General features: G+C 64.6%; 110 protein-coding genes and 2 pseudogenes (2 of these 112 only partly in view). 66 read left to right on the forward strand and 46 right to left on the reverse strand.

Translation table 11 applies throughout. The features are described 5' to 3' along the window. A protein-coding gene (locus tag BJ6T_RS10810) for a VOC family protein (protein ID WP_014492387.1) crosses the window boundary here: on the forward strand, positions 1-368 show its 3' portion. Its footprint begins 46 nt before the window's first position; 368 of the gene's 414 nt are visible here — the last part of the coding sequence; the start codon falls outside the window, past its left edge; its stop codon occupies positions 366-368. Positions 369-475: 107 nt separating this feature from the next. Here BJ6T_RS10810 and BJ6T_RS49590 read toward each other — a convergent pair whose 3' ends face one another. The 4 genes from BJ6T_RS49590 to BJ6T_RS10830 form a co-directional block, all read right to left on the reverse strand. Beyond that, entirely contained in the window at positions 476-832 is a 357-nt protein-coding gene (locus BJ6T_RS49590) for a hypothetical protein (RefSeq protein ID WP_014492388.1), read from the reverse strand. 426 nt (positions 833-1258) lie between these two features. Next, a complete protein-coding gene (locus tag BJ6T_RS10820; protein ID WP_014492389.1) occupies positions 1259-1603 on the reverse strand; it encodes a hypothetical protein in 345 nt (114 codons plus the stop codon). Between the two features lie 288 nt (positions 1604-1891). Next, positions 1892-2320, reverse strand: coding sequence for a hypothetical protein (locus BJ6T_RS10825; RefSeq protein WP_370151588.1), 429 nt, complete (start codon positions 2318-2320; stop codon positions 1892-1894). A gap of 131 nt (positions 2321-2451) precedes the next feature. Beyond that, entirely contained in the window at positions 2452-3240 is a 789-nt protein-coding gene (locus BJ6T_RS10830) for an SDR family NAD(P)-dependent oxidoreductase (RefSeq protein ID WP_014492391.1), read from the reverse strand. A gap of 89 nt (positions 3241-3329) precedes the next feature. Here BJ6T_RS10830 and BJ6T_RS10835 point away from each other — a divergent pair, with 89 nt between their 5' ends. The 12 genes from BJ6T_RS10835 (at position 3330) to BJ6T_RS10875 (ending at position 9295) form a co-directional block, all read left to right on the forward strand. Further along, the gene (locus BJ6T_RS10835; protein ID WP_014492392.1) at positions 3330-3707 is read left to right on the forward strand and encodes a cupin domain-containing protein; all 378 of its coding nucleotides are present in this window, start codon (positions 3330-3332) and stop codon (positions 3705-3707) included. Positions 3708-3828: 121 nt separating this feature from the next. Then, a complete protein-coding gene (locus BJ6T_RS45455; RefSeq protein WP_048227905.1) occupies positions 3829-4047 on the forward strand; it encodes a hypothetical protein in 219 nt (72 codons plus the stop codon). Continuing rightward, a complete protein-coding gene (locus BJ6T_RS10840; protein ID WP_014492393.1) occupies positions 4023-4388 on the forward strand; it encodes a nuclear transport factor 2 family protein in 366 nt (121 codons plus the stop codon). Before BJ6T_RS45455 ends, BJ6T_RS10840 begins: the two co-directional genes overlap by 25 nt. 165 nt (positions 4389-4553) lie before the next feature. Continuing rightward, on the forward strand, positions 4554-4958 hold the full coding sequence (locus BJ6T_RS10845) for a YciI family protein (protein ID WP_014492394.1): 405 nt from the start codon (positions 4554-4556) through the stop codon (positions 4956-4958). A gap of 66 nt (positions 4959-5024) precedes the next feature. Continuing rightward, complete coding sequence (locus tag BJ6T_RS10850) at positions 5025-5387, forward strand: hypothetical protein (protein WP_014492395.1); 363 nt, start codon at positions 5025-5027, stop codon at positions 5385-5387. Positions 5388-5557: 170 nt separating this feature from the next. Further along, a complete protein-coding gene (locus BJ6T_RS10855; RefSeq protein WP_014492396.1) occupies positions 5558-6298 on the forward strand; it encodes a TetR/AcrR family transcriptional regulator in 741 nt (246 codons plus the stop codon). 120 nt (positions 6299-6418) lie between these two features. Continuing rightward, complete coding sequence (locus BJ6T_RS10860) at positions 6419-6904, forward strand: DUF2852 domain-containing protein (RefSeq protein WP_014492397.1); 486 nt, start codon at positions 6419-6421, stop codon at positions 6902-6904. A 199-nt stretch (positions 6905-7103) separates the two neighbouring features. Continuing rightward, positions 7104-7271, forward strand: coding sequence for a hypothetical protein (locus BJ6T_RS45460; RefSeq protein WP_014492398.1), 168 nt, complete (start codon positions 7104-7106; stop codon positions 7269-7271). Positions 7272-7336: 65 nt separating this feature from the next. Continuing rightward, positions 7337-7594 carry a hypothetical protein gene (locus tag BJ6T_RS10865; RefSeq protein WP_014492399.1) on the forward strand — a complete coding sequence of 86 codons (258 nt, stop codon included), beginning with the start codon at positions 7337-7339 and terminating at the stop codon, positions 7592-7594. Continuing rightward, the gene (locus BJ6T_RS47100; RefSeq protein ID WP_014492400.1) at positions 7591-7728 is read left to right on the forward strand and encodes a hypothetical protein; all 138 of its coding nucleotides are present in this window, start codon (positions 7591-7593) and stop codon (positions 7726-7728) included. The genes BJ6T_RS10865 and BJ6T_RS47100 overlap by 4 nt, the downstream gene beginning before the upstream one ends. Before the next feature lie 63 nt (positions 7729-7791). Beyond that, the gene (locus BJ6T_RS10870; RefSeq protein WP_014492401.1) at positions 7792-8559 is read left to right on the forward strand and encodes a serine acetyltransferase domain-containing protein; all 768 of its coding nucleotides are present in this window, start codon (positions 7792-7794) and stop codon (positions 8557-8559) included. A gap of 25 nt (positions 8560-8584) precedes the next feature. After that, a complete protein-coding gene (locus BJ6T_RS10875) occupies positions 8585-9295 on the forward strand; it encodes an SDR family NAD(P)-dependent oxidoreductase (RefSeq protein ID WP_014492402.1) in 711 nt (236 codons plus the stop codon). 121 nt (positions 9296-9416) lie between these two features. Here the strand turns inward: BJ6T_RS10875 and ggt are convergent, their stop codons facing one another. Further along, the gene (ggt, locus tag BJ6T_RS10880; protein ID WP_039227594.1) at positions 9417-11123 is read right to left on the reverse strand and encodes a gamma-glutamyltransferase; all 1707 of its coding nucleotides are present in this window, start codon (positions 11121-11123) and stop codon (positions 9417-9419) included. Between the two features lie 692 nt (positions 11124-11815). On the opposite strand from ggt, the gene tolQ reads away from it, so the two are divergent. The 10 genes and pseudogenes from tolQ to ftsH all read left to right on the forward strand — a co-directional run bounded on the left by tolQ (position 11816) and on the right by ftsH (position 24255). Next, positions 11816-12532 carry a protein TolQ gene (tolQ, locus tag BJ6T_RS10885; RefSeq protein ID WP_014492404.1) on the forward strand — a complete coding sequence of 239 codons (717 nt, stop codon included), beginning with the start codon at positions 11816-11818 and terminating at the stop codon, positions 12530-12532. 43 nt (positions 12533-12575) lie between these two features. After that, positions 12576-13025 (forward strand): protein TolR, encoded by a 450-nt coding sequence (tolR, locus tag BJ6T_RS10890; RefSeq protein ID WP_014492405.1) that lies wholly within the window; start codon positions 12576-12578, stop codon positions 13023-13025. A 5-nt stretch (positions 13026-13030) separates the two neighbouring features. Continuing rightward, on the forward strand, positions 13031-13987 hold the full coding sequence (gene tolA / locus BJ6T_RS10895) for a cell envelope integrity protein TolA (protein WP_014492406.1): 957 nt from the start codon (positions 13031-13033) through the stop codon (positions 13985-13987). Between the two features lie 41 nt (positions 13988-14028). Then, the gene (gene tolB / locus BJ6T_RS10900) at positions 14029-15372 is read left to right on the forward strand and encodes a Tol-Pal system beta propeller repeat protein TolB (RefSeq protein WP_014492407.1); all 1344 of its coding nucleotides are present in this window, start codon (positions 14029-14031) and stop codon (positions 15370-15372) included. Positions 15373-15660: 288 nt separating this feature from the next. After that, positions 15661-17994 (forward strand): putative bifunctional diguanylate cyclase/phosphodiesterase, encoded by a 2334-nt coding sequence (locus tag BJ6T_RS10905; RefSeq protein ID WP_014492408.1) that lies wholly within the window; start codon positions 15661-15663, stop codon positions 17992-17994. A gap of 197 nt (positions 17995-18191) precedes the next feature. Beyond that, a complete protein-coding gene (locus BJ6T_RS10910) occupies positions 18192-18917 on the forward strand; it encodes an N-acyl amino acid synthase FeeM domain-containing protein (protein ID WP_014492409.1) in 726 nt (241 codons plus the stop codon). 292 nt (positions 18918-19209) lie between these two features. Then, positions 19210-19698 carry a peptidoglycan-associated lipoprotein Pal gene (gene pal / locus BJ6T_RS10915; protein WP_028152222.1) on the forward strand — a complete coding sequence of 163 codons (489 nt, stop codon included), beginning with the start codon at positions 19210-19212 and terminating at the stop codon, positions 19696-19698. A 184-nt stretch (positions 19699-19882) separates the two neighbouring features. After that, positions 19883-20911, forward strand: a complete 1029-nt coding sequence (ybgF, locus tag BJ6T_RS10920) for a tol-pal system protein YbgF (RefSeq protein WP_014492411.1) — start codon at positions 19883-19885, stop codon at positions 20909-20911. A gap of 80 nt (positions 20912-20991) precedes the next feature. Next, positions 20992-22073: pseudogene (gene tilS / locus BJ6T_RS10925) on the forward strand (tRNA lysidine(34) synthetase TilS). A gap of 259 nt (positions 22074-22332) precedes the next feature. Then, the gene (gene ftsH / locus BJ6T_RS10930) at positions 22333-24255 is read left to right on the forward strand and encodes an ATP-dependent zinc metalloprotease FtsH (RefSeq protein WP_008136887.1); all 1923 of its coding nucleotides are present in this window, start codon (positions 22333-22335) and stop codon (positions 24253-24255) included. A gap of 478 nt (positions 24256-24733) precedes the next feature. Here ftsH and BJ6T_RS10935 read toward each other — a convergent pair whose 3' ends face one another. Next, a complete protein-coding gene (locus BJ6T_RS10935) occupies positions 24734-25588 on the reverse strand; it encodes an alpha/beta fold hydrolase (protein ID WP_014492413.1) in 855 nt (284 codons plus the stop codon). A gap of 277 nt (positions 25589-25865) precedes the next feature. Between BJ6T_RS10935 and BJ6T_RS10940 the strand changes: the two genes are divergently transcribed. Then, the gene (locus BJ6T_RS10940) at positions 25866-27068 is read left to right on the forward strand and encodes an ABC transporter substrate-binding protein (protein ID WP_014492414.1); all 1203 of its coding nucleotides are present in this window, start codon (positions 25866-25868) and stop codon (positions 27066-27068) included. On the opposite strand, the gene BJ6T_RS10945 is transcribed toward BJ6T_RS10940, so the two are convergent. The 3 genes and pseudogenes from BJ6T_RS10945 to BJ6T_RS49860 form a co-directional block, all read right to left on the reverse strand. Further along, the gene (locus tag BJ6T_RS10945) at positions 27010-27930 is read right to left on the reverse strand and encodes a DMT family transporter (RefSeq protein ID WP_014492415.1); all 921 of its coding nucleotides are present in this window, start codon (positions 27928-27930) and stop codon (positions 27010-27012) included. The genes BJ6T_RS10940 and BJ6T_RS10945 overlap by 59 nt on opposite strands. 87 nt (positions 27931-28017) lie before the next feature. Further along, entirely contained in the window at positions 28018-28542 is a 525-nt protein-coding gene (locus BJ6T_RS10950) for a TetR family transcriptional regulator C-terminal domain-containing protein (RefSeq protein ID WP_441005344.1), read from the reverse strand. Next, positions 28491-28736: pseudogene (locus BJ6T_RS49860) on the reverse strand (hypothetical protein); the annotation flags it as partial. The pseudogene BJ6T_RS49860 and the gene BJ6T_RS10950, both read right to left, overlap by 52 nt. On the opposite strand from BJ6T_RS49860, the gene BJ6T_RS10955 reads away from it, so the two are divergent. Continuing rightward, positions 28699-29757, forward strand: a complete 1059-nt coding sequence (locus tag BJ6T_RS10955) for an alpha/beta fold hydrolase (RefSeq protein WP_197538873.1) — start codon at positions 28699-28701, stop codon at positions 29755-29757. The pseudogene BJ6T_RS49860 and the gene BJ6T_RS10955 sit on opposite strands and share 38 nt — an antisense overlap. Positions 29758-29899: 142 nt before the next feature. On the opposite strand, the gene BJ6T_RS10960 is transcribed toward BJ6T_RS10955, so the two are convergent. From BJ6T_RS10960 to BJ6T_RS10970, 3 genes are all read right to left on the reverse strand, one after another. Continuing rightward, positions 29900-31477, reverse strand: a complete 1578-nt coding sequence (locus BJ6T_RS10960; protein ID WP_014492418.1) for a winged helix-turn-helix domain-containing protein — start codon at positions 31475-31477, stop codon at positions 29900-29902. Positions 31478-31831: 354 nt separating this feature from the next. After that, entirely contained in the window at positions 31832-32473 is a 642-nt protein-coding gene (locus BJ6T_RS10965) for a glutathione S-transferase C-terminal domain-containing protein (protein WP_014492419.1), read from the reverse strand. A 396-nt stretch (positions 32474-32869) separates the two neighbouring features. Next, positions 32870-34357: a hypothetical protein gene (locus tag BJ6T_RS10970; RefSeq protein WP_014492420.1), complete on the reverse strand. Its 1488-nt coding sequence runs from the start codon at positions 34355-34357 to the stop codon at positions 32870-32872. 415 nt (positions 34358-34772) lie between these two features. Between BJ6T_RS10970 and BJ6T_RS10975 the strand changes: the two genes are divergently transcribed. Together BJ6T_RS10975 and BJ6T_RS10980 are read left to right on the forward strand one after the other, a co-directional pair. Next, positions 34773-34937 carry a Flp family type IVb pilin gene (locus tag BJ6T_RS10975; RefSeq protein WP_014492421.1) on the forward strand — a complete coding sequence of 55 codons (165 nt, stop codon included), beginning with the start codon at positions 34773-34775 and terminating at the stop codon, positions 34935-34937. A 325-nt stretch (positions 34938-35262) separates the two neighbouring features. Further along, positions 35263-35943, forward strand: a complete 681-nt coding sequence (locus BJ6T_RS10980; RefSeq protein ID WP_028161058.1) for a TetR/AcrR family transcriptional regulator — start codon at positions 35263-35265, stop codon at positions 35941-35943. A gap of 152 nt (positions 35944-36095) precedes the next feature. Here the strand turns inward: BJ6T_RS10980 and pyk are convergent, their stop codons facing one another. Then, the gene (gene pyk / locus BJ6T_RS10985) at positions 36096-37532 is read right to left on the reverse strand and encodes a pyruvate kinase (RefSeq protein ID WP_014492423.1); all 1437 of its coding nucleotides are present in this window, start codon (positions 37530-37532) and stop codon (positions 36096-36098) included. Continuing rightward, positions 37529-38128 carry a DUF1036 domain-containing protein gene (locus tag BJ6T_RS10990; RefSeq protein WP_014492424.1) on the reverse strand — a complete coding sequence of 200 codons (600 nt, stop codon included), beginning with the start codon at positions 38126-38128 and terminating at the stop codon, positions 37529-37531. The genes pyk and BJ6T_RS10990 overlap by 4 nt, the downstream gene beginning before the upstream one ends. Before the next feature lie 179 nt (positions 38129-38307). On the opposite strand from BJ6T_RS10990, the gene BJ6T_RS10995 reads away from it, so the two are divergent. From BJ6T_RS10995 to BJ6T_RS11005, 3 genes are all read left to right on the forward strand, one after another. Further along, positions 38308-38610, forward strand: a complete 303-nt coding sequence (locus tag BJ6T_RS10995) for a DUF1244 domain-containing protein (RefSeq protein ID WP_014492425.1) — start codon at positions 38308-38310, stop codon at positions 38608-38610. Between the two features lie 198 nt (positions 38611-38808). Continuing rightward, a complete protein-coding gene (locus tag BJ6T_RS11000; RefSeq protein WP_014492426.1) occupies positions 38809-39081 on the forward strand; it encodes a DUF2312 domain-containing protein in 273 nt (90 codons plus the stop codon). Positions 39082-39144: 63 nt separating this feature from the next. Then, positions 39145-39561, forward strand: coding sequence for a DUF1801 domain-containing protein (locus BJ6T_RS11005; RefSeq protein WP_014492427.1), 417 nt, complete (start codon positions 39145-39147; stop codon positions 39559-39561). Between the two features lie 16 nt (positions 39562-39577). Here BJ6T_RS11005 and BJ6T_RS11010 read toward each other — a convergent pair whose 3' ends face one another. The 3 genes from BJ6T_RS11010 to BJ6T_RS11020 all read right to left on the reverse strand — a co-directional run bounded on the left by BJ6T_RS11010 (position 39578) and on the right by BJ6T_RS11020 (position 45556). Further along, positions 39578-41200, reverse strand: a complete 1623-nt coding sequence (locus BJ6T_RS11010) for a peptidoglycan L,D-endopeptidase MepK (RefSeq protein ID WP_232208385.1) — start codon at positions 41198-41200, stop codon at positions 39578-39580. Between the two features lie 280 nt (positions 41201-41480). Then, positions 41481-43694, reverse strand: coding sequence for a L,D-transpeptidase family protein (locus BJ6T_RS11015; RefSeq protein ID WP_014492429.1), 2214 nt, complete (start codon positions 43692-43694; stop codon positions 41481-41483). Positions 43695-44059: 365 nt separating this feature from the next. Then, a complete protein-coding gene (locus tag BJ6T_RS11020; protein WP_028170356.1) occupies positions 44060-45556 on the reverse strand; it encodes a sigma-54-dependent transcriptional regulator in 1497 nt (498 codons plus the stop codon). A 127-nt stretch (positions 45557-45683) separates the two neighbouring features. Between BJ6T_RS11020 and BJ6T_RS11025 the strand changes: the two genes are divergently transcribed. The 10 genes from BJ6T_RS11025 to BJ6T_RS11070 all read left to right on the forward strand — a co-directional run bounded on the left by BJ6T_RS11025 (position 45684) and on the right by BJ6T_RS11070 (position 57650). Then, the gene (locus tag BJ6T_RS11025) at positions 45684-47591 is read left to right on the forward strand and encodes a M3 family oligoendopeptidase (RefSeq protein WP_014492431.1); all 1908 of its coding nucleotides are present in this window, start codon (positions 45684-45686) and stop codon (positions 47589-47591) included. Between the two features lie 223 nt (positions 47592-47814). Continuing rightward, positions 47815-50802 (forward strand): patatin-like phospholipase domain-containing protein, encoded by a 2988-nt coding sequence (locus BJ6T_RS11030; RefSeq protein WP_014492432.1) that lies wholly within the window; start codon positions 47815-47817, stop codon positions 50800-50802. Between the two features lie 140 nt (positions 50803-50942). Then, positions 50943-51095, forward strand: a complete 153-nt coding sequence (locus BJ6T_RS11035; protein WP_008136857.1) for an aa3-type cytochrome c oxidase subunit IV — start codon at positions 50943-50945, stop codon at positions 51093-51095. A gap of 138 nt (positions 51096-51233) precedes the next feature. Continuing rightward, positions 51234-52361 carry a Re/Si-specific NAD(P)(+) transhydrogenase subunit alpha gene (locus tag BJ6T_RS11040; protein ID WP_014492433.1) on the forward strand — a complete coding sequence of 376 codons (1128 nt, stop codon included), beginning with the start codon at positions 51234-51236 and terminating at the stop codon, positions 52359-52361. Positions 52362-52372: 11 nt separating this feature from the next. Further along, a complete protein-coding gene (locus BJ6T_RS11045; RefSeq protein WP_014492434.1) occupies positions 52373-52690 on the forward strand; it encodes a proton-translocating transhydrogenase family protein in 318 nt (105 codons plus the stop codon). A gap of 39 nt (positions 52691-52729) precedes the next feature. Beyond that, complete coding sequence (locus BJ6T_RS11050; protein ID WP_014492435.1) at positions 52730-54127, forward strand: NAD(P)(+) transhydrogenase (Re/Si-specific) subunit beta; 1398 nt, start codon at positions 52730-52732, stop codon at positions 54125-54127. A 212-nt stretch (positions 54128-54339) separates the two neighbouring features. Then, positions 54340-55140, forward strand: a complete 801-nt coding sequence (locus BJ6T_RS11055; RefSeq protein WP_014492437.1) for an alpha/beta hydrolase — start codon at positions 54340-54342, stop codon at positions 55138-55140. A gap of 60 nt (positions 55141-55200) precedes the next feature. Then, a complete protein-coding gene (locus tag BJ6T_RS11060) occupies positions 55201-56298 on the forward strand; it encodes a calcium:cation antiporter (RefSeq protein ID WP_014492438.1) in 1098 nt (365 codons plus the stop codon). 13 nt (positions 56299-56311) lie between these two features. Continuing rightward, a complete protein-coding gene (locus tag BJ6T_RS11065; protein ID WP_014492439.1) occupies positions 56312-56596 on the forward strand; it encodes a cupin domain-containing protein in 285 nt (94 codons plus the stop codon). Positions 56597-56690: 94 nt separating this feature from the next. Then, positions 56691-57650, forward strand: coding sequence for a hypothetical protein (locus BJ6T_RS11070; protein ID WP_014492440.1), 960 nt, complete (start codon positions 56691-56693; stop codon positions 57648-57650). An 86-nt stretch (positions 57651-57736) separates the two neighbouring features. On the opposite strand, the gene BJ6T_RS11075 is transcribed toward BJ6T_RS11070, so the two are convergent. Next, positions 57737-58390: a tetratricopeptide repeat protein gene (locus BJ6T_RS11075; RefSeq protein WP_014492441.1), complete on the reverse strand. Its 654-nt coding sequence runs from the start codon at positions 58388-58390 to the stop codon at positions 57737-57739. 144 nt (positions 58391-58534) lie between these two features. After that, positions 58535-58831 carry a 30S ribosomal protein S21 gene (rpsU, locus tag BJ6T_RS11080; protein ID WP_014492442.1) on the reverse strand — a complete coding sequence of 99 codons (297 nt, stop codon included), beginning with the start codon at positions 58829-58831 and terminating at the stop codon, positions 58535-58537. 265 nt (positions 58832-59096) lie between these two features. Here rpsU and aqpZ point away from each other — a divergent pair, with 265 nt between their 5' ends. Then, a complete protein-coding gene (aqpZ, locus tag BJ6T_RS11085; protein WP_014492443.1) occupies positions 59097-59819 on the forward strand; it encodes an aquaporin Z in 723 nt (240 codons plus the stop codon). 36 nt (positions 59820-59855) lie between these two features. Here aqpZ and BJ6T_RS11090 read toward each other — a convergent pair whose 3' ends face one another. Both BJ6T_RS11090 and purE read right to left on the reverse strand, forming a co-directional pair. Beyond that, positions 59856-60962 carry a 5-(carboxyamino)imidazole ribonucleotide synthase gene (locus BJ6T_RS11090; protein WP_014492444.1) on the reverse strand — a complete coding sequence of 369 codons (1107 nt, stop codon included), beginning with the start codon at positions 60960-60962 and terminating at the stop codon, positions 59856-59858. Continuing rightward, complete coding sequence (gene purE / locus BJ6T_RS11095; RefSeq protein ID WP_014492445.1) at positions 60959-61447, reverse strand: 5-(carboxyamino)imidazole ribonucleotide mutase; 489 nt, start codon at positions 61445-61447, stop codon at positions 60959-60961. Before purE ends, BJ6T_RS11090 begins: the two co-directional genes overlap by 4 nt. Before the next feature lie 141 nt (positions 61448-61588). On the opposite strand from purE, the gene BJ6T_RS11100 reads away from it, so the two are divergent. Next, the gene (locus tag BJ6T_RS11100; RefSeq protein WP_014492446.1) at positions 61589-62302 is read left to right on the forward strand and encodes a GGDEF domain-containing protein; all 714 of its coding nucleotides are present in this window, start codon (positions 61589-61591) and stop codon (positions 62300-62302) included. A 10-nt stretch (positions 62303-62312) separates the two neighbouring features. Here BJ6T_RS11100 and BJ6T_RS11105 read toward each other — a convergent pair whose 3' ends face one another. Continuing rightward, on the reverse strand, positions 62313-63422 hold the full coding sequence (locus tag BJ6T_RS11105) for an IS630-like element ISBj5 family transposase (protein ID WP_011085265.1): 1110 nt from the start codon (positions 63420-63422) through the stop codon (positions 62313-62315). 331 nt (positions 63423-63753) lie between these two features. Between BJ6T_RS11105 and BJ6T_RS11110 the strand changes: the two genes are divergently transcribed. Beyond that, the gene (locus BJ6T_RS11110) at positions 63754-64416 is read left to right on the forward strand and encodes a hydrolase (RefSeq protein ID WP_014492447.1); all 663 of its coding nucleotides are present in this window, start codon (positions 63754-63756) and stop codon (positions 64414-64416) included. 235 nt (positions 64417-64651) lie between these two features. Here the strand turns inward: BJ6T_RS11110 and BJ6T_RS11115 are convergent, their stop codons facing one another. From BJ6T_RS11115 to BJ6T_RS11125, 3 genes are all read right to left on the reverse strand, one after another. Beyond that, positions 64652-64903, reverse strand: a complete 252-nt coding sequence (locus BJ6T_RS11115; RefSeq protein ID WP_014492448.1) for a hypothetical protein — start codon at positions 64901-64903, stop codon at positions 64652-64654. A gap of 21 nt (positions 64904-64924) precedes the next feature. Continuing rightward, complete coding sequence (locus tag BJ6T_RS11120) at positions 64925-65143, reverse strand: hypothetical protein (protein ID WP_014492449.1); 219 nt, start codon at positions 65141-65143, stop codon at positions 64925-64927. A gap of 126 nt (positions 65144-65269) precedes the next feature. Beyond that, positions 65270-65476 (reverse strand): YdcH family protein, encoded by a 207-nt coding sequence (locus tag BJ6T_RS11125; RefSeq protein WP_008546179.1) that lies wholly within the window; start codon positions 65474-65476, stop codon positions 65270-65272. On the opposite strand from BJ6T_RS11125, the gene BJ6T_RS47105 reads away from it, so the two are divergent. Beyond that, positions 65384-65641: a hypothetical protein gene (locus BJ6T_RS47105; RefSeq protein ID WP_014492450.1), complete on the forward strand. Its 258-nt coding sequence runs from the start codon at positions 65384-65386 to the stop codon at positions 65639-65641. The genes BJ6T_RS11125 and BJ6T_RS47105 overlap by 93 nt on opposite strands. 163 nt (positions 65642-65804) lie before the next feature. Continuing rightward, the gene (locus tag BJ6T_RS11135; RefSeq protein WP_008131172.1) at positions 65805-65987 is read left to right on the forward strand and encodes a YdcH family protein; all 183 of its coding nucleotides are present in this window, start codon (positions 65805-65807) and stop codon (positions 65985-65987) included. A gap of 146 nt (positions 65988-66133) precedes the next feature. Here BJ6T_RS11135 and BJ6T_RS11140 read toward each other — a convergent pair whose 3' ends face one another. Then, on the reverse strand, positions 66134-67237 hold the full coding sequence (locus BJ6T_RS11140) for an NAD(P)/FAD-dependent oxidoreductase (RefSeq protein WP_014492451.1): 1104 nt from the start codon (positions 67235-67237) through the stop codon (positions 66134-66136). Between the two features lie 202 nt (positions 67238-67439). Here BJ6T_RS11140 and BJ6T_RS11145 point away from each other — a divergent pair, with 202 nt between their 5' ends. The 5 genes from BJ6T_RS11145 to BJ6T_RS11165 all read left to right on the forward strand — a co-directional run bounded on the left by BJ6T_RS11145 (position 67440) and on the right by BJ6T_RS11165 (position 74691). After that, positions 67440-70124 (forward strand): sensor domain-containing protein, encoded by a 2685-nt coding sequence (locus BJ6T_RS11145; protein ID WP_014492452.1) that lies wholly within the window; start codon positions 67440-67442, stop codon positions 70122-70124. A gap of 136 nt (positions 70125-70260) precedes the next feature. Next, positions 70261-71715 (forward strand): glycerol-3-phosphate dehydrogenase, encoded by a 1455-nt coding sequence (locus BJ6T_RS11150; RefSeq protein ID WP_014492453.1) that lies wholly within the window; start codon positions 70261-70263, stop codon positions 71713-71715. Positions 71716-71790: 75 nt separating this feature from the next. Next, entirely contained in the window at positions 71791-72963 is a 1173-nt protein-coding gene (locus tag BJ6T_RS11155) for an ABC transporter ATP-binding protein (RefSeq protein ID WP_028170236.1), read from the forward strand. Further along, positions 72960-73874 (forward strand): ABC transporter permease, encoded by a 915-nt coding sequence (locus BJ6T_RS11160; protein WP_014492455.1) that lies wholly within the window; start codon positions 72960-72962, stop codon positions 73872-73874. Before BJ6T_RS11155 ends, BJ6T_RS11160 begins: the two co-directional genes overlap by 4 nt. A gap of 4 nt (positions 73875-73878) precedes the next feature. Beyond that, a complete protein-coding gene (locus BJ6T_RS11165) occupies positions 73879-74691 on the forward strand; it encodes an ABC transporter permease (protein ID WP_014492456.1) in 813 nt (270 codons plus the stop codon). A gap of 95 nt (positions 74692-74786) precedes the next feature. Here the strand turns inward: BJ6T_RS11165 and BJ6T_RS11170 are convergent, their stop codons facing one another. From BJ6T_RS11170 to BJ6T_RS11185, 4 genes are all read right to left on the reverse strand, one after another. Then, positions 74787-75653, reverse strand: coding sequence for a carbohydrate ABC transporter permease (locus tag BJ6T_RS11170; RefSeq protein WP_014492457.1), 867 nt, complete (start codon positions 75651-75653; stop codon positions 74787-74789). Beyond that, the gene (locus tag BJ6T_RS11175; RefSeq protein WP_014492458.1) at positions 75650-76522 is read right to left on the reverse strand and encodes a carbohydrate ABC transporter permease; all 873 of its coding nucleotides are present in this window, start codon (positions 76520-76522) and stop codon (positions 75650-75652) included. Before BJ6T_RS11175 ends, BJ6T_RS11170 begins: the two co-directional genes overlap by 4 nt. 98 nt (positions 76523-76620) lie before the next feature. After that, positions 76621-78006, reverse strand: coding sequence for an ABC transporter substrate-binding protein (locus BJ6T_RS11180; RefSeq protein ID WP_014492459.1), 1386 nt, complete (start codon positions 78004-78006; stop codon positions 76621-76623). A gap of 208 nt (positions 78007-78214) precedes the next feature. After that, entirely contained in the window at positions 78215-80104 is a 1890-nt protein-coding gene (locus BJ6T_RS11185; protein ID WP_014492460.1) for an AsmA family protein, read from the reverse strand. Positions 80105-80376: 272 nt separating this feature from the next. Here BJ6T_RS11185 and BJ6T_RS11190 point away from each other — a divergent pair, with 272 nt between their 5' ends. The 3 genes from BJ6T_RS11190 to BJ6T_RS11200 are packed head-to-tail and all read left to right on the forward strand — an operon-like array spanning position 80377 to position 82408. Further along, on the forward strand, positions 80377-81084 hold the full coding sequence (locus tag BJ6T_RS11190) for a CoA transferase subunit A (RefSeq protein ID WP_014492461.1): 708 nt from the start codon (positions 80377-80379) through the stop codon (positions 81082-81084). Positions 81085-81099: 15 nt separating this feature from the next. Then, a complete protein-coding gene (locus tag BJ6T_RS11195; protein WP_011089829.1) occupies positions 81100-81750 on the forward strand; it encodes a 3-oxoacid CoA-transferase subunit B in 651 nt (216 codons plus the stop codon). 22 nt (positions 81751-81772) lie between these two features. Then, positions 81773-82408 (forward strand): GNAT family N-acetyltransferase, encoded by a 636-nt coding sequence (locus BJ6T_RS11200; RefSeq protein ID WP_014492462.1) that lies wholly within the window; start codon positions 81773-81775, stop codon positions 82406-82408. A 147-nt stretch (positions 82409-82555) separates the two neighbouring features. Here BJ6T_RS11200 and BJ6T_RS11205 read toward each other — a convergent pair whose 3' ends face one another. From BJ6T_RS11205 to BJ6T_RS11215, 3 genes are all read right to left on the reverse strand, one after another. Continuing rightward, positions 82556-83434, reverse strand: coding sequence for a formylglycine-generating enzyme family protein (locus BJ6T_RS11205; protein ID WP_014492463.1), 879 nt, complete (start codon positions 83432-83434; stop codon positions 82556-82558). A gap of 52 nt (positions 83435-83486) precedes the next feature. Beyond that, positions 83487-84584, reverse strand: coding sequence for a copper-containing nitrite reductase (nirK, locus tag BJ6T_RS11210; protein WP_014492464.1), 1098 nt, complete (start codon positions 84582-84584; stop codon positions 83487-83489). A gap of 237 nt (positions 84585-84821) precedes the next feature. Continuing rightward, positions 84822-85028 carry a hypothetical protein gene (locus BJ6T_RS11215; RefSeq protein ID WP_014492465.1) on the reverse strand — a complete coding sequence of 69 codons (207 nt, stop codon included), beginning with the start codon at positions 85026-85028 and terminating at the stop codon, positions 84822-84824. Positions 85029-85187: 159 nt separating this feature from the next. Between BJ6T_RS11215 and hemN the strand changes: the two genes are divergently transcribed. Then, positions 85188-86540 carry an oxygen-independent coproporphyrinogen III oxidase gene (gene hemN / locus BJ6T_RS11220; protein WP_014492466.1) on the forward strand — a complete coding sequence of 451 codons (1353 nt, stop codon included), beginning with the start codon at positions 85188-85190 and terminating at the stop codon, positions 86538-86540. A 94-nt stretch (positions 86541-86634) separates the two neighbouring features. Further along, positions 86635-86832 (forward strand): DUF1858 domain-containing protein, encoded by a 198-nt coding sequence (locus BJ6T_RS11225; protein WP_014492467.1) that lies wholly within the window; start codon positions 86635-86637, stop codon positions 86830-86832. Between the two features lie 86 nt (positions 86833-86918). On the opposite strand, the gene BJ6T_RS11230 is transcribed toward BJ6T_RS11225, so the two are convergent. Continuing rightward, positions 86919-87629 carry a Crp/Fnr family transcriptional regulator gene (locus BJ6T_RS11230; protein ID WP_014492468.1) on the reverse strand — a complete coding sequence of 237 codons (711 nt, stop codon included), beginning with the start codon at positions 87627-87629 and terminating at the stop codon, positions 86919-86921. 141 nt (positions 87630-87770) lie between these two features. Here BJ6T_RS11230 and BJ6T_RS11235 point away from each other — a divergent pair, with 141 nt between their 5' ends. After that, on the forward strand, positions 87771-88982 hold the full coding sequence (locus BJ6T_RS11235; RefSeq protein ID WP_014492469.1) for an NnrS family protein: 1212 nt from the start codon (positions 87771-87773) through the stop codon (positions 88980-88982). Between the two features lie 104 nt (positions 88983-89086). Further along, positions 89087-89404, forward strand: a complete 318-nt coding sequence (locus tag BJ6T_RS11240; RefSeq protein WP_014492470.1) for an antibiotic biosynthesis monooxygenase family protein — start codon at positions 89087-89089, stop codon at positions 89402-89404. Positions 89405-89416: 12 nt separating this feature from the next. On the opposite strand, the gene BJ6T_RS11245 is transcribed toward BJ6T_RS11240, so the two are convergent. Next, a complete protein-coding gene (locus tag BJ6T_RS11245; protein WP_014492471.1) occupies positions 89417-90454 on the reverse strand; it encodes an AraC family transcriptional regulator in 1038 nt (345 codons plus the stop codon). A 202-nt stretch (positions 90455-90656) separates the two neighbouring features. On the opposite strand from BJ6T_RS11245, the gene BJ6T_RS11250 reads away from it, so the two are divergent. Both BJ6T_RS11250 and BJ6T_RS11255 read left to right on the forward strand, forming a co-directional pair. Continuing rightward, positions 90657-91277: a response regulator transcription factor gene (locus BJ6T_RS11250; protein ID WP_028170237.1), complete on the forward strand. Its 621-nt coding sequence runs from the start codon at positions 90657-90659 to the stop codon at positions 91275-91277. Positions 91278-91462: 185 nt separating this feature from the next. Next, complete coding sequence (locus BJ6T_RS11255; protein WP_014492474.1) at positions 91463-93139, forward strand: mucoidy inhibitor MuiA family protein; 1677 nt, start codon at positions 91463-91465, stop codon at positions 93137-93139. A gap of 61 nt (positions 93140-93200) precedes the next feature. On the opposite strand, the gene BJ6T_RS11260 is transcribed toward BJ6T_RS11255, so the two are convergent. The 4 genes from BJ6T_RS11260 to BJ6T_RS48210 are packed head-to-tail and all read right to left on the reverse strand — an operon-like array spanning position 93201 to position 96252. Continuing rightward, positions 93201-94001: a heme ABC transporter ATP-binding protein gene (locus BJ6T_RS11260; RefSeq protein ID WP_014492475.1), complete on the reverse strand. Its 801-nt coding sequence runs from the start codon at positions 93999-94001 to the stop codon at positions 93201-93203. Further along, on the reverse strand, positions 93998-95092 hold the full coding sequence (locus BJ6T_RS11265; protein ID WP_014492476.1) for a FecCD family ABC transporter permease: 1095 nt from the start codon (positions 95090-95092) through the stop codon (positions 93998-94000). Before BJ6T_RS11265 ends, BJ6T_RS11260 begins: the two co-directional genes overlap by 4 nt. Beyond that, entirely contained in the window at positions 95089-96039 is a 951-nt protein-coding gene (locus tag BJ6T_RS11270; protein WP_014492477.1) for a heme/hemin ABC transporter substrate-binding protein, read from the reverse strand. Before BJ6T_RS11270 ends, BJ6T_RS11265 begins: the two co-directional genes overlap by 4 nt. Positions 96040-96045: 6 nt before the next feature. Continuing rightward, positions 96046-96252, reverse strand: coding sequence for a hemin uptake protein HemP (locus tag BJ6T_RS48210; protein ID WP_028170238.1), 207 nt, complete (start codon positions 96250-96252; stop codon positions 96046-96048). A 251-nt stretch (positions 96253-96503) separates the two neighbouring features. On the opposite strand from BJ6T_RS48210, the gene BJ6T_RS11280 reads away from it, so the two are divergent. From BJ6T_RS11280 to BJ6T_RS11305, 6 genes are all read left to right on the forward strand, one after another. Beyond that, entirely contained in the window at positions 96504-98894 is a 2391-nt protein-coding gene (locus BJ6T_RS11280) for a TonB-dependent hemoglobin/transferrin/lactoferrin family receptor (RefSeq protein WP_014492479.1), read from the forward strand. A 150-nt stretch (positions 98895-99044) separates the two neighbouring features. Continuing rightward, positions 99045-99380 carry a heme-degrading protein HmuQ gene (gene hmuQ / locus BJ6T_RS11285; protein ID WP_014492480.1) on the forward strand — a complete coding sequence of 112 codons (336 nt, stop codon included), beginning with the start codon at positions 99045-99047 and terminating at the stop codon, positions 99378-99380. A gap of 30 nt (positions 99381-99410) precedes the next feature. After that, positions 99411-99926 carry a heme utilization cystosolic carrier protein HutX gene (hutX, locus tag BJ6T_RS11290; RefSeq protein WP_014492481.1) on the forward strand — a complete coding sequence of 172 codons (516 nt, stop codon included), beginning with the start codon at positions 99411-99413 and terminating at the stop codon, positions 99924-99926. Positions 99927-99953: 27 nt separating this feature from the next. Next, positions 99954-100730 carry a tonB-system energizer ExbB gene (exbB, locus tag BJ6T_RS11295; RefSeq protein WP_014492482.1) on the forward strand — a complete coding sequence of 259 codons (777 nt, stop codon included), beginning with the start codon at positions 99954-99956 and terminating at the stop codon, positions 100728-100730. Between the two features lie 3 nt (positions 100731-100733). Then, entirely contained in the window at positions 100734-101180 is a 447-nt protein-coding gene (gene exbD, locus BJ6T_RS11300) for a TonB system transport protein ExbD (RefSeq protein ID WP_014492483.1), read from the forward strand. Beyond that, positions 101180-102007, forward strand: coding sequence for an energy transducer TonB (locus tag BJ6T_RS11305; protein ID WP_014492484.1), 828 nt, complete (start codon positions 101180-101182; stop codon positions 102005-102007). The genes exbD and BJ6T_RS11305 overlap by 1 nt, the downstream gene beginning before the upstream one ends. 130 nt (positions 102008-102137) lie before the next feature. Here BJ6T_RS11305 and BJ6T_RS11310 read toward each other — a convergent pair whose 3' ends face one another. From BJ6T_RS11310 to BJ6T_RS11330, 5 genes are all read right to left on the reverse strand, one after another. Continuing rightward, entirely contained in the window at positions 102138-103493 is a 1356-nt protein-coding gene (locus BJ6T_RS11310; protein ID WP_014492485.1) for an esterase-like activity of phytase family protein, read from the reverse strand. Positions 103494-103620: 127 nt separating this feature from the next. Then, entirely contained in the window at positions 103621-104520 is a 900-nt protein-coding gene (locus BJ6T_RS11315) for a carbohydrate ABC transporter permease (RefSeq protein WP_014492486.1), read from the reverse strand. Then, positions 104513-105469, reverse strand: a complete 957-nt coding sequence (locus BJ6T_RS11320; protein ID WP_014492487.1) for a carbohydrate ABC transporter permease — start codon at positions 105467-105469, stop codon at positions 104513-104515. The genes BJ6T_RS11315 and BJ6T_RS11320 overlap by 8 nt, the downstream gene beginning before the upstream one ends. A gap of 169 nt (positions 105470-105638) precedes the next feature. Further along, on the reverse strand, positions 105639-106982 hold the full coding sequence (locus tag BJ6T_RS11325) for an ABC transporter substrate-binding protein (protein WP_014492488.1): 1344 nt from the start codon (positions 106980-106982) through the stop codon (positions 105639-105641). Positions 106983-107068: 86 nt separating this feature from the next. Beyond that, positions 107069-108112 carry a C-terminal binding protein gene (locus BJ6T_RS11330; protein ID WP_014492489.1) on the reverse strand — a complete coding sequence of 348 codons (1044 nt, stop codon included), beginning with the start codon at positions 108110-108112 and terminating at the stop codon, positions 107069-107071. A 261-nt stretch (positions 108113-108373) separates the two neighbouring features. On the opposite strand from BJ6T_RS11330, the gene BJ6T_RS11335 reads away from it, so the two are divergent. Then, the gene (locus BJ6T_RS11335; RefSeq protein ID WP_014492490.1) at positions 108374-110059 is read left to right on the forward strand and encodes a methyl-accepting chemotaxis protein; all 1686 of its coding nucleotides are present in this window, start codon (positions 108374-108376) and stop codon (positions 110057-110059) included. Positions 110060-110233: 174 nt separating this feature from the next. Here BJ6T_RS11335 and BJ6T_RS11340 read toward each other — a convergent pair whose 3' ends face one another. Further along, entirely contained in the window at positions 110234-111211 is a 978-nt protein-coding gene (locus tag BJ6T_RS11340; protein WP_014492491.1) for a Bug family tripartite tricarboxylate transporter substrate binding protein, read from the reverse strand. A gap of 90 nt (positions 111212-111301) precedes the next feature. After that, positions 111302-111744 carry the final stretch of a DMT family transporter gene (locus tag BJ6T_RS11345; protein ID WP_014492492.1) on the reverse strand. Its footprint extends 493 nt past the window's final position, so the window shows 443 of its 936 coding nt (coding positions 494-936); its start codon lies beyond the right edge, outside the window — the gene reads right to left on this strand; it ends in the stop codon at positions 111302-111304.

Genomic DNA, 111744 nt, shown 5'->3' on the forward strand with positions numbered 1-111744 from the left:
TCAACTTCTACGCCAAGATTCTGGGCGGCAAGATCGACGCCATGATGCGCTCATCGGAAGCACCGCCGGACATGCCCGCCGCGCCCGGCCGCGAGAAGATGATCATGCATGCGCGGATGTCGCTGCCCGACGGCAGTGTGCTGATGGCCTCCGACGCGCCACCCGAGCATTTTCAGAAAGCCCAGGGCTTTTCGGTCTCGCTCACGGTCACGGACCCCGCGGATGGCGAGCGCAAGTTCAACGCGCTCGCCGACGGCGGCACTGTCACCATGCCCTTCAGCAAGACGTTCTGGGCCAAGGGCTTTGGCATGTGCGTCGACAAGTTCGGCATTCCCTGGATGGTGAACTGCCCGGCCGAGGGAATGTGACAGGCGTGACCGCCTGATGCGCCAAGCCGTGATCCCTCTCCCGTAGTTGCGGGAGAGGGCCACTTATGCTGTCGGCATGTCGTAGTGCCGGTCGGCCGGATGCTCGCTCACCGGAGCGATCCGGTCACGTCATCGCTTGGCGGGGACGGTTCGACGCAGCGAGGGCAGATCACGAGTTTCGAGCCAAGCTGCCTATCGTTCTCCGCCTCGATTTCGTCGTGGATCGCCCACCACGCCTCGGAGTACGGGCGCAAGGTGCCGAGCACTCTTTCCCGCTCCTGATTGGGATTGTCCTGCACGGGCGCCGGGTTCGCTGCGCTCCGCTTTGTGGGACGGTGATGGGCTTGGTTCGGATCCCGGCCGAGGCCGTCCCATGCGATCGGTCGGCGCTCCTGCGCCGGCGCCGCCGCGCATCCGAGGAGCGCTGCGCAAAAAGTGAGCAAGACGAAGCCGTGACGGAGCATGCCGGACCCTTGGTGCGGTACGCAACACGCAAACTCCGCGTGCGGAGCCTTGCATCGCGCCGGTTAAATGGAACCTAAGGGAAACGACGTGGCCGCCAGGCCCAATATGGAATCGTGCTCTCGCATCACATTGCGAGAGCAGTGAGGCCGCTTCGTGAAATGATGCGGATCGCATCGCACAACAACTGGCGAAATATTAGGCTGTGAACTCCACGATAGAATCGCTAATAATTTCTTCATAAATTTTACAAACGGGGTGGGCGCAACTTAGAAGGGGAGCGACCGATGGCAGCGGCGCTACAAATCAATTTTGCACTTTGGGGCATGCTCATCTGCGCGACCTTGGAATTGGCGCAGACCATCCAGAGGCTCTACTAGGCCCGATGAAATGCGTGACCGGCGCAATTTCGCCGTCGCGCGTGCCTGCTAGCCCACCAGCAACGCGATGAGCGTGAAGCTGACGCTCGCGATCACGATCATCGAGAGGATGTAGTTGCGCGGCCGTGCCGTTCGCGCGCGCGGCGGTCTCTGCCGCTGCAGTGGTTCGCTCACCCGCCATGCGGGCTCCGATGGCGCCAGCGCAGCCTCTGCGCCCGAGCCGATGTATTTCACATAGAGCTCGAGCAGCCGCAGCTCGGACGGCAGGTCCATCAGGCCCTCGCGGTGGCGCCGCGATAGCAGTTCGAATTCGACGGTTTCCTGGGAGCTCAACTGGCCAAGGACAATGCGTCCCTGGTCCGACAGGCGGTAGTGAAAATCGATGGGCTGCACGGCCTGCGACTGGTTTGAAAATGAGTAATCTTGAAAAAGCGGAACCATCCTAGTCTGTGACCATTGCTGCGATTATGACGGCCCTGCAGCCATCGTGGCCCGAGCGGCCTCAATCTGGACGGGACCATCATAGACGGTCGGAAAAAGCCGGAAACCGCGTAAATTGGGCAGGCATTGCCAAGCGGTTGAGCGGATTACGTGTCCGGATCGTCGAAATTTTGCAAAACTGCCTAATCGCCGGACAGCGGCGGATGCAGCCCGGTCACATCGCTGGCGGCCGCCTGTTGCTCAGCGGCAGCGTGGATAGATCGCCGCAAGGTCGCGGCCCTTCAGCAAAAGCAATCTGGACGAGAGGCCACCGTGCCGGCTGATCCAGTTGCGCACCGGGCCGGGATAGGCCTGCAGCACCGCGTCGGAGGCTTCGGGCTCGGCATAAAAGCGCCCGCGCCGGTCGACCGAACGCGCCGCGTGGAAGCCGAGTATCGCGCGTTTGGTGACGCAGATGCGCTCGCCCGGCACGATGCTCAGCACCAGCGTGCAGGCGGACAGGCACGGACCATCGATCACCACGCGCTCGCCGCTCTCGCGCACCTGCTCGAACAGGTCGAGGAACGGCCCGACCTCTCCGCCCGGCGACTGGATGATGCGGATTTCAGCCATGGCGGGGGTAGCGGCGAGCAACGCGGATGCGAGCATCCAGGCACCAACAAAGAACATGCGTCGCATGGAGCACTCCACAAGCTCGATCCCGCAGGGTGGGCAAAGCGTAGCCCACCAATGGCGTCGCAAATCTGGAGGGAGGGTGGGCACGGCGCTTCGCGCCTTTGCCCACCCCACAAATCCTGTGCCTACCCGTTTCGCCGTTCGCCGCGCAGCGTCGGCAGGCCGATGCCAGCCGCATCGAACCCGCCATCGACGGCCAAAATTTGGCCGGTGATGTAGCTCGATCGTTCCGAGCACAGGAAATAGATCGCTTCGGCGAGTTCCTCCTCCAGGCCGTAGCGGTTGAGCGGAATGGCGTCGTGATAGTCGGCGCGGATCTCCCTGCTGTGCACCTGCTTCGCCATCGCAGTGTCGACCGGCCCCGGCGCGACCGCGTTGACGCGGATGTTGAGCGAGGCGAGCTCGACCGCGAGCTGCTTGGTCAGGTGCGCAAGGCCCGCCTTGCTGGTGCCATAGGCCGAACGCAGCGTCGAGGCGCGCACCGCCGAGATCGAGGTGACGTTGACGATGGCGCCGCCGCCTTGCTCGCGCATGAGCGGCGCGGCCGCCTTGGTGCACAGGAACGGGCCGGTGAGATTGACCGCCATGATCCTGTTCCAGTCGGCATCGCTGGTCTCCAGCACTGGCGCGAACACGGCGACGCCGGCGTTGTTGACGAGAGCATCGAGCCGACCGAAGCGGCTCATGACCGCCGCCGTTGCAGCTCCCACGGCGGCTGCGTCGGACACGTCGCAGGTGATTGCCAGCGTGTTATCGGGATTCTTCAGCGCCGCCGCGGCGCCTGCCTGCAGCTCCCCCTCGATATCGAGCAGCGCCACGCGCCACCCTTCGGCCAGGAATTTCTTGGCCGTCGCCAGCCCGATCCCGCGTGCAGCTCCGGTGACGAGGGCGACGTTTTGTGGGGCCTGCGGCATTTGCTAATCTGTCCTGTGTTCGAAAGGGGCGCGCACGAGCGCCGGCTCCTTTTACTTCGCTTTCGTCCCGGCAAGAAGGGCTCCAGCCCATGCTCATCGATCCCAGCACGATCCCGCTCGAGGAATGGCGGCCAGGTGTGAAGACCCGCATGGTCACATCCGCGCGCAACGGCGCGACCGCGCTCTGCATCTTCGAGCAATGGGTCGATCCCGGCGCCGGCGCGCCGACGCACAGCCACATGGTCGAGGAGGTGCTCACCGTGCGGGCGGGCGAGGCGGAGATGTGGATCGAAGCCGAGCGTATCACGGTGGCGGCCGGACAGGCGCTGCTGGTTCCCGCCGGCCGCAAGCATGGTTTTCGCAATTCGGGAGCGGCCGTGCTGCATGTGCATGCGGTGTTGGCCTCGCCGGTCTTCGAGATGCTGCCGGACGGGGCGAGTGAAGCGACGCGACGCTGGGAGCGGTAGGGTAAGGGCGTCGGTCTCTCTCTCCGTCACCCCAGGGTGGCCGCTTCTTCAGCGGCCCTCGAGGGATGAGGGGGATAGTGATAAAGCGAGAGCTTACGCCAGCTCCGCCGATGCGCGCTGCATGTTCGACGACATGTCGGAGGTCACGATGCTCTGCTCCCACCGCCTTGAGAAAATTCTCTTTGGCGGTGCGGATCGTGCCATCCATGTTGCCTTGCGATATTTTCGCATCGTCCCTGTTGAAATTCGGCGAGCAATGTCGGGGCACGCGCGCGTGCATCGTCTTCAAGAGGATCTTCTCTGCGGAGACCATCAATGCCCGACGACCGCGAGCGCCTGATTCGAGACCTCTTCGCAGCCTATCTCGGCAACGACCGGCAACGGGTCGCCGACGCATTGGCCGACGATTTCCGCTTCACCAGTCCGTTCGACGACGACCTCGACAAGGCGGCCTATTTCGAGCGCTGCTGGCGGGACAGCGGCTGGATCGCGCGACACGACATCGAGCGGATTTTCGTCCGGGGCGACGAGGCCTTCGTCACCTATCTCTGTCTGGGGGCAGATGGCAGGAGCTTTCGCAACACGGAGTTCTTCACCTTTGCCGGTGGCAAGGTCCGCCGCATCGACGTCTATTTCGGCGCTGCCCGGAAGGATGGGCGTTTCCTGCCACAGCCGCGCTAGCGGCCGGCGCAATGACCTCCGGAATAATTTTCATCACCCTGTCGGTTCCGTAAAGGTTGGTTCGTCTTAGAGGTAAGGGCGGGCGGCCCCGGCCGCCGCTCCCGTCCATCCGGGGTGGCGCCACGCCGCGCCAACCCGAAACGGCCAAGCAAACAAGGACTGCTCATGCGATTCATGATGCTGATGATTCCGCTCGGTTACGAGACCGCGCCGCCGGACGTGCAACTCGATCCCGAACGCGTCGCCGCGATGATGCGCTACAACGAGGCGCTGAAGGATGCCGGCGTGCTGATCACGCTCGACGGCCTGCACCCGCCGTCGATGGGCGCGCGCGTCTCGTTCGCGACCGGCGAGCCCATCGTGACCGACGGTCCCTTCGCCGAGGCCAAGGAAGTCCTGGGCGGCTACTGGATGATCGAGGTTGCCTCGCGCGCGGAGGCGATCGCCTGGGCGAAGAAGTGCCCGGCCTCCGCCAATGAAGTCATCGAGATCCGGCAGGTGCAGGAGATGGCCGACTTTCCGCCGGAGGTGCAGGCAGCCGCCGCCGGCTTCGACGATCTGAAGACGTAGCCGAGACGGCCGCAGATCAATTCGCGGCTTCGTCGATCCATCATCCATCAACAAAGGAGAGAACCAATGAGCACCGATACCTATCTCGCCGTTTTCCTCGGCAGCAAGACCAGCCCGCAATGGGCCGCATGGAACGCGATGTCCGAGACCGAGCGGAAGGCGAAGGAGCAGGAGGGCATGGCGGCCTGGAAAGGCTGGGTCGAGAAGCACCAGGGCGCGATCCAGGCCATGGGCGGCCCTCTCGGCAAGACCAAGAAGGTCGACAGCAAGGGCGTCGCCGACATCGCCAACGAGATGGGCGCCTTCACAGTCGTCCGCGCCGCGTCCCATGAGGCGGCAGCCAAGATGTTCGAGAACCACCCGCACTTCGCGATCTTCCCTGGCGAACGCGTCGAGATCATGCCGGTGCTGCCGATTCCCGGCGGCTAGGCCGTGTCATTTCGGGGCGCGCGCAGGCGCGAACCCGGAAATCTCGAGATTCCGGGTTCGGCTCGTCGAGCAGCCCCGGGTCGAGCCGCCCCGGAATGACGAGATGGCCGGTTAATCAAATCCGGCCTGCGCTAGTGACTTCACGCCCGGCTCATGTAAAAGCTGTTCACATGAGCTGGCGTAAGGACCAGGGCCGCACCGAGCGCGGCTATCACCACGGCAATTTAAAGGAAGCCCTGTTGCAGGCTGCCCTCGGGTTGATCGCCGAGAAGGGCGCGGCCGGCTTCACCTTTGCCGATGCCGCGCGCATGGCCGGCGTCAGCGCGGCGGCGCCTTACCGGCATTTCCGCGACCGCGAGGAGTTGCTGTCCTCGATCGCGCAGCGCGGCTTCGAGCAGTTCGAGCAGCGCCTGACCGCGGCCTGGGACGACGGGCGCCCGGATACGGTCACCGCGTTCGAGCGCGTCGGCAAGGCCTATCTCGCCTTTGCCCGCGAGGAGCCCGCCTTCTACAACGCGATGTTCGAATCAGGCGTGCCGGTCGATTCAAATCCGGCCCTGCAGGCCGCCAGTGAACGCGCCTTCAACATCATTCGCGCAGCCGCCGAGCGGCTTGCGGCGCTGGCGCCGCCCGGCACGCCGCGGCCACCGGCCATGATGATGGCGCTGCACATCTGGTCGATGGCCCACGGCGTGGCCTCGCTGTTCTCACGCGGCGACGCCGCGCGGCGAAAACTGCCGATGTCGCCGGATGACCTGCTCGAAGCCGAGGTGCTGATCTATCTCCGCGGCCTCGGCTTCCCGACCGACCGCCGTCCGCCGGCACGAAGCGCCGAGCCGCCGCCGGTGCCACCGGAGGCATCCTCCGGTTCTGGCCTGCCGCCCGGCGGCCCCTGGGGCAGGCCGAAATAAAATTGCGCAAATAATTCGGCGACCCTGTCAGCCGGCCGGCTTGACAAAATCGCGGGATGGTCTAGCTATGTAAATGTTATTTACATTCACAACGGCACTGGTGCCGTCATGGAGAGGGAAATGGCCTACACCGCTGATGTCAATCGCTGGCGCGGCCCTTCGGACCAACACTACGAGCGCCCCCGCATGCTGGACACGCCCTGGCATCCCGGCTGGATCGCCGTGACCATCCTCGGCTTCATCATCTGGTGGCCGATCGGACTAGCCCTTCTCTTTTTCACACTCGGGAGCAGAAGAATGTCGTGCTGGAGCAACCAGGATCGCTGGCAGAACAAGATGGAGCGGATGCAGTACAAGATGGACCGCATGCGTGATCGGATGGAGCGCCGCGGATTCGGCTTTGGCTTCGGCCCGCCGACCTCCGGCAACCGTGCCTTCGACGAGTACCGCTCTGAAACGCTGCGCCGGCTCGAGGAAGAGCAGGTCGAGTTCAGGAATTTCCTCGACCGTCTGCGTCACGCCAAGGACAAGGAAGAGTTCGACCAGTTCATGGCGCAGCACAAGACGCGCCCGACCCCGCCGCCGACCGACCAGCCGCAGGGCTGATCTAATAGGCTGATCCGGGGTCTGCCTCTCAAAGCCTTCAGGCGCATGCCCCCAAAGTCCTGATGGCCCCGAGCCGCCCGCCTGCGCAACCCGCAGGCGGGCGGTTTGGTTTTTGGGGACCCGAACCAACCACTGACGATCCGACACCAAGACTTGCGCGTGCCACCTCGATCCGCCGCGCTGCTGGACGACGCGCATCATGGACCTCTACACTCGCCTGCTGCTTGGCGTGACCGCCTTGGCGGTGCTGGGCTACATCGGCTTGGTCTATGGTAGCTGCGCGTCCGATCCCGACTGTCATTTTCGCCTCTGCGCCGGTGGGCGTGCGTTCTGCGGCGTTGATCACGTACATGTGCGGGACCGGTAGAACGCGATCCGCGCCGGGCTCGACCAAGCCCTGACGGCGCCTCCCGCGCGCTGACGGGTACGACCATGACCAACGCCGAACGCAAAGAGATCAGCCATTGCATCGCGCTCCTCGAGCGCGCCTCGGCGCTGTTCGACCGGTTCGGAAACACCGTGCCGGTGGCGATCGCGTTCCTCAATGGATGGCCGACGGAAGTCCAGCTCTATCCGCAGTGGCAACTCGGCGAATCCTGGCGGTTCTTTCTCAGCCTTTATCTCTATTGGTTCGCCTCGTTCGCACTCAGCCGCGCGGTCTCTTTTGCAAAGGGGAGTATCGCCCCATGACCCTGCTCCGCGATGTCGCGCTCTTCGTCCTGCCGGTGCTCATTGCGGCGGGCAGCTGGCTCTACGCGCTCAGCCTGCGCAAGCGGGCCCGGCCCGGTCTTGACGGCGAAGGCAAGCGCGTCCCGGCGGCGTGACTGGCGCCCCGGCCCGGACCGCCTATATTCGCCTTCACAAGAGCGGGCGGACCGGAGGCGACAATGGCGGAAGCTGCGATCACGGCGAGCGACGGCCTCTGGCAACAGGTCCGCAGCGAAGCGCAACGCGCGGCTGACGCCGACCCCGTGTTCGGCAAGGCCCTTGCGACTGCCATTCTCGCTCATGATGATTTTGCCGCCGCCTTGGCCGATTTGATCGGGCAGCGGCTCGGCAGCGGCACCGCCGGGCGCACGCGCTTCACGTCCTATTCCCGCGACGCTTTTCAAGGCGAGCCAGACCTGATCGAAACCGCCAGCCGGGATTTGCAGGCCATCGCACGGCGCGATCCCGCCATCGCCGACCTGCTGCCGCCGCTGCTGCATTACAAGGGCTATGTCGCGCTGCAAGCCTGGCGCGTCTCGAACTGGCTCTGGCGTCATGACCATCACGACGCGGCGCTGCTGTTTCAGAACGAGGCGTCGAACCTGCTGCAGATCAGCATTCATCCGGCCGCATCCATTGGATCGTCCGTCTATCTCGACCACGCCACCGGCATCGTGATCGGTGCGAATGTGGTGATCGGCGACGAGGTCACCATCCTCCAGAGCGTCAGCATCGGCCGTCGCGGTGAATTGCCGACGCGCTCGCCGCGCATCGGCCGCGGCGTCTACATCGGCGGCGGCGCGACCATTCTCGGTGACATCAATATCGGCGATTTCGCAAAGATCGGCGCCGGCACTGTTGTGACCGGTGACGTGCCCGCCGGCTGCACCGCAATCGGCAATCCCGCGCGATTGACCAATTGCCCCGAGCCCGCCTCGGCGGCCTGACCCTCTCAATCTTTGGAGAATGGCAATGAAGACGGCAATCGTGATCGGCGTTGGTCCGGACCGCGGGCTCGGGGCCCGGCTTTGCAAGCGTTTTGCGGCCGATGGGCTCAAGGTGATCGTCGCGGGCCGGACGCTGTCTGCCTTGCAGGCCGTTGTGGACGACATCACGAAGGCGGGCGGCGCGGCCGTGCCCTTCGTTGCCGATGCGACCAGGGAGGGAGACATCGTCGCGCTGTTCGATGCCGCCGGCGACAACCTCGACCTCGCCATCTACAACGCTGGCAACAACACGCCCGGCAAGATCATAGAGATGGAGGCCGACTATTTCGAGAATGCCTGGCGCGTGGTCTGCTTCGGCGGCTTCCTGTTCGGCCGCGAGGCGGTGCGGCGCATGGTGCCGAAGAAGACCGGCACGCTGCTGTTCACCGGCGCCAGCGCCTCGCTGCGCGGACGCTCCGGCTACGGCGCCTTCAACTCGTCCAAGGCCGGCTTGCGCACGCTGGCGCAGGCGATGGCGAAGGAATATTCGAGCGACGGCATCCATGTCGGCCATGTCGTGGTCGACGGCGCGATCGCCGGCGACAAGATCTTTTCGCGCTTCCCGGATGCGGCCGGCCGCGAGGACAGCCTGATCGACATCGATGGCATCGTCGATGCCTTCGCCTTCCTCTATCGCCAGCCCGAGCGCGCCTGGTCGTTCGAGCTCGATGTACGGACCTCGAAGGAGAAGTGGTGAGGAGAGCGAATGGCGAGCAGAGCTCCCGTAGGGTGGGCAAAGCGAAGCGTGCCCACCTCGACCGCTTCTACAGCAGCGGTGGGCACGGCGCTTCGCGCCTTTGCCCACCCTACGCGTTCTCTCAATACCCGGCGGCCAATCCCGAGTTTCGGCGTGGATCGTTCGCACCGTAATAACGGTTATTGCCGACTTGCTCGCCGTTCAGCGACGGCGCGCCGACGATGATGACCGCGAGATGGTTTGCCGGCTGCGGCGGCCCGAATTTGTGGCCCATGCCTTCCAGGATCTTCTGCGTGTCCGGTGACAGCGCATAGTTCTCGACGTTGGTCATATCAGGCAGCCATTGCTGGTGGATGCGCGGCATGTCGACGGCTTCCTGCGCGTTCATGCCGTAGTCGATCGCATTGATCATGGTCTGCAACACGGCCGTGATGATGCGGCTGCCGCCGGGCGTGCCCACGACCATGACCGTCTTGCCGTCCTTGGTGACGATGGTCGGGCTCATCGAGGACAGCGGACGCTTGCCGGGCGCAATCGCGTTGGCCTCACCCTGCACCAGGCCATACAGGTTCGGCACCCCGACCTTGGCCGTGAAGTCGTCCATTTCGTCGTTCAGCAGCACGCCGGTCTTGGCCGCCGTCACCTTGGCGCCGAACCAATCGTTCAGCGTGTACGTCACCGATACCGCGTTGCCGTCCTTGTCCGCGATTGAATAGTGCGTGGTGTTGCTGCCCTCGTGCGGCGCGACACCCGGCTTGATGTCCTTGGAGATTGCGGCCTTGTTCGGATCGATCACGGCGCGGATCTTGGTCGCGTAATTCTTGTCGAGCAGGCGGTCGAGCGGATTCTTCACGAAATCCGGATCGCCGAGATAGCTGTTGCGGTCCACGTAAGCATGCCGCATGGCCTCGATCTGCACGTGCACGGCCTGCGCGGAATGGTAGCCCAGCTCCTTCAGGGGATAGCCCTCCAGGATATTCAGGATCTCGCAGATGACGACGCCGCCCGAGCTCGGCGGCGGCGCGGAAATCACGTGATAGCCGCGATAGTCGCATTCGACGGGTGCGAGCTCGCGCGTCTTGTAGCCGTCGAGGTCGTCCTGCGTCAGCAGGCCCTTGCCGGCCTGGCTCGATGCCACGATCGCGCTGCCGACCCAGCCCTTGTAGAAGCCGTCGGTGCCCTTGCTGCTGATCTCGCGCAGGGTTTTCGCCAGTTCGGATTGCTGCAGTCGATCGCCCACGCCGAACGGCTGGCCGTTGTTGAGGAAGATGGCGCTCGATGCCGGATCGCCCTTGAAATCGTCGGTCGCCGTGCGCAGCAGGTCGATGTCGCCCTGGTCGAGCACAAATCCCTGTTCGGCGAGCTGGATCGCGGGAGCGAGCAGGTCGGCGCGCTTCATGGTGCCGTATTTCTCGCGCGCATATTCCATGCCCGAGACGGAGCCTGGCACACCCACAGCCAGATGCCCCTTGGTCGAGATGCCCTTGATGACGTTGCCATCCTTGTCGAGATACATGTTCGCCGTCGCGCCCTTGGGCGCGGTCTCGCGGAAATCGAGGAAGGTCTTGCGGCCGTCGGCGAGCTGGATCGTCATGAAGCCGCCACCACCGAGATTGCCGGCGGCCGGATAGACGACGGCCAGGGCATAGCCGACGGCCACAGCGGCATCGACGGCATTGCCGCCGCGCTTCAGCACATCGACACCGACCTGGGTCGCCAGATGCTGCGCGGACACCACCATGCCGTTTTGCGCGGCGACCGGCGCGACCGACGCCGCGCGCGCGGGGATGAACGTGACGAGGCTGACCGATACGATCGCGGCGGCCATCCACCGCAGGTGTGTTCCCGCATTTTGCACGGCTTGCTCCCTTGCCGAGGCCGGCTGTCCCGGCCCTTGTTGGTTGATGCGAGCAGCCTATCAGGCGGAATCTGGCGGGCAAATCGACCAGTGATCGAATGAACCATGTAAGACGTCGGATGCCCTCCAAGATGCCTCTGCGCTCCCTCCCGCCTTGCGGGGGAGGGAGGGGGAGAGGGGTGCCCAGGAAACGGTCTTCGTTGAGCGCGTTCCGATTTCTTCGCCGAGGAGGGAATCCCCGTGTGGACCCCTCTCCCTAGCCCTCCCCCGCGAGGGGGGAGGGAACCGACCTCGCACGGAGCTGGCAGCCTTCGCCCCCTACGCCGGCCAAAGACCGCCCTCACGCCGCGGCAAAGCTGCCAACCGCCTGCGCTGCCTACCTTTCCGGCAGCCAAATTCGGCCGTGGTAACCGTACGTTAACCATCGGCGGGCTCTGGTAATTGCGGACAGTCGTGCCCGGAGCCGTGCTCGAGGCCCATAGTTTTGACATCTTGGCAGGGAATGCAGGCGGCCGGCTTTGGACGAGCCCCTGTACCCCAGAAAGACAAGGCTTTGAGCGGGCTTGCCGGCCGCGCCGGTTCTAGCGCGGCTGTTGGGGAACCGGCAGCCATTTGCTGGCCGGAGAGGTCAGGTAAATGATCGCCTTGAGAGGATACTGCTTATGAATCCGGCCGACGTGGCTCAGTCAGCCCTTCCGGTTGCCGCTTCCGCGGACGTGTCGCTGATTGCGCTGTTCTGGCAGGCTCACTGGATCGTGAAAGCGGTCATGCTGGGGCTTCTCGCCTGCTCGGTCTGGGTCTGGGCCATCGCGATCGACAAGATCTTTCTTTACGCGCGCACCCGCCGTTCGATGGATCGCTTCGAGCAGGCCTTCTGGTCCGGCGAGTCGATCGAGGAGCTCTATCGCACCCTCTCGGCCAAGCCGACGCATTCCATGGCGGCCTGCTTCGTCGCCGCCATGCGCGAGTGGAAGCGCTCGTTCGAGAGCCACGCCCGCTCGGTCGCGGGCCTTCAGATGCGCATCGACAAGGTGATGAACGTCTCGATCGCGCGCGAGGTCGAGCGGCTGGAACGCCGGCTGCTGGTGCTCGCCACCGTCGGCTCCGCTGGCCCCTTTGTCGGCCTGTTCGGCACGGTCTGGGGCATCATGTCGAGCTTCCAGTCGATCGCGGCGTCGAAAAATACCTCCCTGGCGGTGGTGGCGCCCGGCATTGCCGAAGCGCTGTTTGCGACCGCCGTCGGCCTTATCGCCGCCATTCCTGCCACTATTTTCTACAATAAGTTCACTTCCGAGGTGAACCGGCAGGCCCAGCGGCTGGAAGGTTTCGCCGATGAATTTTCCGCCATTCTGTCGCGTCAGATCGACGAGCGGGGCTGACGGACGGCATGTATAGTGTGAGGGGCAATTTGGGCACTCGATCATGGCGATGAACGTAGCGAGCTCGTCCGGAGGCGGCGGACGCCGCGGCCGGCGCAAGCCCGTCGTGGCCGAGATCAACGTCACGCCGATGGTCGACGTGATGCTGGTGCTGCTCATCATCTTCATGGTGTCGGCGCCGATGTTGACGGTCGGCGTGCCGCTCGACCTGCCGCAGACCCAGGCCAAGAGCCTCGAAAACAACGACCAGAAGCCGATCCAGATGTCGGTCGACATCAAGGGCAAGGTGTTCATCAACGACACCGAGGTCGCGATCAACGAGCTGGTGCCGAAGCTGAAGGCGATCACGGACGCGCGCGGCGGGCTCGAGGAGCGCATCTATCTGCGCGCGGACAAGAAGGCGGACTACGGAACGGTGGCCAAGGTCATGGGCCTGTTGTCCGGGGCGGGCTTCAAGAAGCTGGCGCTCGTGACCGAGGCGGATCAGGGGTAAAACCGGTGAAGGTGAACGTCGACAAGACACTCGTTGCGTCGATTGCCCTCCACGTCCTCGTGCTTGGATGGGGACTGGTCACCTTTAGCAGCAAGGCCTTTGTCGCGGAAGAGTCGCTTCCGATCGACATCGTCTCCTCTGATCAGCTCGCGCAGATGATGGCGGGGCAGAAGACCGGCAAAAAGGAAGAGCCGAAGCCCAAGGTCGAGAAGATCGCCGAGGCCAAGCCCGAGGAAGACGCGGTCGGCAAGGTCACCGAGAAGAAAGAGCTGATCAAAACCAACTCGACGCCCGAGCCGCCGCCGAAACCCGTCGAGAAGCCGGTCGAGAAGAAGCCCGAGCCGCCCAAGCCCGTTGCCGAGGCCAAGCCTAAAGAAGAGCCGAAGCCGCAGGAAAAGAAGCCTGATCCGGCCAAGGAAGATCCGATCGCTGAGCTCCAGAAGAAGCTGGAGACCAAGAAGCCTCCGCCGAAGCCCGTCGAGCAGAAGGTCGCGGCGGTGCAGCCGCAACAGCAACCGAAGCCCAAGGAGCGCAGCTTCGATCCCGCGCAGATCCAGCGCGACCTCGACAAGCGCGCGGCGACCCGGCACGAGCTCTCCGGCGCGGCGCTGAATGCGTCGGCTGCGCTGGGATCGACGACCGGGACTGCTGCCAACAACGTTGCGACGTGGGGAGGCGCGTTCACGAATGCGGTCCGGCGCTGCTTCACGCCCACCTATAACGGGCAAGACGCCGAGCAATACGAGGCTGACATCGATATCCCGATGAAAATCGACGGCTCGCTTGCGTCCGAGCCGATTATCGTTGCGGTTCGCGGCCCGTCTCGGTCGATTGCTCAGGCGGTGGCGGAGAGCGCCAAGCGCGCCATCGTGCAGTGTCAGGTCTATTCGTTCCTGCCGAAGCAGCAATATGACACCTGGAAGACCATTCCAATGCGCTTCGGCCTGAAAGATATGTTGTGACATCCGAACAAAAGAATTTTGCGATGAATGACGTCCTATCGATGAACCGCCGCCGCTTCATGACGCTGACAGGATCGGCGCTCGCGACGCTCGGGGGCGGACATGCCCTGGCCCAGGGCCAAAAGCGGCTTGAACTCAATCCAACGGAGTTTCGGCCGATCCCGATCGCGATCTCCAACTTCGTGCCGGGCTCGCCCGCCGACGGCGACGTCAGCAACGGCGTCACCCAGGTCATCACCAACAATCTGAAGCGGTCGGGCCTGTTCGCACCGATCGACCAGGCCGCTTTCATCGAGCGCATCAGCAACATCGACGTCGCGCCGCAATTCCAGAACTGGAAGACCATCAACGCCCAGGCCCTCGTCACCGGCCGCATGACGAGGGGGCAGGACGGCCGGCTCAAGGCTGAATTCCGCCTGTGGGACGTCATCACGGGCCAGCAGCTTGCGGGCCAGCAATATTTCACCTCGCCGGAATATTGGCGCCGTATCGCCCACATCATCTCCGACCAGATCTATGAGCAGATGACCGGCGAAAAGGGCTACTTCGACAGCCGTGTGGTGTTCGTGGACGAGACCGGCCCAAAGGAGCGTCGCGTCAAGCGGCTCGCGATGATGGACCAGGACGGTGCCAATGTGCGCTATCTGACGCGCGGCTCCGACCTCGTGCTGACGCCGCGCTTCTCGCCGAACTCGCAAGAGATCACCTATATGGAGTTCGGCCAGGGCGATCCGAAGGTCTATCTCTTCAACATCGAGACCGGCCAGCGCGAGATCGTCGGCAATTTCCCCGGCATGACCTTCGCGCCGCGCTTCTCGCCGGACGGCCAGCGCGTCATCATGAGCCTGCAGCAGGGCGGCAATTCGAACCTGTTCGTGATGGATCTGCGCTCGCGCTCGACCACGCGCCTCACCGACACGCCGGCGATCGACACGTCGCCGTCCTACTCGCCGGACGGCACCCGCATCTGCTTCGAGTCGGATCGCGGCGGCAGGTCGCAGATCTATGTGATGGCCGCGGGCGGCGGACAGGCGCAGCGCATCTCCTTCTCCAAGGATGACACCAACGCCACCTATTCGACGCCGGTGTGGTCGCCGCGCGGCGATTACATCGCCTTCACCAGGCAGGGCGGCGGGCAGTTCTCGATCGGCGTCATGAAGCCGGACGGCTCCGGCGAGCGGCTGCTCACCTCGGGCTATCACAACGAAGGGCCAACCTTCTCGCCGAACGGCCGCGTGCTGATGTTCTTCCGCGATCCCGGCGGCAATGGCGGACCGTCCCTCTACTCGGTCGATATCTCCGGCCGCAACGAGCTCAAGGTGCCGACGCCGGGCTTCGCCTCCGACCCGGCATGGTCGCCGCTGCTGTCCTCGACACCCGGCTAGAGCGCTTGCGGGCGAGGTGGATACAGCTTCGCGTGAAACATCGGGGCTAAGACATTGCGCGTTCAGACGCGCGATGTTTTCGAAAAACATGCCGATTTTTCGGGGTTTGGCGCAGGACGCAAGCTTTCCTTCACCTTGTGCCCGGCAACGCTTGCCTAGTTGCTTGATGTTTCAGCGGAAACATGTTCGCTATTGCCGAAAAACAACTCGACTTTAACGATGTTCCCTCAGAAAGGCTTCATCAGGTCTGGGTAAAAGTACGCGCCAAACAGGACGCGTAACAAGCCGATGCAGCTGGCCGACCAGAAGCAGAGCGATCGAGACGAGCTGGAGCCGATACTCTACGCCGCTCTCATCAACTCTATGGTTCAGAATTTCTGGGCGATCTTCCTGGGCTCGGCCTCCGCGGCCGTGGCCGCGGTCATGACTGCGCTGAAGACAGGCGATGTCTGGCTGTGGCCGCTCGCATTTCTGCTGATCGCGATCGGCACCGCGCGCGCGTTCCAGATGCGCGGATACGAAAACCGTACGCACCCCCTGTCGTTCGAGGAAGCCAAGCACCTGGAGCCGCGCTACTGGCTCGGCGCGCTCAGCTATGCGGCGGTGCTCGGCCTGTGGTCCTTCGTCGTCATCTACAACAATGACGATCCGATTGCCGACATGCTCTGTGTCGCCATCGGCATCGGCTACACCGCGGGCGGCGCGGCCCGCAATTACGGCCAGCCCCGGGTGATCCAGTGGCACGTCGCGCTCGCCTGCGCACCGATGTCGCTCGCGCTGCTGCTGCATGGCGGCTTCTACCACATCGGGCTCGCCGTCCTGCTCGTGTTCTTCTTCGTCGGGCTGAAGAACATCAATCTCAGCCTGCATGCGATCTTCGTCAAGGCGCTGACCTCGAGCTTTCGTGAGTCCGCGCTGGCAAGCCAGTTCGACACCGCGCTCAACAACATGCCGCATGGCCTGTGCATGTTTCGCGCCGACGGCCGCCTTGCGGTGATGAACCATCGCTTCGGCGAGCTGATGGCGTTGCCCGAGGATCTGGTCAAGCGTGGCGCCACCGCCGCCGACATCGTATCGGCCTGTATCGCCGCCGGCTCAATCTCGGCGGAGAGCGGCAAGCAGATCCTGGCCGAGATCGAGCATGCGCGGATCTGCGAGATCGTCACCGCCGATCCGGATGCCGCGCGCGGCCGCGCACTCGCCTGGACGTTCCAGCCGATGACCGGCGGCGGCACGGTGCTGCTGCTGGAAGACATCACCGAGCGTACCAACGCGGAAGCCCGTATCACCCATCTCGCCCGCTATGACGAGCTCACGGCGCTGCCCAACCGGGTCTCGTTCCGCGACGAGATCGAGCGATTGCTGGCGATCTCGCACGACGCCGAGCGCCTCTCGGCGCTGCTGTTCGTCGATCTCGACCAGTTCAAGCAGGTCAACGACACGCTCGGCCATCCCTGCGGCGACCAGCTCCTGTGCGCGGTCGCCAACCGCCTGCGCGAGATGCTGCGCCCTGAGGATTTCGTCGCCCGCTTCGGCGGCGACGAGTTCGTCGTGTTCCAACAGAACATCAGCTCGGCCGAGGATGCCGCGAGCCTCGCCCGCCGCATCGTCGAACGCCTGAGCGAGCGCTACCGCATCGACAATCATCTGGTCGAGATCGGCGCCAGCGTCGGCATCGCGCTGACATCGCCGGACGGCGACGTCAGGGCCGACACGCTGCTCAAGAACGCCGACATGGCGCTCTACCGCGCCAAGGCCGACGGCCGCGGCACCTTCTGCTTCTTCCGCGACGAGATGGCGGCCACCGTCGAGGCCCGCCGCATCCTCGAGCTCGACCTGCGCAAGGCGCTGGCCAACGAGGAGTTCGAGCTGTTCTACCAGCCGCTGGTCAATCTGAAGTCCGGCAAGATCACCACCTGCGAGGCGCTGCTGCGCTGGAATCATCCGGTGCGCGGCACGGTCTCGCCGGTCGACATCATCCCGGTCGCCGAGGACATGGGGCTGATCGTCGATCTCGGCCGCTGGATCCTGCGCCGCGCCTGCATGGAATGCATGAAGTGGCCCGACGGCGTCAGCGTCGCCGTCAACTTCTCGCCGCAGCAATTCCACCAGCGCGACGTGCTCAGCGAAATCCGCTACGCGCTCGAGGTCTCGGGGCTGCCGGCCCACCGGCTGGAGATCGAGATCACGGAGTCTTCGCTGCTTCGTAACACCCAGCTCACCCACGACACGCTGTCGCAACTGCATGCGCTCGGCGTGCGCATCTCGCTCGACGATTTCGGCACCGGCTATTCCAGCCTCAGCTATCTGCACAATTTCCCGATGCAGAAGGTGAAGATCGACCGCTCCTTCCTCGAGGGCATCGACACCGACCGGCCGCTGACGCTGCTGCGTGGCGTGGCGCGGCTGTCGGCCGACCTCGGCATGGCGGTCGTGGTCGAGGGCATCGAGACCAACGAGCAGCTCGAGCTGATCAGCGCCGACGGCACCGTCTCCGAGGCGCAAGGCTATCTGTTCAGCCGTCCGGTGCCCGCCGTGCGGATGCGCCAGCTCCTCAACGCCTCGCATGGGCGGCGCGGCGAGAGCCTGCTCCAGGTCGTAGGCTCACGCTCCTTCGCCTGAGTCCACATCCAGAAATTGCACGTCGCTTCAGGCCGTTGCTGAACCTACCGTAGTGCTACGGAGGTTAACCCTATCGCGTCGATTGCTTTGCATCGTCGTTAAGGAGGTGTTAATAAATCGTCACGCGCGCGCAAGTTGTTCAGCGGCAAATGCCCCGGGCTCGCGTTTTCGTTGTGGGTGGTGGGTAAGGAGTTCGAATGCAGTCCTCAGCCAGATCTGTCATTTCGGCTGTTGGACGGGGGGCGGAGCTTCTGACCGACGTCGACTATCATCTCGCGGAGACCGACGCGGAGAAGGAGCAAATCTACAACCTCCGCTACCGCGCCTATCTGCGCGAGGGTGCCGTCAGGGAATCCGCGGAAGCCCGGGTCACCGACCGCTACGACGAGCTGCCGAACGCGTGGACCTTCGGCGTCTATCTTCGCGGCCAGCTCTGCAGCTCCGTGCGCATCAGCGTGCTGACCTCCGAATGGCGCGAGTCCACCTCGGCCGACGTCTTCCCCGACATCCTGCTGCCGCGGCTCGATCGCGGCGAGGTCATGATCGACCCGACCCGCTTTGTCGCCGACCCCGACCAGGTGAAGCGGGTTCCGGAATTGCCCTATCTGACGACCCGGCTCGCCTACATGGCGTGCGAGCACTTCAATGCCGATCTCGGCCTCGCCATCGTGCGTCCCGAGCATCAGGCCTTCTACCGTCGGGTGTTCCTGCACGAGACGATCGCCGAGCCCCGCCTGGTTCCGGGTCTCACCAAGCCGTTCGGACTAATGGCGGCGGATTTCCCGACCTTCCGGAAGAAGGTGTTCGAGCGTTATCCGATCATGCGCTCCACCGCCTTCGAGCGGCGGATGCTGTTCGGGCGCGGCGGGCAGCGCGAGATCCCGCAGCGGTCGTCACTGGTGCCGGAAGCCGTTCACGTCTGATTGCCGGCCGTCACCGCCTCGAGCCGCCGCGCCGTTCGGCCGGGGCTCCGTTCGCCCCCATCATCGTTCGAGCCCAAAATTCCAGCAAAAACCTGCACTTTTGCCGGGTGCTGCAGCTTGCCTTCACCCTCGCGCCACATTTAGAACCCATTAACCATGACGGTTGCTTTTCGCGGTTTGGGGGCATTTGACCGGCTGAAGCAAGGTTCCATCAAGGTTGACGGAACGTTCGCTTAACCAACCCCCTGTAGACCGGACAGCAGTGGACGAACGTGAGCGTGGAGGCTCCGGAATGAAATACCCTATGCGTATCCTCCAGGGATTGAAGCTGGCTGCGGTGGTTGCGATCGCGCTGTCGATGGGCGCATGCGCGAACAAGAACGCAGCGACGGATGCGATGGCCAATGCTGCGACGCCTGGCAGCCAGCAGGATTTCGTCGTTAACGTGGGCGACCGCGTGTTCTTCGAGAGCGACCAGACCGATCTGACGCCGCAGGCGATCGTGACCCTGGAGAAGCAGGCGCAGTGGCTCCAGAACTATCGGCAGTACAGCTTCACCATCGAGGGGCATGCGGACGAGCGCGGCACCCGCGAATACAACATCGCGCTCGGCGCCCGCCGCGCCCAGTCGGTGCGTTCGTTCCTCGCCTCGCGCGGCATCGATCCGAACCGCATGCGCACGATCTCCTACGGCAAGGAGCGGCCGGTCGCCGTCTGTAACGATATTTCCTGCTGGTCGCAGAACCGTCGTGCCGTCACTGTGCTGAACGCGAGCTCCTGACGATCAGTCAGGCGCCGTTCATCTTCAGGAACCGATTATGCCGGCGCCCTCTCGGGCGCCGGCTTTGTTTCAGCCATCTGTGACCGAAACCCCGTGGTGCCAGTCACATTTTTGGCGTACTGCCTTTCAATGTGTGGCGCGTCGCAGGTTCCGTCGCAGATTTCGTTTTCGTCGTCAGGGCAAGATGTCATCCAGATCCAAGGTCTTTACCGGCACCGTGGCGATCGCCGCGCTGTTCTCTTTGTGCTCGCCCGCACTGGCGCAGTCGGACGATGACCCCGAGATGCGGATCGAACGGCTGGAGAACCAGCTGCGCCAGCTCACCGGCCAGAACGAGGAGCTGCAATACCGCAACCGCCAGCTCGAAGAGCGGCTGCGGGCGCTCGAGGGCGGCGCGCAGGCCGCGCCCGGACAGGCGCCGGTCCAGCCCTCTGTCGCGGCCGTACCGCCTGCGCAGTCCGCGCCGGCCTACCGCCAGCAGCAACAGGCCCAGCCGAATTACGAGCAGCCGCAGATCGCCGCTCCCGCGCCGATCGTTCAGGAGCAGCCGGCGCCCGGTGCGCCCGGCGTGCGCCGCCGCGGTGACTCCTTCGATCCGAACCAGAACCCGAATGCGCCCGGCGCGCCACGCGCGCTTGGTGGCGGGCAGCAGCCGATGCCGGCAGGCGCGCCCGGCGGGCGCGCTCCCGGCGAGCCGCTCGATCTCGCCAACACCAGCCCGCGCTACCAGCAAGGCGTGCCACCGGCAGCCCAGCCCGGCTATCCGCCGGCACAATCGGGTTATCCCGCGCCATCGGGAGGCGCCGGCCTGACCACCCTGCCGCCCTCGGCAACGCCGCGCGACGAGTTCGACCTCGGCATCGGCTACATGCAGCGCAAGGACTATGCGCTCGCCGAGCAGACCATGAAGAATTTTGCGCAGAAATATCCGAGCGATCCGCTGCTCGGCGACGCGCAATACTGGCTCGGCGAAAGCTATTACCAGCGCCAGCAATATCGCGACTCCGCGGAAGCCTTCCTCGCCGTCACCACCAAATACGACAAATCCGCCAAGGCGCCGGATGCCCTGCTGCGGCTCGGCCAGTCGCTGGCCGCGCTGAAGGAGAAGGAAGCCGCCTGCGCCGCCTTCGGCGAGGTCGGCCGCAAATATCCGCGCGCCTCCGCCGGCGTCAAATCCGCCGTCGATCGCGAGCAGAAGCGGGTGAAGTGCTGACGCGCAGTATTTGCGCCCTGACAATGCGGATGGCGCTGCACTAAATAGCTAAATAGTCTGGTGATTGCCTGGGCAGCGTCATGTCGGACGACGACAACTCACCGATCTCGGCGCGCGCGGCGAAGCAGCTCTTCGCCGAGCTGAGAGGCGCGCCCGCGCTGGTGCTCGCGGTCTCCGGCGGACCCGACTCGGTCGCGCTGATGTGGCTCGCCGCGCGCTGGAAGCGCGGCCTGGCACGCGGTCCGCAACTGACCGTCGTCACCGTCGATCACGGCCTGCGCCCGGAGGCGGCGCGCGAGGCGCGCGAGGTCAAGCGGCTGGCGGCTGAACTCGGGCTGGTACACCGGACCTTGCGCTGGCGCGGCGCGAAGCCGGACACGGGACTGCCCGCCGCTGCACGTGAAGCCCGTTACCGCCTGCTTGCGCGGGCCGCGCGCAGCGTCGGCGCGAGCCATGTGCTGACCGCCCACACCCGCGACGACCAGGCCGAGACCGTGCTGATGCGCCTTCTGCGCGGCAGCGGGCTTGCCGGGCTGTCGGCGATGGCGCGCCTCACGGAACGCGACGGCGTCGTGCTGGTGCGGCCGCTGCTCGATATCCCGAAGTCGCAGCTGATCGCGACCTTGAGGCGGGCGAAGATCGGCTTTGCCGATGATCCCACCAATCGCGACACCGCCTTCACCCGGCCGCGGCTGCGCGCGCTGCTGCCGCAGCTCGCGGCCGAGGGCGGCGACAGCAGGAGCCTGGCGCGGCTCGCAGGCAGGCTGGCGCGCGCCAATGCGGCGGTCGACGTGCTGGTCGATGGCGCCGAACGCTTCCTTCAGCTTCGGACGCGCGGCGATGCGCCGCAGGCGGGCGTTCGCAGCTTCGAGGTCTCGGCATTTGCCAATCTGCCGGAGGAGGTCCGGCTGCGGCTCCTGCTGCGGGCCGTCAATGCCCTTGGCCATGAGGGGCCGGCGGAACTCGGGAAGGTCGAGACCCTTCTGGCGGCGCTCGATCAGGCCATAGCCGCAAGCCCCCGCGCAGCCGGAAATGGCCGGCCTGTCCTGAAGCAAACCCTTGCGGGAGCCTTGATCAGCCTTGCCGGGGGCGTATCCACATCGCACCGGCGCCGGCCCGGCGGTCCAAGGGACGGACGAGGGCGGATCAGGGCGGATCATGACACCGGCCGTTTCCGCCGCGCCCCGTCAGGACACCTTAACCAGGCAGGAAAAACCCCGGGCAGATCGCCATTATTTCAGCGGGAATCGCTCTAAGATGGGATAAATAGTCCCATCTCGTTCCCTTGGCAGCGACCGGGGCGGCACCTAAATTGTATCCGTCTAACCAAGAGGATTCCTTGGGGATTTCCTCGCACTGACAAAGTAACTGCTACCGCCCAAGGATCAGGCCGCGATCCGCGCGACCACGAAGGAAGATCGATGAACGCCAATCTGCGCAATTTCGCCCTCTGGGTCATCATTGTCTTGCTGCTGTTGGCGTTGTTCACGCTCTTCCAGAATCCGGGTCAGCGCGCCTCCTCGCAGGACATCGCCTTCTCCCAGCTCCTGAGCGAAGTTGACCGCGGCAATGTGCGCGACGTCGTGATCCAGGGCCCGGACATCCACGGCACCTTCACCAACGGCTCGAGCTTCCAGACCTATGCGCCGAACGATCCGACGCTGGTGAAGCGCCTCTATGACAGCAAGGTCCAGATCACCGCGAAGCCGCCCGGCGACAACGTGCCGTGGTTCGTCTCGCTGCTGGTCTCCTGGCTGCCCTTCATTGCGCTGATCGGCGTGTGGATCTTCCTGTCGCGGCAGATGCAGGGCGGCGCCGGCAAGGCGATGGGCTTCGGCAAGTCGCGCGCCAAGATGCTGACGGAGGCCCATGGCCGCGTCACCTTCGAGGACGTCGCCGGCGTCGATGAAGCCAAGCAGGACCTGCAGGAGATCGTCGAATTCCTCCGCGACCCCGGCAAGTTCCAGCGCCTCGGCGGACGCATTCCGCGCGGCGTGCTGCTGGTCGGCCCTCCCGGCACCGGCAAGACCCTGATCGCGCGTGCGGTCGCAGGCGAAGCCAACGTGCCGTTCTTCACCATCTCGGGTTCCGACTTCGTCGAAATGTTCGTCGGCGTCGGTGCGTCCCGCGTCCGCGACATGTTCGAGCAGGCCAAGAAGAACGCGCCCTGCATCATCTTCATCGACGAAATCGACGCCGTCGGCCGTCACCGTGGCGCCGGTCTCGGCGGCGGCAATGACGAGCGCGAGCAGACGCTGAACCAGTTGCTGGTCGAGATGGACGGCTTCGAGGCCAACGAGGGCGTGATCCTGATCGCGGCGACCAACCGTCCCGACGTGCTCGATCCCGCGCTGCTGCGTCCCGGTCGCTTCGACCGTCAGGTCGTGGTGCCCAATCCCGACGTCGTCGGCCGCGAGCAGATCCTCAAGGTTCACGTCCGCAAGGTGCCGCTGGCGCCGGATATCAACCTCAAGACCATCGCGCGCGGCACCCCGGGCTTCTCCGGCGCCGACCTGATGAACCTCGTCAACGAAGCCGCCCTGACCGCCGCCCGCCGCAACAAGCGGATGGTGACGCAGGCCGAGTTCGAGGAGGCCAAGGACAAGGTGATGATGGGCGCCGAGCGCAAGTCGCTCGTCATGACCGAGGAAGAGAAGCTGCTGACGGCCTATCACGAGGGCGGCCACGCCATCGTCGGCCTCAACGTCGTCGCGACCGATCCGATCCACAAGGCGACCATCATTCCGCGCGGCCGTGCGCTGGGCATGGTGATGCAGCTGCCCGAGCGCGACAAGCTGTCGATGTCGCTGGAGCAGATGACCTCGCGCCTTGCCATCATGATGGGTGGCCGCGTCGCCGAGGAGCTGATCTTCGGCCGCGAGAAGGTGACCTCGGGTGCATCCTCCGACATCGAGCAGGCCACGCGTCTGGCCCGCATGATGGTGACGCGCTGGGGCCTCTCGGAGGCGCTTGGCACCGTGTCCTATGGCGAGAACCAGGACGAGGTGTTCCTGGGCATGTCGGTGTCGCGCACCCAGAATGCGTCGGAAGCCACGGTCCAGAAGATCGACACCGAGATCCGGCGCTTCGTGGAAGAAGGCTATAACGAAGCGACCCGCATTCTCACCGAGAAGCGTGCCGACCTCGAAGCCCTCGCCAAGGGCCTGCTCGAGTTCGAGACGCTGTCCGGCGACGAGATCGTCGACCTGCTCAAGGGCAAGAAGCCGAACCGCGAGTCCGTGCTCGAACCGACCACGCCCCGCGCTTCCGCCGTGCCCCCGGCCGGCAAGTCGCGCCCGCGGCCCGATCCAGATCCCGGCCTGGAGCCGCAGCCGCAGGCGTAATCGAGAAGCGGTAGATCAAATTGAAAAACGCGGCGGAAACGCCGCGTTTTTTGTTGGCCGATGTTGATGCAGTTGCGCTTCAAGCTCCGGTCTCGCGCCCCGGACGCAGCGCAGCGCCCCTTCGGCGGTGCGTTGCAGAACCGGGGCCCATGTCTCCGCATCTTACCGTTTGGCCTTCTGGGTCCCGGCTCAGCGCAGCAGCGTTGCACGCTGCAGCGCGTCCGGGACACGAGAGAGAGGCGCGTGTCGTCGCCACGGACTCCGTCATTGCGAGCGCAGCGAAGCAATCCAGAATCTTTCCGCTGCGGCAGTCTGGATTGCTTCGCTGCGCTCGCAATGACGACGTGGAGGCGCCGTGCTCGCAACGAGGCTCCGGTCTCGTAGGGTAGGCAAAGGCGCAAAGCGCCGTGCCCACCATCTCTCGACAGTCACGACAAAACTGGTGGGCACGCTGTCGCTTTGCCCACCCTACGATATCTCACTTCGCGGCGTCCTTCCGCTCCAGAAAATGCAGCACGTCGTCGCTGAACTGCTCGGGATCCTGCAGGAACGAGAAGTGACTGACCTCCGGCTGGATCAGCAGGCCGGCGCCCGGAATGTTTGCCGCCATGAACTCGGTGTTCTCGCGCTTGATCGCCTCGTCGTGGTCGCCGTCCACGATCCAGGTCGGGACCTTGATCGTCGCGAGATCCGACGCCGTCCATTTCGGCTGGCTCTCCCACATTTTGGTGATCTCGGCGACGAAGCTCTTGTACTCGGTCGGGGTCGGCGACAGGCGCTTGTACTCCTCGCCGGCTCTCGCGATGTAGGCGTTGAAGACGTCGTTCGACGCAATGTCCGCAACGCCTGACGGATCCGAGTTCGCCGCGAAGGCGAACAGCTTGCTCACGCGCTCCGGATGCTTCATCGCGATGTCGAGGCCGATGATTGCGCCGTCGCTCCAGCCGACGATCGCAGCTTTCCTGATCTTGAGGTGATCGAGCAGGGCGACCACGTCCGAGGCCATCAGATCGTAGCCATACGGCTCCTGGTTGCGGCTGCTGCGCCCATGCCCGCGGCTGTCCATGACGATGACCTGATAGTGCCGTTGCAGCGCGCGGACCTGGTGGCCCCAATAGTTGGCGTTGGCGAGGCCGCCATGCAGCAACAGGACGGGCTCGCCGCGGCCGAACGTTGCGTACCAGACCTTGATGCCGTTGACGGGCGCGAAGCCGCTCTGCGTCGCCCTGGGCAGTGTCGGCGTCGGCGGCAGGTTCAGCCATTGCGGCGCCGCATGTGCCGCGGTGATCGCGACCGTGACGAGAAGCGCGGTGAAAAGATTACGAAACATCATGGTGCGTATTCCTGTTCAAGCATCAGGCATTACCGCACGGCAACACGGATGCGTCAGCTTCTAAGGCGTTACAGATGTAGCGATCGTAGGGTGGGCAAAGGCGCCCTTGCGCCGTGCCCACCATCCTTCGGCAGTCGCGACAGATGGTAGGCACGCTTGCGCTTTGCCCACCCTACGATAGCCGCCCGATAATGATTGGAATTCGCCGTAATGTCATGGCATGCTCCTTTCAAATAAAGGTGCGGCGCGACCGCACCGATAAAGGGGAGGGGAGCCAATGCGTCTTGCGACGGCATTGGGCGCGCTTGGCGCCGTTTCAATCCTGTTCCAGCCTGCTGCTTCTGCCGCCGAGATGCGCGGCGTCACCGCGACCGAGATCAAGATAGGCCAGACCATGCCCTATAGCGGGCCGGTGTCGGCCTTCGGCGCGCTCGGCAAGGGCGAGGTCGGCTATTTCAAGATGCTGAACGAGAAGGGCGGCATCAACGGTCGCAAGGTCAATCTGATCTCGCTCGACGACAGCTACGCGCCGCCGAAATCGGTCGAGCAGACCCGCCGGCTGGTCGAGAGCGACGAGGTCGCGCTGATCTTCTCCTCGATCGGCACCGCCCACAACACCGCAATCGCAAAATATCTCCAGTCCAAGAACGTGCCGCAGCTCTTCATCGGCTCCGGCGCGTCGAAATTCGCCGACATCGCGCAATATCCGCAGGCGACGATGGGCGTGCAGGCGCCGTTCCGCTACGAGGCGCGGCTCTATGCGCGCTACGCGCTGGCGAAGAACCCGAACGCGAAATTCGCCGTGATCTCGCAGAACGACGACTACGGCCGCGATTATCTCGCAGGCCTCAAGGACGTGCTCGGCGAGAAATACGATAGCGTCGTGACTGGGGCGACCTACGAGATCCAGGACCCAACCATCGATTCCCAGATCGTGAAATTGAAAGCGTCGGGCGCGGACGTGTTCGTGATCGCGGCAACACCGAAATTCGCCGCGCAGGCGATCCGGAAGTCCTTCGAGATCGGCTGGCGGCCGATGACCTTCCTCTCCAACGTCGCCGTGTGGGTCTCGACCGTGATGGAGCCGGCGGGCCTCGAGGCCGGCACCGGCATTCTCTCGACCGCCTATGTGAAGGACCCCGACGATCCCGCCTGGAAGGACGATCCCGGCGTGAAGGGCTGGCGCGAGTTCATGACCAGATATGTGCCCGAGGCCGACCAGCACGACACCAACTACGTCAATTCCTACAACAGCGCGATGGCGCTGGAGGCGGTGCTGAAGGCCTGCGGCGATGATCTCTCGACCGAAAACATCTTGAAACAGGCCTATGCGATCCGCGATCTCGAATTGCCGATGCTGCTCCCCGGGATCAAGGTGAACACCAGCCCGACCGACCATGTGCCGGTCGACCAGATGCAGTTCATGCGTTTCGACGGCAAGAGCTGGGAGCGCTTTGGCGAGTTGCAGACGGGGAATTGACGGCATTGGTCCGCGCGCCTGGCCTGACCTGTGTCATCGCCACGCCTGATATCGCGAGCAGCCCGCCGGCGATCAACTTCGGGGTCATGCGCTCGCCAAGGAACAGCACGCTCGACGCCAAGGCGAACACCGGAAGCAACAGGCCGAACGGCGCGACGCGGCCCATGGAGCAGCGCCCGATCAGCCAGAACCAAAGGCCGAACCCGACAATTCCGCCGATGAAAATCGTGTAGGCGAGCGCCAGCCAGCCGCGTCCATCCGCCGTGACGAGGCTCGCCAGCTGTCCGTATTCGAGCAGCAGCGACATCAACATGACCTGCGGCACCGTGAACAGCGACGACCACCCCATCAGCATCAGGGGATCGAAAGGGCCATAGCGCTTCGTCAGGACGTTGGACACCGCGAATGCGAAAGCCGCCCCGACCACAAGCAGCAGCGAAAACCCGTTGGCCGACAGGCCAGGCTCCGCTGCCAGCACGACAACGCCGGCGAATGCGAGCAGCACGCCGGCGGACGTGGTGAGAGACGGCCGCTCGGCGAGCAACGGCCAGGCCAGCAGGACGGTGAAGGGCGTGGCGAGTTGATACGCGACGGCCGACATGCTGCCCGAGCCGAGCCCAAGACCGACGTAGAACAGCCCGAAGTTCAGACCGCCCAGGAAAATCGAAATGGCTGCGACGGGGCCGAACTGCGCGCGCGTGGGCCTCTTGACGAACGGAACGAGCAGCAGCGCGATGGCCAGGAAGCGCAGCGCGAGGAAGAACAGCGGCGGAAACTCCGCAACGCCCACCTTGATGGCCACGAACTGATAACCCCAGAGCAGGGGAACGGCTACCGCGCAGACGATCTGGATGGCAGACATGGCATCCTTCCTTTCAAGACCGCTCAGTCCAGATATTGACGCGCCAAGTGCGTAAGACGTCCGGGGTTAGTTGACCTGATTGGGTTGCTACCTGACGAACCGATCGAGCAGAGCGTCCGCGGTGGCTTGCGAAGTGGCTCGCGCCGGCGCCGTCTTGCCGACCACGCGCAGGCCCTCGACGAAACAGACGAGAATTTTGGCGGCACTCGCGGGATCGACACCGTCGGCCAGCTTGCCCGCCAGCTTCGCACGGAACAGGGCATCGGCCACCCGGGCCTCCATGGCCCTGAAGAAGCCCGCGATGCGACGACCGACTTCGGCATCCTGGCCGGCCAGCTCCATGGCCGTGGCCACCAGCAGGCAGCCGCGCCGGCCATTGGCGCCGCTGGTGCGATCGACATAGCCGGCAAGATAGGCCCGCAGGGCGTCGACCGGCTCCCTGCGGGGGCGAGCTCGACATCCATCCGTGTCATGGCATCGGCAATGTAGCGATCGAGCGCGCGCAGGAAGAGCGAGTGCTTGTCGCCGAACGCGGCATAAAGGCTGCCACGCGAGAGTTTTGTGGCCCGAAGCAGGTCCGGCAGTGCCGTGGCGTGATAGCCGCGCGACCAGAACACCCCCATCGCGCGTTCGACCGCGGCGTCCAAATCGAAGCTTCGGGGACGGCCACGGGGCGACTGCGCTGGGGGGTGGCGGCTCATGATCGATATATAGACCAATCGGTCCTTAAATCGCAAGTGCCCGCTTCGGGACGAAAGCCGGCGACTGATGGGCCAGTTGCAGACATTCGACAGCCGTGTGACCATGGCGGCCGTTGTTGCAGCCTACGATCAAGAAATTCCAAAAACAGATGGTTGGCTGAGACAAGGCTCCGCGAGATCGACGAGGAATCGAGGCACGACGGAGGGCATATATTTGAGACATTCAAGCAACGCTGCGTGCCTTGGCGAAGGTGCGGTCCTGATCGGCGGTCGATCACTAGCCTACCTTCAGGTCGGCGACCCGAACGGACCGCTCGTACTTCACAATCATGGCGGACCATCGAGCCGGCTGGAAGCCAAGGTTTTTGCGTCTCACGCGCTCAAACTTGGTTTGAGATTTGTGTGCGTGGACCGTCCAGGCCAAGGCAAATCAGATCCTCAACACGGTCGCAACTTCGCAGGCTGGGCCGCAGACCTGGAAGCGATTGCCAACGCTTTTGAGACCGATCGGTTTGCGGTCACGGGCTGGTCTGAGGGTGGTCCTTGGGCGCTCGCGGCAGCGGCGTACCTCGATCCCGCGAAGCTGATACACGTGACCAGCATCGCTCCCGGATCCTACGGCGCATTCGGTACGAATTGGGCAGCGAAGGATCTGTCCTCGACCGACGCCATGGGCGGGTTCCTTGCATTGCATTTCCGGCCGGGTTTCCAGCTCATGTATGACCTGATCGATCTCGCTGCGACGCGGTTTCCGGAGCAGTACAAGAAGGCATTGCTGAAGGCGAGCTGCCCCGCCGACCTCGCGGCGCTTGCTGATGACGATGTGTTGAGTGCGATCGTGGAGTCCGGACGCGAGTGTTTCCGGCAAGGCGTTGACGGTCTCGTGACCGATGCGCAGATGCTCTACCAACAGTGGCCATTCGACGTCACGGCGATCCATAGGCCGGTTCATCTGTGGCAAGGCAGCGCCGATACGTTTGTGCCTTACGCAGTCAACAAACCGCTGGGTGAGCGGATGCCTGGAGCGGTATGGCACGAAGTAGCCGATGGCGGGCACTTTATCGCGAGTTCACACGCCGGCGAAATATTGGCGGTCGTTGCCAACGATCTGGCAGCAACGGCGTGATTTCTGTCTCCCATCGTCCCGATGGGTATGTCCGCTTTGGAAAGCGAAGAACTCAGAGTGAGCAAAGTCAGTCCGCTCTACCCACCAAGCGGACCTCAATGAAAGGTGTCGCCACTTCGCTGATGGGCCATAAGCTGACCACTCAGCCCTCGCGCACCCCGGCCAACCGCAGGCCCTCATAGACGCGCTCGCATCCCGCTAGATACATCGGATGGTTGCTTGGGGTGTTCGTGCGGTACCGGCGGATAGTGAAACTCGGATTGAGCGCAAGGCCCGCCTGCGCTGTGGCCCGTGCTTCATCCAACTCACCGACGAGCGCCAACGCAGCCGCGAGATTGAAATGCGCAGCGGGATAATTTCGGTTGGCCTCAAGGCTCCTCCGTAGCCAAACAAGAGCTTCGGCGTCGGCCCCCTGCCAAAATTTGGCGAGGCCAACAAACATACTCCAGACATAGACAAGTGTATCGCGAGGAGAGAGACGGAGCGCGTGCTCCATATGGGCTTCTGTTTCCCCGCCCCGACCGAGAAAAAACTTCGCAACCCCAATGCCCGCGTGCGAGCGGGCCAAATTCCGATCAAGCGCCAACGCCCGCTGGCATTCTGCAATGCCTTGAGCCGCGCGGTTCGTAAAAATTTTCACGAGGCCCATGGTGTTGTGAGCCAGGGGATGGTTCGGTGCCAAGGATAGCGCCTTCGCGAGGGTTGCCTCGGCTGCGGCGAGACGCTCTACCCGATCGTCGGACACCAAGTTGGCACCAATTACGAAATTAGCCCATGCTCTGCCGACCAGCGCCTCAACATTTGTCGGTTCGAGTGCCAAGGCCTGTTCATAGAAGCCGCACGCTCGTGTCATATTTTCGGGTGTTCGACCCATGTTGAGCCAAACGGCGCCTTGGAAACAAAAGTCAGTCGCGTCGGGATTGGGTGAGCGCTCCGCGCGGCGCGCTTCCACAGCAAGGAGTTCGGCATCGAGGGCGTTGGCGAGCCTCGATACGATTTCGTCCTGCATGTCAAAGAGATCGCCGATGGGCTTCTCAAAGCGCTCGGCCCACAGCTGATTGCCCGTTTCAGTGTCGACTAGCTGCACATTCACCCGGAGACGGCTGCTGCCACGCTGCACCGAGCCTTCAAGCACATAGCGGACGTTCAGCTCGCGTCCCAGCTTCACTACGTCCACGGCCTTGCCCTTAAACGTGAATGCGGTGTTGCGCGCAATTATGAACGCGCCACTGATGCGCGACAGGTCCGTGGTCAGGCTCTCGGTCACACCATCGACGAAGTAGTCTTGCTCGGGATCACAGCTGAGGTTGACGAAAGGCAATACGACGATGGAAAGACGAGGCGGTGAAAACACCCTTTGCGCCGTGTCGTCATTCCGCGTCAGCGAGCCAACCTGCGCAACTACGGGCCTCTGCTCTTGCACCACGCCAACGAAGCGAACGCCTTTGCGCGCCAGTGTTTTGATTAGACGCTGCTTTTCGCCCGTATCACCAATTGCGTTGCGGGCGGCGTTGAGTCGGGTCGTCAGCGCTGCATCCGACACGCTGCGCCCATTCCAGATGGCGGTGATGAGTTCGTCTTTGCTGACGACGCGCTCGCGGTTGCGGATCAGGTAGTCGAGCAGGTCAAAGACCTGTGGCGTCACTGATACGACAAGCGCCCCGCGATACAGCTCGCGCCGGTCCGTGTCGAATGCGTAGTCCTCGAAGAGATAGCGCAAGATGCCAATCCCGTTGAACGAGGGCCCCGATACCGGGTATCGCTTTGGTTCCGCTAAAAATCGCAAGAATAATCCGCTGGTGAGGAAAATGTAAGCTGCAGGTCAAGCCTGTCCGCCAATCTCCCGTGTCGGCGAAAAAACTGCCTCAGGAAGACACCCCTCATCCGAGCGGCCGAATGAACGCCCGACCCCGCAGGCCGACTTCCGGTATGGGTCAATCGCGCCATTCTTGCAGTTGGCCAGCTACTTCCAATCTGCGCCCAGCTTCAGACATGTCGCTGCACCGCGCAAACTGAAGCGATCGGCAAGAAGCAGAAGGTTAAACCAATCTAGAAATCGTCCAAAGAACGCTCGTCAGCCCAGCGGTTCGGCTCCGAACCGCCGCGCAGATTTGGATACCGCCGGGCCTCGGACGAGCCCTTCATCGGTGAGCGCCTTGGCGACCGAAGGAATCGTCTTCATGTGCGCGAGATAGTCGTTGAGCCGCTTCGGCACCTCGATCTCGTTCTTCTCAGCCCACATCAGCATCACGACAAGATATGGATCTGCGATCGTCATTCGATCGCCCACCAGAAACGGCCTATCGCCAAGCTGGCCGGCGATCGTAGCGAAATGCTTGACCAGCAACTTTCGTGCCTTGTCCCTTTCCGCGTGGGTCGCGTCAACGTGGGAAAACGGCCTGAAATTGCCATGGAATTCGGTGGTCATGAAGGAAGTGGCTTCAAGCGCGCGCCAACGGTCGAGACCGTCGCTGGGAAGCAGGGCCCCTGCTTGGTGGGCGATATAGACAAGAATGGCGAGATTTTCGGTAAGGACACTCCCGTCGTCGAGTTCCAGCGCGGGAATGAAACCCTTTGGATTGATCGTCATGAAGTCACGCCCATCCTCGGTCCGCTTGCCCCGTTCGACTTTAACGAGTCTGTATGGAAGGCCTGTCTCGATCAGCACGATGTGATCAGCCAAGCTACAGCCGCCGGGATGGTAATAGAGGATCATCACGGGAGTCTCCGTACTCGTCGGTCGATAGGAAGCTAGAATGTCGCCTAGCAAGATAGGCGACATGGTTAGGACCGAATCGTCACGTCCCGTTGTCTCAAGCGGAAGTGACCGGGGAACTAGCAGCGGCTTGTTGGTCCGCGGAGAGGCGGCTCGGCGGCTTCGTCAAACGATCAACATGACTGTTCCCGACGACGAGCCGAGAGTCTCACTGAGGACGAAGCCCGAAGCAACATCGTGTTGCTGGGGAGTCTCAAGCTCCGACATGATTTCGGCCAAGGCGCGGGCAATGTCCGCGACGGGGCAAACGGCGAAATGGCCGGAGTGCGCGCCTAGGTCCGCTTCACATCTTCAAGCGAACGTCGCATCTGAGAGGACACGCCTGAAGCTACGTCCTCACTTTGACGGCAGCGCCGCGTCGTCCGCATTCTCCCGCACATGAATGACGGCGATGTCGTCCGCATAGATCCGCTTCCAGCCCTTGAGCTGGTCGAGGATCTGCGGGCCCGGCGCATCGGCGACCAGGAGCGTCGCGTCGATCTTGTACTGGTCGAGCAGGCGCGGCAGCAGCTCCGGCTTCTTGCCTTCCGTCGCCTTGAAGAAGTCCATGACGAACTTTTCGCCATAGAGCTCGGCGCGGCCGTCGACGTAAACGGGCACGTCGCGCGAGATCAGATAACCGCCGAACTGATAGGCGTTGAAGATGCGCTGCACTCTGAGTTTTTCGAGCAGGTCGACCGCCGCAACCGGCGTCTGCGTCATCGTGAACGTGAAGCGATGGTGTCCCATGTAGAGCGAGGTCGAGGTCCAGCTCGCGGCCACGATCATCAGCGCGCCGAGCGCGGTGACATAGCGGGCCGGCCAGCGGTCTGCGCCGACAGTGTCCGCCAGCGGGCGCGGGAACATCTCGCCGAGCGGCTTTGCCAGCACCAGCGGCACCAGGAAGGCGAAGGCCTCGATGTTCCTGACATGGGTCAGCGCGCTCCAGGTCAGGAACAGGATCAGGAAGATCCGCGGCGCCGACAGCACGAGGCCGCGATAATAGCCGAGCGCGATCAGGCCGAGCAGTGCGCCTTCGAACCCGGTGAAGGTGGCAAAGTTCGCCGGCATCCATTCGAAGATCAGTGACAGCAATTCGCCGAGGCTGAGGATGTTGGTCGCGCCCATCAGCGTCCGCCAGCCGTAAGGCGTGCAGCAGGCGGCGATCAGCGCGCCGATGCCGAACAGCACCCAGCGCATGAACAGCTTCAGCCGCGCTCCCTTCTCGGCATGCTCGACCGCTTCGAGCGAGATCGGACCGATCAGCGCGAGGCCCAGCACGAAGCCGCCATGCAAATTCGCCCAGAGTGCCATCAGCGGCAGCCAATACCAGGACGGCGCGCTTCTGCGGTCGGCAGCCGCCATCAGCAGGCCGACCCACGCCACCATGACGGGCAGCGCCAGAATATGCGGACGCGCCAGCACGTGATGGATCGACAGCAGCAGCGCCAGCATCGCGAACAGTACCGCACGCGGCGCCTCGATCTGCGCATCGAGCAGATAGACGAAGACCGCGGCCGTGAGCGCCATCCCGATCGCGGTGAGGATGACCGGACCTGCCCAGCCCCATTGCGCGTAGGACAAGGCGAACAGCACCTGCGACAGCCACGACGTCGAGATCCAGGATTCCCCAGGGCGCGTGAATGAATAGAAGTCGGTGTAGGGCAGGGCGCCGTGATCGAGGATCCATTGCCCGATCTTGATCTGCCAGAACGAGTCGGAGTCCTGAAGCAGCGTGTCGCCGACGAAGAGGAAGAACAGATAGGTGCCGGCACCGACGCAGAGCGGCAGCAGTGCTCGCGCGCGGCTCTGCATCGCAATGCTGTTGGCAAAGGAAAGGGACATGCCGCCTCGTCGTCCTGCTTGTTCTTGTCGGCCGGAGCATGATCCGGACCCGAAGGGCCGCGTTAGCGCAAAGTGTGTAGCGGTTTTCCGGGAAGATCATGCTCAAGCAATGACCTGAAGCGCGATACACGATCTCATCGCGCTTCAGGCCGAGCGGGCGGCATTGGACCATACGCGGTCATAACTTCGGGTAAATCGCGCCCCGCGGCGTTGCCGCGGATAGCTGCGATTTAACAGATTGTTTTCAATTCCCCTTTACCATCGTCGAATACGTGCAATCCGCTTCGTGTTTCCGCAGTCGAATTAACTGCGGCGCAATTCTTTGCCTCTAGGTTCGGTTCCATGGTCGGGCGGCGCTGGGAAGCCGAAAAGACCAGACCATTTGTCAGCCTCGTGTACTCTTTGGGAGCAGTCTATGAAGAACCTCGTTTCGCGTTTCGTGAAGGACGAATCCGGCGCCACCGCCATTGAATACGGCCTGATCGCTGCCGGCATCGCGCTGGCGATCATCACCGTCGTCAACAACCTCGGCAGCTCGCTGAACACCAAGTTCGGCTCGATCTCGTCCAGCCTCAAGTAAGACCGGACGATCTGAGAGTTTCGAGAGCCCCGTCCCGGACGGGGCTCTTTTCTTTGTGGGGTGGAGTGGCCACAGCTGTCATGGCCGGGCGTTCGCCGCGCCGAAGCGGCTTCGGCCGCGCAGACGGGACAAAGCCCGGGCATGGCGACCTTCGCATCCCAGGCATGGCGCTCCCGTCCGTCCCGCGTGACGCTAGACGCATTTGCATCTTGTCATTCACTTTGAATAGTTGTTCAGTCCTTGCGGGACGATTTGCATCTATTGCAGGGACGACGCGTTCGGCCGCGCGGGGCGTGCGGCTGGCGTGTGGGACAGGAAGCGCGCCATGGTTTACCGGCGAACGCATCAAGTGGTGAAGCGCCTTGCGGCCAGGCGCAGTGCGATCCTCGCTGCAGCGCGGGAAGCTGCGGCGGAAGGCGGGATGGCTGCGGTGCAGATCGCACCGGTTGCGGTCCGGGCCAGTGTCGCGGCCGGAACGGTCTACCGCTACTTCCCGTCCAAGTCCGAGCTGATCTCCGAATTGATTGCCGAGGTGTCGCGCGACGAGCTCGCGGCGATCCGCCGGGCGGCCGATGCCGCGCCCGGCCCATCCTCGGCGCTGGCGGCGGCCGTCACCACCGTGGCGGTCCACACGCTGTCGCAGCGCAGGCTGGCCTGGGGCATCCTGGCCGAGCCGGTTGACGTCGATGTCAGCGCGTCCCGCCTGGCCAGCCGCCGCGAGATCGCCGGCGAGATCGCCGCGCGGATCGACGCCGCCGTGCGTGCCGGCCATTTGCCGGCGCAGGATACCGCGCTCGCCGCCACCGCGCTGCTAGGGGCGCTGCATGAGGCTCTGGTCGGGCCGCTCGCGCCCGACAATCTCGACGATCCCGCCAGGATGCGCGATGCGGTGCAGACCGTGACGCTGCTGGCCCTGCGCGCCGTCGGCGTGATGGACGCCCGTGCCCGCGGTCTGGTGGTGCAGCAGACGCTGCTGCCGGCGGCGAAGGCGCTGGTCGGAGCTTAAAAAGCCGGGCGCGACCGTGGCCGAGACCTGATTCCGCTCAGGTCGTTGCCCGCGCGCGCCTTTTCACAAAACCCAAGCACCTTCGCCGGCAACGCCGGCTACTGTGCATGGGGTTGTTTTCGACATTTTTGTTTTGGCCCGCACCTACGGGCCTACAAATTCGCGTCGCCCTCGGGCCCGACCGAGGCGATGCGCACCATGTTGGTGGTGCCGGGGATGCCGAGCGGCACGCCGGCGACGATGATCACGCGCTGGCCGGCGCGGACAAAACCGTCGCGGAAGGCGATCTGGCCGGCGCGGCTCACCATGTCGTCCTGGTCGCGGGCATCGTCCGCCACCACGCAATGCACGCCCCAGACGACGGCGAGACGGCGTCCGGCGGCCATGTTCGGCGTGATCGCCACGATCGGCGGCTTCGGCCGCTCGCGGGCCACACGCACCGCGGTCGAGCCGGAGCTGGTCCAGCAGATCAGCGCCGGCAGGTCGAGCGTCTCGGCGATCTGCCGCGCGGCGTCTGCGATGGCGTCGCCGGCGGTGGTTTCCGGCGCGGGGCGCTGCGCGGTGATGACCGAACGATAGGTCGGGTCGCGCTCGACCTCCTCGCCGATGCGGTTCATGGTCGAGACCGCTTCGACCGGGAATTTGCCGGCCGCCGATTCCGCCGACAGCATGATGGCGTCGGCGCCCTCATAGACGGCGGTGGCGACGTCGGAGACCTCGGCGCGGGTCGGCACCGGCGACTGGATCATCGATTCCAGCATCTGGGTTGCGATCACCACCGGCTTGCCGGCACGGCGCGCCATACGCGTCATCTGCTTCTGCAGGCTCGGCACGCGTTCCAGCGGCAGCTCGACGCCGAGGTCGCCGCGCGCCACCATCAGCGCGTCGGAGGCGTCGATGATGTCGGCGAGGCGGTCGATCGCCTGCGGCTTCTCGATCTTGGCCATCACCGCAGCGCGGCCGCGGATCATCTTCTTGGCCTCGATCACATCGTCGGCGCGCTGCACGAAGGACAGCGCGATCCAGTCGACGCCGGTCACCAGCGCGGCCTCGAGGTCGGCACGGTCCTTCGGCGTCATCGCCGAGACCGGCAGATCGGTGTCGGGCAGGCTGACGCCCTTGCGGTCGGACATCCGGCCGCCGACCACGACACGCGTCACCGCGTGCTCTTTCGAAGTCTCCTCCGCGATCAGGCGCACCTTGCCGTCGTCGAGCAGCAGCGAATGGCCGGGCCTGAGTGCAGCCAGGATCTCCGGATGCGGGAGATTGACGCGCGTGGCGTCGCCCGGCGCCTTGTTGGAATCGAGCGTGAAGATCTGACCGTTCTGGAGCTGGACCGCGCCTTCGGCGAAGGCGCCGAGCCTGAGCTTCGGGCCCTGGAGATCGACCAGAATGCCGATCGGCCGGCCATAACTGCTCTCGACGTTGCGGATCGTCGCGACCAGCTCCCGCATCTTGTCATGCGGGGTGTGGCTCATGTTGATGCGGAACAGATCGGCGCCGGCCTCGAACAGGCGGCGAATCATCGCGAGGTCTGAAGAGGCAGGTCCCAGGGTCGCGAGAATCTTGATACGGCGAAGACGCCTCATGGCTTATTTCCAGACGGTGGCGAGGGAGCTGGCGGGAGGCCAGGCGCGGCGGGGGGCGTACCACCGGGCGGACTATTGGGCAAACCCGGAACGCCGCCACCCGGGCCGACCGGGCCCGGCAGGCCAGGCACGCGCTGCTGCTGTGACGGCTGCTCGTTGGCGTCGGTGAGCTGAACCGTCCAGGCCCGCTGCTCGCCGGTATCGACCTCGAAATAGCCGGTCCGGTCGTAGCCGCGCGCGAGGCAATCCTCGGTGCCGCGGATGGTGAATTCCTTGTCGCGCGAGCACATGAAGGCCTGGCCCGACCATTCGCCGCCGCGGTCATAGTCGATGGCGTAGATGTAATAGTAGCGGGCGACCAGCGTTCCCCGCAGCAGGGTCTCGCAGGAACGCGACGAGATGTTCCACCAGCCCTCGGTGGTCCAGCCCTCGGCGTCCTTGTAGCCGAGCGCAATGCCGACCCGGCTCGAGGTGTTGTTGCAAAGCCGGAAGTCGGCGGAGGCCGGGCTGGCCCAGAGGCACAGCAGGCCAACCACCAGCACCGGGACCAACCGGGCGAGCAGGCGAAGGGGGGCGCGGGGAGATTCGGCGATCATTGTCGCGGAACGTATACCAGATGATTGACGATTTGGCGTAGGGCCGGGGAGCCGGCCTTCGGTTTGGCTCTGGGGCCGTTTGCGCCGTGATATGGCAAAATCTGTGACAGGCCCCCACCTGATCCCGTAAGGGTGACCCCCATCGGGGCAGAACCAATTCAGGCCGAAGGGATCCAGCCATGGCAATCGACGACAAAACCAGAACGGAGCTCGAGGCCGCCGCTTTCCGGCGCCTGGTCGATCATCTGAAGACGCGGACCGATGTCCAGAACATCGATCTGATGAATCTGGCCGGCTTCTGCCGCAACTGCCTGTCCAACTGGCTCAAGGACGCCGCCGACGCGCAGGGCGTCGCGCTCAGCAAGGACGAGAGCCGCGAGGCCGTCTACGGCATGCCCTACGAGACCTGGAAGTCGAAATACCAGGGCACGGCCACGCCCGAGCAGATCGAGGCGATGAAGAAAGTCCACCCCGGGCATTGAACGGCCTCGCCGGCAGACTGGCGGTGAGTCGCACCACACAACTGCTTTCTTCGCTCCGCCGCAGGAATGTGTGGGCGCGCTGTGGACGAGCGCGATGCTGCCTTGAACGCGAGAGCGGCGAACCCTAAGGGTCAACCAGCACGCGCGGTGAGGATGCCGGCGTCACCTCGTTTTGCCAGTTCCATTGGGAGTACCAAGATGGCCACCTCCGCCGCCGTCCGCGACGACGAGCCCGCGACGAAATTTGCCAAGGACCAGCTCAAGTCCATCATCGAGCGCATCGAGCGGCTGGAGGAAGAGAAGAAGGCGATCTCCGACGACATCCGCGACGTCTATGCCGAGAGCAAGGGCAATGGCTACGACGTCAAGGCGCTGCGCACCATCGTGCGCATGCGCAAGCAGGACCCGAACGAGCGCGCCGAGGCCGAGACGATCCTCGAGACCTACATGCAGGCGCTGGGAATGCTCTGAGGCGATTACTCTCGTCCTGGCGAAAGCCAGGACGAGCCTGAGTCTTGAGTCGGGAGAGACGTCGTGACGCCGACGCTGCCGCGCGAGGTGGACCGTGCCTTCCGCGCCCTTCCGGCGCCGATCGGCAAGCGGCTACTCCAGGTGCGTGCGCTGATCTTCGCGACCGCTGCGGCGCATGAAGAGGTTGGCAAGCTCACCGAGACCCTGAAATGGGGCGAGCCGGCTTACTTGACCGATGAGAGCGGCAGCGGCTCCACGATACGGCTCGGCCGCCTGAAGGACTCCGAGCACGCCGCCATCCTGTTCAACTGCAAGACGACGTTGATCGATACCTTTCGCGAACGCTTTCCCGATCAGTTCGAGTATCGGCAGACCCGGGCGCTGTTGCTGGATGTCTCGGGCAGGCTGCCTAAACAGCCGCTATCGGTCTGTCTGTCGCTCGCGCTGACCTATCATCTGGACCGGCGGCGGAAGCGCTAGCAGCGCTTGCAAGACGTCAGCGCAGCGCCGCGGTGCGCATGACGAACGACCTCGTCTCGAGCTTCGCGGTCGCGCTGCCCGTAAAACTGTCGCAGGACAGGCCCTGCATCGGATCGTCGGCAAAGCCCATCGCGATCACGGCCTGCGGTTTGACGAAATAGCCGCGCAGCGCAACGGTATCCAGCTCGCCCATCAGCGTCACCGACATCGCGCGGCTGGCGCTCGGCGACAGCATCACGATCTTGAGCCAGATGCTTTCGCCTCTGGCGGCGGAGAGGCGGGTCGCGGTTGCGATCCTGCCGTCGATGCTCTTGCCGACCACCGTGTTGATCTCGGTCGCGGGCGGAAGGCCGCGCGTCGCGGCAACGGGGCGGCCCGTGCGCGGGACCGGCGCGGAGGCGGCGACGACGTTGGCGCGGTCGACCGGGGAGGCGGACGCCGGCGCGTAGGCCAGTGCCTGATAGGCCGCGCTGGAGACGCTCGCGGTTGCTTGCGGCTCGGTGGCGGCGGCGAGCGCCTGGCGGGCCTTCAGCGCAGCCACTTGCGCTGGCGTCGCCTGCTGCGGGGTCGCAGGGGTATCCCAGAAGCCGCGGGCATTGATGATATCGGCCGGGGTCTCGGGCTTGCCCTCAACAGATTTGTCGGCTGTCGGCTTGTCAGCCACGGGCGCGGGCTTCGGCTTGGGCGGTACAACGAGCTGCACATCTGCCGAAGCGAGCTGGATCGCAGCGGCGATCTGCGGCTTGGCGCGCGGTGTCGGCACCGGATCGGCCGGCTTGGCCGCGGCGGCAACCACGGTCGGCGCAACAGGCTTTGCGGCCGGGGCGGGCGCGCTCTCGTCATCCTCGTCGCTGCTCGTGGCGGCCGGAGCCGACTTGCTCCTGAACAGGGCGGCAAAGAAATTCGGCTTGCTGCCGGAATCGTCGCCGGTGCCGCGGCGCTCGATGTCGGCCTTGGCCAGCTCATAGCCCTTCAGCGGCGTACCGTCGGTCGGGACGTGAACCGTGCGGCCATCCGGGAAGACGCGGGCGAGCTGGTCATGCGTCATGCGCGGCCAGTGCCGGATGCTGCCGGTGTCCAGATGGACGAAGGGCGAGCCGGAGGTCGGATAGAAGCCGACGCCGCCGCGCTGCAGGCGCAGGCCGGCGAAGCGGATCTGCTCCAGCGGCACGCCCGGAATGTAGAAGTCCATCGCATGCCCCAGCATGTGCTGGCTGAAGCGCGCCACGCCGGAGGAGCGGCGGCGGAGCATGGCGTTGGTGGCGGGGGAGCGGTAGGAGGAGATGATCTGGATCGGCTGCTTGCCGTCGACGTCGCGATAGACTTCCCAGAGGATGTCGAACAGGCGACGATCCATGACCGTCTCGTCCTGGGTGCGCCAGTCGCGCAGGAAGTGGTTGAGCTGCTTCAGCGCGGCCTCGTCGAAACGGCCGTCGCGCTTGAAGGTGACGGTGAGGTCTTCGCCGGAATGGGTGTGGTGGAACGAGAGCGTCTTGGTCTCGTTCAGCGCGGCGGCGTCATGGACCGAGCCCGCCGCAGCAAGCAGCAGTGCGGAAGCGAGGCCGATCCGGGATCCGGCCTTCACTCCCGCATGGGACAACGACAGCACTGCGAATTTGCGTGCGAGACCAGTCAGCACGAATGAGCCCACCCAGTCGACGAGCGTTCAAAATGGACTCTCCCGGCAACCCCGTTAGCGCGCGAAAGAGGATGAACGCTTTCTTAAAGCGAGAAGGTTAATTCGAGGTTGACCTTCCCGACCCCAAACCAAGTCAACGAACCTAAGCGGCTCAGTGTGGCAAAAAAACGCCCGCTGCCGGAGTTCGGGTGGAGAATGGTAAACTTAAGCGACCCCATCCAGGGGGGTGAGGTCGCTGATCTTACTAGAGAATTTCCGGCAAAAACCTGTCGGGGAGGCCTCAGCGGGTAAACACCCGCTGCTGCTGCGGCCGCCGGCCGACCGGAGCCGGCGGCGGGGCCAGGGCCGGGGCCCCGAACAGCCGCTCGAAGAAGTTCGGACCCGACGAGCCGAAGCCGCCGCCATTGTTGGCGATCGCCACGCCCGAGGGCAGCGTCGTCGCCGGGCGCGAATAGCTCGGCTGGGAGTGTGCGACGACGTTCTCGAGGTCCTTGCCGCGACCGTTCTTCAGGATGTTGATCATGGTCGCGTCACGGCCATAGACGTCCTTGCGGATTTGCAGCTTGCCGGCATCGTCCACGAACGCGGTCTGGTAGGTGATGTTGACCGGGATCGGCGTCGGGAATTTCAGGTCGATCTCGCTCTTGCCGTACATGCTGCGCACGCGCTCCGGCGTGTACTTCTCGTTCGGCATGGCGATGTTGAGCAGAATCGAGGCGTACTGATCCGGATTCTGCACGCGCATGCAGCCATGGCTGAAGGCGCGATCTTCCTTGGCGAACAGGTTCTTGTCCGGCGTGTCGTGCTGATAGACCAGGAACTTGTTCGGGAAGTTGAAGCGAATGCGGCCGAGCGCGTTGGCCTCACCCGGGGGCTGCGAGATGTGCACGGAGCCGTCACGGTTCTGCTCGAGCTTGAGGCCCATGCGCTGGAGCACCGTCGGGTCCTGCTGAAGCGCCGGGAGGTATTCGTTGTAGACGATCGACGGCGGCACGTTCCAGGTCGGATTGACCGTGATGTACTTCATCGTCTCGGTGAGCAGCGGCGTCGCATGCGTGCCCGGCTTGCCGGTGACGACGCGGGTGGTCCAGACCTGCTGGCCGCGCTGCATCACCTTCAGCGTGTAGTCGGGAATGTTGAGGATGACATAGGCATCGCCCAACGAGGGGACGCCGAGGTCGCGCGGCAGCCAGCGCCAGCGCTCCATGTTCACCAGCACCGTGTCGATCTGCTTGTCGCGCTTCGGGGTGTTGATCGCCTTGACGGTCTTGTCGTCGAGGATGCCTGTTACCTTCATCTCGGCGCCGCTCTGGAATTTGCGCACGGCTTCGGCGACGGTGGCGTCATAGCGGGTGTCGCCGGCGTTCTCGGCGAGGCCGAGCTTGGCGCGGAGCTGCGGCACGCGCGGATCTTCAACGACGATTTCAGCCTGCTTCTTGCCGGCCGGGGTGTATTTCAGCGCCGGACCGTCGGCGATTTCGATCACCGGGCCGCTGCCCAGGCCGCGCAGTTCGGCGAGCTTGGCCTTCAGCTCCTTGTAGAGCTTCTGCGGCGGGTTGTAGCTGTCGAGCGCTGCGGAGGCGTCGGCTGCGGTCGTGACCTTGGCGAGCACCTCGTTCGGATCGACCGGATGCTCGGGATAGAGGATGTCGCCGCTGACCTGCGACCAGTGCATGCGGCCGCTCTGGGCCTGGCGCGCATAGTCGAACATGCTGGCGGTGAGCTTCAGCTCGGCATCGGCGAGCGCATCGGGCGTCGTGGCGGCGGCGAAATCCGGCACCGGATAGTCGGCGGGATTGAGGCCATCGGAGGCCGCATCCTTCAGCCGCGCGATCACGCCCTTGGCCGCGGCGGTCAGGCTGCCGGCCTGGGTCCAGACCGGCGCGAAGTCGCGTGCACCGTAAAACTTCTCGATCGCGGCGCGCTCGTTCTTGCGGTCGAAATGGCGCGAGGTCTTGGCGCCGATGATGTCCTTGAGCTTGTCGGCGACCGGCTGGTCGGCGGCGGGAACGTTGCTCGCGGCCTTCACCGGCTCGGCGGCCGGAGCCGCAGCGGGGGCCGCAGGCGCGGCTGGCGTTGCCGTCGCGGTGTCGGCCTTTGCCGGTTCGGATTTGGCGGGCTCGGTCTTCGCGGGCTCGGACTTGGCGGTTTCGCTCTTCGGCGCCTCAGATGCAGGCGTGGTGGCGACGTCGGAAGGCTTGGTCTCGACCTTGTCGGGGCCCGGTGCGGCTTCGGCCTTCACTGGTTCCTTGGTCGGCTCCTTTGCGGAGTCCTGAACCGTCGCGGTGGTGTCGAGCTTGATGTCGGATGCGGTCGGGGGCGGGACGTTGGCGGGCTCGGGGCGCGGGATCGCGGCTTCGATGGCGAGTTCGGCGGCGCTGCTGCGCGCCTGATCCTGCGCCAGGGCCGAGCTGGCCGATACCGTGAGGAAGGTCGCCGCGACCGTCATCAAGACGCGGTCAAAGCCCGCACGGTGGTTCAAACAGTCACGCATTGTGTCGCACCCCTCGGGTGAACTGTCCCTCGTGGAACAGCTTCATTATCGCCTAATGAGCTTCGGCTAAACTGCGCCGGCCGCTCGAAAGTTGCACGCCTGCACGCAACGATTCATACGCGGACGAACGAATCCCACGCAGACGATATACAGGCCCCGTTTGGGCGGCCAGCGCTACCCGGGGCAACTCACGACAAACTGACTTCAAGAAAGCCCGTTTGCAACGGATTGTGCGGCTTTGGCAGACGCTTTTCCATGTGTCTGTCACTTCCAAGTCACGGTTCACGTCGCGGCCGGATTTTGCCGTAATGCGAAGGGCTTGCGGCGTCATCGCAACGCCAGGCGAACCTCCGTTCGCATGAGGCTCAGCGCGTCTCCTCACCGCTTTTGCCGCCATGTCCGGGAACCCCGGCTTCGTCGAGCTTGCGGTAGAGCGTGGAGCGGCCGATCTTGAGGCGGCGGGCGACCTCGGACATCTGCCCCCGATAATGCGAGATCGCGAAACGGATGATCTCGTTCTCCATGTCGTCCAGCGGGCGGACGTCGCCGGTGGGGGTCAGCATGGAAAGGGTGCCCGCCAGCGGCAGCGGCGCGATCGGTATTTCACCACCCGACACCACCGAGGGCGCCGCGATCGGCTCGAGCATCAGCGGCGCGGTCGGGATGTCCGTCGCCAGATGCGGCTGCGGGGTGAGCAGGGGGAAGTCGGCAAGGTCAAGCTGGTCGCCCTCGCTCATCACCACCGCGCGGTAGACCGCGTTTTCGAGCTGGCGGATGTTGCCCGGCCAGTCGAGCTGGGCAAGGTGCGCCACGGCCTCGCCGCTGATGCCGGTGATGAGGCGGTTCTCCTCGGCAGCAAAGCGCGCCAGGAAATGCCGGAGCAGATGCGGGATGTCCTCACGCCGCGCCCGCAGCGAGGGGATCGTCAGCGGCAGCACGTGGAGGCGATAGAACAGATCTTCGCGGAAATGACCCTGCTTCACCCGCTCCAGCAGCCTGCGGTTGGTCGCGGAGATGATCCGGACGTCGACCTTCAACGGCTTGCGCCCGCCGACCGCCTCGACCGCGCCTTCCTGAAGTGCGCGCAGCAGCTTGACCTGCGCGGTGAGCGGCAGCTCGCTGACCTCGTCCAGGAACAGCGTGCCGCCATGAGCCTCGACGAACTTGCCGGTGTGCCGTTCGGTGGCGCCAGTGAAGGCGCCCTTCTCGTGGCCGAACAGGATCGACTCGACGAGATTGTCGGGGATCGCGCCGCAATTGACTGCGACGAACGGCTTGGCCTTGCGCTCGCCGCTGCCATGGATGGCGCGTGCGAACATCTCCTTGCCGACGCCGGACTCGCCCTCGATCAGCACGGGGATCGACGAGCCCGCGGCCTTCTGCGCGGCGCGCATCACGGCCGCCATCCCCTCGGCGCGGGTGATGATGTCGGAGAAAGTCAGCCGGCCCTCGCGGCTATGACGGATACGCTGCAACTCGCCCTTGAGCGCGGAGGCATTGAGTGCGTTGCGCAGAGAGACCTGAAGCCGCTCCAAGCCAACCGGCTTGACGACGAAATCGGCCGCGCCCGCGCGCATCGCCGAGATCACGTTGTCGATGCCGCCATGGGCGGTCTGCACGATGATGGGGACGCCGAGGCCGGCCTCGCGGATTTTCGCCAGCACGCCCATGCCGTCGAGGCCGGGCATCACGAGATCGAGGATGACGGCGTCGATCGCCGGTGCATCGGGAGCGGTGAGGGCGGCGATCGCGGCGTCGCCGGAGTCCACGACGACCGTCTCATAGCCGCATTTCTGCACCATGTTCTCGACCAGCCGGCGGGCTACAGCGTCGTCGTCGGCGATCAAAATACAGGCAGCCATGGTGTTCCCCGCACGCTACTACTATCTGTCTCGAATCGGGTCACTCTGGCCGAAGCCGATTAACGCACTCTTAAAACTTGATGCCCCCGCCCGCCGTCGCGCTTGTTGAACACAGGTTTCCCACACAATGAATTCGCGCCCCAAATCTGCTCTCAAGAAGACTGCCTCCAGCAAGCCCGCTCTCCGCAAGCCAAGCACCAGGAAATCCGCCGCCAAGGCAAAGTCCTCCAAATCTTCGCCCGCAAAGCCTGCGAGCAAGACCGGCAGGCTTCCAGAGTGGAACCTCGCCGACCTCTATTCCGGGATCGATGCGCCGGAAGTGGCGCGCGATCTCGAAAGGATGGACGCCGATTGCGTCGCGTTCGAGACCGACTACAAGGGCAAGCTCGCCACAGGGACAGCAAACGAAGATGGCGGAAAATGGCTCGCCGAGGCGGTGCGACGCTATGAGGCGATCGACGATCTCGCCGGGCGTCTCGGCTCTTATGCCGGTCTCGTCCATGCAGGCGACAGCGTTGATCCCAAGATTTCAAAGTTTTACGGCGATGTCTCTGAGCGGCTGACGGCGGCGTCCACGCATCTCCTGTTCTTCGCGCTCGAGCTCAACCGCGTCGATGACGATATTTTGAACCGCGCGATGCAGGCCGCCGAGCTCGCGCATTACCGCCCCTGGATCGAGGATCTGCGCAAGGAGAAGCCGTACCAGCTCGACGACAAGCTCGAGCAGCTCTTCCTGGAGAAGTCGCAAACCGGCTATTCCGCCTTCAACCGGCTGTTCGATCAGACCATCTCGGGCCTGCGCTTCAAGGTCGGCGCCAAAGAGCTCGCGATCGAGCCGACGCTCAATTTTTTGCAGGACCGCGACGGCGCCAAGCGCAAGGCCGCGGCCGAAGCGCTGGCGAAAACCTTCAAGGCCAATGAGCGCACCTTTGCGCTGATCACCAACACGCTCGCCAAGGACAAGGACATCTCGGACCGCTGGCGCGGCTTTCAGGATGTCGCGGATTCCCGCCACCTGAACAACCGCGTCGAGCGCGAGGTGGTGGATGCGCTGGTTGCCTCGGTGCGCGCGGCCTATCCAAAGCTGTCGCATCGCTATTATGCGTTGAAGGCGAAGTGGTTCGGCAAGAAGCGGCTGGCTTACTGGGACCGCAACGCGCCGCTGCCGTTCGCCGCGACCGACGTGATCGGCTGGCCCGATGCGCGCAACATGGTGCTGACGGCCTATCGCGGCTTCTCGCCCAAAATGGCCGAGATCGCCGAGCGCTTCTTCACCGATCGCTGGATCGACGCGCCGGTGCGTCCGGGCAAGGCGCCGGGCGCGTTCTCACATCCGACCACGCCGTCGGCGCATCCTTACGTGCTGATGAACTACCAGGGCAAGCCGCGCGACGTGATGACGCTCGCGCATGAGCTCGGCCATGGCGTGCACCAGGTGCTGGCTGCGAAGAACGGCGCGCTGATGGCGCCGACGCCGCTGACGCTGGCCGAGACGGCGAGCGTGTTCGGCGAGATGCTGACCTTCCGGCGGCTGCTGGCGCAGACCAAGAGCGCCAGGCAGCGCCAGGCGCTGCTCGCCGGCAAGGTCGAGGACATGATCAACACCGTGGTGCGGCAGATCGCGTTCTATTCGTTCGAGCGCGCGGTCCATACCGAGCGCAAGAACGGCGAGCTCACCGCGACGCGGCTTGGCGAGATCTGGCTGTCGGTGCAGGGCGAGAGCCTCGGGCCGGCGATCGAGATCAAGGCGGGCTACGAGAACTACTGGATGTACATCCCGCACTTCATCCACTCGCCGTTCTACGTCTACGCCTATGCCTATGGCGATTGTCTCGTGAACTCGCTCTACGCCGTCTACGAGAATGCCGCCGAGGGCTTTGCCGAGCGCTATCTCGACATGCTCGCCGCCGGCGGCACCAAGCATTACTCCGAGCTGCTGCGACCGTTCGGACTCGATGCCAAGGATCCCAGATTCTGGGACGGCGGTCTGTCGGTCATTGCCGGGATGATCGACGAGCTCGAGGCGATGGGCTGAGGCGAGGCGCGAGTTCCTTCCCGGTGCACGGAATGCGGGTGTCGCAAGTTTTTGCGGCCCCCAGTTCCATCCATGCGCGTGGGCGACCTTCGCGGCGGAGGCCGGCAATTTGCTACGTGCGATTGAACGTTCGCGCGGCCCGCAAGACTAACTCAACAGATACTCGGAAATGATTTTCTACTATTGATTGTGGATTGATCGGTTTCTCCCTGGGGAGGCACCCATGCTCCATCAAGGGCCCGCCACGCCGGCTCCGATGGCGAGAAATGCTGCCGTCGTCGATCAGGAAACGCCCTGGTGCGAGAAGCACCATCAGATCGTCTGCGATGAGATCGAGGCGATCAACACCCGACGCGAGCCGGAACGGCGCCTCGACGCCGACGGCCTGCAACCCTGCCAGTTGCTCGACGTCGTCGGGCTTGCGTTGTCTGGCGGTGGCATTCGCTCGTCGGCCGTTTGCCTCGGCGTGCTCCAGGCACTGAACCACCACAATCTGATCGGCCGGATCGACTATCTCTCCACGGTGTCGGGCGGCGGCTATATCGGCACCTCGCTCAGCGCCACCATGACGACGGCACGGCGCTTTGTATTCGGCGAAAGACCCGTCGGCGGAACCGTCACGTCCGCCGAGATCAGCGATACGCCGTCGGTCGGACACCTGCGCAACTATTCCAACTATCTGATCCCTGCCGGGGCCCGCGATCTTCTGACCGGAGTTGCGATCGTCGTGCGGGGACTGGTCGCCAATATCGGGTTGACGTTGCCCATCGTGCTGCTGCTTGCCGCCGTCACCATCTGGTCGACGCCGCTGCGGAGCTGCCTTACGGATGCGAACATCTTCGGCATCAGTCTCAACAACAGGTCGTTGTGCGAGCTGCATGATTTCAGCGACCTCGATCGTTACGGGTTCAGTATATTCGGCCTGGTCGTCGCGCTGGTGATGTTCGCTTGCAGCGGGCTCGCCTATTTCGCCTCCCGCTCCGTCCGCGGCAGCGGTCCCAGCGTCGTCTTCGCCTATATTGGCGGGATCGCGCTGTTGCTGGGCGTCGCGTGCGACTTCGCGCGGTTTCTCAAGGTCCAGCATTTTGCGTTGAGCCTGTCGATCGCAATCATCGGGGGCGTCCTGTTTTTCGGATGGGCGCTCAAGCAGTCGCTCGCGAGCCCCGGCAAGCGGCAGGAGTTCCGATCGCATTGGCCGAGCATGGGCGCGACCTTCCTGGTGCTGCTGGCGGTGATCGCCTTCTTCGAGTTTCAACCCTTCATGCTGGAGCAGATGTTCGATGTCGCCGAGAGCAGCGCAATCGGTGGACCGGCTGCTGCGGTTGCGATCACCTGGATCAAGTCGCTCGCGGCGGTGGCTGCGCCAATCGGTGTCTTCGTCACCGCGTTCAGGCAGCAATTCGTGGAATTGCTGAAGGGCAACAGCGCATCCTCGCAATGGGGCTCGCTTGTGCTCGCGGTCGTCGCCAAGGTCGCGCTGTGGATCGCGGGCCTTGCGCTTCCGCTCGTCATCTGGGTCGCATACCTCTATCTGTCCTATTGGGGCATCGCCAACGATCTGTACGAGAGGTGCCCTTCCGTCATGGGCGCAACCTCCCAGCGAGAGTGCCTGGTCAATGCCAAATCGAACGCGCTGTCCGGCAGCCTCGCAGGCAGGATTCAGTTCGATGCCAGCAAGGGGACCTTGTCGGCGGAAATCACGCCGAAAGCCGCGCCGCAGGTCGTGGCAGATGCCGAGCAGCTGACGCCGACCTGGCACACGCCCGCCTGGCTCCTGTTCCTGGCTCAGAAAGCGGGGCAGGTGGTTCAGGTGCGTTTTCCCAGCCTGTTCCAGGGCAACGCTTCGGAGCTCGCCTATTCCTACAGTCTGCACATGGTGATCCTCTACACGTTCGCCGGCGTCCTGCTGTTCGCCATCTCGTTCTGCCTGACGCCGAATGCGAACTCGTTGCACCGGCTCTATCGCGATCGCCTGAGCAAGGCCTTCCTGTTCGATCCGACGCGTTCGGCCGACGGGCGCGTCGCGCCCGCCGAAGCCAGTCTCGACCAGGGGCGCGATTTCAAGGCGCTCGATCGCATGAAGCTGACGGATCTCTACGCCGCTCCGGCCGCGACGGCCCGGATTCCGGGGCAGCAGGCTGCGCCGAAGCTGCACGCGCCCTATCAGCTCATCAATACTGCGCTGAATATTCAAGGCTCCGACTTCGCCAACCGGCGCGGACGCAACGCGGACTTCTTCGTGTTCTCCGCCCTGAACGTCGGCAGCGAGGCGACGGGCTATGCGCCCACCGCTCTCGTGCAGGACGACGAGCAAAGTCTCGATCTCGCCACCGCAATGGCGATTTCCGGAGCCGCGGCCTCCTCGAACATGGGGTCGAGCTCGATCAAGGCGCTGACGCCGACGCTTGCACTCCTCAACGTCCGGCTCGGCTACTGGCTGAAGAACCCGCGTTACGTCGATGAGCGTGTCCGGCCGCAGCGCCGCTCCACGCCGATCTATTTCTGGTCGGAGATCTCGGGGCGCCTGTACGAGAACAGCGACAGCGTCTATCTGACGGACGGCGGCCATATCGAGAATCTCGGCGTCTACGAGCTGTTGCGCCGCCGCTGCAAGGTGATCATCGCGGTCGATGCGGAAGCCGATGCGCCGATGAATTTCGGTTCCCTGATGACGTTGCAGCGTTACGCCCGCATCGATCTCGGCGTCCGCATCGACCTGCCATGGACGCCGATTCGCGAGCGCACGCGTGCGCTGATGGCGCGCAATGCCGACAAGGCGGGCGATCCCGGCGCGGCCGACGAGCGCGACGACATTGCGCGAGACCACGTCCACGTCGCGATCGGCACCATCGACTATGGAGGCGACGAGCAGGGCTATCTCGTTTACGTCAAATCGTCGCTCAATGGCGACGAGAACGACTATATCCGGGACTACGCGCGGCGAAACGACCGCTTCCCGCACGAGACCACGGGTGACCAGTTCTTCTCGGAAGAGCAGTTCGAGGTCTACCGCGCGCTTGGCTTCCACATGGCGCACGGTTTCCTGTCCGGTGACAATCCGGTCGCGGTCGGGTCCGGCGTCGATCCGCATATGGCCCTATTCACCGAAGCGGGCGAGCCGGCGATCGACGCGGTCCGCGAGGCGCTCGGTCTTCCGGTACCCCGGCGGCAAACCGCAAGCGTCACCGCCACGATGATCGATCAGGGCTGAGCAGCGCGACAGCCGGATTCCCGGCAATCGGAATTCCAAATCACCTGATTTGCCCGAAAACCGGCCATCGGTGCCGTTGCCCTGCCCGAAGGTTTGCGGTATCCCAGCCCAAGAATTCGACTTTCGACTGGGGACAATACATGGCTGACCATAGCGAAGTGGCGTACACCACCGCCGACGGCAACGACTACGTTGCCCACGAGCAGACCTATGAGGGCTTCATCAAGCTGGTGAAGTACGGCACGGCCTCGGTCGCGCTCATCGTGATCCTGATGGCGATCTTCCTGACCTGACCTATCGGCAGCTGCACACGCCAGCAGCGGCTGCCGCCTACAAAATTTGCATCCAAGCCGGTCCCAAAACCGGTATCGAACGCTGCGGGAGTAACGCTTAAGTTTGCGCGCGCGCTGTCCCGCGTCGCCGGAGGGCCTATGAAGATCGCCGTTGCCAAGGAAATCGATCCGTCGGAGCCGCGTGTTGCCGCTTCGCCTGATACGGTGAAGAAGTTCAAGGCGTTGGGCGCCGAGATCGCCGTCGAGCCGGGTGCCGGCCTCAAATCGGGCCTGCCGGATTCCGAATTCACCGCCGTGGGCGCCACCGTCAGCGCCGATGCGCTGAAGGACGCCGACATCATCATCAAGGTGAAGCGTCCTGAGGCCTCCGAGCTCGCGCAGTACAAGCGCGGTGCGCTCGTCATCGCCATCATGGACCCCTACGGCAACGAGGCCGCGCTGAAGACGATCGCCGATTCCGGGGTCTCCGCCTTCGCGATGGAACTGATGCCGCGCATCACCCGTGCGCAGGTGATGGACGTGCTGTCGTCGCAGGCGAACCTTGCCGGCTACCGCGCCGTGATCGAGGGGGCCGAGGCCTTTGGCCGCGCCTTCCCGATGATGATGACCGCCGCCGGCACCGTGCCCGCCGCAAAGGTGTTCGTGATGGGCGTCGGCGTTGCCGGCCTCCAGGCGATCGCGACCGCGCGCCGCCTCGGCGCCATCGTCACCGCGACCGACGTGCGGCCCGCGACGAAAGAGCAGGTGGAATCGCTTGGTGCGAAGTTCCTCGCCGTCGAGGACGAGGAGTTCAAGAACGCGCAGACCGCCGGCGGCTACGCCAAGGAAATGTCCAAGGAGTACCAGGCCAAGCAGGCCGCGCTCACCGCCGAGCACATCAAGAAGCAGGATATCGTGATCACGACCGCGCTGATTCCGGGCCGGCCTGCGCCGAAGCTCGTCAGTGCTGAAGTGGTCAAGTCGATGAAGCCGGGCTCGGTGCTGGTCGATCTCGCGATCGAGCGTGGCGGCAATGTCGAGGGCGCCAGGCCCGGCGAGGTCGTCGACCTCGATGGCATCAAGATCGTCGGCTACACCAACGTCGCCGGCCGCGTCGCGGCCTCGGCCTCCAGCCTCTACGCACGCAATCTGTTCTCCTTCATCGAGACCATGGTCGACAAGAAAGAGAAGAAGCTCGCCGTGAACTGGGACGACGAGCTCGTCAAGGCCACCGCCCTGACCAAGGACGGCGCCGTGATCCACCCGAACTTCCAGCCGAAGGTTTAAGGAGAGCCGCCATGGAGCATGCAGCACAGGTCGTCGACCCCTTCATCTTCCGGCTGTCGATCTTCGTCCTCGCCGTCTTCGTCGGCTATTTCGTGGTGTGGTCGGTGACGCCGGCGCTGCACACGCCGCTGATGAGCGTGACCAACGCGATCTCGTCGGTGATCGTGGTCGGCGCGCTCCTCGCCGGCGGCGTCGCCAATGTCTCGAGCGGCTCGGGCTGGGCACGCGCCTTCGGCTTCGTCGCGCTGATCTTCGCCTGCATCAACATCTTCGGCGGCTTCCTTGTCACCCAGCGCATGCTGGCGATGTACAAGAAGAAGTCGAAGTAAGCGGCCACCTCGGGCTGATGGGATCAATGGGGACCTGAGATGAGCGCCAACCTCTCTGCATTTTTGTATCTCGTGGCGGGAGTGCTGTTCATCCTGTCGCTACGCGGGCTGTCGAGCCCGGCTTCGTCGCGCCAGGGCAATCTGTTCGGCATGATCGGCATGGCGATCGCGGTCGCCACCACGCTCGCCAACCATCCGCCGGCAGACGGCCTCGCCTGGGTGCTCGTCATCGTCGGCATCGCCATCGGTGCCGCGATCGGCGCGGTCATCGCCCGCCGCGTGCCGATGACCTCGATGCCGGAACTGGTCGCCGCCTTCCACTCGCTGGTCGGCATGGCCGCGGTGCTGGTCGCCGCGGGTGCGTTCTACGCACCCGAGGCTTTCGACATCGGCACCCCCGGCAACATCCATCCGCAGAGCCTGGTCGAGATGTCGCTCGGCGTCGCCATCGGCGCGCTGACCTTCACCGGCTCGGTGATCGCGTTCCTGAAGCTGTCCGCGCGGATGAGCGGCGCGCCGGTCATCCTGCCCGCCCGTCACATCATCAACATCGCGATTGCCGTGGCGCTGGTGTTCTTCATCGTCCGCCTGGTCCTCACCGGCGGCGCGCTCGACTTCTGGCTGATTGTCATCCTGGCGCTGGCGCTCGGCGTGCTCATGATCATCCCGATCGGCGGCGCCGACATGCCGGTCGTGATCTCGATGCTGAACTCCTATTCCGGCTGGGCCGCGGCCGGCATCGGCTTCACGCTGGGCAATTCCGCGCTGATCATCACCGGCGCGCTGGTCGGCTCGTCCGGTGCGATCCTGTCCTACATCATGTGCCACGCGATGAACCGGTCCTTCATCTCGGTCATCCTCGGCGGCTTCGGCGGCGAGACCGCTGCGGCCGGCGGCGGTACGGGCGAGCAGAAGCCGGCCAAGCTCGGCTCGGCCGATGACGCCGCCTTCATCATGAAGAACGCCTCCAAGGTCATCATCGTGCCCGGCTACGGCATGGCGGTGGCGCAGGCGCAGCACGCGCTGCGCGAAATGGCCGACATGCTGAAGAAGGAAGGCGTCGAGGTGAAGTACGCCATTCACCCGGTCGCGGGCCGCATGCCCGGCCACATGAACGTGCTGCTCGCCGAGGCCAACGTCCCCTACGACGAGGTGTTCGAGCTCGAGGACATCAACTCCGAATTCGCGCAGGCCGACATCGCCTTCGTGATCGGCGCCAACGACGTCACCAACCCGGCGGCCGAAGAGGACAAGACCTCGCCGATCTACGGCATGCCCGTCCTGCAGGTCTGGAAGGCCGGCACCGTGATGTTCATCAAGCGCTCGCTCGCCTCGGGCTATGCCGGTATCGACAATCCGCTGTTCTACCGCGACAACACCATGATGCTGCTCGGCGACGCCAAGAAGGTCACCGAGAACATCGTCAAGGCGATGTAGGGCGGGAAGGCGAGCGGACCGTGGCCCTGAACAGGGAGTGGCACCGGTCCCATCGCATGCCACCGAAAGCGACGCGCGAGCAGCGTGTCGCATGGCACGCCGCCCATGCGGCGGCGTGCGGCTGCCGCGAGATTCCCTTGAGCATCCGGCCGGACGTCCTCAAACTGCTCAAGAGCCGCCGCAAGTCCTGAACTCCGGAATGGCGGGCCGCGATGACATTCCTGAAATGGACCGCCACCATCCTTGCGGCCGGCTACCTCGCCGGTCTCGTCCTGCTGTTTGCCAAACAGCGCGCCATGCTGTTCCCGATACCGACGGCCGAGCGCACGGCGCCCGCTGCCGCGGGACTTCCAGACGCCGAAGAGCATGTCCTGACGACGTCCGACGGCGAGAAGGTCATCGTCTGGCACGTGCCGCCAAAGCCTGGCCGTGCCGTGGTGCTGTTCTTCCACGGCAACGGTGATTCTCTGGCCGGCCTTGCCGGGCACTTCAAGGCGATCACGGCTGACGGCACCGGTCTCGTCGCGCTGTCCTATCGCGGCTACGCGGGCTCCGGCGGCGCACCGGGCGAAGATGGCCTGCTGCGCGATGGCGCGGCTGCGTTTGCGTTCGCGACGGCGCGCTATGACGCCCGGCGTCTCGTCGCCTGGGGCTTCTCGCTCGGGACCGGCGTTGCGGTCGCCGTCGCCTCCGAACATCCGGTCGGGAAGCTGATCCTCGAGGCGCCCTATACGTCGATCGCCGACGTCGCCGCCGCGCATTTCTGGTTCGCTCCGGTTCGTCTCCTGATCCGCGACCCCTTTCACTCGGATGAGCGCATCGCACGCGTCACGGCGCCGCTCCTGATCATGCATGGCGCGCAGGACCAGACCATCCCGATCGCATTCGGCGAGAGGTTGTTTGCGCTGGCTCGCGAGCCGAAGCAGTTCGTCCGCATTCCCGGCGGCGGGCACGACGATCTCGGCAGCTTTGGCGCCATCGAGATCGCACGAAACTTCATCAATGGGTCCTGAGGGCTGACGTACGCGATCTTCTCGCGCATAATCGGTCTCCCATTTGAAGGAATCGCCCGCATGAGCGCACACGGACCGATGCCGCGGTCGTCCTGGATCTTCCCCGCTCTGGCGGTGCTGCTGTTCCTGATCGTGACCGCGACCGGATACGGCTTCACGCTGACGGCCGGGGGCGGCCTGTTCGCGATCGTCCTGCTGGTGATCCTGTTCGGCACCGTGTTCGCGGCCGTTCATCATTCCGAGGTGATTGCCGAGCGTATCGGCGAGCCCTACGGCACGCTGCTGCTGACGCTGGCGGTGACCATCATCGAGGTCGCGCTGATCACCACGATCATGCTGGGCGACAAGCCGGCGCCGGAGCTCGCGCGCGACACGGTGTTCGCGGTCGTGATGATCGTCTGCAACGGCCTGGTCGGCCTCTGCGTCTTCATCGGCGGCCTGCGCTACCGCGAGCAGGGCTTTCAGGTCTCGGGCGCCAACGTCTATCTCAGCGTGCTGATCGCGCTGGCGACCATCACCCTGATCATGCCCAACTATACGCTGACGACGCCGGGCCCGATCTATTCGACGCTCCAGCTCGGCTTCGTCGATCTCGCAACGATCGTGCTCTACGGCGTGTTCCTCTACACCCAGATCGTCCTGCACAAGGACTACTTCGTCCACGAGAGGGCGGACGGCGAGGGCGGAGAGGCGCATTTGTCGGGCAGGATGCTGGTGCTCAGCATCGTGCTGCTGCTGATCTCGCTGCTGGCGGTCGTCCTCCTCGCCAAGAAGTTCTCGCTGGTCGTGGACGCGGTCGCCGCCCGAATCGGCGCTCCGCCGGCGTTCGCGGGCCTCCTCGTCGCGCTCCTGATCCTCATGCCGGAGGGCGTCTCGGCGATTGCGGCGGCGCGCAAGAACGACCTCCAGAAGAGCATCAACCTGGCGCTCGGGTCCTCGCTCGCAACCATCGGCCTGACCATTCCGGCGGTCGGGATCGCCACCTACGTGCTCGACCAGCCGCTCGTGCTGGGCCTCAATCCCCCGAACACGGCCCTGCTGTTCCTGACATTCTTGTTGAGCATGCTGACTTTCGGGACCGGCAGGACCAATGTCCTGTTCGGGCTGGTCCATATGGTGGTATTTGCCGTTTACGTGTTCATGGTTTTCGTGCCGTAGAAGGAAATTCCCGATGCTTGCCGCCAAATCCGAGGTCCAGGTCGACAACGAGCAGGTCCGGGTCACCGAATGGCGGCTCGCCCCGGGCAGCGCGACCGGGCATCACACCCACGGCATGGACTATGTGATTGTTCCCGTCGTCGCCGGCGAGATGACCATCGTGGCGCCCGGCGGCGAGCGTTCCAAGGCGCAGCTCGCGGCCGGGAAATCCTACTTTCGCAAGGCCGGGGTCCAACACGACGTACTTAACGAAACCTCAACCGAGATCGTGTTCCTTGAGATCGAGCTGAAGCCGTAAGGCGGGCGTTACCCTTTGCCATCGATCCGTCGCAGTTGATCCCTTACAATGCCCCAAAGTTCCCGCATCTGATCGCGCGGGGAGTGGCCGAGAAATGCTGAAATACCTCGCTAAAATCTCGATGGATATTTTCCCCTCGGTGCTCGCGACGATCATCGGGGCGTACATCGTTAACCACTACATCAACGCCAAGCCGGCGGCCGATGCCCCCGCGGCCGTGGTAGCGCCTGCCGATGCCGGCAAGAGCGGCAAGCCCTCCGATGTGGCCAACCTCCCGGCTCCCGGCGTCAAGGCCAAAGGCGTCTCCGAGAAGAGCGTGACCGACAAGGCGGCGGCCGAGAAGCCCGCCGACAAATCCGGCGAACACCCGGCCGAGACCAAGGCCGCCGACGTTGCTCCCGCCGAGACCAACCCGCGCGGCCGCAACCCGGCGCGTGAGAAGGCGGCCGCCAAGTCCGCTCCGGCTGTCGCGGCTCCCGCCACCACCCCGGTGGTCGAGGCCAATTCGGCACCGGCGTCCCCGGCTGCGACCCCCGACGCCAACGATCTCGCGCGCGCCGCCATCGAGCGCCTGCGGAAGTCGCCCGAGGGCAAGGCCGCCGAGGCCAGATCTTCCGAAACCAAGTCTTCCGAGAGCAAGCCTTCCGAGGCCCGCCCGGCTGAAACCAAGTCCGTCGAGAGATCGCCGGAGCCTGCGGTTCGGGAAGCCTCCCGCACCCCGGAAGCCCCGCGTGTCATTCCTGCGGAGTCGTCCGCGCTCCGTCCGCTGCCGCCGCCGATCACGGTGTCGACGCCTTCGTCCGAAGCCTATGGCAGTGGCGGCGCGTCGCCGGTTAATCCGCCCTACACCGCCTCGATCGGCAACGACGATCCGAACCGGATGACGCCGCCGGCCGACATTCCGGTGCCGGTGATCGCGCCGCCACTCGACCTGCGTGCCGATGTCAGCGCGACCATGCCGCGGCCGAAGAAGACCAATGTTGCCGACGAGATGCTGTCGGGCATGAAGTCGATGTTCCACTCCGTCCTGCCGAAGAGCGCCACCCCCGATTAAGGCGGTGGCTGAGAGCGTTTTCGAGCGGAGTGGACCCCGGTTCGCGTGAAGAAAACCCGTCAAAACGAGAATCTCTAGCCGCGCTGTCAGCCGCCGACGCGGGCGAGGCCGCTGCGGGCGGTATCGTCGCGTGGGCGTAGGGCGACCGCCTTGTTGTAGGATGTGGCCGCCTTGGCCTTGTCACCCAGCCGCTCATAGGCCTGTCCGCGCGCGGTCCACACCTGCACGTTGTGCGGATCGGCCTCGGAGGCCTCATCGAGATCGGCTGCCGCTTCCTTGACCTTGCCGATGGCGATGTAGCTGATGGCGCGGCCGAGCAACGGCTCGACCTTTTGCGGATTGAGCCCGTTGGCGGCGCTGAAATCGGCGATGGCGAAATTATGCTCGTTGTTGCCCTGATAGATCAGGGCGCGACCATAAAGTGCTTGTGCGTTGTAGGGATCGAGCGCGACGGCCCGGTTGAACTCGTCCAGCGCGCCGGCCGTCTCCCCCGCCTTTGCCAGGGTCTGGCCCTTTGCGGTGTGAGCCTGGGCCTCGCTGACATTGCCGGCGCTGACCGCGCTGTCGGCGGCCGTCGCAGCCGCCTTGGGCGCCTCCTGCGGCTTCTCCTTCTCGGGCATCATGGAGCCCAGGTCGAAGGAGCAGCCGCACAGCACGATCCCCATCAAGCCGAGCGCGAACGGCTGTCGCCAGATCTGGCGTAGCCGCGCCAGGCGGCGTTCGGGGAAAGGGGAGGCCATCTACGGTTCGCTCGCGCTGGTGCCGCATCGGTAGTGCCCCCGTCCCAGAGAAGGCACCGCTCACAAAACAATAACGCGGGCCAGGGGCCCGCGTCATCGAAAACTGAAGTCTTGGAAAACTGAAGTCTGGCAAGCCAGGCGGAATCAGCGCGGTCCGCGCGGACCTGCACCCGGGCCACTGCGGCCGCCACGATCACCGCCGGGACCGGCGCCGAACACCGGCTTCGGCTTCATCGGCAGCAGGCCTTCACGCTGCAGCTTCTTGCGGGCCAGCTTGCGCGCGCGGCGCACGGCCTCAGCCTTTTCACGGGCCTTCTTCTCGGAGGGCTTTTCGTAGTGACCGCGGAGCTTCATCTCGCGGAAAATTCCCTCGCGCTGCATCTTCTTCTTCAGCGCCTTGAGGGCTTGATCGACATTGTTATCGCGAACGAGAACCTGCACGCGGCATCCTCTTCAGTGGATCGGATTTGAATTCTGGTAAGTCAAAGGGGATGGCGAAAACGCACAAGCCCTTAACCTTGAGGGCGCGGATGTATCAGACAAAACCCGCGATGTCCACCTGCCAAGCAGGTTTTCGGGCCAAGTTCAGCCATTAAATAAGGCGAAAATACCTCCGTGCGGCCCCGATTTGGGTGGTTTAGCGCCAAGGGCGGGGCAGTTCCCGGAGCTCTGTTCCGGAAATTCCTGGAATTAGGGGAGACGCTACATGGATATGAAGAAATACGCTGCCGAGGCGATCGGCACATTCTGGCTCACATTCGCAGGCTGCGGCAGCGCGGTGATCGCCGCCGGCTTTCCGCAGGTCGGGATCGGCCTGGTCGGCGTGTCCCTAGCGTTCGGCTTAAGCGTCGTCACCATGGCCTATGCGATCGGGCACATCTCAGGCTGCCATCTGAACCCGGCCGTCACCGTCGGGCTTGCCGCCGGCGGACGCTTCCCGGCGGGACAGATCCTGCCTTACGTGATCGCGCAGGTCTGCGGCGCCATCGTCGCCGCCCAGCTGCTTTACATAATCGCCAGCGGTGCTCCCGGATTCGACGTCAGCAAGGGTTTTGCGTCGAATGGCTACGACGCGCATTCGCCCGGCCAGTACAGCTTGATCGCCTGCTTCGTCACCGAAGTGGTGATGACCATGATGTTCCTGTTCGTCATCATGGGCGCCACCCATGGCCGCGCGCCCGCGGGCTTCGCTCCACTCGCGATCGGGCTCGCGCTGGTGATGATCCATCTCGTCAGCATCCCCGTCACCAACACGTCGGTGAACCCGGCGCGCAGCACGGGGCCCGCGCTGTTCGTCGGCGGCTGGGCGCTGTCGCAGCTCTGGATGTTCTGGGTCGCACCGCTGATCGGCGGCGCGCTGGGCGGGGTGCTCTATCGCTGGCTCAGCGAGGAGCCCACAGGCGTCGTCGCGGGCGCGAAGACGGCCTGATCGAAAGGCGGGATCGCGGCACGCGCCGCGGTCCCGCTACTTGCCCTTCGTCGGCCTGACTTCGGTGACGTGGCCCATCTTGCGGCCGGGGCGCGGTGCGCCCTTGCCGTAGATGTGCACGGTCGCGCCCGGCACGCTCAGCCACTTCTCGTAATCGTTGATCTCGTCGCCGATCAGATTGGTCATGGTGACGATTTCGCCGTGGCGCACGGCCTTGCCGAGCGGCCAGCCGGCAATGGCGCGGATGTGCTGCTCGAACTGCGAGACCGAGGCGCCGTCGAGCGTCCAGTGTCCGGAATTGTGCACGCGCGGGGCGATCTCGTTGACCAGCACTTTCGGCCCGGTGCCGTTGGCGAGCACGAACATCTCGACCGCGAGCACGCCGACATAATCGAGCGCGCCGGCGATCTTGCCGGCGATGCTGCGCGCTTCTTCCGCGAGCGCATCCGGAATCTGTGCGGGCGCGCGGGATATCTTCAGAATGTGGTCGCGGTGCTCGTTCTCGGTGACGTCGAAGCACTCGACCTGGCCGGTCGCCGAGCGCGCTGCAATCACGGAGATCTCGCGCTCGTACGGGATGAAGGCTTCCAGGATCGCCGATTTGGTGGCGAGGCTGGTCCACACCTTGGCGATGTCGTCGCCCTCGCGGATGATGGCCTGGCCCTTGCCGTCATAGCCGAAGCGGCGGGTCTTCAGCACCGCCGGAAGGCCGATCCGGGCGATCGCCTCGCGCAGCGAGGAGACCGAGGTGACGTCGGCATAGGCTGCGGTGCCGATGCCGAGCCGCGTCACGAAATCCTTCTCGGCGAGCCGGTCCTGGGTGGTCTCGAGGATCTTGCGGTTGGGCAGCACCGGGCGGCGCGCGTCCAGCACCATCGCGGCGGCAGACGGCACGTTCTCGAATTCGTAGGTGATGACGTCGACGTCGTTGGCGAACAGCTCGAGCGCTTCGACGTCGGCATATTCGGCGCAGGTCGCGTTCAGCACGACGTCGAAGGCGGGCGAGTCCGGATCGGGCGAGAATACCTGGCAGCGCAGGCCGAGCCGGGCCGCAGCCATGGCGAGCATCCGCCCCAATTGTCCGCCGCCGAGGATTCCGATGGTGTCGCCGGGCTTCAGCTTCACCTGCTTTGCGTCAGTCACGCCTTGTCCTCCGGGCGCTCCGCAACTGCCTCGGTCTGTGCCTTGCGCCAGGCGGCGAGACGGTCGGCCAGAGCCGGGTCGGACAATGCGAGCACTGAAGCTGCAAGCAGCGCCGCGTTGATCGCGCCGGCCTTGCCGATGGCGAGGGTGCCGACCGGGATGCCCGCGGGCATCTGCACGATCGAATAGAGCGAATCGATGCCCTTGAGCGTCCTGGATTCGACGGGAACGCCGAGCACGGGCAGCTCCGTCAGCGCCGCCGCCATGCCGGGCAGATGGGCAGCGCCACCTGCGCCGGCGATGATGACCTTGTAGCCTGCCGCCTTGGCGCCCTTGGCGAATGCAAACAACCGGTCGGGGGTGCGGTGTGCCGAAACGATGCGGGTCTCGGCGGCAACGCCGAGCGCTGCGAGCGTGTCGGCGGCATGCCGCATTGTCTCCCAGTCCGACTGGCTTCCCATGATGATGGCGATCGGCGCGGTCATGACGTCAATTGTGCTCGGAAAACAGAAAGATAGGCCAGATTAATGGTTCCGGCCGGTGGCTCGCAAGGCGGTGGCAAGGAGAAGGGAATGCACTATCCTGTCTTGGTGAATCCCCGCAAGCCTTCATTGAGCAGGATGCCCATGAAGAAACCAAAAAGGGCAGGCGCTGCGAAGGCCAAAAAGGGCCGGAAGACCAGCGCCAGCCGCTCCAAAGCTGCCCCCAGGCAGCTGGCGAAGCGCTCGGCCAAGCCGGCGCGGCGCGGAGCGCCGGCTGCCGACGACGCCAGGGCGACCATCCGCGGCTTGCGGAGCAAGCTCAAGGAGGCGGAGCGGCGGGTCGCGGAACTGGAAGCTGCGGCCGACACCGATTTCCTGCTCGAGATTCCGAACCGGCGCGGCTTCGAGCGCGAGCTCGCGCGCGCCATCGCCTATATGAAGCGCTACCGCGCCAGCGGCGCGCTGATCGTCCTCGACGTCGATCGCCTGAAGCCGATCAACGATTCCTTCGGCCATGCCGCCGGAGACGAGGTGCTCAAGGCGATTGCGGCCACCCTGACGCGGCAGGTCCGCGCCTCGGACGTGGTCGGCCGGCTTGGCGGCGACGAGTTCGCGCTGCTGCTCTGGAATCTCAGCGAGACCGACGCCAAGGCGAAGGCCGCGACCCTCGAGCAGGCGATCGACGAATTGTCGTTTGCCTTTCGCGGTCAGCGCGTGACCGCGGGCGCTTCCGCAGGTGTCGCGCTGCTGGGGGCACAGTCCGATGCAGGCCGCGCGCTGGAGGAGGCTGATGCCGCCATGTATGTACGCAAGGCGCACCGGCGGCACGAGCCGCGGATCAGGCTGGTCAGCAACTAGTCACATGAATCTAAAGTTCGCCACATAAAGTCTGCTGGGCTTTGTGGCAAAAGCGTTTGACGGAAGCCAAGATCTGGTCTGCGGACTTGGTCCATTTGAAGGGCTTCGGGTTGTTGTTGTGCAATTCGATGAAGGTACGGATGTCGGCTTCGAGCTGCCTGACGGAGGTGTGAACACCTCGCCGGATCTGCTTTCTGGTGAGTTCAGCGAACCAGCGCTCGATCTGATTGATCCACGACGCGGAAGTCGGCGTGAAGTGGACATGATAGTGCGGCCGGCGAGCGAGCCACGCTTTAATCTTGGGGGTCTTGTGGGTAGCGTAGTTGTCCATGACGATATGGACAGCGAGCCCCTCAGGGATTTGAGCGTCGATCTCTTTGAGAAACTTCAAGAACTCGAGCGCCCGATGGCGCTTGTAGCATTTGCCAATGACGAAGCCGGAAGCGACATCGAGCGCGGCAAACAGCGTGGTCGTACCATGCCGCACATAGCTATGCGTGCGACGTTCCGGCACCCCAGGCATCATCGGCAAGACCGGCTGCTCGCGATCGAGTGCCTGGATCTGGCTTTTCTCATCGACACTGAGGACAACGGCTCGGTTAGGCGGCGACAGATAAAGCCCGACAATATCGCGCACCTTATCGACGAATAGCGGATCGCTCGATAGTTTAAATGTCTGGCTGCGGTGCGGCTGCAAGCCGAACGCCGTCCACATTCGGCGGATCGTGGTGTGAGAAAAGCCAGTATCCGCAGCCATCGAGCGGATCGACCAGTGCGTTGCGTCGGGCGGCGTCGTACGCAATGTCCGCTCGATTACCTCGGCAACCTGATCATCGTCGATGGTTCGAGGGCGGCCCGGGCGGGCTTCGTCAAGCAGGCCATCACAACGATCCTTCAAGAATCGGCGGCGCCACTTGCCGACGGTGTGTTCATGGATGCCAAGTTCGGCAGCCACAGACTTGCTTGGCAGACCATCTGCACACCGCAGGATCGCGCGGCATCGCTCAGATAGCGATCGGGCTACACGATGACGACGAACTTGCCTCTCCAAGTACGCCCGCTCCTGCGAACTCAGCACCAACGGCGCGATCGGCCGGCCTTTCACACCTGCATTCGCCACGAGCGCTCTCCTCTCTAGAGATCCGAGCGATCAACTAATGTCACGAACTTCCGTTCCAGATGACTAGGGCGTGTGCTCATAAATCCGAGATGTCCGCTTAGCTCCCAATAGCAGCGCAGAAGGGGACATTGCACGAGGTCCGCTGTGGGCCAAAACCGGACTCATGCGGTGCAGCAAAACGCCTTGGCCGCATTCGTTTTCAAATGCCGCCTTTATGAGAATGGCGATCGGAATCCCTAGAATTCCTATGCCTTAAAGAATACTCCGTCGCTTCTGGTCAGGCTATCCGCCGAACGCGGGAAGACACATTGCGCCTAGAAAGGGCTCCGAAGTGAACATCAAAGCAGTCGCCAAGCCGGCCCGCACCCTTCTTAGCCCGAATGATCACGCGTTGATCCTGATCGACCACCAGTCGCAAATGGCATTCAATACCAAGTCGATTGACATCACTACTCTGCGTACGAATGTCGCGATGCTCGCTCGCGCGGCAAAGGGCTTCAGGGTTCCGACGATCGTCACGACGATTTCGAAGGATACCTTCGCGGGTCCGCTGTTCAGTGAAATCGCGGATGTCTTTCCGAACGCGGAGGTCATCGACCGCACGACCTCGAACGGCTGGGAAGACGAGAATCTCATCCGCCGCGTCAACGCCATCGGCAAGGACCGCTTGGTTATGTGCGGCCTGTGGACCTCCGTCTGTTGCAATGGTCCCGTGCTGTCGGCACTAGAGCAAGGCTATGAAGTTTATGTCGTCACGGATGCGTGCGGCGACTGCACGATTGAAGCGCATGAGCGGGCGATCGCGCGCATGATACAGGCTGGTGCACGTCCGATAACGTCGCTGGCCTATCTCTTGGAGCTGCAGCGGGACTGGGCGCGTCTTGAGACCTACGAGCTCACTGTCGGCATCGCGAAGCAGTACGGCGGCCCGTTTGGCGTGGGCCTCCAGTACGCTAAGACAATGTTCGAAACCCACGGGGGCCAGAAGGGCTAATTTGCAGAGGGTCTCGCCCGACACGGCAGAGGATTCCCATCCAGCAACTCTTGCGTCGCGTATTCTGAAAACAGAACGAGGTCCGATATGGGTCAAAACTGCTTTGAGCACAGATAGTCCGCTGCGCTCCGGGAGCTGACCCTGATCCAGCCGTTTATGAGTACACGCCCTAGGGCATGATCTTCGCGACAAGCGCGGACCGCGTTGCGCGGAGATCATGCTCAGGCAACAACCCTTACAGCGTGGCCAGATCTTCCGGCACGTTGCCGAATTTGCGCAGCAGCGTGGCGTCGCCGAATTCGCCGGTCATGGGATCGCCGCTGCGGCTGAACGCAACCGCGCCGATATGGCCGGCACCGTGCGCCATGATCTCGGCGCGCCGCAACGCGGCCGCCGAGCTCTGGCATTCCTCCGCGGTGCCCGCGACAGGCGATCCGTCGGCATCGATCAGGAAGGGCATTGCAACGTAGTAGGTCACATCCGACATGGCGTTGCTCCGATGTTGAACTCAGGCGGCGCTGCTGTTGCTCCGCACTTTGCTGCGTGCGGTCTCGGGAATGCAGCCGGCTGAAATCGCCGCCTGCAATTCTTCCAGCTCCGCTTCCAGATATTCGTTGGCCATGATCAGCGCCTTGATGGTGCTGCGCAGATTGCCGTCGCACATCGCGATCGCCTGGTCGCAGGCCTGTTCATAATGGCTGTTGTCGAGAAGGGCGGTTGCCGACATCTGCGTTGTCCTCGGGGGTTCCTGGGCGGTTCCTGGGGCGGTGGGATGTCCAAATGTTCCTATTTTGTTCTTTTCGAGTCAAGCGGATTCGGATGCGGCAAGCTGCCACGAAAAGGGCCTCGCGGATCAGGCGATGATGTCCGGCGTGATCTGGTCTTCGATGAACGCGATACGGTCGCGCAACAACAGCTTGCGCTTCTTCAACCGTTGTAACCGCAACAGGTCGGGGGCAGGCGATTGATGCAGCGCATCGATCGCGGCATCGAGATCTCGGTGTTCTTGCTGCAACCGGGTGAGCTCGGCTTCGAGCTCACGCTCGTCTTCATTGGTCATGTTCGCGGTGGCCGAAACCCGATGGGCGTGAGATTCAAGGCTGTGGATGCCCTGTGGAAATTATCGTCCTTGCGCGCCGTGATCGCAAGCGATCTCGGGCCGCCGCTCACCGAACTCTCGCAAGATATTTCGACGATTCGCAGCAGCGTTGCGCAAGCACGTTGATATCATGGATTTTTCCAGCGTGGTTCCTTACTCACGGTTCGTTACATATGAATTTTCAAAAATGACGCCGCGACGACGGATACATATCGACAGAACGAATCGGTGATGTACACTTGCTCGTCCGGATCGAATCCAAGGTTTCCCCCTACCGAGGAGGTTTCGAATGACAATTCAGGCACATCTGGTTGAATTGGAACGGAAGCACAAAACGCTCGAAAACGAATTGCACGAAGCTCTAGTGCACCTTTCAACAGACGACCTGCAAATTGTTGAGTTGAAGCGACGGAAGTTGATGGTCAAGGACCAGATCGAGCGCTTGAAGCACACCGGCGACACGCTCCACTAGTAACCCCCGTAACAGCGTAAAATTGAACCTACCCTTCACGCAGGGGTGAGAGCTATTGCTCATCCCTGCCAGAAGGTGCGCGCCGTGCAAAGCTATTTGCGCGGCGTTCTTTACGCGAGCCGGTATCCGCTTCGCGCGAAAACGCTCTAGATGTTGGCGAGCTCGGCGACGTGATCGGCGATCGCGAGCGATGACGTCAGTCCCGGCGATTCGATACCGAACAGGTTGATCAGGCCTTCGACGCCGTGATCGCGCGGGCCCTGCATCAGAAAATCCTGCGTGGCCACCGCCGGCGGCACGATCTTCGGGCGAATGCCTGAATAGCTCGGCATCAGCGCGCCGTCGGGCAGCGTCGGCCAGTATTTCCGGATCGCCGGATAGAAGCGCTCGGCGCGTGATGGGTCGACCTCGTAGTTGATCGTCTCGATCCACTCGACGTCGGGGCCGAAGCGTGCCTGCCCGGCCATGTCCAGCGTCAGATGCACGCCGAGCCCGCCAGGCTCGGGCACCGGATAGATCAGGTGCGAGAACGGTGCCCTGGCGTTGCAGCTGAAATAGTTTCCCTTGGCGAGATAGGCCGGCGGAATCCGGTCAATCGGCATGCCGTCGATGTGGCGTGCGACCGTTGTCGCCGAGAGCCCGGCGGCGTTGACGAGCAGGCCGCATTGCAGCGTCATCGGCGCTTCGCCGCCGGCCTCGATCTCGATCACATCGCCGGCTGCCTTGGCGCGGATCAGCGGGGTGTGAAACGCGAAGGCGGCGCCGGCCGCCTCGGCCTCGCCGCGGAGCGAGAGCATGTAGGCGTGGCTGTCGATGATGCCGGTCGATGGCGAGAGCAGCGCGGCATCGCAGGCGAGCGCCGGCTCCAGCGCGCGCGCGGCCTCGCCCGTGAGCAGTTGCATGTCGAGCACGCCATTGGCCTCGGCATGCGCCTTGATCGATTGCAGCTTCTCGGTCTCCTTGGCGCTGGTCGCGACGATCAGCTTGCCGCAGTTCTTGTGCGGAATGCCGCGCTCGCCGCAGTAGCGATACAGCGCGTGTTTGCCGCTGACGCACATGCGCGCCATCCAGCTCCCGGCGCGGTAATAGATCCCGGCATGGATCACCTCGCTGTTGCGCGAGGAGGTGATGGTGCCGATGGCCTCGGCTGCCTCGAGCACGATCACCTCGCGCCCGGCCTGGGCAAGCTTTCGAGCCACCGCGAGGCCGACCACGCCGGCTCCGATGACGACGCAGTCGACCCTATCCATGGTTGTGCAACGTGTCCGTTGAAGGCATCGGTGGCATCAGGCCCGAGAACCACGGCGCGGGGCCATTTTCCATTAAGGAAGCATTTATCATGTCAGGGCAATTGCCGTATTTGGCGTCACATTTTTCTGTTGCGCGTACAGGCGTTTACCCGATCCAAACCCGTGAAGCCAGACAATCCGACGTTGAAAGCGCGGGTGGCTGATGGCTGAGAAGAACTGGCACGTGGGCAGCACGCTACCGATTGCTGTGCAGGCCGTCGTGTGCCTGGGCAGCGCGGTCGCGCCTGCGCGCGCCTTTGCGCTTTCGGACAGCTTCGCGCCGCCGAGCTATCTCGGCAAGCTCGATCCCAACATGGTCTGGGAAGCGCTGATCGGCGGCGTTGTCGTCTGTGCGTTCCTGGCCGCCATCGCGCTGTGGATCCATTCCTCGCTGCGCCGCACCAGGCGCTTGCAGCTGCGGCGCAACGCCTTCGTCTCCTCCGCCATGAACAATCTCAACCAGGGCGTGGTGATGACGGATGCGCAACGACGCATCATGTTCTGCAACGACCGCTATCTCGACATCTACGGCCTGACGCGTTCGGATCTGTGGACCGGCATGACCGGCTACGACATCCTCGAGCTGCGTCGGCAGCGCGGGGTCCTCGCCGTCTCCGACGACGATTTCTACGAGAAGGCGGCGAGCCCCAACGGCCTGATCACCGAACTGCCCGATGGCCGCGCCATCCTGGTGAAATATTTCGTGTTGCCGAACGGCGGCTCGGTCGCGACGCATCTGGACGTCAGCGATCAGCGCAAGCTGTCACGGCAGCTCGCCTCCACCAAGCAATTCCTGGAAACCGTGCTGGACCACGTGCCGGCCTGCGTCGCCGCCAAGAACATCGAGGACGGTCGTTACATCTTCGCCAACAGCGCCTATGAACGGTTCTGGGGGTTCTCGCGCGACCACGCCGTCGGCAAGAATGCGCGTGAGCTGTTCGCGCCCATCTCGGCGGCCAGCATCGAGGCGGCCGACAAGGCGGCACTGAATTCGCCGGACGGCCAGTTCCGCAATGAATTCGAGGTCGACCGCGCCGGTGAACGGCGCATGGTGGCCTCGATCCGGATCGTGGTCCGCGACGAGAGCAACAAGCCCGAATTCCTGATGCTCGTGTTCGAGGATATCACCGACCGCCGCTCGCTGTCGCAGGAGCTGGAGAGCACGAAGAAGTTCCTGGAGCTCGTGGTCGACAACATTCCGGTGGCGCTGATCGTGGAGCAGGTCAAGGACGGCCGCTACCTGCTCGCCAATCGCAGCGCCGAGACGATCCTCAACCGCCGGCGCGAGGAAGCCACGGGCCTGACCGCCTCCGACATCTTCAATCCCAAGGAAGCCAAGCTGATCATCGCGCGCGACGAGGCCGCGATCAAGAAGCGCGGGATGATCACCGAGGAGCACCCGATCTCCACCAAGGACGGCCTGCGGCTGTTCCTGACTCGGCGGGCGACCGTGCTCAGCGATGCCGGCGAGCCGCAATATCTGATCAAGACCCACGAAGACGTTACCGACCGCCGGCAGACCGAGTCGCGCATGGCGCACATGGCCTATCACGACGGCCTCACCGATCTGCCGAACCGCGCCGCCTTCCTTCAGGCGCTGACCCAGATGATCGAGGCCTGCGAAGGCACCAGCGAGGAGTTCGCCGTGCTCTGCGTCGACCTCGACGGCCTCAAGGAGGTCAACGACGTCTTCGGTCATGCGCTCGGCGACAAGCTCTTGATCGAGGTGGCCCAGCGGCTCCAGGATTCCGCGCGCGGCGGCGTGGTGGCGCGTCTGTCCGGCGACGAGTTCGGCCTGATCATCGACGGCAAGCAGCCGGAGGCGGGCCTTGCGCTGGCACAGCAGATCGGCGAGGCCGTTGCCCAGGAGTTCCAGATCGACGGCCGGGCGGTCCGCGCCGGCGCCACCACCGGCATGTCGATCTTCCCCCATAATGGTGCCGACGGCGCGGCGCTGCTCGCCAATGCCGGCGCGGCGCTGTTCCGCGCCAAGCAGAAGTCGCGCGGCACGATCAGCCTTTACCAGCCGGAGATGGACCAGCAGATCCGCGACCGCCGCGTGCTGCATCAGGACCTGTCGATGGCGATCAAGAACGGCGAGCTCGCGCTCGCCTTCCAGCCGCAGGGCGTCGCGGGCCACAGCGTCGTCGACAGCGAGATCATCGGTTTCGAGGCCTTAGCGCGCTGGCAGCATCCGGTGCGCGGCCAGGTCTCCCCGGCCGAATTCATCCCGATCGCCGAAGAGAGCGGCCTGATCGTCGAGATGGGCGAGTGGATCCTGCGCGAGGCCTGCCGCGAGGCGGCGTCCTGGCCGAAGCCGCTCCAGGTCGCGGTCAACCTGTCGCCGGCGCAGTTCATGCACGGCGACGTGGTCGGGCTGGTCCATTCGATCCTGATCGAGACGGGCCTCGCACCCGGCCGGCTCGAGCTGGAAATTACCGAGGGCGTGCTGATCGAGGACTTTGATCGCGGCCTCGCCCTGTTGCGCCGGCTGAAGGCGCTCGGCGTGCGCATCTCCATGGACGATTTCGGCAGCGGCTATTCCTCGCTGAGCTATCTCCAGGCCTTCCCGTTCGACAAGATCAAGATCGATCGTGCCTTCATCATCAATCTCGGCCGCAATCCGCAATCGGCGGCCATCGTGCGCGCCGTGATCGATCTCGGCCACGGCCTCGAAATGTCGATCATCGCCGAGGGCGTCGAGACCCTCGATCAGCTCGCCTTCCTTGCCAAGGAGGGCTGCGACGGCGTGCAGGGCTACCTGCTCGGCAAGCCGCTGCCGATCGGCAAATATGCCGGCCTCGTCGGCCGCGCCGAGACCATGGAGCTTGCGCTCAAGACCGGCTAGCGCGTCTTCGAGCCAAGTGGATACCGGTTCGCGCAAAGAAAACCCGTCAAAACAAGAATCCAAAGCCCCGTTCCGATTTCATCGGAGCGGAAATGGCTCTAGTGATGGCGGGCGCTAGCTCCCATTCGACGGCTTCATGGCGGATTACGACCTTGCGATCATCGGCGGCGGCCTGAACGGTGTCAGCCTCGCCCGCGATGCGGCCGGCCGCGGCCTGCGGGTCATTCTGCTGGAGCAGGGCGATCTCGGCGGCGCGGCGTCATCCGCGACGCCGCGGCTGATCCATGGCGATCTGTCGGTGCTGGAACGCCGCGGTTTTTGGCGGGTGCACCGGGCTTTGGCCGAGCGCCGGACCTGGCTTGCCATCGCGCCGCATCTGGTCCGGCCGATGCGCTTCGTGATCCCGGCCCATTCCGAGGAGCGTCCACCCTGGCTGCTGCGCGCCGGCTTGTACCTCTATGACAGCCTCACCGGTCGGAGCGGCCTGCCCGCCGCGACGACCCTCGACATCACGCATCATCCGGTTGGCAACGCGCTGAAGCGTCCATTCGGCACGGCTTTCGAATATTCGGACTGCGTCGTCGATGATTCCCGCCTCGTGGTGCTGACGGCGCTGGATGCCGCCGAGCGCGGCGCTGCGGTCCGGACCGGGGCGCGCTGTGTCCGCGCCGATCGAACCGACACATGGCGCCTCGCGGTGGTCGATCGTGGCCATCGCCGCGCGATCACGGCCCGGGCGCTGGCCAATGCCACCGGCGGCTGGACGTCGATCGTCGCAGAGACCGTGCTGCGCCAGCCGCAGCCCGCCATGGCGGCCATGCAGATGAGCCAGATCATCGTGCCACGGCTGTTCGAGTCCGATAACGTCTACGTCTTCCAGAACAGCGATGGGCGGCTGATCTTCGCGAGCCCCTTTGAACGCGATTTCACGCTGATCGGCACCGTCACTCGTGACTTCACCGGTGATCCCGCGATCGTGGCGATGCCTGGGGCCGACGTCAGCTATCTCTGCGAGGCCGCCAGCCGCTATTTCCGCGAGCGCGTCGCGCCCACCGACGTGGTGCGCGCGGTCTCCGGCGTCAACCTGACGCTAGCGTCCGTGCGGCGGCGTGACGGGACGACGCTGTTCCACGCGCGCCGGCGCAAAGCGCCGCTGATCACGATGTTCGGCGGCGACGTCACCACCTCGCGCCTGCGCGCCGAGCGGGCGGTGACGAAGCTGACGCCGTTCTATCCGATGTCGCCGCCCTGGACGGCCGGCGCCGCGCTGCCCGGCGGAGACTTTGCCTGGGATCGTTTCGACACCGAGGTCGCCCGCGACCGCTGGCGCTTTCTGTCGGAGCCGCAGGCCCAGCGTCTGGTTGCGGCCTACGGCTCACGCTTGCCGGCGGTGCTCGGCGAGGCGAAGACCCGCGACGAACTCGGCCCCGCCTTCGGCCCCGAACTGACCGGCGCCGAAGTGCGCTATCTGATGACCCGGGAATGGGCCCGCTTTCCCGAGGATATTCTGTGGCGGCGTTCCAAGCTCGGCCTGACGATGCCCGCGGCGGACCGTGACGCGCTGGCCGTGTTCATGGCGAATGTGATGTGAACGACGCGCCCCGAACCGGTTGAGCTAGGAACGATCGGCCGCTAGCGTGCGGCGGAATCGGGGTTGGCAGGGACCATGACGGACGAATTGCCCAGAACAGACGCCGCGGCCAATGCGGCTGGCGGAGATGCGCTTCCTGCGGCGGGGCAGCCGCTGCTGCGCATCGAGGGCGTCGCCAAGACGTTCGGGACGTTCCGGGCCGTCGACGGCGTGTCGCTCGACATCAAGGCCGGCGAGTTCTTTGCGCTGCTCGGGCCGAGCGGCTGCGGCAAGACCACGCTGCTGCGCATGCTCGCCGGGTTCGAGGCGCCGGACGAGGGGCGCATCCTGCTCGGCGGCCGGGACATCGCGCAGGCGCTGCCGCACGAGCGGCCGATCAACATGATGTTCCAGAACTACGCGCTGTTTCCGCATCTCTCCGTGCGCGACAACATCGCCTTCGGCCTGAAGCGGGCCGGCATGGCGCGCGCCGACATCGCCACGCGCGTGGCGGAAATGGTTGCGCTGGTGAAGCTCGAGGGGCTGGAGAAGCGAAAGCCCGACCAGCTCTCCGGCGGTCAGCGCCAGCGTGTGGCGCTGGCGCGTGCATTGGCGCGCCGGCCGCAGCTTCTCCTGCTCGACGAGCCCCTCGCGGCGCTCGACAAGAAGCTGCGCGAGAGCACGCAGGGCGAGCTGATGGAGCTGCAGCGCCGGCTCGGCATGACCTTCATCATCGTCACCCACGACCAGGAGGAGGCCATGACCATGGCCAGCCGGATCGGCGTGATGAAGGCTGGGAAGCTCGCCCAGGTCGCGAGCCCCCGCGAGCTCTATGAAGCGCCGCGCTCGCGCTGGATCGCGGAGTTCGTCGGCGACATCAATCTGTTCGACGGCGAGTCCAAATTGCGCGACGGCCATCGTCTGATCATCGGCACGCGTGATGCGGGTGCGCTGGTGGTGGCCGAGCCGCGCGAAGGCGTCGGCGCGGGAAAACTGTCGGTCGCGATCCGCCCCGAGAAGGTCAAGCTGTCGCGCCGCGGCCCGGTCAGCGAGGCCGGTCGTGAGACGGCGATCAACAGCCTGGACGGCGTGGTCACCGACATCTGCTATCTCGGCGGCACCACCACCTACAAGGTGAAGCTCGATGCCGGCGGAATCCTGCAGGCGTCGGTCCCCAACAGCGCGCGCCTCGACGTCGACGCCTACAGCCTGAACCAGCATGTCGTCGCCTGGTTCACGCCCGACGACTGCGTGGTGCTGCAATCATGAGCTCGCGCCGCATCTTCGCAAGACCCGCGCGCTTTGCCGCGATCGCGCCCTATGTCTGGATGCTGCTGTTCTTCCTGGTGCCGTTCGGCTTCGTGCTCAAGATCAGCCTGTCGCAGACGGCGATCGCGCAGCCGCCCTACGAGCCGGTGTTCGACCTGATGGCGGGATGGGAGACGCTCAAGGCGGCGTTCGCCGCGCTGTCGATCGACAATTTCAAGCTGCTCGCCTCAGACGACATCTACGTGTTCGCCTATGTGCGCAGCCTCACCGTCGCCGTGACCGCGACTGCGCTGTTGCTCGTGATCGGCTATCCCATCGCCTATGGCATGGCGCGGTTGCCGAAGCGCTGGCAGGCGGTGGCGATGGTGCTGGTGATCGTGCCGTTCTGGACCTCGTTCCTGATCCGCATCTACGCCTGGATCAACATCCTCCAGCACGACGGCCTGCTGAACCAGATCCTGCTCGCGCTGCATCTGGTCAGCCAGCCCGTGGTGTGGCTCTCGACCGACAGTGCGATGTATATCGGCATCGTCTATTCCTATCTGCCGTTCATGATCCTGCCGCTCTACGCCACGCTCGCGAAAATGGAGCCGGTGCTGGAGGAGGCGGCCTCTGATCTCGGCGCGCCGCCCTGGCAGGTGTTCTGGCTCGTGACCTTTCCGCTGTCGCTGCCCGGCGTCGGGGCGGGCGTGCTGCTGTGCTTCATCCCCATCGTGGGCGAGTTCGTGATCCCGGACCTTCTGGCCGGCTCCAATTCGCTGATGATCGGCCAGACCCTGTGGCTCGAATTCTTCACCAACAAGGACTGGCCGGTGGCCTCCGCGGCGGCGATCGTGCTGCTGGTGGTGCTGCTGGTGCCGCTGCTGCTGTACGAGCGGCTGCAGAAGCGGCAGCTCGAACAGGGGCGCTGAAGCAATGCGCAAGGTCTCCCGCCTGTCCCGCTTCAACATCGCCTCGCTCGCATTGGGTCTGGCATTCCTCTATCTGCCGATCCTCATCCTCGTCATCTACTCCTTCAATGCCTCGCGGCTGGTGACGGTGTGGGGCGGCTGGTCGCTGCGCTGGTACCGCGAGTTCTTCAACGACCGCGCCATGATCGAGGCGGCCTGGATGAGCCTGCGGGTCGCGGTCTCCTCCGCGACCATCGCCACGCTGCTCGGCACGCTCGCAGCCGTTACGCTGTCGCGCGGCGAGCGGTTTCGCGGCCGCACGCTGTTCTCGGGCATGCTCTACGCGCCGCTGGTGATGCCGGAGGTGATCACCGGATTGTCGCTACTGCTGCTGTTCGTCGCGCTCAACGCCGAGCGCGGCTTCTGGACGGTGACGATCGCGCATACCACGCTGACGATGTGCTTCGTCGCGGTGGTCGTGCAGTCCCGCCTCGGCTCGCTCGACCGTTCGCTGGAGGAGGCGGCGATGGACCTCGGCTGCAACCCGGTTCGCGCGTTCGTCGCCGTGACGCTGCCGCTGATCGCGCCCGCGATCGTGGCGGGCTGGATGCTGGCCTTCACGCTGTCGCTCGACGATCTCGTGATCGCGAGTTTCACCACCGGCCCCGGCTCGGCGACGCTGCCGATCCGGATCTACTCGGAGGTGCGGCTTGGCGTGAAGCCCGAGATCAACGCGATCTGCACGCTGGTGATCGCCCTGATCGCGGTGGTCATCGTCATCGCCTCGCTTGCCTCGAAACTCTCGAGCTCGCAGGGCGAGAGCGCGGCGCCGCTGTAGGCTCGGCTGTCATTGCGAGCGCAGCGAAGCAATCCAGACTGCCGCCGCGGAGAGATTCTGGATTGCTTCGCTACGCTCGCAATGACGAGAAGTCCCTAGGACTTCACCGCGCCTGCCGTAAGCCCGCCCACCATGTAGCGGCGGAAGGCGTAGTAGACCGCGGCCGGCGGCAGCGCGTAAATGAAGCCGGTGGTCATCAACAGCTCCCACGGCGAATCGTCGGCAGCGAGGAAGTTGCCGAGCGCGACGGGGAGGGTGATCTCGCGGTCGTTGGACAGTAGCAGGAACGCGTAGAGATATTCGTTCCAGGCGAGCAGCACCGCATAGGTGCCGATCGCGACCAGCGAGGGCATCATCAGCGGCAGGTAGACCAGGCGGAAGATCTGGAGCGTCGTCGCGCCGTCCATCACCGCGGCTTCGTCCAGCTCGACCGGCAGCTTATCGGAGGCCTGCTTGAGCACCCAGATCGCGTAGGGGCTGGCGATCGTCACCATGGCCAGGATCAGCGACCAGTGATTGTTGAGCAGGCCGTAATTGCCCATGGTGCGGTACATCGGCACGGCGAGGAACGCGGCCGGAATAAAATAGGTGAAGAGCGCGAGGTTCAACACGCCGCGTCCGCCCGGCACCTTCAGCCGCGAGATCGAGAACGCAGCCGCGGTCGCAATGAACAGCGTCAGCACGCCGACGGAGACCGCGATCACCGTCGAGTTCCAGAACTGGATGTAGAAGTCGCGCAGGAAGTAGTGCTGCTGCTTGAACACGATCTCGAAGTTGTGGAGCGTCGGATGATCCGGCCACAGCTTGCCCGAGAACGCGTCCTCCTTCGGGGAGATCGCGAACAGGAACATGTGGTAGATCGGAATCATCGTCCACAGAAAGACGGGAATTCCGATCAGCAGCAGCCGCGCTTCGGTCGCGACGTCGCGCCAGGAAAATTCGCTTACGCCGGGAAGCTTCATCGCGACAACCGTTTCATCATAAAGTACACGAGCGGCAGGACGAACGGCATCGCGCAGACGATGGAGGCCATCGCGAGCGAGAGCTGGTCGAGCCGGAGATAGCGGATACCCAGCGTCGACAGCACGTGCGTGAGGTCAGCCGGGCCACCGCCGGTGAGCAGATAGACGCTGTTGAAATCGCCGAGCGTCCAGATCATCGAGAGCAGCGTGCAGGTGACGTAGAGCGTCTGCATCGACGGCCAGGTGATGTAGCGGAATTTCTGCCACCAGCTCGCGCCATCGACCTCGGCGGCCTCGAACAGATCGTGCGCGATCGCAAGACGTCCGGTGATCAGGATCAGCGTCCAGAACGGCAGTGACTTCCAGATGTGAACGCCGATCGCCATGCTCAGCGCCACGGTCGGGTCGTTCAGCCAGTTCGGGCCGTCATCGCCGGTGAAGGAGAAGATGAGGTGGTTGATCACGCCCCATTCGGGATTGAGCATGAAGCGCACCGACAGGATGGTCGGGATCGACGGCACCGCCCAGGGCAGGATGAAGATCACCGAGAGCCATTTGATCCAGGTGCGTTGCTGCGCGAAGAAGCCGGACAGGAACAGCGCGATCAGCATCTTGATGTTGATGCCGATGACCAGGAAGATCAGCGTGTTGATCGCAGCGCGCGCGAAGATCGGATCGTGATACAGCGCGACATAATTCGACGGCGCCCGCGCCAGCCACAACCCGTAGCAGACGGGATAGACGACGAAGGCGAGGAAGACGAGCAGATAGGGCGCGAGCAGCACGATGCCCCAGACCTGCGCCGGGGTCAGCCGCGACGACAGGGGCGGAGCGGGCATCGACTGATCGCCAGAGAGCGTAATCGACATTCTTCAGGACTCTTTGAAAGGACTTCCGGCCGCACTGAGGCGGCCGGTATTAGCGTTTCGCCTCTCCCCGCGCCAGCGGGGAGAGGAAGAAAGAAAACTTAGCCTGCAACCTGCTTGATGCGGGCGATCAGCTCGTCGACGGCCTTGTCGACCGGGACCTTTTCGCTGACGACCCGGTTCATCGCCTTGGCCCAGACGTTCTCGTTGTTGAGGATCGTGAACTTCCAGTTCTTGGTGAAGTCGAACGCGGCGGTGCCGCCGGTGAACTGGGCATAGACCGCCTTGCGATGCTTGTCGGCCTGCCAGAACGGGCTGGCCTGGCTTTCCTTCGTCACCGGGAACCAGCGGCCGAGCGCGCCCTCGATATAGGGGCGAACATTCTCTTCCTGGAGCAGGAAGCTGATGAACTGCTTGGCCTCGGCCTTGTTCTTGGCCGCGGTGAACACCAGCCCGGTCTTGACGTCGGAGCGGTAGCGGATGGTCGAACCGTCGGGCGCCTTCGGGAAGGACGCCGTCACGATGTCCTGCTCATAGGCCTTCTTGCCGGCGTCGCGCTGCTCCTGCGTGAGCGCCTGGTTCTGCGAGTCCTCGAACCACTTCGCCGCGATCGAGATCGTGAAGTTGTGGGTCATCACGATGGTCTTGTTGTGGAAGGCGACGTTGTTGTCGGGGTCCTTCCAGGTTGTGGAAGAGGGCGGCGTGCAGCCCTTGATATAGGTGTCGGTGTAATCCTTCAGCGCGCCGATCAGGTTCTCGCGCACCTTGGGATCGTCGACCAGGAGCTTGCCGTCGTCGTCGACCAGCTTGACGTGGTAGGCGTCCATGAAGGTGTAGAACGACTGGAAGGCGTCGGTGGATTCAACGCCCATCGGCTGGCCGACGCCGTAGATGCGCTGGCCGGTGGCTTTACGGATCCCCGGCTGCACCTTGTCGCACCAGAACGTCCAGTAGCCCGCCCAGTCGGTCGGGATGTCGCTCAGCTTGAAGCCGGCCTTCTCCAGCATGTCGTTCCAGATCTCGACATGCATGCTCTGCTGCTTCAGCGGGAAGCCGTAATAGGCCTTCTTCTTGGTGACGTCGTTATAGAGGATCGACGCGTCCAGCGTGTTCTGCACGAACCGATCCTTGATCGGCTCCATGACGTCCGTGAGGTCCTCGAGCTTGCCCTCATAGGCCCATTTGCCCTGCGCCTGCACGTCGTAGGAATCGGAATAGGCGACATCGGGCACGGTGCCGGCATCGAGCGCGGCCACCGTCTTCGGAATCATGTCCTGGATCGCGTACTGCGACAATTCGACCTTGATGCCGGTCTTGGCTTCGAACTTCTTGATCGTCTCGATCAGCGCGTCGTCTTCGGACCGATAGAAGCCCTTGCCCCACCAGACCGTGATCGTCTTCTGCTGCGCAAAGGCGGGTGCAGTGGCCGCAAAAAGCCCAACCGCAGCGACCGCCAATGAAACTGCGCCAATAACCTTGGATCTCACGTTTTTCTCCCTCAAACGGCCGGTGTTTTTAACCGGTCGTATAAAACACTAGCGCATGGCCGTCAGCCGATCTAGCGGCATCTTGTCAGACATAGGTCGTGGGGTGTCGGGCCGGCGGAGATGCTTAATCCGCGCATCGATCCAATCGCCGCATCAATTCGGCCGGATCAATTCGCGATGGTCCGGCAGCGCCGGACGATCGCCGTCCTCAGTTGGACTTCGCGTTTTCCTTGGCGTTCTCGGCCGTCGGCGAATCTGTCGGCGCAGGGTGCTTCTCGCCGGTGATGCGCCGCTTCAGGAGGTCCAGGAAGGGGGACGCCGCAGGCGACTGGCGGATCAGGCTTTCGGGGTCGGGGAAGATCAGCGGATCGTCCCAGGGACCCTGCACCATGAAAGGCAATTGAAAGCCGGACGTTGTATTGAGGCTCGCCACGCCCTTCATGTCGTATTCGCGCGTCGGCACCGAGGCAGTGCCCGTCAGCGTGATCTTCGCAGCCGGCCCCTCGATGCGGATGTCCTCGGCGGTGGCGATCCCATCGGAGAATTTCACCGCGATGGTGAGGGTGTCAAAAGGGGTCGAGCCGTTGCGGAAATTGCCGCCACCCGACAGCGGCCGCCGCTCCAGCCGCTTCAGGAGCTGCTCGGCGTTGAAGCCCGAGATCGCACCGTCGTGCCCGGTCACGGTGGCAGTGCCGTCGAGCGACTGCACGAGGCCGAACGGGCTCGAGCCGGAGGCCAGCAGCGAGACGTTGATGTTGCCGCGGCCGGACAGCTTGTTGAGGCCGAACAATTCGGAGGCGCAGGCCTGGAGATCGACATCGGTGAACTGGAATTGCGCCTTGACGTCGGCGACGGTGTCGGAGCGCGCGATCCCGAACGAGCCCTTGGCGATGCCGCCATAGACCTGGGCTTCGCCGACCGAGAGCGCCAGCGTGCCGTTGCGCAAATTGGCGCCGATCGCGGTGCGGCCGAGCTTCGACGTCCCGACTGTCAGCCTGGCTGCCGACAGGCGCATGTCGAGGTCGGTGGTCGAAAGCCCGTTGAGATCGAACAGCTGCCTGTTCCAGTCGCGGGCGCCGCTGGCGAGCAGGCGGAAGGTCGAGATATAAGGTGTGAAGTCGAGCGCGTCGGCGGCAAGCGTCGCTTGCAGTGTCTGCCGGCCGTTATTGGCGTAGGTCATCACGCCCTCGGCGGTGTTGCCGTCGAGCTCGACATTGACGTTGGTGAGCGCGATCGAGGCGCCGACGACATTGGCGCGCGCCTTCAGCGCGAAGCGGCCGAAGCCGCCGCTGCCTGGCTGCGGCTGACCGGTCCAGCGCAGCGCGTTGCGCAAGGACGGGCTGTCGATGGTGAGCGTGCCTTCCATCATCGGGCTGGTGCGGTTGGCGACGCTACCGTCGAAGGCGAGCTTGAGCGGGGCGCTGGCGATCCGTGCCTTCAGCCCGGAGCGGTCGCCGGAGAGGGCGGCGACGAAATCGGCGAAGCTGATCGAGCCGTCGACGCGCTCGCCGCGCCAGTCGAATTGTCCGGTCGCGGCGAAGGACCGCGAGATCGAGGGCCAGGCCAGCGACAGGTCGATGTCCTCGAACTTCTCGGCGGCGTGGGTGGTGGCGTCCTCGTAATTGAGCACACCGTCCTGGATCCTGATCTCGGAGAACGACACCTGGTTGTCGGCGCCCGGCTTCATGGTGCGCGCAATGGTCTGGATGAAGGGCGTCCAGTTGCTTTCACCATCCTGCTTCAGGCTGACATGGATGCGCGGCCGCAGCAGGGTGAGGTCGGCGATCTCGAACCGCTGCAGCAGCAGCGGCAGTAGCCGGAGATTGGCGGTGAGCACGTCGACATGGAGCGCGGGATCGCTGGTGCCGCCGCCCTTCAGGCCGACGTCATGGAACGAAATGTAGCTCGCCGGCAGCACCGAAATGTCGATGCTGCCTGCCACGCTGAGCTCGAGCCCGGTGACGTCGCGGATCTGCGTTTCCACCGCCTTGCGCAGCGCGTCGCGGTTGATGAGCCAGGAGGTCGCGATCAGGGCGATCAGCGCGAGGCCGAGCAGCGCCGCGATCGGCGTCCCGAGGCGCTTCATTCCTTGGGCCATGGTCAATGGCATGTCCTGATCGGGTTGGTCGCTGGAGCCGGAAGGGCGGACCGGGAAACCCGCGTGCCCACGCCCAACCCCCGCAACTTGATGGGTTTTCTTGTCGCTTTCAAGGCCGCGGACGGTTCTGCCCACGGCGTGGGCAGCTTCTATCACCGGAGGGCGGAACGGAGAACCCCGTATCATTGACGGCTTTGGAGGATTTCGCCTAATAATCGCCGCCAATGAGGCGCGACGCCTGCCAGCCGAAGGTTCACCCGAAGGTTATTTGCATGAACAAGGTCTATCCCGACGCCAAGTCGGCTCTCGAAGGCGTTCTGAAAGACAACATGATGATCATGTCGGGCGGCTTCGGCCTCTGCGGCATCGCCGAGGAGCTGTCGGACGCGATCCGCGAGTCCGGCGTCAAGGGCCTGACGGTCGTCTCCAACAATGCCGGCGTCGACGGCATCGGCCTCAGCCGCCTGCTCGAAACCCGCCAGATCAGGAAGATGATCTCGTCCTATGTCGGCGAGAACAAGCTGTTCGCCCAGCAATTCCTGGCCGGCGAGCTGGAACTCGAATTCAATCCGCAGGGCACGCTGGCCGAGCGCATCCGCGCCGGCGGCGCCGGTATCCCGGCCTTCTACACCAAGACCGGCGTCGGCACGCTGATCGCCGAAGGCAAGGAAGTGAAGGAGTTCGACGGCGAGAAATACCTGATGGAGCGCGGCCTGTTCGCCGACCTCGCCATCGTGCACGCCTGGAAGGGCGACACCGCCGGCAACCTGATCTACCGCAAGACCGCGCGCAACTTTAATCCGATGATGGCGACCGCCGCCAAGATCACGGTGGCCGAGGTCGAGCATCTGGTTCCGGCCGGTGAACTCAATCCCGACCACATCCACACGCCCGGCATCTTCGTGAAGCGCATCGTCGAGGTCGGCACGGCCAAGAAGCGCATCGAATTCCGCAACACCCGCCCGCGCACGGCAGCTTGAGATCAGGAGACTAAGATGGCCTGGACCCGTGAACAGATGGCTGCGCGCGCCGCCAAGGAACTGCGTGACGGCTACTACGTCAATCTCGGCATCGGCATCCCGACGCTGGTCTCGAACTTCATCCCCGATGGCGTCGATGTCAGCCTCCAGAGCGAGAACGGCATGCTCGGCATGGGCCCGTTCCCCTATGAGGACGAGGTGGATGCCGACCTCATCAATGCCGGCAAGCAGACCGTGAGCGAGCTGCCGTCGACCTCGTATTTCTCAAGCGCGGATTCCTTCGGGATGATCCGCGGCGGCCACATGGACCTGTCGATCCTCGGCGCCATGCAGGTGGCCCAGAACGGCGATCTCGCCAACTGGATGATCCCTGGCAAGATGGTCAAGGGCATGGGCGGCGCGATGGATCTCGTCGCCGGCGTCAAGCGCGTCGTCGTCGTGATGGAGCATTCGGCCAAGGACGGCTCGAAGCTGCTGAAGAAGTGCAATCTGCCGCTGACCGGCGAGCGCGTGGTCGACATGGTCGTCACCGACCTTGCCGTCTTCACCATCGACAAGCATGGCGACGGCGGCATGGCCCTGATCGAGCTCGCCGACGGCGTCTCGCTCGACGAGGTCAAGGCCAAGACCGAAGCCGAATTCCGCGTCGCGCTGAAGAACACGTAAGGTCGTCGCTAAGGGGGCGCGCATGACGATACGGTCTGCGCGTCCCGAAGACGCCGATTTCATTGCTCAAACCATCCTGTCGTCGCAGCGCGGCTACCGGCCGCGCGGCTGGTTCGACGTCACGCTCGGCTTGCCCCAGGCGCAGTGCCGCGATTTCATCGCGCGCATCACGACCGCACACGCGGTGTCGATGTGGCATGTCTCGCAATTCCTGATCGCCGAGATCGATGGCAAGCCTGCTGCCGCCTTGTGCGCACTGCCGGCGGCCGGCACGGGACCTGCGGCCTGGCGTGCCATCGAGGAAGTCGGAGCCGCGACTGGGCTTGCCGCGCCGGAGCTGGAAGCCATCCGTCGCCGCGGCACCTACACGCGCGCCTGCTGGGTTCAGGGCGGCGAGGGCGACTGGATGATCGAGCACGTCGCGACCGATCCCGCCTATGGCGGTCGTGGCCTCGTGCAGGCGTTGCTTGCGCACGCACTGGACAAGGGACGAGCGGCCGGATTTGCCCGCGCGACGATATCGTTCCTGATCGGCAATCAGCCGGCCGAACGCGCCTACGCCAAGGCAGGATTTGTCTTCGCCGAAGAGAAGCGCGACCCCGCGTTCGAGGCGATCATCGGCGCGCCCGGATTTCGCATGTTTGCGCGAACGATGTGAGCACACCTGGTCTCCGCATTTGACGCTGTCATGCCCCGCCTAGTTCGCAATTGCGCACGGGGGCGGGGCATCCAGTATGCTGCGGCTTCTCGGTCTCGGAATGCTGGATCGCCCGCCTTCGCGGGCAATGACAGCGGGGGCGTGTCACTACGATCTAGCCGCCCACACCTTGCCCCACCGCGCCGACACGCTTGCGACCCATGACGGCTCCTCGCGCACGAGGCGGAAGCCGAGATTGGCGGGCGGCACGCCCTGCGCGCAGCCGCCGGCGCGGGCGTCGCGGATGAAGTCGGTGACGTAGGCGCGGTGCGCGCCCTCGGCGACGCGCACGCCGCAATTCACGGTCGCCCGGCCGGCCTTGCCGGCCTCGTCGATCCGCGAGCGCACGAAGCAGGTCGACGTCCATTCCCAGACATTGCCGGCGAGATCTTCGATTCCATGCTCGTTCGCGCCGAACTTGCCGAACGGATAGGCCGTCGTGTCGGAGAGGTTGCGCTCGGATTCACGCTCGTAGCGGCTGAGCCAACGCTTTGAAGGATCGTCTGCGTCCACAGGCGCGCCGTCGTCCCTGAACCGGGAGCCGGCCGCAAAGGCCCATTCCGCGTCGCTCGGCAGGCGATAGGTGTGGCCGGTCTTGCGCGACAACCAGCCCGCATAGGCCTGCGCATCGTGCCAGCTCACCTGGACCGCGGGACGATCAGGCGCCATCGCGACGCCGCGATCGAGGGTGCGGCACGCGCCATCCTGCACGCAGAGCTGATAGTCGGATGACGAGACCTGGTGCCGCATGATGTGCAGCGGCCGGTCAAAGCGCATTGCGCGCAGCGGCACTTCGGCCTGCAGCCCCGCGCGGGTGAAATCGCCGGCCTCGCGATAGGAGAGACCGCCCGGCGCGACCCTGACGACGGCAGGCTCCGTCGCCGTGCCATGGACCGCCATGTCCGAGACCAGCGGCGCCACCGCGATCGGCCCTGCGAGCCCGGCGGCGCAGGCGAGCAGCAGTTTCAGCTTGAATGCGATCAGCATGGTCGTCCCCCGAAGAAGGAAGGGGCCGGCGATGACCGGCCCCTTGTCGCGTCTAGTTGGTGTTGGGGGCCGGTATCTCCGCGGGCGCCTTCACCTGGGTCATCAGATCGTCGTTCCACTTGCCTTCGACCTTGAAGTGCGCGGTGGCGCCAAGGTCGGCGGCCTCGATCAGATTATGCGTGACATAGGCGTAGATGCCGGGCTGCAGGAACTTGTAGAGCGCCGCTCCCGCGGAGCCGCCGCGGATGAACCAGGTCTCGAGCCCGGTCTCGGGCGCGTTGGAGAATTTGCCGGTCTCCCAGACATAATCGCCATGGCCGCCGATCAGGTGCGGACGGCTGTCGCGATTGGCCTGCGAATGCACGATCAGCACGTTCTCTCCGACCCTGGCCGTCAGCGCGTTCTTGCCGGTGAGTGCGCCGACCTTGCCGTTGAACACGACGTGGGAGGGGATCAGCTTCTTCATCACCTCTTCGGTCTCGGTGAAGGCTTCGCCCGGCGAATCGTAGGACTTGAACTTGCCCTTCTCGTCGCGCGGCACATACATGTCCTGCTCGCCGACATAGTAGACCTTGTCGTATTTCAGCGCGTGGCCCTTGCCGTCGTTCAGGCCGTCGCGCGGCAGCACCATCACCGCGCCGTTCATGCCGGAGACGACATGCCAGGGGATCATCGGGCCGCCCGGGGCGCAGTGATAGACGAACACGCCGGTCCGCGTTGCCTTCCAGCGCAGCACGACCTGCTCGCCGGGATTGACCAGCGTGAGCTCGGCGCCGCCGAGCGCGCCGGTCGCGGAGTGGAAGTCGATGTTGTGCGGCATGGTGTTGGTCGCGGGATTGACCAGCGTCACCTCGACATAGTCGCCTTCATGCACGACCATCAGCGGGCCCGGCATCGAGCCGTTGAAGGTCATGGCCTGGAACGTGGTGCCCTTGTCGTCGATGACGACCTTCTTCTCCTCGATGTTGAGCTTGAACTCGACGATCTTGGGCGACTGCGTCGTGGCCTGCTCGTGCGCGTGCACGAAGGGCGGGGCGACCAGCTCGACCTTCTGCCGCGGCAGCTTGAGGTCGCCGGCGGCGAGCGTGGGTGTCGCGAGCATCAGGGCGGTCGCGGCGGCGCTGATCAATGCGGCTCTGCGGGTGAACATCGGAAGCATCCTTCATCTGAAAGGGTTTTGATGACGGATGCAGTCTGCGCCTGTTACGGCAAGAGTGTTTGCGCTGCGACAAGCTTTTGCCGAATTCGCCTCCGGTAAAATCCTTAGGAGGTTTGCCGAAGCGCGTATCGGCCGTGCGAAGCGCACGACGTCGCGCGGCGTCAGTTGCGCCAGCGGCAAATCGTTCGCATGTTCAGCTGCGCTCGATTGCGAAACTATGGCCGTCGATCAGAGAAGCTGGATCGCAATCCAGACCGTGCCCCAGACCGCGAGCGACAGCGCGGCAAGGATGGCGGCGGTGATCGCCAGCACCCGCACGAGATGACCTGCGCCGAAGGAGGGTGCTGCGGGGGCGGGACGAAAATCGTCGAAGCGCGGGATATGACCGCGAACGCCGGTGAGCCAGAGAACGAGATCGAGCGCGAGCGACGCCATGGCCTATCTCCAGTGAGTCATGATTGAACGTCATCATGGCTTCGATCCGGCGCTCGGACTTTGAGCGAGCGCAAGGTGGTCCGCCCGAAAACGGGTCATCCAATGCCATCCGGGATTTGCCGCGCCACCGCGCGGCATCGATTTACGAATGGGTAAGATATGAGGACCGATCTCGCAGCGAGCTACGGCGATGAGAGATTGCCGCGCTACACGAGCTATCCGACCGCACCGCATTTCTCGCCGGCGGTCGGCCCGGATACTTATGCCGAATGGCTCGCCGGGCTTCCGGCAGGCGCCAGCGCGTCACTCTATCTGCACGTGCCGTTCTGCCGCGAGATGTGCTGGTATTGCGGCTGCCATACCCAGATCGTCCGCCGCGACGGGCTGATCGCGGCCTATCAGCGGACGCTGCGCAGCGAGATCGCGCAGGTGTCGGAAACCATCGGCCGCCGCATCAAGGTCGAGCACATCCATTTCGGCGGCGGCACGCCGACCATCATGGCGCCGGAGGCCTTTGCCGAGTTGATGGCGGCGATGCGCCATTCGTTCTTCGTGCTGCCCTCGGCCGAGATCGCGGTCGAGATCGACCCGCGCACGCTGACATCGGAGATGGTGGAGGCCATGCGGCTCTCCGGCGTCAACCGTGCAAGCCTGGGCGTGCAGAGCTTCGATCCGGCCGTGCAGCGCGCGATCAATCGCGTGCAGAGCCATGAGCAGACGGCTTCCGTCGTCGACAGGCTGCATCGCGCCGGCATCAACGGGATCAACTTCGACCTCATCTATGGGCTGCCGCACCAGACCGTCGCGTCCTGCCTGGACACCGTTCGGCGCAGCCTGGAGCTCGGGCCCGATCGTTTCTCGGTGTTCGGCTATGCGCATGTGCCTGACTTCAAGAAGCACCAGCGCATGATCAACGAGGCCGTGCTGCCCGACGGCCTCGCGCGTCATGACCAGGCCTGCGCGATCGCGAATGCGTTGAAGGAGGCCGGTTACGTGCAGATCGGGCTCGACCATTTCGCGCGCCCCGACGATGCAATGGCCGTGGCCTTTGAGGAGCGGACGCTGCGGCGCAATTTTCAGGGCTACACCACCGACAAGGGCGAAGTCCTGCTCGGGTTCGGCGCGAGCGCGATCGGGCATCTGCCGCAGGGCTATGTGCAGAACCAGGTGCAGATCGGCGCCTACGCGCAGAGCATCGCCGCCGGCCGCCTCGCCACCGCGAAGGGCTACGGGCTCACCGACGACGACCGGCTCCGCGCCGACATCATCGAGCGCATCATGTGCGAGTTCAGCGCCGATCTCGGCGACATCTGTGCGCGCCATGGTGCGGAACCCGAAGCGATGCTGCAATCGGCCGCGCGCCTGAAGCCGTTGATCTCGGATGGCATCGTCAGGCTCGACGGCGACCGTCTCGCGGTCGCAAGCGACTCGCGCTTCCTGGTCCGCAGCGTTGCCGCGGCGTTCGACGCGCATCTGGACCCGGCGAAGCAGTTGCACAGCAGGGCGGTGTAGCCCGGAATGACGGCAAAGGACCTGGCAACAGCTTGCGCTTCAACAAAGAAGCTCGGACCCACTCGGCTATCGTCACTTCGGAACGGAGTTGTCCATGCCTTTCCGATCCGACGATCTGGTCGATGACATCATGCGCGCGGCACCGCACACGATCCGCGTGTTCCTCGCCTTCAGGATGGCTTGCGTCGGCTGTCCGATCGCGACCTTCCATACCGTGGAAGACGCCTGCCGCGAGCATGGCATCGATCGCGACAAATTCCTCGCCGCGCTGTGCGAATGCGTGCCGGCGTGAGGCGGGTCGGAGTTCGCGCGGGTCGTGCGCGGATTCCCGGGTGAGGGCAGGCTTGCGCCGTAAGCGGAAGCGCCCTCACCCCTATCTTACGCAGAATTGCCGTCCGCCGTGCGCTCCGCCAGCACGACGATCTTGTGCGGATCGCGCAGTATGATGCGCTGGCGGCCGCTCTCGACGAGGCCCTGGCTCTCCCAGCCGCTGAGGATGCGGCTGACGGTGTGCAGCGTGGTGCCGGTCATCTGCGCGATGTCCTGGCGGCTGATCGGGAAGTCGATCTCGATCCCGTGGTCGAGTTTCTTGCCAGACTGTTTTGCGAGCCGCAGCAGCGCATGCGCGACGCGCTGCTCGACCTGCTGGGTCGACATTTCCAGGATGCGGGTATGGCTCTCCTGCAGCCGCGCGCCGACGGTTTGCAGCGTGTTGGCGGCGATCGCCGGAAACCGCTCGATCAGCCGCGGCCAGGCCGAATTCGGCCAGATCAGCACCACGCTGTCGTCGACCGCCATCGCGGTCGCCGGATAATGCGCGGCTCCGATCGCCATCGCGAGCCCGAATGTCTCGCCGGGGGCGACATAGCGCACCACGATCTGCTCGCCGGTCGGGGTGGTCTTGGCCGCGCGGATATGGCCGTGCAGCAGCAGGAAGAAGGATTGCGCGTCGGCGCCCTGTTCGAAAATGGTGGTATTCCTGGGGTACCGCGCCGACCGGGCCTCGCGCAGGATTTCCTCGAGGTCCTCCGGCTTGACGCCGGAAAACAGCGGCAAATGCGCAACCAGCGATGTGTCGACCTTGGCCATTCTGCCTCCTTGGCGCTCGGGAGTGTGATGGCACCTGTATTCGTCAGGCAGTTTGCGATAGCGCAAAACGGGCCGGCCGGACGGCAGTATTTTTCCAAATGACGATCCAAGTGACGGTCCGAATTCACAGGAGTTGCCCCCATGGCTGGCGCCCGATCCCGTAACTTTGAGGGCTGGCCGCTGTTTGCGAACAGCTTTCGGCCCTTTTTCCTGCTCGCGGCGATCCAGGCCGGGCTGTCGATCCTGGCGTGGCTGCCGATGTTCTACGGCGAATTGTCGGTCAGTTCGGCCTTCGCGCCGCGCGACTGGCATGTGCACGAAATGCTCTATGGCTTCCTGCCGGCGGTGATCACGGGATTCCTGTTCACGGCGATCCCGAACTGGACCGGGCGGCTGCCGATCCAGGGGACGTCGCTGGGCGCGCTGCTGGTGGTCTGGCTGGCCGGACGTTTTGCAGTGACCCTGTCCGCCGATATCGGTTGGGCGTTCGCACTCGTCGTCGATGCTGCTTTCCTGGCATTGGTCGTTGCCGCGGCCACGCGCGAAATCATCGCGGGCGGCAATTGGCGCAATCTGCCGGTGGTGGTGCTCGTGCTGGTGCTGCTCGCCGGTAACGTCGCCTTCCATCTCGAAGCGCACTTCGAGGGGGCGGCCGATGTCAGCATCCGCGTCGGCATCGGCGTGGTCGTGCTGCTGATCTCGCTGATCGGCGGCCGCATCATCCCGAGCTTCACCCGCAACTGGCTGGTCAAGTTCAATCCCGGCCGCCTGCCGGTGCCGTTCGGACGCTTCGACGGCGCGGTGATCGGATTGAGCGCGCTCGCGCTGATCGCATGGATCGTGGCGCCGCTGAACACGGTCACCGGCGCGGCGATGGCGCTCGTTGGTGTGCTCCATCTGGTGCGGTTCGCGCGCTGGGCCGGCGATCGCACCACGCGCGAACGGCTGCTGCTGATCCTGCATGTCGGATACGTCTTCGTGCCGCTCGGCTTCATCCTGCATGCCCTGGCTGTCTTCGGCACGCTGCCGCCGAGCGCGGGCATTCACGCCTGGATGGCGGGCGCGGCCGGAACCATGACGCTCGCGGTGATGACGCGCGCGAGCCTTGGCCATACCGGGCAGGCGCTGACGGCGTCACCCGCCACCCAGGGCATCTATGTTGCGATCATCATCGCGGCACTGGCGCGGGTGGCTGCTGTTGTGTTGCCGGCGCAAAGCGATGTGCTGCTGCATATTGCGGCCTGCGGCTGGATCGTCGCGTTCCTCGGCTTTGCCGCCGCATTCGGACCGCTGCTCGCCGGAAATCCCCGACGTGCGCTTGCCATCATGGGCGTGCCGGCTCCGGCACGCTAAAATATTCTCCGGCGTAACAAACGCCGTTGTCGATCCGAAACTATCGTTCGAGCTGCGTCTGCTGTTAGCATGGCGTGGAAACGCGATTGAGGAATGGATCGAATATGATCGGCGAAGTCGTTGTGATTGGCGGCCTGAATCTGCGAGATGGCGTCCAGATCGAGGAGTATGATCGACTGGGCGAGCGCATGTACAACATTGTCAGCGGCCTTCCCGGTTTTCTGTCAGTCAAATCGTTCAAGGCCGACGACGGCGAGGAACTGACCGTGTTTCGCTTTGCGTCGGAGGAGGCGCTCGAAGCCTGGCGCACTCATCCGGAACATATCGAGGCAATGAAACGAGGGCATGCCGAATTCTATGCCAGCGGCCGCTTGCAGATTTGCAAGGTCATCCGTGAAGTCGGCCCGTTCGAGTACGCCTGATTTGAATGTGAGCTAGGCCGCGGAGGCCGAGGGAGCGTCGGCCGGCTTGGCCAGCGGCCGCACGCCCTTGCGCCATGCGGTGATGGTGCAGCCGAAGCGGCCGCGGAACCAGCGCGCCATCGCGCTCTGCGCGGAGAAGCCGAGCTGGGTGGCGATATCGGCCAGCGGCCGGCCGGGGTCGTCGATCAGCTGGGTCACGAGATCGGCGCGCTGCGCATCGAGGATCGCCGAGAAGCTGGTGCCCGATGCGGCGAGGTGCCGGTGGATGGTGCGGCGGGTGCAGGCGAGATGCTCGGCCACGCGCTCCACCGTGCAGTCGCCGCTCGCGAGCAGGATGCGTACCACCTCGTCGACCTTCTCCTCCCAGCTTGCCGGCCGCGTCTCGATCGCCTCGATCCGCTTGCGCAGATAGCTCGCAATCAGCGGATGGGCGCTCGGGATCCGCCGCTCCATGTCATGCGCCGACAGCACGATCGCATCGTCATCGGCATTGAAGCTCACGCGGCAACCGAAGAAGTCGCGGTAGCGCTTGCGGTCGTGCGGCGGCGGATAATGCAGATGCACCTCGAGCGGCCGCCAATCGCTGCCGAACAGCGACTGGATGATGCGGTGAATGCTGCCGAGCGCCATGTCGATCGACTGGCGCAGGGCGGTCGGCCGCCTGCCGCGCAGATGCAGCGAGACGGTCACCGTCTGGTTGTCCCTGATGACGTCGAGCCGCATGCCGTCGTGATGGACATGGATGAAGCGCGAGAATGCTTCGATCGCTTCGCTGACGGTCGCCTGCTCGCGCACGATCAGGCCGACCGCGCCGAAATTGGTCAGTCCGCCGCGCTCGGCGAGCCGCAAGCCGAAATCTTCGGCACCCGACGCCTCTGCCGACAATTCGAGCAGCCGGCGCAGGCTGGTCACGGCAATGGGGGTATCGGGCTTGTCGAGCACGGCCAGCGGCAGCCTGACCTTGCGCATCATCTGTTTCGGGTCGAGCCCGACCGACCGGGCGACGTCCGGGTAGTAGCTCAAGCCTGCGCTGCGCATGAGGTCGGTCATGCGACCCGTTCCTGCCAGCCATTCCCGCAGATGTCCCGAAATGTAAAGTTTCTGTCCCGATCCGTCAAATCCGGGAACAGGATGGAACATACATAAGGGAAACCGAAGCACGGGCGTGAATGCCGTGCGTATGACGGCGCGGCGCGACGATGCCCCGCAGCCGTCTCGGCCCATTTGACCAAGACATTGCTGGATCGGGATGATGCCGGGAAACATGCTTTCCAAGGGTGAGGTATTCGTCATTGAAACTGACGCGGCCTCCCGCGAACAACTTTCAATGGCGCTTCAACAGAGCGCCTATGACGTGATCTGTTTTGCCGACGGCGCCTCGCTGCTGTCGGAAGCCAAGGCGCGGATGCCGGCCTGCGTGCTGCTGGAGATGCCGCCGGACCGTTCCGCCCTCGACGTGCTCAAGCGCCTGCGCGAGGAGAACTGCATGGCGCCGGTCCTGGTGACGTCGGCGAATGGCAGCATCGCCATGGCGGTCGATGCGATCAAGAGCGGCGCGACCGACTTCATCGAGAAACCGTTCCGCACCCACGACGTCGTCGGCCGGATCGATGCCGCCATCGACGAGTTCGCGCAGCCCGGTTCGAACCGGCAACGCTGGCTGCCCGGCTGCGAGCCCCTGACCGGGCGCGAAGGCGATGTGCTCGAGCACCTTGCTGCCGGCCTGACCAACAAGGAGATCGCCCGGCGCATGCATCTGAGCGCGCGCACGGTCGAAGGCTACCGCGCCGGCATCCTGAAGAAGGCCGGCGCCCGCAACGTGACCGATCTGCTCCGCCGCATCTTCGGCCAGGGGGCGCCCATTCAGGCCTAAGGATCTGAATTTAACGGCTTCGCCACGGGACGACGACACGTTCCGTGGCCTTGGTGCCGCCGCGGCCGCGCCCCGCGGAAACCCCAATCGAACCAGTTCCTTCGCTGCCGCGTCCAACCATGTTGGCGAGGCATTTGATCGCACGCGTCCGGCTGGCGGCGCGGCGATACGGCAGGAGGGACTTTATGCGCATCACCGCAAGATGTTTGGCAACGACGAGTCTGGTTCTGGTGACCATGGCGGCCACGTCGCCATCATGGGCCGCCGATGTGGACGCCACATCGGCCATCGACACCGTCACGGTCTACCCCGACGGCGCCACCGTCACCCGTGTCATCGCGCTGGACCTCGCCTCCGGCGACAGCACGCTGGTCGCCAAGGACTTTCCGCTCTCGCTCGATCCGTCCTCCCTGCGGGTCGAGGGCGAGGCGGGCGCAAAACTCGCCATCGGTACCATCGACGCCCGGCCGCCGCGCGCGGCACAACCCGCGAATCTGCCCGAGCTTGATAAGCGCATCGAGGCACTCAAGGATCAGCGGGCCGATCTGCAAGGCGATATCGACGCGGCCAACGCGCGGCGCAAATTCGCGCAGCACTTTGCGGAGGCTTCTCCCGCCGGCCTTGGCGAGAAGGGCGAGGCTCGGCCGATCACTGAATGGCGCGCGGCCTTTACCGCGGTCGCCGAGGAGATCGCGACCGCCGACACCGCGATCCGCGACGCCACGCGAAAGCAGCGCGAGATCGATCGGCAGCTCGCGCAACTTGAAGCGGAGCGTTCGGCCAAGCCGCCGAGCAAGCTCGAGGTTCGCATCGATGTCGCCGCCGCCGCCGCGACGAAGGCGACGTTGCGGGTGACTTATGCTGTCCGCAATGCGCGCTGGCTGCCGGTGTATGACGCCCGGCTCGACACCGGTGCCAAGGACCGCAAGCCGCAGCTCGAGCTGGTTCGCCGCGCCGAGGTGACACAGTCGACCGGCGAAGACTGGTCGAATGTCAGCCTCGGTGTTTCCACTGTTCGCGTCAGCCGCGGCGGCAGCGCGCCGGAACTGAATTCGCTGGTTGTGAGGTATCCGCAACTGCCGAAGCCGCTGGCATTGGGCACGGCGTCGGACATGGCGATGCCCGCGCAACCGATGACGCGGCAGGCGCAATCTCCGGCGATGGCGAAAGCGGCGGAGCCCGAGCTGCGCGAGCGCGCGGACGAGCAGCAGGCCAACGCCGAGATCGGCGATTTCCAGGCCGTGTATCAGATCAGCGGCCGCGTCAGTCTCGGCGCCAATGAGGGCGCCAAGAGCCTGCTCATCTCCTCCATGACGGTGACACCCGACCTCGCCATCCGCGCCGCGCCGGTCGCGGATCCCACCGCTTACCTCGAGGCGTCATTCAAGCTTGCCGAGGATACCAATCTGCTGCCCGGCAAAGTCGCGATCTTCCGCGACGGCACGTTCGTCGGTCGAAGCAAATTCTCGACCGCCGCGCGGAACGACGCGATCCGGCTCGGCTTCGGCGCCGACGACAAGATCAAGATCGAGCGCACCGTCATCAGGCAGAACGAAGGCACGGCCGGCGTGATCGCGTCCTCCAAGACCGACACGCGTTCGTTCCGCACCGTCGTTCGCAACGGGCACGACTTCCCGATCCGCATCGCGATTGAGGATCAGCTTCCGGTCAGCGAGAACGAGGATATTGGCGTCGAGATGCTGTCCTCGACCACGCCGCCCACGACCACCAATCTGCGCGACAAGCGCGGCGTGCTGGAATGGGCGTTCGACGCAAAACCCGGCGAGATCAAGGAGATCAAGTTCGCCTGGCGCATCCGCTGGCCCAAGGACAAGGGTATCGTCATGGCGCCGGCGGGGTAGAATTTGCTGGCCACGGAGGAAGTGCGCTCCCTCTCCCGCTTGCGGGGGAGGGAGCGCACTGTCACTGCGGCGCCGCCGCCCGCATCGATTGCGGCAGCACGTAGGGCACGCCATCGTCGGCCTGATGGACGGCGGCGTCGATCTCGAAGATGTCGCGGATGGTCTCGCGCGTGACGATCTTGCTGCGCGGGCCGTCGGCGGCGAGCCTGCCGCCGTTCAGGACGATGAGCCGGTCGGCGAAGCGGATCGCGAGGTTGAGGTCATGCAGGATCGCGATGACAGCCGTGCCGCCTGCGGCACGGCGGCGCGCGGCTTCGACGAGGTCGATCTGGTGACGCAGATCGAGGCTCGACGTCGGCTCGTCCAGCAGCAGGAGCCCCGGCCCATGCTCGGCCTCGCCGCAGGCAAGCTGCACCAGCACGCGGGCGAAATGGGTGCGCTGCTGCTCGCCGCCCGATAGCGTCGGCAATTGCCGTTCGCGAAAATGCGCGAGGCCGACCTCGTCGAGCGCGGCGTCGACGAGTGGCACGGCATCGCGCAGGCTGCGGTCGCCTGCGCCCATCAGCACGATCTCCTCCACCGTGAAGGGGAAGGTGACGTTGATGTGCTGGGACAGCATCGCACGGCGCGCGGCAAGCTCGCGCGGCGTATAGCTGCTGATGTCGCGCTGCTTCAGGTGCACCTCGCCCTCGCTCGGGCGGAGATCGCCGGAGAGCAGCCGCAGCAGCGTCGACTTGCCGGCGCCGTTCGGGCCGATGATGGCGACCATCTCGCCGGCTTCAACCGACAGACCGACCCCATCGAGCAGCGTCGCGCGGCCGGCGCGCTTGCTGAGACCTCGCGCCTCGATCACGGCGCTCATAGCGAGGCGAGCCCGCGCTGGCGCAGCAGGATGCCGAGGAAGACCGGCGCGCCGACGGCCGCGGTCAGGATGCCGATCGGCATCTCCGCGGGTGCCACGATGGTGCGCGCCAGCGTGTCGGCGCCGACCATCAGGATGGCGCCGAGCAGCACCGAGGCCGGCAGCAGCAGGCGATGCGCAGGTCCAATAACGAGACGGAGCAGATGCGGCACGACGATGCCGACGAAGCCGATGACGCCGCTGATCGACACCGCGACCCCGGTCATGGCGGAGACCATCACGATCGAGATCCGCTTGAGGCGCTCGACGTCGACGCCGCCGTGAAACGCGTCGGCCTCGCCGAGCACCAGCAGGTCGAGGCCGCGCGCAATATACGCGCAGGCGCCGAGCCCGATGACGAGGATCGGCGCGAGCACGGCCGCCTTGGTCCAGGTCGCGCCGCTCATCGAGCCCAGCAGCCAGAATGTAATGTCGCGAAGCTGGCGGTCGTCGGCGATGAACACCAGAAGCCCGATGCCGGCATTGGTGATGGCGGTGATGGCGACGCCGGCGAGCAGGAAGATCGCGATCGAGGTCCGCCCGGCGCGGCTGGAGATGCCGTAAAGGATCGCGGTGGTGACCAGCGATCCCGCGAAGGCCGCGAGCGGCAACAGCTCGGTCTGGAGGAAGCGCAATGTCTCGCCGAAGCGCGAGTCCGTGAACACGATCGCGCTTGCGGCCGCGAACGCGCCGCCGCTGGAGACGCCGACCAGCGCGGGATCGGCGAGCGGGTTGCGAAACAATCCTTGCATGATGGCGCCGGCTGCGGCGAGCAGGCCGCCGACCATCGCGGTCGCCGCGATCCGGGGAATCCGGATCGACCACAGCACGAGCTGGTCGCGCGTCGTCACGGCGTCGGCGGTGGTGTTGGCTGCAAGACCGAGCGCAGCAGGCAAGCGAGAGAGGGGAATGCCGGCTGCGCCCACGGTCAGCGCGACGATGGCGGTGGCGGCGAGGATCACCAAGAGCAGGGGAATGGCAATCGACGTAAATCGCCGTCCTGCGCCCGCGCGCCGCGGGCTCCGCGAGTCCGTCCCGATCGCCACGCTCATTGCCGGCAGTGCGCCGCCGACAGAGCCGACGTGAAGGCGCCGCCATCGGCCAATGCGGGATACAGCTTGACGGAGAGATCACGGGCCGCCGCGGCCGTGCGCGGGCCGAAGCCGAGCAGATAAAGCCCGTCCATCGTGATAAAACTCTTGTTGGCGGCGACCGGCGTCAGGGCGAAGCCGGGGTGGGCGTAGACCGCGTCGGCCTGCAGTGAATCCTTGCCGCGCTCGATCGACAGCACGACGTCGGGTTTTGCCGCGACGATCGCCTCGTCGCCGATGTTCTTGTAGCCGTCGTAATCCTCGACCGCGTTGGTGGCGCCTGCAAGCTGGATGATCTCGTCGGCGGCGGTCTTGTGACCGGCGACCATCGCCCGTCCGTTCAGGAGCGACATCACGAACATCACGCGGACCGGCTTCGTGACCTTGGCACGCAGTGCGCGCAGCTGTGCAAGATCGGCGCTGACCGCGGTCGCCAGGCATTCGGCGCGTGCATCGACGCCCATGGCATGGCCGACCAGCTTGATCTTCTCGATCAGGCCTTCCTCGGAGAAGGTCTCGGGCACCAGCACCAGCGGCACCTTTGCCGTCTCCAGCAGGTCCATGGTCTCGCGCGGGCCCGATCCCTGGATCGCCAGGATCAGGGTCGGGTTGAGGCCCAGCACGCCCTCGGCCGAGATCTGGCGCATGTAGCCGACATTGGGTTTGTCGTGCAGCGCCGCCGCCGGATACAGGCTCGTGGTGTCGACGCCGACCAGGCGGCTCTCCAGCCCGAGCGCATAGAGGATCTCGGTAATGGCGCCGCCGATCGAGACCGTGCGGGCGAAGTCGGCAACGGCGACATCGCGATTGCGCGCATCATGCACCGTGATACCGGCGGCGTGCGCGGTCGAGGCGAGCGCGATGGTGCCGGTGAGCAGGAGGTTTGCAAGGGTGCGACAAAATGTCATTGCAGGCTACTTCGTCAGGATCAGCTTGTTCTGCGAGGTCAGGCGAAGGCGATAGGCGTCCTCGCCATGCGCGATGATGATCTCGCGCTCCGCCGCAAACAGCTCGCGGCTGTCGATCCGGCTCCCTCGCATAATGAGAGTTCTCGTTGTTGCAGAAGGACTTTGTGCATGCCCCGCTGGATCGCCGTTGCTGTCTCCTGATCTGGCTGACATGATGAGTGTGATGCGCTTTCAAAATCTTGCTGTGCTGTTTGTTTGTATAAGCGGCACCAAGCGCATTCCAACGGCAGCAATTTACAATCGATATAAACTGCGGCCTCGTGACATTGACCGTCAGAGTGTGGCCACGTTACCAAATGTAACAATGCGGGCCGGGGGGTCTGCACCAGAAAATAGCCAGCCAGTCGCTCGCCTCGTGCGGCGCACGCCAGCCAAACAAGACACATGATAATTGGGTTTGGTGTATGGCTGACGGGGCTAGGTATTCGCGCGCGCTGATTTTGGGCGCGTCGGTGGTTTCAATTGCGGCGATGATGCCGGAGAGCGGTTTCGCGCAGACGGCTGACCAGGCCGCGCAGGCCAAGCCGGTGAAACCCAGACAGGCAAAACGCAAGCCGGCCAAGCCACAGGCCGATCAGCAGCAGGCCAATTCCAGCGTGTGGAATGCGCGCGCGCAGGCGATCGTCGGCGTCCAGGCGCTCGACACCATCACGGCCGCGGCGTCCAAGACCGAAGAGCGCGCGGTCGATGCGCTCGCACCGGTCAGCGTCGTGACGTCGTCGCAGATCCAAAGTCGCCAGGCCAGCACGGTCGGCGATCTCATCTATAATGTGCCCGGCGTATGGGTTCAGAACCGCGGCGACGAGCCGTCAACGTCGATCAATATCCGCGGCTTGCAGGATTTCGGCCGCGTCGCCGTGGTCGTCGACGGCGCGCGGCAGAATTATCAGCGCACGGGTCACTTCGCCAACGGCTCGTTCTTCCTCAATCCCGAGCTGATCAGCGGCATCGACATCGTCCGTGGTCCGACCGCGAACATCTACGGCTCCGGCGCGATCGGCGGCGTGGCGTCGTTCCGCACCAAGGACATCGAGGACGTCGTGCGTGCCGGCGAGCGCTGGGGCGTCGACGTCAAGACCATCCTTGGCAGCAATTACGGACGCGCGCTTGGTTCGGCCTTCGGCGGTGTTCACGTCAATCCGAATGTGGATGTGTTCGCGGGCGGCACCTATTCGACGCAGGAGAGCTACAAAGACGGCACCGGCTTCGAGGTCGCCAACACCGGCAACCGGCTCACCAGCGGCATCGCCAAGCTGACGGTGCGCCCGGCCGACGGGCACGAGATCAAGCTCGGCACCATCTTCCAGGAGGACATCTACAGCGTGGGTCAGCCGCCACGCCGTGCCGGCGATCCCAACTCGACCAATGCGAACGGCGCCAACAACCTGAGCGGCACGTCGATCTACAAATCCGACGTCAAGAACTACACCACGACGCTCGGCTGGAAATATTCGCAGCCGGATGACCAGTGGTTCGACTGGGATGCGAAGGTCTACTGGAACCGCACCGAGAACGACCAGGTCAAGACCGCGCATACCAGCACGACGCCATCGGTCTTCTGCGGCGGCGTGCCCGGCAATGCCGTGTCCGGCTGCATCGGCAGCAACCGCGGATATCTGCTCGATACGGTCGGCGTCGACGTGTACAACACCACGCGCTTCGATACCGGCAGCTGGCGTCACGCGGTGACCTACGGACTGGACGCGTTCCAGGACAAGGTGTCGACGCAGGACAGGACCGGCACTTCGGAAGTGACGACGCCCGGCGGTCAGCGCACGGTCTCCGGCGGCTTCGTGCAGTGGAAGGCCAACTACACCTCCATGCTCGAGGTGATCGGCGCGCTCCGCTACGACAACTATCAGCTCTCCTCGGGATCCTCATCGTCCAGCGGCGATCGCCTATCGCCGAAGATCACCGTCGGGCTCGTTCCCACGGCGGTCGTGACGCCCTATGTCAGCTACGCAGAAGGTTATCGCGCGCCGTCGATCACGGAAACGCTGGTCAGTGGTCCGCATTCGGGCGCGACGGTCAACGACTCGTTCTTCCGCTGTCCGTCGGGTACGCCGGGTCCGGGCGCGGATTCGACCTTCTGCTTCGTCCCGAATCCGAACCTGCGGCCCGAGGTCGGCAAGAACAAGGAGATCGGCTTCAACATCAAGAAGAACGATCTGTTCACGGCGGGCGATACTCTGCGCGGCAAGATCAACGTGTTCCGCAACGACATCTCCGACTTCATCGATCAGGTCGCCTATGGAAATCCGCTGGTGGTCCCCACCGGCCCGCCGCCGGCGCCCTCCATCACCGTGCTTCCGTTCCTGCAATATCAGAACGTCGCGTCCGCCCGCATCCAGGGTCTCGAGGCTGAGGCGATGTACGACGCGAACACCTGGTTCTTCGGCCTCTCCGGCAGTTACCAGACCGGCAAAAACCTCCAGACGGGATTTGGCCTGTACAGCGTTCCGCCGCAGAAGGTCACGACGACCGCCGGTGTGCGGTTGCTGGACCGGACCCTGATCCTCTCGGTGATGTGGACGTCGGTGATCGCGAACACCGACATTCCGCCAACCTATACGCCGGCGACGTCGTACGATCTCGTGAACCTCTACGCCCAGTATCAGCCGCGGCCCGATCTCACGCTCAACTTCTCGGTCGAAAATCTTCTCAACCAGTACTACCGGCCCTACGCCATTCCGGTCGGCAGCACGGGCGATACGCAAAACGACGTGAAATGGGCGAGCGCCGGCCCCGGGCTCGTGGTCAAGGGAGGCCTGAAGTACCACTTCGGCGGCATCTAGGAAGACGCCGACGACCCCAAGGGGGGACGCCGTATTGACCGCCAGAGCCACGCTGATGACCCGGCGTGGCTTCGGCGCGTTCTGATGAAACGTCCGGCCGGCATTCGCCGATCGGCAAGACTGAAACAAGACTGACAGGAGAAAGATCGAATGTTTATCGCCATGAATCGTTTCCAGGTGAAGCTCGGCTCTGAAGCTGCGTTCGAGACCGTCTGGCGCACCCGCGAATCCTATCTCGGCAGCATGGCCGGCTTCGTTGAATTCCATCTGCTCAAGGGGCCGGTGCTCGAAGACCACACGCTGTATTCTTCGCACACGGTCTGGGTCGACAAGGCGGCATTCGAGGCCTGGACGCGATCGGACGAATTCCGCCGCGCCCATGCGCGGGCCGACAACAAGACCGGCGAAAGCCTCTATCTCGGCCATCCCAAGTTCGAAGGGTTCGAGGTCATCATGACCGAGCGCAAGACGAACGCGGCCGCTTAGATCGCGGCCGATCACGAAAGGAAGCCGGACATGCTGAGCACCGATCTCGCCGATCTCAGGGCGTATATGGCCGACAATCCCGGTGCGGTGATCGAGGACGTTGCGCGCGAGCGCAAGGTCACCCCGCGCGCGGTGATCGAGGCGCTGCCGTCGTCGATGGTGCGCGTTGGTGGCGGCGAGCATTTCGCCGCCGCCATGCAGGACATCGCCGCGTGGGGCGAGGTGACGCTCATCGTGCATACCGATGACGCGATCTTCGAGTTCACGGGCGCGGTCCCGGCGGGCGAGGTCGGCCGCGGCTATTTCAACCTGATGCAGCCGAAGGGATTGCACGGCCACCTCCGCCACGAGCGCTGCGCGGCCCTGGCCTTCGTCGAGCGTCCCTTCATGGGCAAGACCTCGGCCTTCGTTGCCTTCGTCAATGCCGACGGCGGCATCATGTTCAAGGTCTTTGTCGGCCGTGACGAGACCCGGGCGCTGCGGGCGGACCAGCTCGCGCGGTTCCGGCAGCTTGCGGACCGGATCGCGGCGCAGGGCGCGGCATAATTTCCTTCTGTCTGTCGGGAGATCAGGATGCAGGGCAATTTCGGGCTTCGGCATGTGATCCTAACTATCGCGCTGGCACTCGTGCCGGCCCCGGCCTTCGCGATCGACGAAGCGCTGTTGCCGCGCAATCTGTCGCCCTGGGGCATGTTCCTCGGCGCCGACATCATCGTGAAGACGGTGATGGTCGGGCTCGCCGTCGCCTCGCTGGTGACGTGGACGGTGTGGCTCGCCAAGAGCATCGAGCTGCGCCGCAAGAGCAAGCTCGCCGTGGAGCGGACGCGTGCGCTCGAAGGCAAGATGAAGCTGGCGGAGGCGGCGGAGCGGACCGGCGATGCGCATGATGCCGTCGCGCAGCTCATCCAGTCCTGCGCGAAGGAGGCGGAGCTCTCCGGCGGCATTGTCGATGACGGCCTCCAGGAGCGCGTCGCGCTCCGGCTGGAGCGGGTCGAGGCCGCGATGTCGCGCCAGATTGCGCGCGGCACCGGCGTGCTCGCGACCATCGGCGCCACCGCACCGTTCGTCGGCCTGTTCGGCACGGTCTGGGGCATCATGAATTCTTTTATCGGCATCTCCGAGAGCCACACCACGAGCCTTGCGGTGGTCGCGCCCGGCATCGCCGAGGCGCTGCTTGCGACCGCGCTCGGTCTCGTCGCCGCGATCCCGGCCGTGGTGATCTATAATCAGCTTGTCCGCGGCATCGCCAATTACCGGGCGTTGCTCGGCGACGCTTCGGCGCAGCTCATGCTGCTGGTCAGCCGCCAGCGCGACCACAGAGAGTTCCGCCTCTCGCGGGCAGCGGAGTAGGTCATGGCCGCGAAGCTCGGCGCAGGGGGAGGATCGCCGCTGAGGCGCGGCGACCCCGGCGATCTCGACGTCACCCACGAGATCAACGTCACGCCGTTCATCGACGTGATGCTGGTGCTGCTGATCATCTTCATGGTGGCCGCCCCGCTCGCCACCGTCGACATCGGCGTCGAGCTGCCGGCCACCGCCGCCGAGCCGCAGCCGCGGCCGGACAAGCCGACCTTCGTGACTGTGAAGCCGGATCTCACGGTGGCCGTCGGCGAAGACACGATGGCACGCGATGGCCTCGCCGCTGCGCTCGCCGTCGCCACTCAAGGCCGCAAGGACGAGCGCATTTATCTGCGTGCCGACAAGGCCGTGAGCTATGGCGACCTGATGGAGGTCATGAACACCCTGCGCAATGCCGGCTATCTCAAGGTCGCGCTGGTCGGCCTCGACGGACGCAGCTGATGGCCGCGAACGCCTTTGCCCTGCACGAGCCGCTCGGCGAGCGCGAGACCGCGCGCTGGAGCGTATCGGCCGCAGTGATCGTGGCGTTGCATGTTGCCGCCGCGGTGCTTGCGATGAGCTGGCTCAGGTCGCAGCCGGAGCAGGGCGTCACCGTCCCGGCGATCATGGTCGATATGGCGCCGGTGACCTCGGCACCGCAGTCCACGCAAGAGGATGTTGCGCCCGGGCCGGTGATGCAGGAGGCCGACGCCTCGCCGCCGGAGCCCGTTAAGCAGCAGGCCGTCGAGGAGACCATCGCGCCGACGCCGTCGCAGGAAAAGCCTGAGGTCGTCGCGCCGCCGGAGCAGAAATTGGAGCCGACACCGGCCAAGCCCGAGCCGGCGAAGATCGTGCCGGTCGAGAAACCTGCACCGGCGAAGCCGAAGGTGGTTCGCCCGGAGGCCAAGAAGCCGTCGGAGGCGCCGCCCGCGCCGCGCACCAGCGCACCGCCACGCGCCGAGCGGGAGGCGCCGGCGGCGTCCGCCATGAGCGAGGGCGCGATCGCGTCGCTGGTTGCGACCTACAATCAGCGCGTCCGCGCGCATTTGATGCGCCTTCACTCCTATCCGTCCGGCGGAAACGGTCAGCGCGGCCTGGTCCGGGTGAGCTTCACGATCAGCCGCAACGGCCAGGTCACGTCCAGCCGGATCGCTTCGTCCGGCGTTGCCGCGTTCGATGCCAAGGCGACCTCGATGATTCACCAGGCCTCGCCATTCCCGCCGATCCCGGCGGAGATCAAGAACGGCTCGATGAGCTTTACTGTTCCGGTGGACTTTATCGTGCGGTAGCCCCCCCGATGTCATGCCCTGCGAAAGCGGGCATCCAGTACGCCGAGGCCTCACGATTCAATCGCTGGTGTCTCGGCGTACTCGATCGCCCGGTCAAGCCGGGCGATGACCGTGTTGAGAGAGCGTCGTCTTACTTTGCCTTCAGGAAATCCGCGACCTCGAGCAGCATGAACTCGTCGTCGTCGGCCTTGTTGGGATCGCGGCTGGACGAGAACGGCAGATTGTTGTCGTTGCCGACGATGATGTGGGTGTCGTCGACGCGATCGACGTTCTCGATGGTGAAGAACGGGAAGGTGTAGACGCCGTCATTGAGCGGCTTCCGCGCCTTCTTGTCGGGGTCCTGGATCTTCATCAGGTCGATATAGCCGATCTTGCGCACGGGCTTGCCGACATTGGCGTCGGTCAGCTCGATCTTGTAGACGCGCTTGAACTTGGCGATGTCGGGGAAGCAGTTCTCGCCGCGCGTGCCTTGCGGGCAGGCCTTGTCGGCGGTGCCTTCACCGTTGTCGCGCTCGATGATCAGGCCGCCGGTCGGGTCGATCATGTTGAAGTCGCCGATGGCGTTACCGTTCTGCTCGAACACATACTGCCAGTAGCGGCCGGTGAACTTTTCGGCGGCGACGTCGAATTCGAGGATGCGGGAGGCTTCCTTGCCGTCGACCTTTTCCCAATCCTTCTTGTCGGCGTCCCACAGCGGGCCCTCGAGCAGGCCGTAGAGGAACTTGCCGTCCTTGGACGACGCAAAGCCCTCATAGCCCTTGGAGCGGCGGAGGTTGACGTTGGTGTAGGTCGCGCCCGGCGCGCCCGGCGTCGCCACGGCCCAGTTGTCCGGCGAGCGCACCGGCTTGCCATCGGCAACCGTCTCGAACACGCCGAGGATCTTCCCTGATTTGTCGGCCTTCAGGATATAGGGGCCGAACTCGTCGCCGATCCAGAAGGTGTCGCCGATGATCTGGAAACCCTCGGTATCGAAGTCGGAGCCGGTGAGGTAGCGCTTCTGGGTGTCCTCATGCACGATGCGGAACGGCACCTTCTTGTCGGGATCGTGCAGGAAGATCGTTTCCTGGCGCTCGATCTTGCCGCTCGCCCAATCCATCTTGTAGCGGTTCAGGTACAGCATCGAATCCGGCGAGTTGGCGCGCGCGCCCATGCCGTTGTCGGTGATGACCCAGTAGCTGCCGTCGGGCATGTGCTTGATGCCGGAATGGCCCTGCAGCGGCTGGCCCTTGAACGGCAGCGACACGCCGGTCGCACGCTCATAGGACTTGCCCATCACGGTGCCGAGCGCGTCGACGCGCTTGCCGGTGGTGTATTTGCCCGAGGTCTTGAGATCGGCAGGCGCGTCGGCCGGCGCGTCGATGAAGGTCGCGGCCGGCATCACCACGTGGCCGGCGAGCTTCGCCGGGAATTCACCCTCGTTCTGTGCAAGCGCGGTGCTCGCGGTGAGAATGATCGTTGCGACGGAGGCAAGAAAAGTCGCGCGCATGTGCGTCTCCTGTTAGCGGACGACGCCTTATGCGGATCGCATGTTGCAGTTTTGTGAAACCGGGCGAAACGTCGCAGCCCTCTTCGCCTCTCCCCGTTTGCGGGGAGGGGGGGACGAGAGAGTACGGTTACTCCTTGACGGCGCCGGTCAGCGAGGAGACGTAATAATCCACGAACAGCGAGTAGAAGATCGCAACCGGCAGCGAGCCGAGCAGCGATCCCGCCATCAGCGCGCCCCACTGGTACACGTCGCCGGTGACGAGCTCGGTCAGGATCGCGACCGGCACGGTCTTGTTGGCGCCGCTCTGGATGAAGGCGAGCGCGTAGATGAACTCGTTCCAGGACAGCGTGAAGGAGAAGATGCCCGCCGAGATCAGCCCGGGCACCGCCAGCGGCAGCGTGATCCGCCGCAGGATCTGCAGGCGCGTCGCGCCGTCGACCAGCGCGCATTCCTCGAGCTCGTAGGGGATCGACTTGAAATAGCCGATCAGGAGCCAGGTGCAGAACGGCACCAGGAAGGTCGGATAGACCAGGATCAGCGCCATCGGCGAGTCGAACAGGCCGAACTGCACCACGACGGTGGCGAGCGGGATGAACAGGATCGACGGCGGTACGAGATAGGCGAGATAGATGCCGAGGCCGACATAGGGACTGCCGCGGAAGCGCAGGCGCTCGATGGCGTAGGCCGCGAGCGTGCTGGCGATCAGCGACAGCGTGGTCGACCCGATCGCCACCAGCATCGTCGTCCATAGCCAGCGCGGATAGGCGGTGTCGAACAGCAGGTGCTTGATATGCGCCAGCGTCGGCGAGGTGATCCAGAACGGGTTGTGATCCTTGAAATTCAGCAGCTCCGCGTTCGGCTTGAACGACGTGATCGCCATCCAGTAGAACGGAAACAGCAGGATCAGCACGAAGCAGCCGAGCGGCAGGTAGATCATCATCAGCCGCCGCAGCCCGGAATCCCAGGCCATGGTGTCGGGCGCCGCCTTCGCGTCGGCCACGGCAGGTTGCGCGACGGTATCAGTCATTGCTCTCTCCCTGCTGCCATTTGCGGCGCGCCAGGCCGAAATATGAGAACAGCGTCGCGAACACCAGGAACGGAATCATCGACACCGCGATCGCGGCACCTTCGCCGAGCTCGCCGCCGGCAATGCCGCGCTGGAAGGCGAGCGTCGCCAGCAGGTGGGTCGAGTTCACCGGACCGCCGCGGGTGATGGCGTAGACGAGCTGGAAGTCGGTGAAGGTGAAGATGATCGAGAAGGTCATGACGATGGCGAGGATCGGCATCATCATCGGGAAGGTGATGTAGCGGAAGCGCTGCCAGGCGCTGGCACCGTCGAGCATCGCGGCCTCGTAGAGCGAGGGCGAGATGGTCTGCAGGCCCGCCAGCAGCGAGATCGCCACAAAGGGAATGCCGCGCCAGATATTGGCGGCGATCAGCGAGAAGCGCGCCGGCCAGGGCGAGCCGAGGAAGTCGATATTGGTCGTCCGCCAGTGCAGCACGTCGACCAGCAGATAGGAGATGATCGAGAATTGCGGATCGTAGATCCACCAGAACGCCAGCGCCGAGAGCACGGTCGGCACGATCCAGGGCAGCAGCACGATGGCGCGGAGCAGGCTCTTGAACGGAAAATGGTTATTGAGCAGCAGCGCGAGCCAGAAGCCGAGCGCGAACTTCCCGAAGGTCGCGACCGCCGTATAGAACACGCTGTAGAACACCGCGCCCCACCAGAGGGGATCGGTGAGCAGATACTGGAAATTCTCAAGGCCCACAAAGACGCCACGTCGGCCGATCGTGGTGTCTGTGAAGGCGAGCCAGATGCCGAGGCCGAGCGGGTAGGTGAGGAAGACGGCGAGCAGCCCGATCGCAGGCGCGAGGCACATCGCGATGAGGAATGGCTTGTAGTCGAACAACCGCACCAGCCAGGGTTGCTGCCGGTGCGCCAGTACGGGGGAGGAGAGGGTGGTCACGGACATCGGGTCGTTGTCCTGTTCTAGGCTGTTACCACACCGTCATTGCGAGCGAAGCGACTTCTCCGCCGTAGCTTTGGCGAAGGCGGAAGCAATCCAGTCTGTCTCCGCAGTTGCAGTCTGGATTGCTTCGTCGCGTCGCTCCTCGCAATGACGGCCGCGTTGTCGTCGGCCGCTACCTCTGTCTGCGGAAGTACCGCTTGCAGCGCTGTTCCGCTTCCGCAGCCGCGGCCTCGGGCGTCGCCGCACCGGTCGCGACCGAGGCGAACATCTGCACCGTCACATAGTCCGCGCGAACAGCACCGGTGGCGGTCGAAATCGGACCCTTGTAGCCGGCGTAATACTTGCTGTTCATGGTGTCCCTGAAGATCGCGACCTTGGGATCGCCCTTCCACACCGCCGCATCGGCGTAAGCCGCAAGCGGTTGCGACCAGTAACCGCTGTTGGCGTTGAGCCACGGCTCGTACTGGTCCTTCTCCAGCATGAACTGCAGGAAGGCCTTCGCCGCGTTCGGATACTGGCTGTGCTTGAACACCATGGCGTTCAGCGTCAGTCCCGACATCGGAGAGATCGGTGCAAGGCCCTTCGGCAGCAGCTGATGTTCGGAATCCTCGGCGATCGCCGCGGTCGCCGGATCGTTCTTCAGCGAGAAATACAGCGAGACGCCGTTCGCCGTCAGCCCGATTTCCTGCGAGGAATAGGCACGATTGTTGCTGACGTCGTTCCAGGACGGCGTACCGGCGATGAAGGTCGGGTAGAGCTCCTTCACGAAATTCAGCGCCGCGATGGTCTCCTTGCTGTTGATGGTGACATTGCCTTCCTCATCCAGCAGCGAGGCATTGTGCGACCACATCATCCAGTCCGCAAAGCCGTTGCCGTCGCCGACAGCGTTGCCCAGCGCAAAGCCCGCGGGCTTGCCGGCTTTCTGCAGCTTCTTGCAGAGGTCGAGGAGTCCGGCATGGTCCTCTGGCGCCTTGTCGAACCCGACGGATTTGAGGATGGACTTGCGATAGATCAGGGGACCGGCGGTGGCCCCGAACGGGAGCCCGATCCAGGTATCGCTCTTGGCCTTTTTGCCGTAGGCCTTCGCAAGGTTCTGCCAGCCGCCATACTTCTTGCCGAGATAGTCGGCGACGTCGGTCAGCTCGATCAGCTTGTCGACATAGATGTGCGGCGCGTCGGAGAAGCCGATGATGATGTCGGGGCCGGCGCCGGAATTTGAGGTCACCGCGGTCTGCTGGTTGATGTCCTCCCAGCCGACGAAGTCGACCTTGACCTCGACCCCGGTCTCCTTGGTGAATTTGGCTGCGTTGGCGCGGAACACGTCTTCGTCGGCCTGGACGAAGCGCACCGGCCGTAACATGCGCAGGGTTGCGCCTTTCTCGATTGGTAGTTTCGGTGCGGGGACGTCCGCGGCCTTGATTGCGGATTGAGCGTGCGCTGCAACACCGGTTGCCGCGAGCGCGGTAGCGGACAGGCCCAGAGCCAAGGCATCACGACGCGTGATGTCGTTCCTCATCAGTTCCTCCCTATGATGTCTCCCTTCCCGGCGTTGATCGCCGGTGAAGGGCCGTTCCGATTCCAGGCGCGCTTGGCGCCGGCCGCCTAGCTGTTCGGGCCGCGATCCATGCTGACGGGCTGCCAGCGGCGGAGCGCGGTGTTCTGCAGCACCGACGGATTGACGCAGCTTACCGGCCACATGCCCTGAAGCACCAGTGACAATTCGTAGCCCACGCGGCGCTTGCGCGCCTCGTCGAACCGTGCCGAGGCCGAGGCGACATGGGCGGTCAGCGTCACGTTCTCCATGCTGAGGATGGGATTGTTGTGCGAGGGCGGCTCCTTCTCCAGCACGTCGAGGGCGGCGTGCGCGATCCAGCCCTCCTGGAGCGCCTTGATCAGGCTTTCCTCGTCCACGGTGGCGCCGCGGCCGGTATTGATGAAGACCGATCCTTTCTTCATCTGCCGGAAGTGCTTCTCGGTGAGCATGTGATGCACTTCGGGCCTTGCCGGAGCGTGCATCGAGACGAAATCCGACTGCGACAGCACCTCGTTCAGCGTCGCCGGGATCACGCCATGGTCGTACATCAGCGTTTCCTGGATGAAGGGATCGTAGGCCATCATGCGCAGGCCGAACGGGGCGGCGCGCTTAGCAACTGCACGCGCGACGCGGCCGAACGAGATGAAGCCGAGCGTCTGGCCCATCAGCCGCGGGATCTTCAGCAGCGCTGGCCGGCCTTCGGCCCAGCGCCCGTCGCGCACCATCCTGTCCTGCTCGACCAGGCGGCGGAAGCCGGCGAGCAGCAGCATCATGGCGTGGTCGGCGACCTCCTCGATGAAGGTGTCGGGAATGTTGGTGACGGGAATGCCGCGGGCGGTCGCGGCCTTCACGTCGACGCTGTCGACGCCGACCGAGCCGAGCGTGATCACCTTGCAGCTCTCGAGTGCGTCGATGATCGACTTGGTGATGGGGATGCCCTTGGCGTAGATGGCATCGGCGTTTTTCGCGGCGGCGATGAACTCGGCCTCGTTGGCGGGGGCTTCGACGATCTCGGCATCGATCGGATCGAGCGCCTCGCGCTCGAAGGAATAGTCGCTGCCTGCGACCGTGAAGCTCGCGCCCTTCGGCGTCACCACCCTGTATTTCGGCATTTCCTGCTCCCGATTTGGTCTGTCGGTTCTTGTTGTGACCCGGCCTTCGCGGCGGGCCTTTGCGTCTTTTACGCGAAATCGGAGTGGTCGCGTACAATCGTTGGTTGCCGCTGCGGCGATTTATTCGACTGTTTTCGGCCTTCCGTCCGGGCTTCTACGGAGCCGCCCGTAACAGGTTGATAAGAGGTCACACACTAAAAGTTGAATCAAATTTATCGATTCCCTTGCGTGCCTGTATCCCATTATTGCCGGAGCTGTCCCGTGAAATTGAGCAATCTGAAGATCGCCCCGAAGCTCGGTATCCTCGTCGGCGTCACCCTGTTCGGCCTTTGCGTCTCCGGTGTTCTCGCCGGCTATCTGATGAAGCGCGAGATGGTGAATGCGCGCATCGACCAGGCCAAATCGATCGTCGACCTCGGTCGCAACTACGCTGCGGCGCTGAAGAAACGCATCGATGCCGGCGAGCTGACGAAGGATGCGGCGATGGCCGACCTTCGCCGCTACGGCAACGCGATGACCTATGACAACGGCTCGGGCTATCTGTTCGGCACGTCCTATGACGGCATCACCCAGCTCGCGCCCGATCCGAAGCAGATCGGCACCAACCGCATGGACGTCGTGACCAACGGCCGCAAGCTGTCCGTCGAGCTGATGAACGGTGTCAAGGCCAACGGCTCGATCCTGCTCTATTATCAATATGTGAAGCCCGGCCAGGAAACGCCGATCCGCAAGATCGGCTATGCGGTCGCGGTCCCCGGCTTCGACATGTATCTCGGCACCGGCGCCTATCTCGACGACATCGACGCCAAAATGGGCCCGGTGTTCTGGCTGCTCGGCCTCGCCATGCTCGGCATCGTCATTGTCGCCGGCAGCGTCGCTTGGCTGCTCGGCCGCAGCATCAGCCGTCCGCTGGCGCTGCTCGGCGCCCGCATGAAGGATCTCGCCGACGGCAAGCTCGAGGGTGAGATTCCCGGCGTCGGCCGCGGCGACGAGGTCGGGGCGATGGCCTCGACCGTCCAGATCTTCAAGGACAACGCGGTCCGCATCCGCGACCTCGAGAAGACCGAGGCCGATGCCAAGGAGCGTGCCGCGGCGGAACGTCGCAGCGCGATGGAGGGCATCGCCAGCGATTTCGAACGCAGCGTCAACGGTATCGTCCGCTCGGTCTCGTCGGCCGCCGCCGGCATGCAGAGCACGGCGCAGTCGATGACCGCGACGGCCAGCGACGCCTCGTCGCGCGCGGCGACGGTCGGCGCCGCCTCGCAAAAAGCCTCCGGCAATGTCGGTACGGTCGCCGCAGCCGCCGAAGAATTGTCGAGCTCGGTTGCGGAAATCTCCCGCCAGGTCACGCGGTCGACCGAAGTCGCGAGCCGGGCCGTCAGCGACGCCGAGCGCACCAACGCCACCGTCCAGGTGCTCTCGACCGGCGCCGAGAAGATCGGCGAGGTCGTCAAGCTGATCCACTCGATTGCGGCGCAGACCAACCTGCTCGCGCTCAACGCCACCATCGAAGCGGCGCGCGCCGGCGAGTCCGGCCGCGGCTTCGCGGTGGTGGCCTCCGAGGTCAAGGCGCTGGCGAACCAGACCGCGAAGGCGACCGAGGAAATCTCCGCGCAAGTGGCGGCGATGCAGACCTCGACCAGCGACGCGGTCACCGCGATCTCCGGCATCACCCAGACCATTGCGGAGATGAGCGAGATCACCGCCGGCATTTCCGCCTCGATCGAGCAGCAGGGCGAAGCGACCCGCGAGATCGCCCGCAACATCCAGTCGGTCGCGGCCGGCTCGAACGAGATCAACGCCAATATCGGCAGCGTCACCTCGGCCGCCGAAGCGACCGGCACTGCCGCCACCGACGTGCTCACCAACGCCCGCGAGCTGGACAGCCAGTCCGGCGCGCTGCGCAGCGCCGTCGACGGCTTCCTCGCCAAGGTGCGCGCGGCGTAAAGCCGAACGCACCGAATTCGTAGGGTGGGCAAAGGCGCGCAAGTCATGCCCCGCGAAGGCGGGGCATCCAGTACGCCGCAGCCCATCGGGTCAATAACCAACGCCTCGGAATACTGGATCGCCCGCCCAGTGCGCAATTGCGCACAAGGCGGGCAATGACAACTTCCTTAGACCCTACTGCTTCTCGATCTTCGCATTCGTGATCAGCTTTTCCCACAGCACGAGCTGCTCGTTCACGAACGTGCCGAGCTGCTCCGGCGTGCCGGAGAAGGCGTCCATGCCGAGCGTGGCGAGCTGGGCCTTGATCTCCGGCTTCTCGACGATCTTCCTGATCTCGGTGTTGAGTCTGGTCACGATCTCCTTGGGCATGCCGGCGGGGCCGAAATAGCCCTGCCACGACGAGATGTCGAAATCCGGCACGCCGGCCTCCTGCATCGAGGGTAGGTTCGGCACCAGCGGCGAGCGGTCCTTGGTGGTGACGGCGAGCGCGCGCAGCGCGTTGCCGTTGACGTGGGGCAGGCCGGTCAGGATGTCGACGAACATCATCGAGACGCGGCCGCCCATGACGTCGTTGAGCGCCGGCGGCGAGCTCTTGTAGGGCACGTGCAGGAGATCGAGCCCGGCATTGTGCGCAAAGGTCGCACCCGACACGATCGCCGAGGACGAGCCCGACGCGTAGCTCAGCTTGCCCGGATTGGCCTTGCCGTAAGCGACGAGCTCGCCGACGGTTTTGGCCGGCACCTCCGGATGAACCACCAGCATGAAGGGCAGGTCGCCGGTCCGCGCGATCGGAGTGAAGTCCTTGACGGGGTCGTAGGTCAGGCTCTTGAGCAGGTAGGGATTGGCCGAATGCGTCGTGTTGGTGGTCACCAGCAGCGTGTAGCCGTCGGGGGCGGCGCGCGCGACAAAGGTCGCGGCGATCATGCCGTTGGCGCCCGCCTTGTTCTCGATCACGATGCCGACGCCGAGCGCCTGCGACAAATGCTGCGAGATCAGCCGCGTCGTGGTGTCGGTGCCGCTGCCGGCCGCGAACGGCAGCACCAGCGTGATGTTGCGGCTCGGATAATTGTCGGCCTGCGCGGCGGATGCGGCGGCGAGACAAAGTGCGGCTGCGCCGGCAGCGCGCAGAGCGCGGATCAGTGATGACAGCATGTCTGGACGTTCCCTCTTTTTCGTTGGCGGGGAACCTAGCTTCTCTTCGCAAAAATCGGAAGACGGGAGTTTGCCGCCCACCTCGCGGAATTATCTCACCGCAGAACCCTGGCGCGACGCGAACACGACACCGGCGAGCACGAGCGCGTAGCCGATCAAATGGAACGGCTGGAGTTTTTCGCCGAGCAGCAGGATCGCCATCGCCGAGCCGAACACCGGGACCAGATGGAAGAACGGCGCGGCGCGGTTCGGGCCGATCAGCGCCACGCCGCGGTTGAAGAAGAGATAGGCCAGCGTCGAGGGGAAGATCAGGATGTAACCCAGCGTCGCCAGCGTCACCCCGTCGAGTTGCAGGACACGGCCGCTTAGGGCTTCCCAGATCGCGGCGGGCAGCAGCATCGTCGCGCCGCAGCAGGTGGTGAAGGAGAGAAAGGAGAGCTGGTGGATCTTCGGCCGCCGCGGGATGAAGGCGGAGTAGAGCCCGAACGCCACCAGCGAGGAGGCGAACATGATGTCGCCCCTGTTGAAGCTGA

This window comes from Bradyrhizobium japonicum USDA 6 (assembly GCF_000284375.1).
GTDB classification, from domain to species: Bacteria; Pseudomonadota; Alphaproteobacteria; order Rhizobiales; family Xanthobacteraceae; genus Bradyrhizobium; species Bradyrhizobium japonicum.

Bases quoted from the DNA above. Each gene is read 5' to 3' on its own strand.
- BJ6T_RS11235 (WP_014492469.1), top strand. From the start codon at position 87,771: ATGGCTGGCGCCCGATCCCGTAACTTTGAGGGCTGGCCGCTGTTTGCG.
- BJ6T_RS10825 (WP_370151588.1), bottom strand. From the start codon at position 2,320: ATGTTCTTTGTTGGTGCCTGGATGCTCGCATCCGCGTTGCTCGCCGCT.
- BJ6T_RS48210 (WP_028170238.1), bottom strand. From the start codon at position 96,252: ATGTCAGCCAGATCAGGAGACAGCAACGGCGATCCAGCGGGGCATGCA.
- tolQ (WP_014492404.1), top strand. From the start codon at position 11,816: ATGAATCCGGCCGACGTGGCTCAGTCAGCCCTTCCGGTTGCCGCTTCC.
- BJ6T_RS10910 (WP_014492409.1), top strand. From the start codon at position 18,192: ATGCAGTCCTCAGCCAGATCTGTCATTTCGGCTGTTGGACGGGGGGCG.
- BJ6T_RS11330 (WP_014492489.1), bottom strand. From the start codon at position 108,112: ATGCCGAAATACAGGGTGGTGACGCCGAAGGGCGCGAGCTTCACGGTC.
- BJ6T_RS11145 (WP_014492452.1), top strand. From the start codon at position 67,440: ATGGCTGAGAAGAACTGGCACGTGGGCAGCACGCTACCGATTGCTGTG.
- BJ6T_RS11315 (WP_014492486.1), bottom strand. From the start codon at position 104,520: ATGACTGATACCGTCGCGCAACCTGCCGTGGCCGACGCGAAGGCGGCG.
- BJ6T_RS10980 (WP_028161058.1), top strand. From the start codon at position 35,263: ATGGTTTACCGGCGAACGCATCAAGTGGTGAAGCGCCTTGCGGCCAGG.
- BJ6T_RS11270 (WP_014492477.1), bottom strand. From the start codon at position 96,039: ATGACATTTTGTCGCACCCTTGCAAACCTCCTGCTCACCGGCACCATC.
- BJ6T_RS11230 (WP_014492468.1), bottom strand. From the start codon at position 87,629: ATGGCCAAGGTCGACACATCGCTGGTTGCGCATTTGCCGCTGTTTTCC.
- BJ6T_RS10875 (WP_014492402.1), top strand. From the start codon at position 8,585: ATGAAGACGGCAATCGTGATCGGCGTTGGTCCGGACCGCGGGCTCGGG.
- pal (WP_028152222.1), top strand. From the start codon at position 19,210: ATGAAATACCCTATGCGTATCCTCCAGGGATTGAAGCTGGCTGCGGTG.
- BJ6T_RS11255 (WP_014492474.1), top strand. From the start codon at position 91,463: ATGCGCATCACCGCAAGATGTTTGGCAACGACGAGTCTGGTTCTGGTG.
- BJ6T_RS11200 (WP_014492462.1), top strand. From the start codon at position 81,773: ATGACGATACGGTCTGCGCGTCCCGAAGACGCCGATTTCATTGCTCAA.
- BJ6T_RS10995 (WP_014492425.1), top strand. From the start codon at position 38,308: ATGGCAATCGACGACAAAACCAGAACGGAGCTCGAGGCCGCCGCTTTC.
- ggt (WP_039227594.1), bottom strand. From the start codon at position 11,123: ATGGCCGCCGCGATCGTATCGGTCAGCCTCGTCACGTTCATCCCCGCG.
- BJ6T_RS11265 (WP_014492476.1), bottom strand. From the start codon at position 95,092: ATGAGCGTGGCGATCGGGACGGACTCGCGGAGCCCGCGGCGCGCGGGC.
- BJ6T_RS47105 (WP_014492450.1), top strand. From the start codon at position 65,384: ATGCAGCGCATCGATCGCGGCATCGAGATCTCGGTGTTCTTGCTGCAA.
- BJ6T_RS11225 (WP_014492467.1), top strand. From the start codon at position 86,635: ATGCCTTTCCGATCCGACGATCTGGTCGATGACATCATGCGCGCGGCA.
- BJ6T_RS11165 (WP_014492456.1), top strand. From the start codon at position 73,879: ATGCGCAAGGTCTCCCGCCTGTCCCGCTTCAACATCGCCTCGCTCGCA.
- BJ6T_RS11325 (WP_014492488.1), bottom strand. From the start codon at position 106,982: ATGAGGAACGACATCACGCGTCGTGATGCCTTGGCTCTGGGCCTGTCC.
- hutX (WP_014492481.1), top strand. From the start codon at position 99,411: ATGCTGAGCACCGATCTCGCCGATCTCAGGGCGTATATGGCCGACAAT.
- BJ6T_RS11185 (WP_014492460.1), bottom strand. From the start codon at position 80,104: ATGGCCCAAGGAATGAAGCGCCTCGGGACGCCGATCGCGGCGCTGCTC.
- BJ6T_RS47100 (WP_014492400.1), top strand. From the start codon at position 7,591: ATGACCCTGCTCCGCGATGTCGCGCTCTTCGTCCTGCCGGTGCTCATT.
- ftsH (WP_008136887.1), top strand. From the start codon at position 22,333: ATGAACGCCAATCTGCGCAATTTCGCCCTCTGGGTCATCATTGTCTTG.
- BJ6T_RS11060 (WP_014492438.1), top strand. From the start codon at position 55,201: ATGAGCGCACACGGACCGATGCCGCGGTCGTCCTGGATCTTCCCCGCT.
- BJ6T_RS11050 (WP_014492435.1), top strand. From the start codon at position 52,730: ATGAGCGCCAACCTCTCTGCATTTTTGTATCTCGTGGCGGGAGTGCTG.
- BJ6T_RS10835 (WP_014492392.1), top strand. From the start codon at position 3,330: ATGCTCATCGATCCCAGCACGATCCCGCTCGAGGAATGGCGGCCAGGT.
- BJ6T_RS11175 (WP_014492458.1), bottom strand. From the start codon at position 76,522: ATGTCGATTACGCTCTCTGGCGATCAGTCGATGCCCGCTCCGCCCCTG.
- BJ6T_RS10955 (WP_197538873.1), top strand. From the start codon at position 28,699: ATGGGCCAGTTGCAGACATTCGACAGCCGTGTGACCATGGCGGCCGTT.
- BJ6T_RS10865 (WP_014492399.1), top strand. From the start codon at position 7,337: ATGACCAACGCCGAACGCAAAGAGATCAGCCATTGCATCGCGCTCCTC.
- BJ6T_RS11115 (WP_014492448.1), bottom strand. From the start codon at position 64,903: ATGTCGGATGTGACCTACTACGTTGCAATGCCCTTCCTGATCGATGCC.
- aqpZ (WP_014492443.1), top strand. From the start codon at position 59,097: ATGGATATGAAGAAATACGCTGCCGAGGCGATCGGCACATTCTGGCTC.
- BJ6T_RS11030 (WP_014492432.1), top strand. From the start codon at position 47,815: ATGCTCCATCAAGGGCCCGCCACGCCGGCTCCGATGGCGAGAAATGCT.
- BJ6T_RS11100 (WP_014492446.1), top strand. From the start codon at position 61,589: ATGAAGAAACCAAAAAGGGCAGGCGCTGCGAAGGCCAAAAAGGGCCGG.
- BJ6T_RS11320 (WP_014492487.1), bottom strand. From the start codon at position 105,469: ATGTCCGTGACCACCCTCTCCTCCCCCGTACTGGCGCACCGGCAGCAA.
- BJ6T_RS10940 (WP_014492414.1), top strand. From the start codon at position 25,866: ATGCGTCTTGCGACGGCATTGGGCGCGCTTGGCGCCGTTTCAATCCTG.
- BJ6T_RS10970 (WP_014492420.1), bottom strand. From the start codon at position 34,357: ATGTCCCTTTCCTTTGCCAACAGCATTGCGATGCAGAGCCGCGCGCGA.
- BJ6T_RS10975 (WP_014492421.1), top strand. From the start codon at position 34,773: ATGAAGAACCTCGTTTCGCGTTTCGTGAAGGACGAATCCGGCGCCACC.
- BJ6T_RS11195 (WP_011089829.1), top strand. From the start codon at position 81,100: ATGGCCTGGACCCGTGAACAGATGGCTGCGCGCGCCGCCAAGGAACTG.
- BJ6T_RS11025 (WP_014492431.1), top strand. From the start codon at position 45,684: ATGAATTCGCGCCCCAAATCTGCTCTCAAGAAGACTGCCTCCAGCAAG.
- BJ6T_RS11015 (WP_014492429.1), bottom strand. From the start codon at position 43,694: ATGCGTGACTGTTTGAACCACCGTGCGGGCTTTGACCGCGTCTTGATG.
- pyk (WP_014492423.1), bottom strand. From the start codon at position 37,532: ATGAGGCGTCTTCGCCGTATCAAGATTCTCGCGACCCTGGGACCTGCC.
- BJ6T_RS11020 (WP_028170356.1), bottom strand. From the start codon at position 45,556: ATGGCTGCCTGTATTTTGATCGCCGACGACGACGCTGTAGCCCGCCGG.
- BJ6T_RS10905 (WP_014492408.1), top strand. From the start codon at position 15,661: ATGCAGCTGGCCGACCAGAAGCAGAGCGATCGAGACGAGCTGGAGCCG.
- tolB (WP_014492407.1), top strand. From the start codon at position 14,029: ATGAACCGCCGCCGCTTCATGACGCTGACAGGATCGGCGCTCGCGACG.
- BJ6T_RS11120 (WP_014492449.1), bottom strand. From the start codon at position 65,143: ATGTCGGCAACCGCCCTTCTCGACAACAGCCATTATGAACAGGCCTGC.
- BJ6T_RS11310 (WP_014492485.1), bottom strand. From the start codon at position 103,493: ATGCGCGCGACTTTTCTTGCCTCCGTCGCAACGATCATTCTCACCGCG.
- hmuQ (WP_014492480.1), top strand. From the start codon at position 99,045: ATGTTTATCGCCATGAATCGTTTCCAGGTGAAGCTCGGCTCTGAAGCT.
- BJ6T_RS11035 (WP_008136857.1), top strand. From the start codon at position 50,943: ATGGCTGACCATAGCGAAGTGGCGTACACCACCGCCGACGGCAACGAC.
- BJ6T_RS11070 (WP_014492440.1), top strand. From the start codon at position 56,691: ATGCTGAAATACCTCGCTAAAATCTCGATGGATATTTTCCCCTCGGTG.
- BJ6T_RS10870 (WP_014492401.1), top strand. From the start codon at position 7,792: ATGGCGGAAGCTGCGATCACGGCGAGCGACGGCCTCTGGCAACAGGTC.
- nirK (WP_014492464.1), bottom strand. From the start codon at position 84,584: ATGTTCACCCGCAGAGCCGCATTGATCAGCGCCGCCGCGACCGCCCTG.
- BJ6T_RS11260 (WP_014492475.1), bottom strand. From the start codon at position 94,001: ATGAGCGCCGTGATCGAGGCGCGAGGTCTCAGCAAGCGCGCCGGCCGC.
- BJ6T_RS10840 (WP_014492393.1), top strand. From the start codon at position 4,023: ATGCCCGACGACCGCGAGCGCCTGATTCGAGACCTCTTCGCAGCCTAT.
- BJ6T_RS11065 (WP_014492439.1), top strand. From the start codon at position 56,312: ATGCTTGCCGCCAAATCCGAGGTCCAGGTCGACAACGAGCAGGTCCGG.
- BJ6T_RS11055 (WP_014492437.1), top strand. From the start codon at position 54,340: ATGACATTCCTGAAATGGACCGCCACCATCCTTGCGGCCGGCTACCTC.
- BJ6T_RS11125 (WP_008546179.1), bottom strand. From the start codon at position 65,476: ATGACCAATGAAGACGAGCGTGAGCTCGAAGCCGAGCTCACCCGGTTG.
- exbB (WP_014492482.1), top strand. From the start codon at position 99,954: ATGCAGGGCAATTTCGGGCTTCGGCATGTGATCCTAACTATCGCGCTG.
- tolR (WP_014492405.1), top strand. From the start codon at position 12,576: ATGGCGATGAACGTAGCGAGCTCGTCCGGAGGCGGCGGACGCCGCGGC.
- BJ6T_RS11280 (WP_014492479.1), top strand. From the start codon at position 96,504: ATGGCTGACGGGGCTAGGTATTCGCGCGCGCTGATTTTGGGCGCGTCG.
- BJ6T_RS11155 (WP_028170236.1), top strand. From the start codon at position 71,791: ATGACGGACGAATTGCCCAGAACAGACGCCGCGGCCAATGCGGCTGGC.
- BJ6T_RS10855 (WP_014492396.1), top strand. From the start codon at position 5,558: ATGAGCTGGCGTAAGGACCAGGGCCGCACCGAGCGCGGCTATCACCAC.
- BJ6T_RS11170 (WP_014492457.1), bottom strand. From the start codon at position 75,653: ATGAAGCTTCCCGGCGTAAGCGAATTTTCCTGGCGCGACGTCGCGACC.
- BJ6T_RS10860 (WP_014492397.1), top strand. From the start codon at position 6,419: ATGGCCTACACCGCTGATGTCAATCGCTGGCGCGGCCCTTCGGACCAA.
- BJ6T_RS11075 (WP_014492441.1), bottom strand. From the start codon at position 58,390: ATGGCCTCCCCTTTCCCCGAACGCCGCCTGGCGCGGCTACGCCAGATC.
- BJ6T_RS11215 (WP_014492465.1), bottom strand. From the start codon at position 85,028: ATGGCGTCGCTCGCGCTCGATCTCGTTCTCTGGCTCACCGGCGTTCGC.
- BJ6T_RS10845 (WP_014492394.1), top strand. From the start codon at position 4,554: ATGCGATTCATGATGCTGATGATTCCGCTCGGTTACGAGACCGCGCCG.
- ybgF (WP_014492411.1), top strand. From the start codon at position 19,883: ATGTCATCCAGATCCAAGGTCTTTACCGGCACCGTGGCGATCGCCGCG.
- BJ6T_RS45455 (WP_048227905.1), top strand. From the start codon at position 3,829: ATGTTCGACGACATGTCGGAGGTCACGATGCTCTGCTCCCACCGCCTT.
- hemN (WP_014492466.1), top strand. From the start codon at position 85,188: ATGAGGACCGATCTCGCAGCGAGCTACGGCGATGAGAGATTGCCGCGC.
- BJ6T_RS10965 (WP_014492419.1), bottom strand. From the start codon at position 32,473: ATGATCCTCTATTACCATCCCGGCGGCTGTAGCTTGGCTGATCACATC.
- BJ6T_RS11240 (WP_014492470.1), top strand. From the start codon at position 89,087: ATGATCGGCGAAGTCGTTGTGATTGGCGGCCTGAATCTGCGAGATGGC.
- BJ6T_RS10830 (WP_014492391.1), bottom strand. From the start codon at position 3,240: ATGCCGCAGGCCCCACAAAACGTCGCCCTCGTCACCGGAGCTGCACGC.
- BJ6T_RS10935 (WP_014492413.1), bottom strand. From the start codon at position 25,588: ATGATGTTTCGTAATCTTTTCACCGCGCTTCTCGTCACGGTCGCGATC.
- exbD (WP_014492483.1), top strand. From the start codon at position 100,734: ATGGCCGCGAAGCTCGGCGCAGGGGGAGGATCGCCGCTGAGGCGCGGC.
- BJ6T_RS11150 (WP_014492453.1), top strand. From the start codon at position 70,261: ATGGCGGATTACGACCTTGCGATCATCGGCGGCGGCCTGAACGGTGTC.
- BJ6T_RS45460 (WP_014492398.1), top strand. From the start codon at position 7,104: ATGGACCTCTACACTCGCCTGCTGCTTGGCGTGACCGCCTTGGCGGTG.
- BJ6T_RS11205 (WP_014492463.1), bottom strand. From the start codon at position 83,434: ATGCTGATCGCATTCAAGCTGAAACTGCTGCTCGCCTGCGCCGCCGGG.
- BJ6T_RS11140 (WP_014492451.1), bottom strand. From the start codon at position 67,237: ATGGATAGGGTCGACTGCGTCGTCATCGGAGCCGGCGTGGTCGGCCTC.
- BJ6T_RS11245 (WP_014492471.1), bottom strand. From the start codon at position 90,454: ATGACCGACCTCATGCGCAGCGCAGGCTTGAGCTACTACCCGGACGTC.
- purE (WP_014492445.1), bottom strand. From the start codon at position 61,447: ATGACCGCGCCGATCGCCATCATCATGGGAAGCCAGTCGGACTGGGAG.
- BJ6T_RS10945 (WP_014492415.1), bottom strand. From the start codon at position 27,930: ATGTCTGCCATCCAGATCGTCTGCGCGGTAGCCGTTCCCCTGCTCTGG.
- BJ6T_RS11160 (WP_014492455.1), top strand. From the start codon at position 72,960: ATGAGCTCGCGCCGCATCTTCGCAAGACCCGCGCGCTTTGCCGCGATC.
- BJ6T_RS11000 (WP_014492426.1), top strand. From the start codon at position 38,809: ATGGCCACCTCCGCCGCCGTCCGCGACGACGAGCCCGCGACGAAATTT.
- BJ6T_RS11340 (WP_014492491.1), bottom strand. From the start codon at position 111,211: ATGCTGTCATCACTGATCCGCGCTCTGCGCGCTGCCGGCGCAGCCGCA.
- BJ6T_RS10850 (WP_014492395.1), top strand. From the start codon at position 5,025: ATGAGCACCGATACCTATCTCGCCGTTTTCCTCGGCAGCAAGACCAGC.
- BJ6T_RS49590 (WP_014492388.1), bottom strand. From the start codon at position 832: ATGCTCCGTCACGGCTTCGTCTTGCTCACTTTTTGCGCAGCGCTCCTC.
- BJ6T_RS10990 (WP_014492424.1), bottom strand. From the start codon at position 38,128: ATGATCGCCGAATCTCCCCGCGCCCCCCTTCGCCTGCTCGCCCGGTTG.
- BJ6T_RS11305 (WP_014492484.1), top strand. From the start codon at position 101,180: ATGGCCGCGAACGCCTTTGCCCTGCACGAGCCGCTCGGCGAGCGCGAG.
- BJ6T_RS11135 (WP_008131172.1), top strand. From the start codon at position 65,805: ATGACAATTCAGGCACATCTGGTTGAATTGGAACGGAAGCACAAAACG.
- BJ6T_RS11045 (WP_014492434.1), top strand. From the start codon at position 52,373: ATGGAGCATGCAGCACAGGTCGTCGACCCCTTCATCTTCCGGCTGTCG.
- BJ6T_RS11040 (WP_014492433.1), top strand. From the start codon at position 51,234: ATGAAGATCGCCGTTGCCAAGGAAATCGATCCGTCGGAGCCGCGTGTT.
- BJ6T_RS11250 (WP_028170237.1), top strand. From the start codon at position 90,657: ATGCCGGGAAACATGCTTTCCAAGGGTGAGGTATTCGTCATTGAAACT.
- BJ6T_RS11190 (WP_014492461.1), top strand. From the start codon at position 80,377: ATGAACAAGGTCTATCCCGACGCCAAGTCGGCTCTCGAAGGCGTTCTG.